Origin of the sequence: Paenibacillus lignilyticus (assembly GCF_017942085.1) — a bacterium.
Classification (GTDB): Bacteria; Bacillota; Bacilli; order Paenibacillales; family Paenibacillaceae; genus Paenibacillus_Z; species Paenibacillus_Z lignilyticus.
In genome coordinates this window covers 346,030-461,372 of record NZ_JAGKSP010000001.1, presented here as the reverse complement: position 1 = coordinate 461,372, position 115,343 = coordinate 346,030, and the positions used below count along the sequence as shown (strand labels likewise).

Annotated in this window: 110 protein-coding genes and 2 tRNA genes (1 of these 112 running past the window's edge); 94 read left to right on the top strand and 18 right to left on the bottom strand. The window is 51.8% G+C overall.

Going from position 1 to position 115,343, the window contains the following annotated elements:
- A protein-coding gene (ptsP, locus tag I8J30_RS02090) for a phosphoenolpyruvate--protein phosphotransferase (protein WP_210654941.1) crosses the window boundary here: on the top strand, positions 1-1,174 show its 3' portion. Its footprint begins 590 nt before the window's first position; only the last 1,174 of its 1,764 coding nucleotides appear in the window; its start codon lies beyond the left edge, outside the window; the stop codon is at positions 1,172-1,174.
- Between the two features lie 70 nt (positions 1,175-1,244).
- Here ptsP and I8J30_RS02085 read toward each other — a convergent pair whose 3' ends face one another.
- Entirely contained in the window at positions 1,245-3,923 is a 2,679-nt protein-coding gene (locus tag I8J30_RS02085; protein ID WP_210654940.1) for a DUF5722 domain-containing protein, read from the bottom strand.
- A 283-nt stretch (positions 3,924-4,206) separates the two neighbouring features.
- The gene (locus I8J30_RS02080) at positions 4,207-5,226 is read right to left on the bottom strand and encodes a LacI family DNA-binding transcriptional regulator (protein ID WP_210654938.1); all 1,020 of its coding nucleotides are present in this window, start codon (positions 5,224-5,226) and stop codon (positions 4,207-4,209) included.
- A gap of 132 nt (positions 5,227-5,358) precedes the next feature.
- Here I8J30_RS02080 and I8J30_RS02075 point away from each other — a divergent pair, with 132 nt between their 5' ends.
- From I8J30_RS02075 to I8J30_RS02035, 9 genes are all read left to right on the top strand, one after another.
- Positions 5,359-7,149: an L-fucose isomerase gene (locus I8J30_RS02075; RefSeq protein ID WP_420831194.1), complete on the top strand. Its 1,791-nt coding sequence runs from the start codon at positions 5,359-5,361 to the stop codon at positions 7,147-7,149.
- A gap of 26 nt (positions 7,150-7,175) precedes the next feature.
- Positions 7,176-7,604, top strand: a complete 429-nt coding sequence (locus tag I8J30_RS02070) for an RbsD/FucU family protein (protein WP_210654934.1) — start codon at positions 7,176-7,178, stop codon at positions 7,602-7,604.
- Positions 7,605-7,712: 108 nt separating this feature from the next.
- Positions 7,713-8,849: a GerAB/ArcD/ProY family transporter gene (locus I8J30_RS02065; RefSeq protein WP_210654932.1), complete on the top strand. Its 1,137-nt coding sequence runs from the start codon at positions 7,713-7,715 to the stop codon at positions 8,847-8,849.
- A complete protein-coding gene (locus I8J30_RS02060; protein WP_210654930.1) occupies positions 8,800-10,224 on the top strand; it encodes a spore germination protein in 1,425 nt (474 codons plus the stop codon). The genes I8J30_RS02065 and I8J30_RS02060 overlap by 50 nt, the downstream gene beginning before the upstream one ends.
- The gene (locus I8J30_RS02055) at positions 10,221-11,363 is read left to right on the top strand and encodes a Ger(x)C family spore germination protein (protein WP_210654928.1); all 1,143 of its coding nucleotides are present in this window, start codon (positions 10,221-10,223) and stop codon (positions 11,361-11,363) included. Before I8J30_RS02060 ends, I8J30_RS02055 begins: the two co-directional genes overlap by 4 nt.
- A gap of 154 nt (positions 11,364-11,517) precedes the next feature.
- Entirely contained in the window at positions 11,518-13,707 is a 2,190-nt protein-coding gene (locus tag I8J30_RS02050; protein ID WP_210654926.1) for an alpha-galactosidase, read from the top strand.
- Positions 13,708-13,831: 124 nt separating this feature from the next.
- Positions 13,832-14,221, top strand: a complete 390-nt coding sequence (locus I8J30_RS02045) for a phage holin family protein (RefSeq protein WP_210654924.1) — start codon at positions 13,832-13,834, stop codon at positions 14,219-14,221.
- A gap of 145 nt (positions 14,222-14,366) precedes the next feature.
- Positions 14,367-14,744: a YhjD family protein gene (locus I8J30_RS02040; RefSeq protein ID WP_210654922.1), complete on the top strand. Its 378-nt coding sequence runs from the start codon at positions 14,367-14,369 to the stop codon at positions 14,742-14,744.
- Between the two features lie 124 nt (positions 14,745-14,868).
- Complete coding sequence (locus tag I8J30_RS02035; protein WP_210654920.1) at positions 14,869-15,252, top strand: cupredoxin domain-containing protein; 384 nt, start codon at positions 14,869-14,871, stop codon at positions 15,250-15,252.
- Positions 15,253-15,304: 52 nt separating this feature from the next.
- On the opposite strand, the gene I8J30_RS02030 is transcribed toward I8J30_RS02035, so the two are convergent.
- Positions 15,305-15,565 (bottom strand): hypothetical protein, encoded by a 261-nt coding sequence (locus tag I8J30_RS02030; protein ID WP_210654918.1) that lies wholly within the window; start codon positions 15,563-15,565, stop codon positions 15,305-15,307.
- 108 nt (positions 15,566-15,673) lie between these two features.
- On the opposite strand from I8J30_RS02030, the gene I8J30_RS02025 reads away from it, so the two are divergent.
- The 5 genes from I8J30_RS02025 (at position 15,674) to I8J30_RS02005 (ending at position 18,416) form a co-directional block, all read left to right on the top strand.
- Entirely contained in the window at positions 15,674-15,961 is a 288-nt protein-coding gene (locus I8J30_RS02025; RefSeq protein ID WP_210654916.1) for a Dabb family protein, read from the top strand.
- 155 nt (positions 15,962-16,116) lie between these two features.
- Positions 16,117-16,542, top strand: coding sequence for a DUF86 domain-containing protein (locus I8J30_RS02020; RefSeq protein ID WP_210654914.1), 426 nt, complete (start codon positions 16,117-16,119; stop codon positions 16,540-16,542).
- A 91-nt stretch (positions 16,543-16,633) separates the two neighbouring features.
- Positions 16,634-17,302 (top strand): helix-turn-helix transcriptional regulator, encoded by a 669-nt coding sequence (locus tag I8J30_RS02015; protein WP_240547738.1) that lies wholly within the window; start codon positions 16,634-16,636, stop codon positions 17,300-17,302.
- 138 nt (positions 17,303-17,440) lie between these two features.
- Positions 17,441-17,926 (top strand): hypothetical protein, encoded by a 486-nt coding sequence (locus I8J30_RS02010; protein WP_091214644.1) that lies wholly within the window; start codon positions 17,441-17,443, stop codon positions 17,924-17,926.
- 70 nt (positions 17,927-17,996) lie between these two features.
- Positions 17,997-18,416 carry a YtxH domain-containing protein gene (locus I8J30_RS02005; RefSeq protein WP_210654912.1) on the top strand — a complete coding sequence of 140 codons (420 nt, stop codon included), beginning with the start codon at positions 17,997-17,999 and terminating at the stop codon, positions 18,414-18,416.
- 76 nt (positions 18,417-18,492) lie between these two features.
- Here I8J30_RS02005 and I8J30_RS02000 read toward each other — a convergent pair whose 3' ends face one another.
- Entirely contained in the window at positions 18,493-19,398 is a 906-nt protein-coding gene (locus I8J30_RS02000) for an AraC family transcriptional regulator (RefSeq protein ID WP_210654910.1), read from the bottom strand.
- 176 nt (positions 19,399-19,574) lie between these two features.
- On the opposite strand from I8J30_RS02000, the gene melA reads away from it, so the two are divergent.
- The 6 genes from melA (at position 19,575) to I8J30_RS01970 (ending at position 24,170) form a co-directional block, all read left to right on the top strand.
- On the top strand, positions 19,575-20,873 hold the full coding sequence (gene melA / locus I8J30_RS01995) for an alpha-glucosidase/alpha-galactosidase (protein ID WP_210654908.1): 1,299 nt from the start codon (positions 19,575-19,577) through the stop codon (positions 20,871-20,873).
- A 213-nt stretch (positions 20,874-21,086) separates the two neighbouring features.
- Positions 21,087-21,896 carry a glutamate racemase gene (gene racE / locus I8J30_RS01990; RefSeq protein ID WP_338044769.1) on the top strand — a complete coding sequence of 270 codons (810 nt, stop codon included), beginning with the start codon at positions 21,087-21,089 and terminating at the stop codon, positions 21,894-21,896.
- A 128-nt stretch (positions 21,897-22,024) separates the two neighbouring features.
- On the top strand, positions 22,025-23,245 hold the full coding sequence (locus I8J30_RS01985; protein WP_210654905.1) for a M14 family metallopeptidase: 1,221 nt from the start codon (positions 22,025-22,027) through the stop codon (positions 23,243-23,245).
- A 25-nt stretch (positions 23,246-23,270) separates the two neighbouring features.
- Entirely contained in the window at positions 23,271-23,510 is a 240-nt protein-coding gene (locus tag I8J30_RS01980) for a hypothetical protein (protein WP_091214659.1), read from the top strand.
- Between the two features lie 107 nt (positions 23,511-23,617).
- Entirely contained in the window at positions 23,618-23,920 is a 303-nt protein-coding gene (locus I8J30_RS01975; protein ID WP_091214662.1) for a heme biosynthesis protein HemY, read from the top strand.
- Positions 23,921-23,945: 25 nt separating this feature from the next.
- Positions 23,946-24,170, top strand: coding sequence for a YuzB family protein (locus I8J30_RS01970; RefSeq protein ID WP_090982961.1), 225 nt, complete (start codon positions 23,946-23,948; stop codon positions 24,168-24,170).
- A 73-nt stretch (positions 24,171-24,243) separates the two neighbouring features.
- On the opposite strand, the gene I8J30_RS01965 is transcribed toward I8J30_RS01970, so the two are convergent.
- Both I8J30_RS01965 and I8J30_RS01960 read right to left on the bottom strand, forming a co-directional pair.
- Positions 24,244-26,244: an LTA synthase family protein gene (locus I8J30_RS01965; RefSeq protein ID WP_210654902.1), complete on the bottom strand. Its 2,001-nt coding sequence runs from the start codon at positions 26,242-26,244 to the stop codon at positions 24,244-24,246.
- A gap of 26 nt (positions 26,245-26,270) precedes the next feature.
- Positions 26,271-27,434, bottom strand: coding sequence for a THUMP domain-containing class I SAM-dependent RNA methyltransferase (locus tag I8J30_RS01960; RefSeq protein WP_210654900.1), 1,164 nt, complete (start codon positions 27,432-27,434; stop codon positions 26,271-26,273).
- Between the two features lie 127 nt (positions 27,435-27,561).
- On the opposite strand from I8J30_RS01960, the gene I8J30_RS01955 reads away from it, so the two are divergent.
- Positions 27,562-28,188 carry an O-methyltransferase gene (locus tag I8J30_RS01955; RefSeq protein WP_210654898.1) on the top strand — a complete coding sequence of 209 codons (627 nt, stop codon included), beginning with the start codon at positions 27,562-27,564 and terminating at the stop codon, positions 28,186-28,188.
- 558 nt (positions 28,189-28,746) lie between these two features.
- Here the strand turns inward: I8J30_RS01955 and I8J30_RS01950 are convergent.
- The gene (locus I8J30_RS01950; RefSeq protein WP_210654897.1) at positions 28,747-29,970 is read right to left on the bottom strand and encodes an MFS transporter; all 1,224 of its coding nucleotides are present in this window, start codon (positions 29,968-29,970) and stop codon (positions 28,747-28,749) included.
- A 184-nt stretch (positions 29,971-30,154) separates the two neighbouring features.
- On the opposite strand from I8J30_RS01950, the gene hemE reads away from it, so the two are divergent.
- From hemE to I8J30_RS01920, 6 genes are all read left to right on the top strand, one after another.
- Entirely contained in the window at positions 30,155-31,231 is a 1,077-nt protein-coding gene (gene hemE, locus I8J30_RS01945; protein ID WP_210654895.1) for a uroporphyrinogen decarboxylase, read from the top strand.
- Positions 31,224-32,153 carry a ferrochelatase gene (gene hemH / locus I8J30_RS01940; RefSeq protein WP_210654893.1) on the top strand — a complete coding sequence of 310 codons (930 nt, stop codon included), beginning with the start codon at positions 31,224-31,226 and terminating at the stop codon, positions 32,151-32,153. The genes hemE and hemH overlap by 8 nt, the downstream gene beginning before the upstream one ends.
- A gap of 32 nt (positions 32,154-32,185) precedes the next feature.
- Positions 32,186-33,661: a protoporphyrinogen oxidase gene (gene hemG, locus I8J30_RS01935; RefSeq protein ID WP_210654891.1), complete on the top strand. Its 1,476-nt coding sequence runs from the start codon at positions 32,186-32,188 to the stop codon at positions 33,659-33,661.
- Between the two features lie 175 nt (positions 33,662-33,836).
- Complete coding sequence (locus tag I8J30_RS01930) at positions 33,837-34,928, top strand: endospore germination permease (protein ID WP_210654889.1); 1,092 nt, start codon at positions 33,837-33,839, stop codon at positions 34,926-34,928.
- Entirely contained in the window at positions 34,928-36,379 is a 1,452-nt protein-coding gene (locus I8J30_RS01925; protein WP_210654887.1) for a spore germination protein, read from the top strand. The genes I8J30_RS01930 and I8J30_RS01925 overlap by 1 nt, the downstream gene beginning before the upstream one ends.
- Entirely contained in the window at positions 36,376-37,539 is a 1,164-nt protein-coding gene (locus I8J30_RS01920) for a Ger(x)C family spore germination protein (RefSeq protein ID WP_210654885.1), read from the top strand. The genes I8J30_RS01925 and I8J30_RS01920 overlap by 4 nt, the downstream gene beginning before the upstream one ends.
- Positions 37,540-37,621: 82 nt before the next feature.
- Here the strand turns inward: I8J30_RS01920 and I8J30_RS01915 are convergent, their stop codons facing one another.
- Positions 37,622-38,161 carry a phosphatidylglycerophosphatase A family protein gene (locus I8J30_RS01915; protein ID WP_210654883.1) on the bottom strand — a complete coding sequence of 180 codons (540 nt, stop codon included), beginning with the start codon at positions 38,159-38,161 and terminating at the stop codon, positions 37,622-37,624.
- Between the two features lie 132 nt (positions 38,162-38,293).
- Between I8J30_RS01915 and I8J30_RS01910 the strand changes: the two genes are divergently transcribed.
- The 7 genes from I8J30_RS01910 to rdgB all read left to right on the top strand — a co-directional run bounded on the left by I8J30_RS01910 (position 38,294) and on the right by rdgB (position 43,982).
- Complete coding sequence (locus tag I8J30_RS01910; RefSeq protein WP_091214696.1) at positions 38,294-39,346, top strand: GerMN domain-containing protein; 1,053 nt, start codon at positions 38,294-38,296, stop codon at positions 39,344-39,346.
- A 280-nt stretch (positions 39,347-39,626) separates the two neighbouring features.
- Complete coding sequence (locus I8J30_RS01905) at positions 39,627-39,956, top strand: PadR family transcriptional regulator (RefSeq protein ID WP_210654882.1); 330 nt, start codon at positions 39,627-39,629, stop codon at positions 39,954-39,956.
- Positions 39,957-39,970: 14 nt separating this feature from the next.
- Positions 39,971-40,837 carry a pentapeptide repeat-containing protein gene (locus tag I8J30_RS01900; RefSeq protein WP_210654880.1) on the top strand — a complete coding sequence of 289 codons (867 nt, stop codon included), beginning with the start codon at positions 39,971-39,973 and terminating at the stop codon, positions 40,835-40,837.
- Positions 40,838-40,850: 13 nt separating this feature from the next.
- Positions 40,851-41,612 (top strand): ABC transporter ATP-binding protein, encoded by a 762-nt coding sequence (locus I8J30_RS01895; RefSeq protein ID WP_210654878.1) that lies wholly within the window; start codon positions 40,851-40,853, stop codon positions 41,610-41,612.
- Position 41,613: 1 nt separating this feature from the next.
- On the top strand, positions 41,614-42,381 hold the full coding sequence (locus I8J30_RS01890) for an ABC transporter permease (RefSeq protein WP_210654876.1): 768 nt from the start codon (positions 41,614-41,616) through the stop codon (positions 42,379-42,381).
- 213 nt (positions 42,382-42,594) lie between these two features.
- Entirely contained in the window at positions 42,595-43,341 is a 747-nt protein-coding gene (rph, locus tag I8J30_RS01885; RefSeq protein WP_210654874.1) for a ribonuclease PH, read from the top strand.
- Complete coding sequence (rdgB, locus tag I8J30_RS01880) at positions 43,338-43,982, top strand: RdgB/HAM1 family non-canonical purine NTP pyrophosphatase (protein ID WP_210654872.1); 645 nt, start codon at positions 43,338-43,340, stop codon at positions 43,980-43,982. Before rph ends, rdgB begins: the two co-directional genes overlap by 4 nt.
- 281 nt (positions 43,983-44,263) lie before the next feature.
- Here rdgB and asnB read toward each other — a convergent pair whose 3' ends face one another.
- A complete protein-coding gene (gene asnB / locus I8J30_RS01875) occupies positions 44,264-46,108 on the bottom strand; it encodes an asparagine synthase (glutamine-hydrolyzing) (protein ID WP_210656019.1) in 1,845 nt (614 codons plus the stop codon).
- Positions 46,109-46,227: 119 nt separating this feature from the next.
- On the opposite strand from asnB, the gene I8J30_RS01870 reads away from it, so the two are divergent.
- The 3 genes from I8J30_RS01870 to I8J30_RS01860 all read left to right on the top strand — a co-directional run bounded on the left by I8J30_RS01870 (position 46,228) and on the right by I8J30_RS01860 (position 48,360).
- A complete protein-coding gene (locus I8J30_RS01870) occupies positions 46,228-46,581 on the top strand; it encodes a hypothetical protein (RefSeq protein WP_210654870.1) in 354 nt (117 codons plus the stop codon).
- On the top strand, positions 46,578-46,925 hold the full coding sequence (locus I8J30_RS01865) for a hypothetical protein (protein ID WP_210654868.1): 348 nt from the start codon (positions 46,578-46,580) through the stop codon (positions 46,923-46,925). Before I8J30_RS01870 ends, I8J30_RS01865 begins: the two co-directional genes overlap by 4 nt.
- A gap of 100 nt (positions 46,926-47,025) precedes the next feature.
- Entirely contained in the window at positions 47,026-48,360 is a 1,335-nt protein-coding gene (locus I8J30_RS01860; protein ID WP_210654866.1) for a 5'-deoxyadenosine deaminase, read from the top strand.
- Between the two features lie 78 nt (positions 48,361-48,438).
- On the opposite strand, the gene I8J30_RS01855 is transcribed toward I8J30_RS01860, so the two are convergent.
- The 5 genes from I8J30_RS01855 to I8J30_RS01835 form a co-directional block, all read right to left on the bottom strand.
- Entirely contained in the window at positions 48,439-49,317 is an 879-nt protein-coding gene (locus I8J30_RS01855) for an SDR family oxidoreductase (RefSeq protein WP_210654864.1), read from the bottom strand.
- Between the two features lie 38 nt (positions 49,318-49,355).
- Positions 49,356-49,880 carry a hypothetical protein gene (locus tag I8J30_RS01850; protein ID WP_210654862.1) on the bottom strand — a complete coding sequence of 175 codons (525 nt, stop codon included), beginning with the start codon at positions 49,878-49,880 and terminating at the stop codon, positions 49,356-49,358.
- 19 nt (positions 49,881-49,899) lie between these two features.
- Positions 49,900-51,645 carry a hypothetical protein gene (locus tag I8J30_RS01845; protein WP_210654861.1) on the bottom strand — a complete coding sequence of 582 codons (1,746 nt, stop codon included), beginning with the start codon at positions 51,643-51,645 and terminating at the stop codon, positions 49,900-49,902.
- 442 nt (positions 51,646-52,087) lie between these two features.
- Positions 52,088-52,164 (bottom strand) — tRNA-Arg (locus I8J30_RS01840).
- Between the two features lie 86 nt (positions 52,165-52,250).
- A tRNA-Gly gene (locus tag I8J30_RS01835) sits at positions 52,251-52,324 on the bottom strand.
- 181 nt (positions 52,325-52,505) lie between these two features.
- Between I8J30_RS01835 and I8J30_RS01830 the strand changes: the two genes are divergently transcribed.
- From I8J30_RS01830 to hemB, 16 genes are all read left to right on the top strand, one after another.
- Entirely contained in the window at positions 52,506-53,396 is an 891-nt protein-coding gene (locus I8J30_RS01830; RefSeq protein ID WP_240547736.1) for a hypothetical protein, read from the top strand.
- A 97-nt stretch (positions 53,397-53,493) separates the two neighbouring features.
- Positions 53,494-54,795 carry a trigger factor gene (gene tig / locus I8J30_RS01825; RefSeq protein WP_210654859.1) on the top strand — a complete coding sequence of 434 codons (1,302 nt, stop codon included), beginning with the start codon at positions 53,494-53,496 and terminating at the stop codon, positions 54,793-54,795.
- A gap of 245 nt (positions 54,796-55,040) precedes the next feature.
- On the top strand, positions 55,041-55,622 hold the full coding sequence (clpP, locus tag I8J30_RS01820) for an ATP-dependent Clp endopeptidase proteolytic subunit ClpP (RefSeq protein WP_210654857.1): 582 nt from the start codon (positions 55,041-55,043) through the stop codon (positions 55,620-55,622).
- Between the two features lie 33 nt (positions 55,623-55,655).
- Entirely contained in the window at positions 55,656-56,912 is a 1,257-nt protein-coding gene (clpX, locus tag I8J30_RS01815; RefSeq protein ID WP_210654854.1) for an ATP-dependent protease ATP-binding subunit ClpX, read from the top strand.
- A gap of 93 nt (positions 56,913-57,005) precedes the next feature.
- Positions 57,006-58,127: a flavodoxin-dependent (E)-4-hydroxy-3-methylbut-2-enyl-diphosphate synthase gene (ispG, locus tag I8J30_RS01810; protein WP_091214737.1), complete on the top strand. Its 1,122-nt coding sequence runs from the start codon at positions 57,006-57,008 to the stop codon at positions 58,125-58,127.
- Between the two features lie 192 nt (positions 58,128-58,319).
- On the top strand, positions 58,320-60,026 hold the full coding sequence (lonB, locus tag I8J30_RS01805; RefSeq protein WP_091214740.1) for an ATP-dependent protease LonB: 1,707 nt from the start codon (positions 58,320-58,322) through the stop codon (positions 60,024-60,026).
- 87 nt (positions 60,027-60,113) lie between these two features.
- On the top strand, positions 60,114-62,468 hold the full coding sequence (lon, locus tag I8J30_RS01800) for an endopeptidase La (RefSeq protein WP_091214742.1): 2,355 nt from the start codon (positions 60,114-60,116) through the stop codon (positions 62,466-62,468).
- A 19-nt stretch (positions 62,469-62,487) separates the two neighbouring features.
- Positions 62,488-63,120, top strand: coding sequence for a ribosome biogenesis GTP-binding protein YihA/YsxC (gene yihA, locus I8J30_RS01795; protein WP_210654852.1), 633 nt, complete (start codon positions 62,488-62,490; stop codon positions 63,118-63,120).
- A 165-nt stretch (positions 63,121-63,285) separates the two neighbouring features.
- Positions 63,286-63,876, top strand: a complete 591-nt coding sequence (locus I8J30_RS01790; RefSeq protein WP_210654850.1) for a non-ribosomal peptide synthetase module — start codon at positions 63,286-63,288, stop codon at positions 63,874-63,876.
- Between the two features lie 334 nt (positions 63,877-64,210).
- Positions 64,211-64,609 carry an adenosylmethionine decarboxylase gene (gene speD, locus I8J30_RS01785; protein WP_090983026.1) on the top strand — a complete coding sequence of 133 codons (399 nt, stop codon included), beginning with the start codon at positions 64,211-64,213 and terminating at the stop codon, positions 64,607-64,609.
- Positions 64,610-64,779: 170 nt separating this feature from the next.
- Positions 64,780-66,162 carry a glutamyl-tRNA reductase gene (gene hemA / locus I8J30_RS01780; protein WP_210654848.1) on the top strand — a complete coding sequence of 461 codons (1,383 nt, stop codon included), beginning with the start codon at positions 64,780-64,782 and terminating at the stop codon, positions 66,160-66,162.
- 67 nt (positions 66,163-66,229) lie between these two features.
- Positions 66,230-67,048, top strand: coding sequence for a cytochrome C assembly family protein (locus tag I8J30_RS01775; RefSeq protein WP_210654846.1), 819 nt, complete (start codon positions 66,230-66,232; stop codon positions 67,046-67,048).
- Between the two features lie 26 nt (positions 67,049-67,074).
- A complete protein-coding gene (locus I8J30_RS01770; protein WP_210654844.1) occupies positions 67,075-67,740 on the top strand; it encodes a precorrin-2 dehydrogenase/sirohydrochlorin ferrochelatase family protein in 666 nt (221 codons plus the stop codon).
- Positions 67,740-68,711, top strand: a complete 972-nt coding sequence (gene hemC / locus I8J30_RS01765) for a hydroxymethylbilane synthase (RefSeq protein ID WP_276316065.1) — start codon at positions 67,740-67,742, stop codon at positions 68,709-68,711. The genes I8J30_RS01770 and hemC overlap by 1 nt, the downstream gene beginning before the upstream one ends.
- On the top strand, positions 68,708-70,276 hold the full coding sequence (cobA, locus tag I8J30_RS01760) for a uroporphyrinogen-III C-methyltransferase (protein WP_210654842.1): 1,569 nt from the start codon (positions 68,708-68,710) through the stop codon (positions 70,274-70,276). The genes hemC and cobA overlap by 4 nt, the downstream gene beginning before the upstream one ends.
- A gap of 18 nt (positions 70,277-70,294) precedes the next feature.
- Positions 70,295-71,293, top strand: a complete 999-nt coding sequence (hemB, locus tag I8J30_RS01755; RefSeq protein WP_210654840.1) for a porphobilinogen synthase — start codon at positions 70,295-70,297, stop codon at positions 71,291-71,293.
- A 34-nt stretch (positions 71,294-71,327) separates the two neighbouring features.
- Here hemB and I8J30_RS01750 read toward each other — a convergent pair whose 3' ends face one another.
- Positions 71,328-71,990, bottom strand: a complete 663-nt coding sequence (locus tag I8J30_RS01750; protein ID WP_210654838.1) for a Crp/Fnr family transcriptional regulator — start codon at positions 71,988-71,990, stop codon at positions 71,328-71,330.
- A 102-nt stretch (positions 71,991-72,092) separates the two neighbouring features.
- On the opposite strand from I8J30_RS01750, the gene hemL reads away from it, so the two are divergent.
- The 6 genes from hemL (at position 72,093) to murC (ending at position 81,699) form a co-directional block, all read left to right on the top strand.
- Positions 72,093-73,394 carry a glutamate-1-semialdehyde 2,1-aminomutase gene (hemL, locus tag I8J30_RS01745; RefSeq protein ID WP_210654836.1) on the top strand — a complete coding sequence of 434 codons (1,302 nt, stop codon included), beginning with the start codon at positions 72,093-72,095 and terminating at the stop codon, positions 73,392-73,394.
- A 28-nt stretch (positions 73,395-73,422) separates the two neighbouring features.
- Positions 73,423-74,391, top strand: a complete 969-nt coding sequence (locus I8J30_RS01740) for an RluA family pseudouridine synthase (RefSeq protein WP_240547735.1) — start codon at positions 73,423-73,425, stop codon at positions 74,389-74,391.
- Positions 74,392-74,488: 97 nt separating this feature from the next.
- The gene (locus tag I8J30_RS33860; RefSeq protein ID WP_210654834.1) at positions 74,489-75,703 is read left to right on the top strand and encodes a LysM peptidoglycan-binding domain-containing protein; all 1,215 of its coding nucleotides are present in this window, start codon (positions 74,489-74,491) and stop codon (positions 75,701-75,703) included.
- Between the two features lie 515 nt (positions 75,704-76,218).
- Positions 76,219-78,879: a valine--tRNA ligase gene (locus tag I8J30_RS01730; RefSeq protein WP_210654832.1), complete on the top strand. Its 2,661-nt coding sequence runs from the start codon at positions 76,219-76,221 to the stop codon at positions 78,877-78,879.
- Between the two features lie 29 nt (positions 78,880-78,908).
- Entirely contained in the window at positions 78,909-80,297 is a 1,389-nt protein-coding gene (locus I8J30_RS01725; RefSeq protein WP_210654830.1) for a bifunctional folylpolyglutamate synthase/dihydrofolate synthase, read from the top strand.
- A gap of 7 nt (positions 80,298-80,304) precedes the next feature.
- Positions 80,305-81,699, top strand: a complete 1,395-nt coding sequence (gene murC, locus I8J30_RS01720; RefSeq protein ID WP_210654828.1) for a UDP-N-acetylmuramate--L-alanine ligase — start codon at positions 80,305-80,307, stop codon at positions 81,697-81,699.
- 231 nt (positions 81,700-81,930) lie between these two features.
- On the opposite strand, the gene I8J30_RS01715 is transcribed toward murC, so the two are convergent.
- Positions 81,931-82,260: an ArsR/SmtB family transcription factor gene (locus tag I8J30_RS01715; RefSeq protein ID WP_210654826.1), complete on the bottom strand. Its 330-nt coding sequence runs from the start codon at positions 82,258-82,260 to the stop codon at positions 81,931-81,933.
- Between the two features lie 139 nt (positions 82,261-82,399).
- Here I8J30_RS01715 and I8J30_RS01710 point away from each other — a divergent pair, with 139 nt between their 5' ends.
- The 34 genes from I8J30_RS01710 to I8J30_RS01545 all read left to right on the top strand — a co-directional run bounded on the left by I8J30_RS01710 (position 82,400) and on the right by I8J30_RS01545 (position 113,734).
- Positions 82,400-83,845 carry an SPOR domain-containing protein gene (locus I8J30_RS01710; protein ID WP_210654824.1) on the top strand — a complete coding sequence of 482 codons (1,446 nt, stop codon included), beginning with the start codon at positions 82,400-82,402 and terminating at the stop codon, positions 83,843-83,845.
- A gap of 62 nt (positions 83,846-83,907) precedes the next feature.
- Complete coding sequence (locus I8J30_RS01705; RefSeq protein ID WP_090983051.1) at positions 83,908-84,150, top strand: DUF4321 domain-containing protein; 243 nt, start codon at positions 83,908-83,910, stop codon at positions 84,148-84,150.
- A gap of 35 nt (positions 84,151-84,185) precedes the next feature.
- On the top strand, positions 84,186-84,812 hold the full coding sequence (locus I8J30_RS01700) for a Maf family protein (protein ID WP_210654822.1): 627 nt from the start codon (positions 84,186-84,188) through the stop codon (positions 84,810-84,812).
- Positions 84,813-84,844: 32 nt separating this feature from the next.
- Complete coding sequence (gene radC, locus I8J30_RS01695; protein WP_210654820.1) at positions 84,845-85,540, top strand: RadC family protein; 696 nt, start codon at positions 84,845-84,847, stop codon at positions 85,538-85,540.
- 43 nt (positions 85,541-85,583) lie between these two features.
- Positions 85,584-86,618, top strand: a complete 1,035-nt coding sequence (locus I8J30_RS01690) for a rod shape-determining protein (protein ID WP_210654819.1) — start codon at positions 85,584-85,586, stop codon at positions 86,616-86,618.
- An 81-nt stretch (positions 86,619-86,699) separates the two neighbouring features.
- On the top strand, positions 86,700-87,599 hold the full coding sequence (mreC, locus tag I8J30_RS01685; protein WP_338044808.1) for a rod shape-determining protein MreC: 900 nt from the start codon (positions 86,700-86,702) through the stop codon (positions 87,597-87,599).
- A complete protein-coding gene (gene mreD, locus I8J30_RS01680; RefSeq protein ID WP_091214795.1) occupies positions 87,596-88,123 on the top strand; it encodes a rod shape-determining protein MreD in 528 nt (175 codons plus the stop codon). The genes mreC and mreD overlap by 4 nt, the downstream gene beginning before the upstream one ends.
- 64 nt (positions 88,124-88,187) lie before the next feature.
- A complete protein-coding gene (locus I8J30_RS01675) occupies positions 88,188-88,847 on the top strand; it encodes a septum site-determining protein MinC (protein WP_338044807.1) in 660 nt (219 codons plus the stop codon).
- Positions 88,848-88,931: 84 nt separating this feature from the next.
- A complete protein-coding gene (gene minD, locus I8J30_RS01670; RefSeq protein WP_091214800.1) occupies positions 88,932-89,723 on the top strand; it encodes a septum site-determining protein MinD in 792 nt (263 codons plus the stop codon).
- Positions 89,724-89,730: 7 nt separating this feature from the next.
- Positions 89,731-90,879 carry an FtsW/RodA/SpoVE family cell cycle protein gene (locus I8J30_RS01665; RefSeq protein ID WP_210654815.1) on the top strand — a complete coding sequence of 383 codons (1,149 nt, stop codon included), beginning with the start codon at positions 89,731-89,733 and terminating at the stop codon, positions 90,877-90,879.
- 107 nt (positions 90,880-90,986) lie between these two features.
- A complete protein-coding gene (locus I8J30_RS01660; RefSeq protein WP_210654813.1) occupies positions 90,987-91,952 on the top strand; it encodes a M23 family metallopeptidase in 966 nt (321 codons plus the stop codon).
- Positions 91,945-92,832 (top strand): M50 family metallopeptidase, encoded by an 888-nt coding sequence (locus I8J30_RS01655; RefSeq protein WP_210654811.1) that lies wholly within the window; start codon positions 91,945-91,947, stop codon positions 92,830-92,832. Before I8J30_RS01660 ends, I8J30_RS01655 begins: the two co-directional genes overlap by 8 nt.
- Positions 92,833-92,873: 41 nt before the next feature.
- Positions 92,874-94,073 carry an Rne/Rng family ribonuclease gene (locus I8J30_RS01650; RefSeq protein WP_210654810.1) on the top strand — a complete coding sequence of 400 codons (1,200 nt, stop codon included), beginning with the start codon at positions 92,874-92,876 and terminating at the stop codon, positions 94,071-94,073.
- A 219-nt stretch (positions 94,074-94,292) separates the two neighbouring features.
- Positions 94,293-94,604: a 50S ribosomal protein L21 gene (gene rplU, locus I8J30_RS01645; protein WP_091214815.1), complete on the top strand. Its 312-nt coding sequence runs from the start codon at positions 94,293-94,295 to the stop codon at positions 94,602-94,604.
- Positions 94,605-94,615: 11 nt separating this feature from the next.
- Positions 94,616-94,957 carry a ribosomal-processing cysteine protease Prp gene (locus I8J30_RS01640; protein WP_091214817.1) on the top strand — a complete coding sequence of 114 codons (342 nt, stop codon included), beginning with the start codon at positions 94,616-94,618 and terminating at the stop codon, positions 94,955-94,957.
- 14 nt (positions 94,958-94,971) lie between these two features.
- Positions 94,972-95,277: a 50S ribosomal protein L27 gene (gene rpmA, locus I8J30_RS01635; RefSeq protein WP_090983078.1), complete on the top strand. Its 306-nt coding sequence runs from the start codon at positions 94,972-94,974 to the stop codon at positions 95,275-95,277.
- Positions 95,278-95,411: 134 nt separating this feature from the next.
- The gene (locus I8J30_RS01630; protein ID WP_210654808.1) at positions 95,412-96,149 is read left to right on the top strand and encodes a Spo0B domain-containing protein; all 738 of its coding nucleotides are present in this window, start codon (positions 95,412-95,414) and stop codon (positions 96,147-96,149) included.
- A 14-nt stretch (positions 96,150-96,163) separates the two neighbouring features.
- The gene (gene obgE, locus I8J30_RS01625; protein WP_210654806.1) at positions 96,164-97,492 is read left to right on the top strand and encodes a GTPase ObgE; all 1,329 of its coding nucleotides are present in this window, start codon (positions 96,164-96,166) and stop codon (positions 97,490-97,492) included.
- A gap of 192 nt (positions 97,493-97,684) precedes the next feature.
- The gene (locus I8J30_RS01620) at positions 97,685-98,122 is read left to right on the top strand and encodes an ACT domain-containing protein (RefSeq protein ID WP_090983085.1); all 438 of its coding nucleotides are present in this window, start codon (positions 97,685-97,687) and stop codon (positions 98,120-98,122) included.
- A 35-nt stretch (positions 98,123-98,157) separates the two neighbouring features.
- Complete coding sequence (locus I8J30_RS01615; RefSeq protein ID WP_091214827.1) at positions 98,158-99,444, top strand: homoserine dehydrogenase; 1,287 nt, start codon at positions 98,158-98,160, stop codon at positions 99,442-99,444.
- A gap of 31 nt (positions 99,445-99,475) precedes the next feature.
- Positions 99,476-100,549 carry a threonine synthase gene (gene thrC / locus I8J30_RS01610; RefSeq protein ID WP_210654804.1) on the top strand — a complete coding sequence of 358 codons (1,074 nt, stop codon included), beginning with the start codon at positions 99,476-99,478 and terminating at the stop codon, positions 100,547-100,549.
- Complete coding sequence (gene thrB, locus I8J30_RS01605; protein ID WP_210654802.1) at positions 100,546-101,523, top strand: homoserine kinase; 978 nt, start codon at positions 100,546-100,548, stop codon at positions 101,521-101,523. Before thrC ends, thrB begins: the two co-directional genes overlap by 4 nt.
- Positions 101,520-102,395: a prephenate dehydratase gene (pheA, locus tag I8J30_RS01600; protein ID WP_210654800.1), complete on the top strand. Its 876-nt coding sequence runs from the start codon at positions 101,520-101,522 to the stop codon at positions 102,393-102,395. The genes thrB and pheA overlap by 4 nt, the downstream gene beginning before the upstream one ends.
- A 206-nt stretch (positions 102,396-102,601) precedes the next feature.
- Positions 102,602-104,293: a LysM peptidoglycan-binding domain-containing protein gene (locus I8J30_RS01595; protein ID WP_338044763.1), complete on the top strand. Its 1,692-nt coding sequence runs from the start codon at positions 102,602-102,604 to the stop codon at positions 104,291-104,293.
- 180 nt (positions 104,294-104,473) lie between these two features.
- Positions 104,474-105,097 carry a BofC C-terminal domain-containing protein gene (locus I8J30_RS01590; RefSeq protein WP_210654798.1) on the top strand — a complete coding sequence of 208 codons (624 nt, stop codon included), beginning with the start codon at positions 104,474-104,476 and terminating at the stop codon, positions 105,095-105,097.
- Positions 105,098-105,296: 199 nt separating this feature from the next.
- On the top strand, positions 105,297-105,800 hold the full coding sequence (gene ruvC, locus I8J30_RS01585; protein WP_091214843.1) for a crossover junction endodeoxyribonuclease RuvC: 504 nt from the start codon (positions 105,297-105,299) through the stop codon (positions 105,798-105,800).
- Positions 105,797-106,429, top strand: coding sequence for a Holliday junction branch migration protein RuvA (gene ruvA, locus I8J30_RS01580; RefSeq protein ID WP_210654796.1), 633 nt, complete (start codon positions 105,797-105,799; stop codon positions 106,427-106,429). The genes ruvC and ruvA overlap by 4 nt, the downstream gene beginning before the upstream one ends.
- Positions 106,430-106,448: 19 nt before the next feature.
- Entirely contained in the window at positions 106,449-107,492 is a 1,044-nt protein-coding gene (ruvB, locus tag I8J30_RS01575; RefSeq protein WP_091214847.1) for a Holliday junction branch migration DNA helicase RuvB, read from the top strand.
- Positions 107,492-107,938 carry a thiol-disulfide oxidoreductase DCC family protein gene (locus tag I8J30_RS01570; protein WP_091214851.1) on the top strand — a complete coding sequence of 149 codons (447 nt, stop codon included), beginning with the start codon at positions 107,492-107,494 and terminating at the stop codon, positions 107,936-107,938. The genes ruvB and I8J30_RS01570 overlap by 1 nt, the downstream gene beginning before the upstream one ends.
- A 27-nt stretch (positions 107,939-107,965) precedes the next feature.
- The gene (locus tag I8J30_RS01565) at positions 107,966-110,146 is read left to right on the top strand and encodes a SpoIID/LytB domain-containing protein (RefSeq protein WP_240547732.1); all 2,181 of its coding nucleotides are present in this window, start codon (positions 107,966-107,968) and stop codon (positions 110,144-110,146) included.
- Positions 110,147-110,156: 10 nt separating this feature from the next.
- The gene (gene queA, locus I8J30_RS01560; RefSeq protein ID WP_210654794.1) at positions 110,157-111,203 is read left to right on the top strand and encodes a tRNA preQ1(34) S-adenosylmethionine ribosyltransferase-isomerase QueA; all 1,047 of its coding nucleotides are present in this window, start codon (positions 110,157-110,159) and stop codon (positions 111,201-111,203) included.
- 22 nt (positions 111,204-111,225) lie between these two features.
- Positions 111,226-112,359, top strand: coding sequence for a tRNA guanosine(34) transglycosylase Tgt (gene tgt, locus I8J30_RS01555; RefSeq protein ID WP_338044762.1), 1,134 nt, complete (start codon positions 111,226-111,228; stop codon positions 112,357-112,359).
- Positions 112,360-112,377: 18 nt separating this feature from the next.
- Positions 112,378-112,710, top strand: a complete 333-nt coding sequence (yajC, locus tag I8J30_RS01550) for a preprotein translocase subunit YajC (protein ID WP_090983109.1) — start codon at positions 112,378-112,380, stop codon at positions 112,708-112,710.
- 163 nt (positions 112,711-112,873) lie between these two features.
- Positions 112,874-113,734: a DUF421 domain-containing protein gene (locus tag I8J30_RS01545; protein WP_210654789.1), complete on the top strand. Its 861-nt coding sequence runs from the start codon at positions 112,874-112,876 to the stop codon at positions 113,732-113,734.
- A gap of 47 nt (positions 113,735-113,781) precedes the next feature.
- On the opposite strand, the gene I8J30_RS01540 is transcribed toward I8J30_RS01545, so the two are convergent.
- Positions 113,782-114,648, bottom strand: coding sequence for a phosphatase PAP2 family protein (locus tag I8J30_RS01540; protein ID WP_210654787.1), 867 nt, complete (start codon positions 114,646-114,648; stop codon positions 113,782-113,784).
- 112 nt (positions 114,649-114,760) lie between these two features.
- Positions 114,761-115,162 carry a TIGR04086 family membrane protein gene (locus I8J30_RS01535; protein ID WP_240547731.1) on the bottom strand — a complete coding sequence of 134 codons (402 nt, stop codon included), beginning with the start codon at positions 115,160-115,162 and terminating at the stop codon, positions 114,761-114,763.
- Positions 115,163-115,343 lie beyond the last annotated feature (181 nt).

Genomic DNA, 115,343 nt, shown 5'->3' with positions numbered 1-115,343 from the left:
GTCGCATTCGGCGATTATCGCCCGATCGGTTGGCATTCCCGCGATTGTTGGCGCGGGCACGGCGCTTGACGAAGTGAAGGATGGCCAGCTTGTAATCGTGGACGGGAAAGCAGGCGTTGTGCTGGTAGAGCCGACGGATAGCGAGTTGGCGCAATTTAGCGAGCTTCAGGTCGAACAGGCGGCAAGGCGGGAGCGGCTAAAAGCGTTCCTCGGCTTGCCGACGGTAAGTGCCGACGGTCACCGCGCGGAACTTGTGGCCAACATCGGCTCCGTTCAGGATGCGCAGCAAGCACGGCAGCAAGGCGCCGAAGGGATCGGCTTATTCCGCACCGAGTTTCTATATATGGGACGTCCGGATTTGCCGACGGAAGAAGAGCAATTCGCTGCTTACCGAGCGGTGGCGGAAGTGTTCGGCGGCGAAGCGCCGATCGTAATACGCACCATGGATATCGGCGGGGATAAACAGCTGCCGAGTCTGCAGCTCGAGCAGGAGGATAACCCGTTCCTCGGCTACAGGGCAATTCGGATTTCGCTCGATCGCCCCGACTTGTTCAAGACGCAGCTGCGGGCGATTCTGCGAGCCAGCGCCTACGGCAATCTGAAAGTGATGTTCCCGATGATCGCCACGCTGGATGAATGGCGAAGGGCCAAAGGGCAGCTGGAAACGTGCAAGCAAGAGCTGGCTGCGGAGGGAGTCGCGTATAACGAGCGGATTGAGGCGGGCATTATGATCGAAATACCCGCAGCAGCCTTGCTGGCTGACCGCTTTGCGCTCGAGGTTGATTTCTTCAGCATCGGCACGAACGATTTGGTGCAGTACACAATGGCTGCCGATCGGATGAATCCGAAGCTCGGTTACTTGTCCGATCCGCTGCATCCGGCGGTGCTGCGGCTAATCGAGATGGTTATCCGGGCCGCCCACAGGGAGAAGAAATGGGTAGGCATGTGCGGTGAAATGGCCGGCCAGCCGGTGGCGCTGCCCATCCTGCTCGGCATGGGTCTCGACGAGTTCAGCATGAGCGCATCAGCGGTATTGCCGGCTCGCGAGCTCATTTCTACGCTTAATCGGGGGCAGCTTGCGGACTTAGCCGACAAAGTGCTGGAGCTGGAAGACGCGAATGCAGTCCGAGAGTATGTAGAGCAGCATGTTCAGGTACTTAGAGAACGTGAATAGGTAGATGCGAAAGAGACCGGGAGAAAGCCGTTAGAAGCTTTTCCCGGTCTCTTTATTGTTGTTCTAACCCCTAAGAGCTAAATCCAATCTGATCCACTTGGTAGTACGCATTCCAGATCGAAGTGGAATTGGCGCTATACCAAATTTTGATTTTGTCGATGCTGCCTTTGTACGCCCAGCCGCTGAGATCCATCGAATACTTGTTCCACGTATCCGGTGTCGCTGTCGCTTTCCCTTCAATGATCTTGGTGCCGCTGTAAATCCGGACGGTTACATTATACTGCGTGGCACCCGGGCAAGCTCCGTACGAATCGAGCGCGAATTGGAACTTCGGCGTGCTCGTCACGTTGATAGGCGAAGCGAATACCTTCGTGATGCCTTTCTCTGCCCGCGCACCGCCCTCACCGTCGCCGGTCGTTGCATTATTCATGTTAATCTCGTATGCTTTGGTGCCGCTGAACGGTGTACCCGGACTATTGGCGAAGCTGGAAACGGCCGCGGCCGATTGCGAATACTCGGAGATGGACCAACCATCCGTGGAGGATTCGAAGGTAGACACGTTTGCCGTCGGCGTGATGGAGCCTGCAGACGAGAGCGTTCCAACGACCGGAGGTGTCCGATCGGCCAGCAAGGAAGCGTTATAACCCGGGATGACGGTGGCCCAGTCGCTAATGCCGATTATCGCTTTGGCGAAATCCGTCACCGCCTGGGAATCGCTCGTATCGATTTTTTGGAACACATTGTAGATGTACTTCGGATCCTTCGGCGCATACAACACCGATTTGGTCGTATCTCGCGTCCATAATCCGAGGTTCAAGCCGCCTTCTCCGCCATGGTCGACATGGCGATGCAGGATGAAGGAGTCGATGCCGCCGAGGAATTTCGCTTTGTAGTAGGAGTAAGCGTAAGCGGCTGCCTGCGTTTTCTGATCCGCCAGCGAGTTGCTGAGCGAGTGAAAGCCTTGCTCCGACAAAATAATGCGCCGTTTATTCCCGCCATACAAATAGTTCGATGCTCCGATGTAGTCCGTAAGCACTTGCAGGTTCTTAAAGTTGATTCGGACCGAGCTCGGACTGTTCGTTACGGACGTATCGTTCCAGATCGCCGGATCGAACAGATCCTCCGGATACGGATGATAGGCGATATTCCAAGGGATATTGCCTTCCGCCGTAATCCGCTTGTTGAATTCGTCCATAATGCCTTTGCCTTTGTAGGTGCGAAGCGCATCGGATCCGACGCTTCCGTTCCAGAAATGATCGAGGGAAATATACGTTCTGGCATTGGAATAGTACTTCTTCACCGCAGTCTCCGCAATACGATAAGCTCGGGCGTACTGCTCTACGAAATCCTGCAGCTGCTTGTTGCCCATATCGTACCAATAGGCTTGAGAATTCACTTCGTTCCCGACGATATAGTTTACGGCCCTTCCGTATAGCTCATCGCTTCTCGTGTATCTGCTTGCGAGGAACTCGGCGCCTGCTTTCCAATACCGGACGCCATCTGCATTGGTCGTATTGATGGCCGCTACTGTACCGCCGGCATAATCGGGATGAAGGAGCTTCGAATTAATCGTGCCTGCAGCATTGTACATAATCAGAATAAGACTCACGATCACATCGTCATCGGATAAGGTCTTGATGTCATGGTCCAGTCCGTTAATGTAAGATTGCTTGAAATAATAAGTAGTGCCGTCCATCACGAACGGTATGGCACCTGTCGCATTGTCCAGGAACAGCTCGTTAAAGGACACGTTCAGCGCTGCGTGGCTGATGCCGAGCTTCTGCGCGTCATCGACCGTTTGCACTTGCAGGCCTTTGATCGAGCTTGCTGTCGGAAAAGCGAAGGTGTTGACGGAGGCAGTCTGCTGCGTGACATAAGTAGGGCTTGCCACGAGTTTCTTGGTGGTGTGGTTGATGACTACAAACTTGGAGTAGGCTTTGTCGCGGGAGGAGACGTACCGTGCGGTGGAGAGTGAGAAGCTGGCAACCCCGCCGCTGGGCGTTACGGTTTGAGTAGCATCAGGGGTGTAGGTGGTATTGATGTTGTATTGTTCGTAGGTTTGAAGCTCGATGAGGTCCAGTTGGACGGAAGAAGCGGTGTTGTAGGTTCCGGCAGCTGTAATCTGCGCAGAGCTGGCGGACACGGAACTTATGGAGCCGGGATAAGTGGCGGGGTAAGCGGAGAAGCCGATATTATCCAGCTGGTGTTTGCCGTTCCATGCGGACGTGTAAGTGACAGAGCGGTAAGCAACTTCAATCTGCGTAATGCCGGTTCGATAAGCCCAGCCGCTGAGGTCGACGCTTAGCTCATTCCAGGAGTCGCCGGCAATGGCTTGCGTAGAGACTAAGGTTTGGGTGCCGCTGGTGAACGTAATTCTAACCTCAAACTGCGTATGCGATGGATTAATGCCGTAGGTGTTGAAAGCGCCGTGGAAGTAAGGTGTTGCGGAGACGTTAAGGGCAGGGGAGAAGTTCTTGTAGGTCGAACGCCAAGCCGTTCCCGCTGCGGATGAGGTTGACAGCTCGCCCATGCGGTTACCGCCGTATGGCGTTTGCGGACCATTCAGGCTGCTCGTTACATTTGATAGCCCGGTGACGTTGCTTCCCCATTGCCAGCCATCGGTCCCGGCTTCGAAGCTTCCGATATCCGTCTGCAGCACAGCCGCTTCGGCTGCCTTTGGACTAGGAATGAACGGAATCAGAACCGTCAAGCAAGTCATCCAAATCATCCAACGTTTAACTCTCTTCATAATTAACCTCCTTGCAAGTATACTTACACATACTAATATATACTTTATTGAAGGCGGTTTCAATGCGGGATTCGTCGTACGAGCAAAAAAAATACAGTTTACATAAGGGAAAAACAAAGCGAATATCAAAGTATACTTTTACGGAAAACGACATCATTTCGCATCATTTCACAACATACGTTGAGCCTCGTCATACGGACAAACCAAAAAGACGCGCAACTGACACAGCCGATCGCCGGAAACGTAACGATCGCTGCCCAGTCACCCGCCTCTGCCAATTTCGCTAACCCTGCGTCTTTACCGAACGCCGAACAATGAGCTCCGCCGGCAACATGATCCGCTTCCACGGAGGCGGACTGTTCCGCTCCTGAATCCGCTCAATCAGCATCTGCATGCCGAGATAACCGAATTGATAGGCTTGCTGGGCGGCCACCGTGATGAACGGATCCACTTCGGAGTTTAATCCGAAATCATCGAAGCAGACAACCGAAATATCTTCCGGTATGCGCAGTCCCCGCGCGCGCAGCAGCCGGATCAGGACGACTGCAAGGACATTGTTTCCCGCCATAATGGCCGTAGGCATCGAGTCCATGACTATAGTATCAATCCATAGTCCCATAGCCTCCACATCCAGATGGGGGCCGAAGGTGGTTTCATGAATATCCTCTTCTCGCAGCGTCAGATCGTTCAGCTTCATCGCTTCTTGGAAGCCTTGCAATCGAAGACGAGCGCTTGAGATCGAGGAAGAGCCGTTCACGAGTGCAATACGGCGATGGCCTTGCTTCACCAGATGCTCAACCAACGAGCGGGCTCCGTCCTTGCTGTCGCCGAGCACGATATCGCAAGCGATGCCGGGCACTTCGCGATCGAGGAGAACGAACGGCACATTGTGCTTTCGCAGCTGTTCCAAGTGGGGGAGCGAGGGATCTCCTGCCGGCGCAAGAAGGGCTCCGTCAACCCGTGTCGTCAGAATCGTATTAATATATTCCCCTTCCTTATCCAAGCTCTCGTCGCTGTTGCCAAACAGCAGGCGGTACCCGTGTTTGCGCGCAGCATCCTCGGCGCCGCGCGCGAGCGTCGTGTAGAAAGGGTTCATGATATCCGTTATGAGCAGGAATAAGATACGGGTTTGCTGCAGCACGAGGCTTCGCGCCATCTGATTAGGCACATACCCCAGCTCATCCATCACCTTTTTGACCTTCAAACGGGTTTTTTCGCTGATCTTGCCGGTGTTATTGATAACTCTCGAAACGGTCATTGCCGACACATTCGCTTGTGCCGCAATATCATAGATTGTAACCATGCTAGGCGTACTCCTTGTCGACAAATCATGCACTAATAATATACAACAAACGGATTGACAGCAAGCGGTTTCATTGCTATTTTAATGTTATCGGTAACATTATTTAAAACATGGACAATGGAGGGGTTAGCTGTGGCAGATATCCGTACTCGATTTGAGTCCTCATTTCCCAAGATCGGGATTAGACCCGCAATTGATGGCAGACGCAAGGGGATCCGCGAATCGCTCGAAGAGCAAACGATGGAGATGGCGAGATCTGTAGCAAAATTGTTCTCGGAGAACTTGCGCTATCCAAACGGAGAACCGGTGGAATGCGTTATTGCAGATACATGCATCGGCGGCGTGGCGGAAGCTGCGGCTTGCGGCACCAAATTTGCGCGCGAGAATGTTGGCGTTTCCATCACGGTAACGCCTTGCTGGTGTTATGGCACGGAAACGATCGATTTGGACCCGTCCATTCCGAAAGCCGTCTGGGGCTTCAACGGGACAGAGCGTCCGGGTGCGGTATATCTGGCAGCAGTGCTGTCCGGTTACGCACAGAAGGGACTTCCCGCGTTCGGCATTTACGGGAATGAAGTGCAAGATACCGGCGATATGTCGATTCCGTCGGATGTTCGTGATAAATTGCTCGGCTTTGCCCGTGCGGGTCTTGTAGTCGCCTACATGAAAGGCAAGACGTATCTGTCCATGGGTTCGGTTTCGATGGGGATTGCAGGCTCGATCGTAAACGACGCTTTCTTCCAGGAATACCTCGGCATGCGTACCGACTATGTGGATATGACAGAGTTTGTCCGCCGCATGGAACAGGGCATATATGATCCTGCCGAGTACGAGCTGGCTCTGGAATGGGTGAAGAAGAACTGCTTGGAGGGGCCGGACAACAATCCGGATTCCATCCGCACAACCCGCGAGCAGAAGGACAAGGATTGGGAGACGGTTGTCAAAATGACCCAGATTGCCCGCGACCTCATGGTTGGCAATCCACGGCTTGACGAGCTTGGTTACGGCGAAGAAGCGCTGGGTCATAACGCCATCGTTTCCGGCTTCCAGGGGCAGCGGGCGTGGACCGACCATTTCCCGAACGGCGACTTCTTGGAGGCGATGCTCAATTCCTCCTTCGATTGGAACGGCATTCGTGCGCCTTACATCGTGGCCACAGAGAATGACAGCCTAAACGGCGCGGTGATGCTGTTCGGCTCACTCTTGACGAATACGGCTCAAATTTTCGCCGATGTGCGTACGTTCTGGAGCCCGGATTCCGTTGAACGCGTGACGGGTCATCGTTTGGAAGGCCATGCCGAGAACGGCATTCTGCATCTGATCAATTCCGGTCCCGCCACGCTGGACGGCACCGGTCAGCAAGAACGCGACGGCAAACCGGCGATGAAGCCGTTCTGGGAAATCAGCGAAGAGGAAGCGCAGCGCTGCTTGGATGCAACTTCATGGCGCCCGGCTTCACTGGAATATTTCCGAGGCGGCGGTTATTCTTCGGATTATTTGACCCGAGGCGGTATGCCGATGACGATGTCCCGCATCAATCTGGTGAAGGGGATCGGGCCGGTTCTGCAAATCGCAGAGGGGTATTCGGTCGATCTGCCGGAGCATGTCCATGATACGCTCGACAAACGGACGGATCCGACTTGGCCGACAACATGGTTTGCGCCAACGCTGACCGGCAAAGGCGCGTTCCGCAGCGTGTATGATGTCATGGACAATTGGGGCGCGAACCATGGCTCCATCAGCTACGGCCATATCGGTGCGGATCTGATCACACTCGCTTCCATGCTCCGTATTCCGGTCAATATGCACAATGTGCCTGAAGAGAACATTTTCCGTCCGCGCGCTTGGTCGCTGTTTGGCACGGACAACCCGGAGAGCGCTGACTATCGCGCATGCAGCAATTTCGGAGCCCTATACAAATAAGAGAACGACTACCGGGAGGATAAATCATGTTATACGGCATACCTAACATCATCTCGCCTGAATTGCTCAAGATCTTAATGGAAATGGGCCATGGCGACGAAATCGTCATCGGAGACGGCAACTACCCGGCAGCCAGCAACGCACAGCGTTTGGTACGCTGCGATGGTCATAATGTGCCGGAGGTGCTGAACGCCATTCTGCAATTGTTCCCGCTGGATCAATACGTCGAGAAGCCGGTAACGCTCATGCAGGTTGTGCCAGGCGACAAGGCAGAGACGCCAATCTGGGGCACCTTCGAAACGATCATCCGCGAGCGGACCGGGAAGAGCGAGACATTCGAAATGATCGAGCGCTTCGAATTCTACGATCGTGCGCGCAAAGCCTATGCCATTATTGCCACAAGCGAAAGTGCCTTGTATGCCAATCTCATTCTCAAGAAAGGCGTCATCGCCTAACTCGCACGAACTAAACCGATCGCCCCGATGAATAAATCGGCGGCTGTCGGTTTTTTTGTGGCCGGCTTGGAAAAACTATGCCGAAATGGAAGGAGGGCCCGACCCCCAATGAAGGAAAAATCACTCGGCTTCTGGCCGGTATTCATGATGCTGACCTTATCGGTCGGGCTTTCGTCTCATGTCATCCTGCTGCCGACCGTGCTTGAACAATGCGGCAGGGATGCATGGATGTGCGGCATTATCGCCTTAGTTGTACTCGTACCGTGGGCAACGGTTTTCATTACCGGAACGATGAAGCGGACGAAACAAATTAATTTAAGGCAGTGGCTACGAACGCGGTTATCCCCATTCGGTGCTTGGATCCTTATTTCGCCTGTTATTCTCTTCCTTCTGCACACGAGCTTTCAATCTTTTATTCAGACCACCTCGTGGACATCCTCCACGTATTTACCGGAAACGCCTCAACTGGTCGTGATGATCTGTTTCATGACGTTGATTGGTTTTGCGGTTTGGAATGGATTGCGGGCCATCGCTTATATGTCTTGCTTGCTGCTGCCCGGAGTCGTTTTTCTGGGTGATTTCGTCATGAGCGCCAATATGCCGAACAAGAATTACGCGCTCTTGCTTCCGATGATGGAGAACGGGTGGTTTGTTCCGCTGCAAGGCGCCGTTTACGCCGCCAGCTGTTTGATGGAGCTGTTCATGCTTTTGTTTATACAGCACTATTTCAGCGGCATGATGAAGAATTGGCAGCTGCTTCTGCAGCTTTGCTTTATTATGCTGCTCATGCTGGGGCCGGCTATAGGCGCCATTACCGAGTTCGGGCCCGTTGAAGCGGATAAGCTGCTTTATCCGGCATTCTCGCAGTGGCGGCTCGTGTCCATTGGGAAGTATGTCGAGCATGTTGATTTCTTCGCCATATATCAATGGATTTCCGGAGCATTCGTAAGGATTTCGCTTGGAATAGCACTTGTGTTAGAACTAATCCCGCTGCGTAAACCGAAGGCGCGGTTGACCTTCATCGTTACGGTAAGTTTGATTTATATCGTGCTATGCAAAATCCTCTTAGCACATCTAAACGCTGCACAGTCGATCGTCCAGCTTACCTTTATCCTGGATATCGGGATCATTGTATTCGTGACCACGTGGTTATGGTTGTTATCGTTCAAAGGAGTACCGAAGGAGGGCGGCCTTGATGAAAAGTCGCAACAACGAGCTGAAACCGGAGCAGCCAATAACCTCTGAATGGCTGCATGAGGCAGTCAGCAGATGCGGAGATGTGGAAATCCACCAATTACAGCGCGATCTGGGCGGAACCGGTGAGCTCGAGCATTTTACAATGATGTATTCCGGCGGAATGATTGATACTAATCTTTTGCAGAATCTGCTTGGGTCAGATGAAAGCCGTTTGCAGATCGATCCGGAGAAGAGCCCGCTTATCACAAGATTAGAACCGGGACCCGAGGGGAAAAAGCTGTTCGAAAGTTTGTTCTCCGGACATGTCATTATATGGAAGTGGGAAAGCGAGCACTTTTATGCCATCGATTGTTCGCATCAGCCGGGACGAAGCCCGGAAGAATCAACGCTGGAATTGTCGGTAAAGGGGCCTCGCGATGGGTTCGTCGAAGAGATTGTAACCAATTTGGCGCTTATCCGAAAACGGCTGCGCACACCGAAGATGCACGCAGAGTGGTTCACGATCGGAACGGAGTCGCAGACGAAGATTTGTTTGCTTTCCATGCAGGGCATTACTTCGCAGAGCGTCATAGATGAGGCGAGAACGAGACTGAACGGGGTTCATATTGCAGCCTTGCATGGAGCCGGAGAGCTGGAAGACATCATCTCAGACCGATCCATTGCATTCGTGCCGCTTATCGAATACGTGGGAAGGCCGGACTTCGTCGTCCAGTCCTTGATGAACGGACGCATTGCTATTCTTGTGGATGGCAGCCCGGCAGCATTGATCGCTCCGGTTAATGTTTCCTTGTTGGTCAAATCCCCGGAGGATGCGTATCAGCCGTTCTACTTCGTCGCCTTTGAAAGAACACTGCGGTTTATCAGCTTTTTCATAGCCGGCACGCTTCCCGGCTTCTGGCTGGGCTTGCTTGCCTTCAATAATGATCAAATACCGTTTGCGCTGCTTGCCACGGTAACGATGTCCAGAATTGGATTGCCTCTCAGTCCGCAGATGGAGCTGATTATGATGATGCTGATGTTTGAAATGTTCCGTGAAGCCGGGGTACGACTGCCGCGGGCAGTCGGTCAGACGGTTACGGTTGTTGGAGGGCTCATCGTGGGTGATGCTGCCATACGAGCTGGTTTAACGTCACCGACCATGCTGGTCATTACAGCTGTAACGGCCGTTTCGACGTTTACACTCGTAAACCAATCGCTGAACGGCTCGGTCACCGTCATTCGTTTTTATATCATTATAGCCGCCGCGTTTTTGGGGCTGTTTGGTTTCTTTCTATCTCTGTTTTCGGTCATGCTCTATTACTGTACGCTGGAGTCGTTTGGAATGCCGTTCTTAAAGCCGATTGCTCCTTTCCAGTTTAAGAAAATGCTTACCGCGGTTTGGCAGCTGCCTTGGAAATACCGCGCCAAGCGAAATGTATCATGACTAGGCTAAGCAAGGCGCTGTTGCTGTTGCTGCCAACGCTGTTGCTGACGTGCATGCTGAGCGGTTGCGGAGATACGACCGATCTTAGCGCGCAAGCGTTTGTCACCGCAATGGGAATTGACTATCAGGATGGGCAGTTTGTGGTAAGCGTGCAGACGCTGGACTTCTCTTCCATTGCAAAATCGGAGAGCCCCAAATCCACGAACCCTTCTGTTTGGGTAGGGATTGGCCGCGGGAAGAGCGTCCATACCGCAACCAATCAAATTGCCATCGCGACGCAAAGCACGCTTAATTTCGAGCAAGTAAAGGTCGTTATTGTTCGTGAACCGGCGATGGCCAAAATGAATGAAATCTTGGATGCCGTCAATCGCGTACGCGTCACCAGATATACCTCGTGGATTTTCGGTACGCGAGGCGAGATGATGGAATTGCTGACCTCGAGTGCTTTCTTTAATCTATCTCAGATGTACAGCCTCATATACAGCCCTCTTACACAGGCGAAACAGAGCAGTTCGGTGCCGCCGGTTACGATGCAGACATTCGTTGCGGATTATAACGAGAAGGCGGTTACCGCACTGCTGCCTAGCGTTGGTGTGACGAAAGACACTTGGCATGAGAATACAAAACCAATAACCGTGCAGGAGCTGGAAGGCGTATTTGCGTTCAAGGGCAAGAGAAAGCCGGTTTATTTGCCACTGAAACAATCGTTAGGTGTTCGTTGGGCGAGTAATCGTTTTAAACGAGCGGTTTATGCGGTGCAGAACAAAGGGGATGGCACCGATGTCGTTACGATCAAGCATATGAAAGTGAAGAAAAAAGTAAGGATGAACAATGGCCGGCCGACATTCGAACTGCAGGTGAAAGCAAAAGGCGAATTGACTGAAATGGGCAACTCGCTGACACTTTCGCAGCTTGAAGTGCACATCCGAGAGATGATCCGAACCGAGATTAATCAGACTTACATAGCCGGGGTTAAACAAGGTGCGGATCTATTTAATTTAGAAGAGACGCTGTATCGTTACCATCTTCCGCAGTGGAAGAAGACGGCATCGGCCGGGGGGTGGCATCCGCATGAGAACGACCTCAAGGTGAGCGTATCCTTCAAAATCGTTCATGCAGGCGTTTTCGAGATGAAGTAAACTTAGGTCAGTATCCTACATTCATCCATATGACGGCTAAAAGCATCCATATAGAAAACGATCAGAAGGCCCTATACTGGTAGACGACTGCGGTGTAGTCGTTTCAAACGAATTTTAAATAGAATCGTTTATTCCATAAAAGGGAGAGCTGCTCATGTCGATTATTTATCAATCCGCTACCAATCTCTTTCACCTTCAGACTCGTTCCACGAGCTATGTTTTCCAAGCATTGGAAGGGTTCCCGACTCATCTCTATTGGGGTCGCAAGCTTACTAATCCGGATGCTTCGCGCCTGCTGCAACGCATGGAACGGTGTTCGTTCAGTCCGAATCCAATTCCGGAAGACCGTACGATTTCACTCGATACGCTTCCGCAGGAATATCCCGGCTATGGTTCCAGCGATCTGAGAAACCCGGCCTATGCGGTGCAGCTTGCCAACGGGACAACCGTCACGGAATTGCTCTACGTCTCGCATCGTATCGTTAACGGCAAACCGGCGCTGGAAGGACTGCCTGCCGTTTATGCGGAATCCGATGAGGAAGCGCAGACGTTAATCGTCACCTTGGCGGACAAGCTTGCCGGACTTACCGTTGAACTTTCCTATACGGTGTTTGAGGCGTTCGACGCGGTCATTCGTTCCGCCCGGATCGCGAATGACAGCCCATCCGTTATGCAGTTGACCAGAGCGCTCAGCGTCAGCGTCGATCTGCCGCATGATGGATTCGAGTTGCTGCAGCTATCGGGCACATGGGCGCGTGAGCGTTATATCCATAAGCGCGCGCTTACGCCGGGCGTACAGGCTATCGAGAGCCGCCGCGGATCAAGCAGCCACGCCAACAATCCGTTCTTCGCGCTGCTTGGCGAAGGCGCGACTGAAGATCATGGCGACGTATATGGCTTCAGTTTGGTGTACAGCGGCAGCTTCACAGCAGGCGTCGAGGTGGATCAGTACCATACGGCACGCGCCTATATGGGTATTAATCCGTTTGATTTCTCATGGCGATTGGAGCCGGGAGCCTCGTTCCAAACTCCGGAAGCCGTTATGGTCTACTCCTCGGCCGGCTTGGGGGCCATGTCTCATACGTACCACGAATTGTACCGCACTCGCCTGTGCCGCGGCGCTTTCCGCGATGCGGTAAGACCCATCCTGGTCAACAACTGGGAAGCGACGTACTTTAACTTTAACGCCGACAAAATCGAAGCGATTGCCAAAGCGGGCAGCGAGCTCGGACTGGAGCTGTTCGTGCTCGATGACGGCTGGTTCGGCAAGCGCGACGGCGATAACTGCTCGCTAGGCGATTGGATCGTCGATCCGAAGAAGCTGCCGCAGGGCTTGGAGGATTTGGCTGAGCGCGTGCGCAGCCACGGCTTGCAGTTCGGCCTATGGTTTGAGCCCGAGATGGTATCGCCGGACAGCGATCTCTATCGCGCGCATCCGGATTGGTGTCTGCATGTCCCGGGACGCCGCCGTTCTGAGGGCAGAAAGCAGCTCATTCTCGACCTCTCCCGCGAAGACGTTCAGACTTACATTATCGAGGCGGTAGGCTCGATTCTGAAGAGCGCTCCGATCACGTACGTGAAATGGGATATGAACCGCAACATGTCGGAGATCGGCTCGGCGCTGCTGCCGGCGGAACGCCAGCGTGAAACGGCGCACCGTTACATGCTTGGACTGTATAACGTGCTGGAGCAAATTACGGCTGCATTCCCGCATGTTCTGTTTGAGAGCTGCTCCGGCGGCGGCGGCCGCTTCGATCCCGGCATGCTGTACTATATGCCGCAAACCTGGACAAGCGATAACTCCGACGCGATCAGCAGGCTGAAGATTCAATACGGCACAAGCATCGTGTACCCGATCAGTTCGATGGGCGCCCATGTGTCGGCATCGCCGAACCATCAGGTTGGCCGTGTTACGCCGCTGAAGACGCGAGGGGATGTGGCGATGTCCGGCAATTTCGGTTATGAGCTTGATTTGACGGTATTTACGGAAGCGGAGAAGGAAGAAGTGAAACGCCAAGTCGAGCTCGTGAAGGAAGTGCGCGAGCTGGTTCAGTACGGCACCTTCTACAGGCTCCTGAGCCCGTTCGAGGGCAACGAGACGGCTTGGATGTTCGTGTCGCCGGATCAGCGTGAAGTGCTGGTCGTCCATGTTGTCGAGCTTAATGAGCCGAATGCGCCGCTTAGCAGGCTGAAGCTTAAAGGACTGCGCAGCGATTACAGCTATGCCTGGATTGGAACGGACGAGGTTGCCTTCGGCGACGAGCTGATGTATGCCGGTGTAGCCAAATCCAATCCGCATGGCGATTTTTACAGCACGGTATATCGATTTACGGCACAAGCGTAGTTTTCATCAGATCCACGCCAAAACGTATACAAACGATATACGTTTTCAGGGCTGTTTGACGGACAACCTTATACTCTCCCGCATATGATAGATTGTAAGCGCACTACGAAGGGAGAGTGAGGTTGTGCCGCACACCATCGTCTGCACCATCTCGGCTTTGTTTGGTTCACTTGTAACCTTCTCTTTCGGAATGTGGCCGGAATCCTTGACTCTCCTTCTCGTTGCGATGGGAACGGATTATATTACGGGGATAACGGCTGCCATTAAGGAAAAGAAACTAAACAGTTCCATAGGTTCATGGGGAATAGCCAGAAAAGGGATCATGCTCGTCGTGATTCTGCTGGCGCACCGAATTGACATATTACTGGAGCTAAGCAGCATTGCAATGGGTGGAGCCATTTACTTCTATTTGGCGAACGAGCTGATTTCCATCACGGAAAATTTAGGCAGGATCGGCGTTCCCATGCCCGACCGCCTCCGTCAACTCATAGAAGTCCTTAAGAACAAAAAGTAAAGTATAGCTCGCTTGTTTTGAGGCCATCCTGTTTGGGATGGTCTTTTTTTCTTCCCCTTGCACCGCTGACACGTCTTGCAACTTCAAATGGCACTTGTTATAATGAGAACAAATGTTCTTATGCGCAGTGCTTGGAGGGGTCAATATGGCTGTAGATACGGTGGGGTCTTCACCGCCCGTTCAGATCGGCAAGGAGCTGGAATTAGTGAAACGCTACGTGCTGCTTGGTATCGTGAATCAAATTCTCGACCATGATATTCGGATCATCGGCGCGACAGCTACGAAGCTGCCGAGGCTTTATGAATCGATGATCAGAGGGCTCCAAGACCGAGTGCTGCTGGAGCTGGCTGCCATGCGCAGACAATTCCGGGACAGCGGCATCGGCGTGGATAAGGAGAAACGAAGCACGGCAGGGCTCTGTGCGGAATACAGCTGCATGGGCTACCGTCACTCGTTCTCTATGCCATGGACCTTCGTGAAGGCTGAATCCGAGCGGCTGCTGAAGAGCTACTTGACGAGGTGACGTTCATCATTTTGTCAAAAAGCCGAAAAAAGTTTATTTGCAGAAGCGGTTTAAGGTTGAGAAGAACGGACGATCTTATGTAATATAGGGAGTAGACATTTGATGAAAAGGGGAGCAAGAAGCAATGCATAAGTGGATTATGTTCATCGTTTTCGCAGCAGCTTCGGTTTTGGGCGTATACTTGCTGACGACTCAGCTTCCGGGTAAGCCGGTTGACGAGGCAGCGTCATTGCCGCCGGGCGTTACATTATTGAAAGTTGAAGCCTCATCTGACTTCGTATTCGACAAAGAAGAATACAAAGTAAAAGCAGGCGATAAAGTAAAACTCAAATTGATCAATAAGAGTGGCGTGCATGGTCTTGCTATTCCTGATCTGGGCATTGATCTTCAAGGCGACAAGATGGAGCAAGAAGTGGTATTCGATAAACCGGGTAAATACGAGATGCACTGTGCCGTTGCTTGCGGAACAGGCCATCTGGATATGAAATCCGTTCTAATCGTTGAATAACAAGCAAAAAGGAGCCCGCTAACGGCTCCTTTTTTTAAAATTCACTTCCATTTCAATCATACGAGCGGCGACGGCCTCTGCGCCCTCTGGCTACAGCGTAATCGCAGATGAAGCCAAGCAGAGCCCAGCTGGCAATCGTTAGCACATACATGAGGTACACGTTAACCTCATGAATATCCACGATCATGTCTGTAATCCAAGCAGGGACGCTGAACATGAAGAACACCAGATTGTGCGGATCGTAGCCTGTAGAGTTATAAAGGCATAAAGCGACGCCGATAAGCGTTGCTGCAATCGTTACCGGATAGCGCATGCGTTGAATCTCCTTTACTGGAAGATTGCCGATCGTCGGCACCTTGGGTTATTATGTGACAAAAGGATGCTTTGCATCCCATTCCAATATCGAAGGAGCGAACTTATTATGATAACGCATATCGTATTGTTCAAATTGAAGGACGGCAGCCCTGAGAGTGTTGCCCGCACCGTTCAAGTGCTCAAAAATATGGAAGGCAAAATCGATGAGCTGCTGTCCATTGAAGTGGGTACGGATGTGCTGCATTCGGAACGTTCGTATGACATCGCGCTTGTAACGAAATTCGAATCGATGGACACGCTGGCTGCTTATCAGGTTCATCCGGTACATAAGGAAGTCATCGCGCATATGGCAGAGGTTCGTGAAGCATCCGCATCCGTGGACTACGAGAGCTAAGAAAAGGGTAAAGGGCGATTTAAATCATGGGTGATGTATTTGAAATGATGACCTACCTGATCGTCGTGATCATCAGCGCGATTGTCATGACGGTCTGGTTGAAACGCAAAGCGCGTAAGAACAAGAGGTAATAACGGAACAGGGGTTTTGCAGGTATGTATTATGTGAACCGCGAGCAGCTGGCTGTGCGTCTGTCCGTCATTCCGGACGTCGTAGCTGCGCTGACGCAGCTGGAGAAGAACTGGGATGGCGGCTTGATGCAAGGTCTTGCTCAGGAGCGCGCATTGCATTTGGCCATTGAGGCCGTGACAGATATCGGAAGCTATCTGATTGACGGATTTATTATGCGCGACGCAAGCAGCTATGAAGACATCGTGACGATTATTGAAGGGGAGCGCGTATTCCCGGCGGAGCTGCAAGAGACGCTGATTGAGCTTGTTCGGCTGCGCAAACCGCTTGTACAGGATTATTTTGAATGGAACCGGGCTGAGCTCCATCCCTTAACGACGCTGCTGCCGGTAACGCTGACGGCGTTCAAATCCGCTGTAGAAGCGTATCTCGTCCAAGAGCTGGGCAGTTAACTGCCGGAGGCTGTTGTCGATTTACGAATCAGCGAAAATGCGTTACAATGACGACATTAGAACGCGCTGTAGTGCCGAAGGTGGTGAGGGAATGGAACAGGATGGAACTCCGATGAGCATGCAGAAGGAGCCTCTATTTAGGCTGGAAGGCTCGACAAGGCAAACCGTCCTTACGCTGCTCAAAACAAACGGACAGATGAATGCCGGTGAGCTCGCAAAGCATCTGCAAATTACGGAAATGGCTGTACGCCGCCATCTCAGCACGCTTGAGCGGGACGGTCTTATTGCGCCGACCATTGTGCGTCAGGCAATGGGGCGACCGACCCATATGTTCCGTCTAACGGAGCAAGCCGAGCTGTTATTCCCGAAGAACTACCATGTTCTCGCACTGGACTTTCTGGAAGAGCTGGAGGACGATCCCGAGACGGCTGTCATCGTTGACCGATTGTTTGAAGGCCGTAAACGCAAGCTGATCGAACGATATGCCTATCGCATGGATGGGAAGTCGCTGGAGGAGAAAGTAACCGAGCTTGCTTCGATTCAGAACGAGGGCGGTTACATGGTATCGCTCGAGAACGACGAGAACGGACTTGTGATGCACGAATACAATTGTCCCATCGCTCAGGTCGCGAATCGTTATCAGCAGGCCTGCCAATGTGAGCTGTCGTTATTCCGGCAGCTGCTTGGAACGGACGTGGAACGAACGGAATGTTTGGCTAAAGGCGGCGGCAAGTGCAGCTACCGAATCGCAGGCTTATAAGCATAAAGAGGTGTTAGGAGATGGTCCTAACGCCTCTTTTTTTTTCGAGTGTTGTGTCAAAACAAGCCCATGCTGGGTATTATGTCAGTAAGAAATGGGCAATAGCCCGCAAGGCAGTACGTTAGGAGGTGTCCGCTCATGGATCGGATATGGCTTGAGGGAGCAGCAGTCGCTGCTTTCGTCGCATTGGTAATTGGGATTTTGCTCTGGCTGCGATCAGCGGATCGCAAGCTGGGAAAGTTGATTCAAACAGCCGAAGCGATGGAGCAGTATACACAGCATGCGGCAGCTCAGGTGACTGCGCTGATGGATCCGGTGACCGCAACTGTCAGAACCGTGCAGAAGCAGCTGGACGGCATGTCCAAAGTGGCAGAAGCGACGAAACGAATCGGCGATGCGGCGAATCAATTGTCCTTCACCGTGAACCGGGTTTCCACAGACCTGAACGAAACGGTGGAACGACATGCTGCAAAGTCAGGCGAGAAAGTGAAGCATGGTATCACGGAAGCGCTTGACTGGGCTGAGGTCAGTTATGCGGTGTGGCAGTTTTGGCAAAACAAACGGAAAGATAGCCGCTCCTCTGCATGCTCGAGCTATGGCCAAGGGCAGGATACTACTAACTAATAATACAGTCGCTATGCTGCTGCGTGATCGAAAGCAGCGCAAGCCGCTGTACCAAAGGAGTGTATTGAAGATGGCAAAAGTCAGTGGAAAGAAAAGTTTCTTGGTTGGTGCAATTGCAGGCGGCGTAATTGGTTCCGTAACAGCACTGTTGCTTGCTCCCAAATCAGGCCGTGAGCTTCGTAAAGATATCGCAGACGGAACACAGGTTGTTTCCGAACACACCGTACGTATAGCCGGTCAAGTAGGCGACTCAACGACTCGTATCGCCAAACAAGTTAGCGGCGGCGTAACGGTAGCGGCAAGCAAAGCGAAAGAAACGGCAAGCACTGTCCTGGACAATGTTCGCAGCTGGCGCCAAGCCGGCAAAGAAGAAGCAGAAGAAGTGCTGGATGAAGCCGGAGACCTGGTGCAAGAAGCGGGAGAAGCCGTTCAAGACAAGGTTGAAGAGTTAATGCAAGACCGCAAAGAAGAGCTGCAAACCATTAGCTAATCCAACAACTTACATTGTGAATGACCAAGAAGGCTTCGCCGCATCGATCATGCGGCGAAGCCTTCTTGTGTATGTGCTATTTGAAGTTTCTGGCATGCAGTCGGTATTCGGACGGCGAGTACCCGAATGTTTTGCGAAACTGCTTGGAGAAATACAGGGCGTCGGTGTAGCCGACGGAGGATGCGACCTGGTCGATCGACAAGTGATACTGGCCATTGAGCAGCTCCTTCGCTCGCTCCATCCGTACCTTGAGCAGAAACTGCATCGGAGACACGCCTGTAACTTGCTTGAACATTTTGGATAAATGCGTGCGATGGTAGCCTAAGCTTCGCGATAAATCCTCGATCGAAATTTGCTGTGCATATTGGTAAGACAACCAGCGAACCGCCTGTTTGATTTGCCTGTCGATGTCCGACACGATGGCAATGGAATTAAAGGCGAGATTGCCTGCATTCAACAGTCCAAGCTCCTTCAGGAAAATGCGCAGCAGCCCATTGGCTTCCAAATCGGCAAGCTCCGGGAACGGAGTTGACTCCAGCGCACCTCGAATCTTGCGATATAACGCTGCGAGCGGACGAACATCGTCCGTATGAACGATGGGGCGTGAGGGGGAGAATCCGAGCGTCAGCAGCAGATGCTCGGAGATATGGCCTTTGAAGGCCACCCACATGTAATGCCACGGTTCTTTCTCGTCGGCTCGATACGTGAACAGCTCATCCGGAAAAATAATAAAGGTATCGCCTTTTGCGCACGAGTATCGGACACCGTCGATCTCGAACGTTCCGCGGCCCGAGAGAACGGTGTGCACGAGGTAATAGTTATGAACGGCAGGTCCGATGAAATGGCCGGCAACCGGCTTGCCTTCCCCGCTGAAGAGCAGCGACAATTCGCCCTGAGCCGGCTGCGTATTGTTATAATCCGTAAATTTATAATGATCGGAAGTGCGGTGCTGATTTGTATTCTTACTGCTTGCAGCTGGCATGTGCAGCGCCCCCAATCCTCATCAATTCAGTAGGATAATTGTAGATCAAAAAACTACAAATGTACATATAAAACATGCTTTATTTCCTACTCAATCCGCTATTCCCTGCACTATAGTAGAGAAGAGAAGAAGACATTAATCCGCTTACATGGCGGATCATTTTCAAGGAGGATACGATGCCGAAAATTACTTTTATCGGAGCAGGAAGCACTGTGTTTGCAAAAAACGTACTTGGTGATGTATTGCACACGCCTGCGCTCCAAGGATTCGAAATCGCTTTGTTTGACATTAACCAAGAACGTCTGTCCGACTCCGAAACGATGCTGAACCATATCAAGAATACGTGCGGAAGCACTTCCACTATTAAAGCGTACACGGATCGCAAAGAAGCGCTTCGCGGTGCCAAATACGTCGTTAACGCCATTCAAGTCGGCGGCTACGACCCATGTACGATTACAGACTTTGAAATTCCGAAGAAATACGGCTTGCGCCAAACGATCGCGGACACTGTAGGTATTGGCGGTATTTTCCGTAACCTGCGTACGATTCCGGTTATGCTTGATTTTGCTAAGGATATGCAAGAAGTTTGTCCGGACGCTTTGTTCCTGAATTATACGAATCCGATGGCTGTTCTGACGAACGTGATGAACACGTACGGCGGCATCAACACGGTCGGCCTCTGCCATAGCGTTCAGGTTTGCGTGGATCACCTCTTCGACAACCTCGGCATGGATGCGACAGGCGTTAAATCCAAAATCGCCGGCATCAACCATATGGCTTGGCTGCTTGAAGTTTCCAAGGACGGCGTAGACCTGTATCCGGAAATCAAGCGCCGCGCTCGCGAGAAGCAAAACGAGAAGCACTGGGACATGGTGCGTTTCGAAATGATGCTCAACTTCGGTTACTACATTACCGAATCGTCCGAGCACAACGCCGAGTATCACCCGTACTTCATCAAGCGCAATTATCCGGAGCTGATCGAGCGCTTCAATATTCCGCTCGACGAGTATCCGCGCCGCTGCATCGAGCAAATCGGCAACTGGAAGAAGCTGAAACAAGAGCTTGTCAGCAATCCGGAGCTGCAGCATAAACGCACGCACGAGTATGCTTCGTACATCTTCGAAGCGATCGAAACGAACGTTCCGTTCAAAATCGGCGGTAACGTCATGAATACGGGCCTAATCACGAACCTTCCGAAAGAAGCTTGCGTTGAGGTTTCCTGCCTGGTTGACCGCAATGGCGTAACGCCGACATTCGTTGGCGATCTGCCGCCGCAATGCGCCGCGCTAAACCGCACAAACATCAACACTCAACTGCTCACAATCGAAGCTGCGATGACAGGCAAACGCGAGCATATCTACCATGCCGCAATGCTTGATCCGCATACAAGCGCAGAGCTTTCGATGGATGATATCAAAGCAATGTGCGATGATTTGATCGTGGCACATGGCGACTGGCTTCCAGCTTACAAATAAGCCAAAAACTATAGACAAAGCCGCTCCGGCTGCTCGAGCTCATTCAGATGCTCTGGCAGTTGGCGCGGCTTTTGCTTTATTTTCGGGGATTCACCGGCATGGCGACGATTGTTGAACCTTGTCTAGTTTTGCGCTAAGATGTAGGTACCTTTTCAGCATCGTATTCATATTCTATTGAAGTCCTGCCAAAACGTTCAAGAAAGCGGTGTGTCTGTGCAACAACCGATCGCAATATTGGATTCTGGTGTAGGCGGTTTAACAGTCGTCAAAGAGGTCATGCGCCAGCTTCCCCGGGAAAAAATCATGTATTTCGGCGATACCGCTCGGACCCCGTACGGCCCGCGGCCCGCTGAAGAGGTGACTCGGTTTACAAGGCAAATCGTTGAGTATTTAATCCAATATCGTCCGAAAATGATTGTGATCGCCTGTAATACGGCAACGGCCGTCGCGCTTGAGGATATCCGCTCCCGTGTCGCTATTCCCGTGGTCGGCGTCATTCATCCCGGCGCTCGCGCTGCAAACGGCCGCACACAAACAGGGATCGTCGGTGTCATCGGCACGGAAGGGACGATTCGCAGCAGCGCCTACGAATATGCGCTTAAGCAGCTGTCGCCGAACATTGAAGTGATCAGCCTGGCTTGTCCGCGGTTTGTTCCGCTTGTCGAACAGGGGAATTTCCGCTCGAAAGAAACGCAAGAAGTGGTGGAATCGTCATTGGCCCCACTGAAGAAACGCGACATCGATACGTTAATTTTGGGGTGTACCCACTATCCGTTCTTATCCGATACGATTGCTTCGGTAATGGGCAGCGATGTGGCACTGATCAGCTCGGCGGATGAAACCGCTCGCGAAATCAGCACGATTCTGCATGATCGCAATCGATTGACGAGAGACGGAGATCTTCCCGTGCATCAATTCTTCTGCAGCGGCGACCATCGCATGTTTAGGAAGATAGCCCAACAATGGTTAGGTGAGCAAATCGAGCTAACGCCCGTCGTGTGGCAGGTGCCCAATATCGTATAGATGTTCCGCCAACAAGCAGAGCCGCCTCGAACAGTCACATGATGACCGAGGCGGCTCTTTCCTATGAATTGGCATGCCGGGCGGAACATTGGCATAGCATGTGACTAGACCAATTCAGAGGTGATCACATGCTGCATCCTTATGTTGTTCAAACCGGTGATACGCTGCTTCGGATTGCGCGCAGTTATGGCATTAATCCGGAAGCTCTGTTAGCCGCTAATCCGCGAGTCCTTGCGAGTGAACGATTGACTCCCGGGCTGCTGCTCGCAGTACCCGCGCAGCCAACCTTTACTTATCGGGTCAACGCCGGTGATACCTTGCTGCGTATTGCGGCTCTTTTTGCTGTCTCCACTCATGCACTCATAGCGGTGAACAGCCATATTGATCTCACCTTCTTACAGCAAGGTCAGCTCATTTGTATTCCGGTCGGGGACTCGGATCGCATCGTGAACGGAAGGGCTGAATATGGCGCAAGAGAACTTGAGACGGATATCGAACAGCTTCGGAACAGCTATCCGTTTCTGCTGCGCAGACGAATCGGGCAGAGCGTCATGGGCAAACCGATTACCGCGATCAGCCTCGGCGAAGGAGCATCCAAAGTGCATATCAATGCAGGTATGCATGCAAACGAATGGATCACGACACCACTCTTAATGACATTCGCAGAGGATATGGCCCGGGCGGCAGCGTCTGGGACCAGAATATGCGGCGCCGACATCAGGTCGCTGCTGCGCCTTGTGACATTATGGCTTGTGCCGCTTGTTAATCCCGACGGAGCGGAGCTGGTCCAGGAAGGCATGAGTGAGGAGCATCCGTATTATCATGAGCTGCTGGACTGGAACCGCGGTTCAACCCGGTTCTCGAAGTGGAAGGCGAACATTCGAGGCGTCGATTTGAATGATCAATTTCCGGCCTTCTGGGAAGTCGAAGCGGAGCGGCGTGACGCGGCAGGGCCGGGTCCGCGGGATTATCCCGGGCCGCAGCCGTTATCGGAGCCGGAGGCACAGGCGCTTGCCGCCTTTACCGAGGAGGAGCAATTCGATCTCGTCGTTGCGCTGCATACGCAGGGGCAGGAGATCTATTGGAATTATCGCGGCTATGAACCGCCTGCTGCGGAGCTGATTGCAGCGAAGCTGGCCAAAGCGAGCGGCTATAAATCGGTGAAGCTGACAGGCAGCGATGCCGGCTACAAGGATTGGTTTATTCAGGACTACCGGAAGCCGGGTTTTACCGTTGAGGTCGGTTACGGGGTGAATCCGTTGCCGCTGTCATCGTTTCACGATCTGTACGACGAGCTTAAACCGCTGCTCATTACTGCCATGGAGGCGGCCGTTCCGGATATGCTATAATAGACGGAAGAAGGAGGCGGTTCCCTTGAGGAAATTGCTTTCGCTCCGCCACTGGCGGACGGTGTTTGTCCGAATCTACCGCTTGCTGATCGCAAGGGAAGTTCGGCTGACGGACAAGCTGCTCTATATTATTCCTGTGCTGCTGTACTGGGTTATGCCTGATGTGCTGCCGTTTCTGCCTATCGATGATATCGCGGTAACGATGATTGCCGCCGAATGGTATACACGCTACATGGAACGCAAGTACAGCGATCGATTGAGATAGCGGTTGAACAATGCTCCCCGTTTCTTTACAATAGGAGAGATGAAGAAAGCAGGAACGCCGGATAAGCGCAATACGGCTGCATCCATAAATAAGGAGATGACTCGAAGATGAAATGCAAAATTACGCGCAACGCCGCGAAAGTGCTTCGTGAAGAAGTGGACAACCCTGAGAACGAAGGTAAATTTCTGCGTATTTTCATTACGCATTCGCACGGCGATCATGCCCACTACGGCATGAAGATGGACGATGCTACAGACAATGACGAAATCATTGAGACGGATAAAGACATCAAGGTCGTGCTGGAGAAAGGTGTAGAGCTGCTGGACGGTGTCAGAATCGACTACTTCTACGTACCTCAGGAAGGCTTCATGATTTCCAACCCGACTAAAGGCAACCACGGCGACCATTAATTCGTAAACGGTTAGGGAGAGAAACATGGCTAACGATATTCTCATTTGCGATAAATGCAAACATATGCGTACGAAATCCATGCTGCCGAAGCTTGAGCAGATGGCACCCGGCACGGAAATCAAAGTCGCGTGCAAATCGTACTGCGGTCCATGCTCGAGATTCGCTTTCGTCTTCATTAACGGCCGCTATATTACGGCGCCTACTGAGGATGAAGTCATCGAGAAGGCACGCAAATATGTGAAGAAATAAAGTGAAGAACCCCCGTAGGCTTCCGAAGTGAAGCTTGCGGGGGTTCTTCTTGTTTTAATGCGACGGCGGAACGTTATGGCTTGTGAATCGACTTGACCAGGTTATGCTCGATGACAATATCTGACGCTTCAAGCTCAAGCCTCGCGGCAGCGGCACCTGCGGTACACACACTCGGATCCGTTACGGCCAGTCCCGTAGTGAAGGCGTAACACTTACTATGCTGTGGCAGTCCGTCCTCAGCGGGCAGATAGAGGACAGCTCCATCCGTAAATGCGCCGTTACGGAACACGATCCGCTTCTGATGCTGCTGCGTATCGGGCTGCGCAGTAATGAGCGGCGTTCCGATCATCGTTTTATCGGCACCGGAGATTCCGAGCAGATGGAGAACGGTTGGTGTAATGTCCAGCTGCCCGCCGACCTGCTCATAGCTGCCGGCCCTCTCATCATGGGGCAAATGCACGACGAACGGAATCCCTTTCAGAAGCCGGAATCGTTCGGTCTCGTTTAACGGATGACCCAGGAACGTTTCGAAGGGTTCCCATTCCCGGATGGAATTATCGTGGTCGCCGTAGAACATGAATATCGATTGATCCCACAATCCCGCTGCCTTGAGCTCATCGATCAAGCTTCCGATCGCAGCATCCACATAGTGAACAGCCTCAAGATAGTCGCCGAAGATGGTGTTCTTAAAGCTTCCTGCATCCAGTGTTTGCGCTGATTTCGGCAGTTGGTAGGGATGGTGGCTTGAAAGTGAAATGAGGAACGAATAGAATGGCTGCTTCTCGTCCTTCATCCGATCCACGGTCTGTTTAAAGAAGGATTTATCGCCTAGCGACCAGCCGATGGGCTCATCGATTCGATAGGCATTTTTGCTGAAGAAGGTATCGTATCCTAATCGGTCATACATCATGTTGCGATTCCAGAAGCCCCCGTCATAGGCATGAAAGACGTTGGCGGTATAACCGTGGTCTTTCAACGTCTGCGGCATACTGTCGTAGTCATGCTGGGCATAACGGATGAAGACTGAGCCCGTGGGCAGCGGCTGAAGCGACACATTTGCCGCCAGATCAGCATCTGATGTGCGCCCCTGAGCGGTTTGATGATAGAAATTGCTGAAATAAACCGATGACCCAAGCAGCTTATTGATGTTCGGCGTTACCTCGGCGCCGTTAATGCGCTGGTGGATGACGAAGCTTTGAAAGGCTTCCAGCTGAAGCAGAATCACATTCTTGCCTTTATATTTGCCAAACAGAGCATCCGTTTCGAGTGCCTTGCGCTGAGCGGCGCGAGTCTCAAACCACTGTTTCGCTTCCGCCGCCTGCTCGGCAGTAACGCTGCTATCCTGCAACCAATGCTCGTTCGCATAGCGATACAGATCATAGCCATGGAAGCCGAGGACGCCGGTCACATTGTACAGCGACAGGTTCCACCAGTTGCCCGTGAAGAGCTCCGCTGCCCAGGTTTGTTTGGCTTTATGAACTGGCACGTAGACGAGCATAAATCCGATTACTAATACGACCAGTCCTGCAGCCAAACGGCGAATGGCGATTCGGAGCCGATTCGGTTTAAGGTAAGAGAGCTGCACTTGGTTTCTTGTGTTTCTGCGTATCCGGAAGAAGGTGAACACGGCAATAGGGAGCAGCGGCACCCAATCCGCGAAAAACCACAGGTCTACACGGCTGAGCAAGGAATCGATGCTTTCCCCGAGTGCACCTACTTGTCCGGCTTGCATCAGTACAGGAATCGAGATGAGATCCTGAAAGTAACGGAAGTAGATGAGATCGGAGTAGATGATTGCGGTCAGGATGACGTTTAACAAAATCAGCGTAATTCTGCGGCCATTTGGCGGCAGCCATAAGGTCCAGAAGGACGCGAGCGCCAGTGTTCCGGCCGCGGTCATTACATCCTCGCGGTTCATCGCCATGTTAGGCACATGGACCAGTCGGTCGAACAAAACAAGCTTAACGAGCATGAGTCCGATGAAAAACAGCGGCTCCAGCGCGATAAGGAGGGGAATAGCATAAAACGACGTCCGTTGCCGGCGCCGTTTTATGCTTCGAGATGGTATAGTCATCGATTGCGTAGTTCCTTTCCCAACAGCTAGGATTTGGAAGGACTGTCCGTTTTGTTGCGCGGAGGCAGCGGTCCAAAATACTGGTAGTACGTACATTCAATGCGGCCGTTGAATAGTTTCCGTTTCTTGTCCGCTTTGCGGCCGATCGTATCCTCGAACGTGCGCGACTGCGTCAAAGCGAACATCGACCATGTCGGGATATAGAGCGAGCTCAGTCCTAGCTGTCTGATCGCTTTCTCTGCTTCGTCTTCGTCGCCAAGCCGTGCTCCATAGGGAGGGTTGGTGACGATGCAGCCATAGTCGCCTTCCGGTTTCAAACGGGAAACCGCCATCTGCTGCAGCTTGATTTCCTTCGCGAAGCCGGCTTTCTTCACGGCAGCTTCTGCGATCTCAAGCGCGCGCGGGTCGATATCCGAACCTGTAATGTGAAGCGGGACGTTGTCCTTCACCGAGTCGAAAGCTTCCTCGCGAGCGTGCTCCCACAGCTCTTCCGGGATGATGGACCAGCCCTCGCTGTTAAACGTGCGGCGAAGTCCGGGTGCAATGTTCCAGCCGATCATGGCGGCTTCAATCGGGATGGTGCCTGAACCGCAGAACGGATCATACAAGGGCCGTTCGGGGCGCCATCTGCTGAGCAGCACCATTGCCGCCGCCATCGTTTCTTTGAGCGGCGCTTCCGTTACAAGCTTGCGGTATCCGCGCTTATGCAGGCCGGGGCCGGTAGTGTCCAGCGTCAGCATCGCGATGTCATTCAGCAGCCAGACTTCGATGACGTAACGCTGTCCGTTGTCCTCGTGGAACCACTCGGTGCCGTAGACCGATTTCATTTTTTCCACAATAGCTTTCTTCACGATGCTTTGGCAGGCAGGCACGCTGGTCAGCTGCGACTTATGCGAGCGCCCTTCCACCGGAAATTCGGCATCCTCGGGAATCCAGTCCGGCCAATTGACCGCTTTGGTGCCTTCGAACAATTCTTCAAACGTTCTGGCGGGAAATTCCGCCATTTTGATCAATACGCGGTCAGAGGTACGGAGCCATAGATTGGCGCGGCAAATATCAGCCAGCCCGCCTGTAAAAATAACGCGTCCGTTCTCCACTTTCTGATCGGTATAACCAAGTTCCAACAATTCGCGTGCGACGACCGCCTCCAGCCCCATGGGAGCTGTTGCAATCAGCTGCAGTTTGTCCATTCGTGTATCACTCCGCCTTCACGACTCCGGTTGTTTCCGGTCCATAAAAATCATACAATCAAGTATAGGTCATCCAAGGGATTAATTACAAACATTACATTCCTTATTATGGAGAGGAGCAGGAACGATGTCGACGGAACAGTATGTGGAACGACTGCTTGGGGAAGATGCGGATTTGGCTCGGGTGCATCAGACGATTCAACAATTAGGGATGCCGGAGATCTCGATTGCGGCCGGTTACGGCCGTCTGCTAACGATGCTTGTTCGCATGTCCGGCGCAAAAAATGTGCTGGAAATCGGAGCGCTTGGCGGTTACAGCGGGATTTGCCTTGCCAGAGGCTTATCCGATGGCGGGCGCCTGACTTCGCTAGAGCTGCTTCAGAACTATGCGGATGTGGCGCGCGGGAGCTTGGAAGCAGCAGGTCTGGGGGATCGCGTCGAATACCGTGTCGGGGATGCCAAAGGGAGTTTGGCTGTACTCGCGGAAGAAGGCCGCAAATTCGACTTCTTCTTCATCGATGCGGACAAAGAGAGCTACCCGCTCTATCTGGAGTGGGCGATCAAGCTCGCCAACCCGGGCGCGGTGATCACGGGAGACAATGCGCTGCTGCACGGCAGAACGATCGACCCGGAGAAGAACGGACCTTCGGTTCTCGCTATGCGCGAGTTCAATGAATCGATGGTGAGTGACGAGCGGCTCATCGGTACGCTGCTGCCGGCTTATGACGGCCTCGCTGTTGCGGTTGTGAAGTAAGTTTCTGGAGTGAAAAAAGTGGCTGAGCATATTCGATGCTCGGCCACTTTTTTGTTTGATTTGGAAGCGAGGTGCTTCGTTCGGCTAGTGGTTAGTGCACGGGGCATGCAGTATGCAAAATGCGCTAACGAATCGTACAGGGCTTATTTGTCCATAAATGGCTTGGATAAAATGCTAACGAATCGTAGCGGTTTTATTTGGTGGTTTTTGCGGTGTTAGGAGTCAACTGGCACCAAATAAGGCTTCAAGGATTCGTTAGAATCTCGAAGCTCCGAAATCGTGAAGATTAAGGCTTCTACGATTCGTTAGCGCCTCGCGGCTGGAGAGATGACGGTGCGAGAAACGCGATTCGTAATTCAGAGTGAGAGCAGCGGAGGATGCCAGCGCAGGGAAGTGGACGTGGAGTGTGAGATGTGGGAATGTGTGATGCGAGAAGTGGAGGCGGAGTGTGAGATGTGGGATGTGATGTAGACGCGGAGTGAGATGCGGGAATGTGTGATGTGAGAAGTGTTTCGCCAACAGCAAAAAGCCGGCACAGGGCTCCCCCGTGCCAGCTATCTATTCTTGTTCTGCGCCACCGGACGCCGCCCGCTTGGATACGAGCGTCTGTCTGACCCATACGGCATTGATCACAAACAAGGCCGAGGAGATGAGAAACACGCCGCGAATCCCTGTCCAGCCTGAGATGAAGCCGCCCACGATCGGTCCGATCATGTTGCCGAGCGACAGCATGCTGCTGTTGATGCTGAACGCGCGGCTTTCCATGCCGTCCGGCGTGAATCGGCGAACGAGCGAATTGACCGACGGGATCAGGCCGCCCAAGAAGCAGCCTTGCAGCAATCGGAAGAGCAGCAGCTGCCACACGGAATCCGCAAAGGCTTGCGGGATGAACATCATCGCAGCTCCAATAAGCGAGATACCGAGGATGCGCTCTTGGCCGATTCGGTCACTCAGCCTCCCGAGCAGCGGCGCGGCGACCATATTGGAGAGCCCCGCCGCGGAGCCGACGAATCCGGCCCAGAACGCCAGATTGACGACCGTACCGTGCAAATCCTGCACATAGAGCGGCATGAGCGGCATTGGGCCGATTATCGCAAACTGCAGCAGGAACGTCACGGCGAAGAGGGACATCAGCTGCGGCACTCGTGAGAGTTGGCGAAAGCCGTCAATGACCGACAGGTTCGGACGAGCCGCCGCCTCTTGCCGATTGAAACTCTCCCGAACGATGAAATAGGCCAGTAAGGAAGCTAAGAACAGCAAGCTGCCGGTTAAATAGAAAATCGGTCGATACCCGACAGCATCCGCGAGCAATCCACCCATGAACGGCCCGAGGATGCTGCCCGCGATTCCGCCGGACTGCAGCGTCCCCATAGCGAAGCCCATCCGCTCCTTCGGCGTCGACACCGAGATGAGGGAGACAGCAGCCGGATTGAAGCCGGAAATGGTGCCATTGACCATCCGCAGCAGCAGCAAATGCCAGGGAGACGTAGCGAAACCCATTAGGATCATGACGATGGCCATACCGAAGCCGGAGCGAAGCAGCATCATTTTGCGTCCATAGCGGTCTGATAGTTTTCCCCACAACGGTTGAAAGAGGAAAGCCGTCACAAAGTTGCCTGCAAAAATGACGCCAGCCCAAGTCGCAATTTCATGCTTATTGGTTAATCCGATGCGTTCCGACTGCAAATAGAGCGACAAAAAAGGGATAATCATCGTCATTCCGCCCATGACGAGAAATTGACCGAACCAGAGGACGGCCAGATTTTTCTTCCACTGTTCCATTGCGTTTCTCCAATCATAAGTCTCAGATTTGTTGCGCTGTAAACATCATAACGACAGTATAACATAGCCGAAACCTAACATTGTCATATGTTTGTCAATGATAGCAGGGGGCGGGCGGTTGTTACACTTCGGCAAAAAGGGCATAATGGAAACGTAGGGAAAACGATAGAAATGGGGAACTTCAATGAGCTACAACGACCGATTCATCCGCGCGTGCCGAGGAGAACAAGTCGATCGCTTACCCGTCTGGTATATGCGACAAGCGGGACGTTACGATCCCGATTACCGTAAAATAAAAGAAAATTACTCGCTGCTCGAAATTTGCAAGAGACCGGAATTGGCTGCCGAGGTAACGCTCATGCCAATTAAGAAGCTCGGTGTGGATGCAGCTATTTTGTATTCCGATATTATGAACCCGGTCGCGTCAATCGGTATCGATTTTGACATTGTGGCTAATGTTGGCCCTGTCATTGCGAACCCGATCCGTTCGGCAGCGGACGTGGATAAGCTGAAGCCGATCGATGTGGAAGGCGATTTGTCGCATGTCCTGGAGACGATTCGCATCTTGGATCGCGAGCTTGACGTGCCGCTGATCACGTTTGCAGGCGCACCTTTTACGATTGCCAGCTACTTGATCGAGGGACGTCCATCGAAGTCATATATCCGAACAAAGTCTCTCATGTACTCGGAACCGGCTGTTTGGTTCAAGCTGATGGACAAGCTTGGGGATATGGTCATTGCTTATCTTCGCGCGCATATCGGCGCCGGCGGCAAGGCGTTCCAGCTGTTCGACAGCTGGGTAGGCGCGCTTGCTCCGCATGATTTCAAGACGTTCGTGCTGCCGACGATTGAACGGATTTTCAGCGAGCTGTCGGATTTGCCGCAGCCGAAAATTTACTTCCCGGGCGTTGCGTCGGGCGAACTGCTTCCAACCCTGACGAATGTCAAAGCCGATGTGATCGGATTGGACTGGCGCGTGCCGATTAATGAAGGTCGACGCAGACTTGGCGGATCCTTCGCTGTACAGGGTAATCTTGATCCGTATGTCCTCACTGCACCGATGGAAGTCATCAAGGAACATGCCAAAGCAATCATTGATGAAGGCATCAAGCAGCCGGGCTTCGTGTTTAACCTGGGACATGGTTTGTTCCCGGAAGCATCGCTCGACAAGCTGCGCGAGTTGACCGAATTTGTGCATGATTACTCCGCTGAAGCGATCAAAGCGTTAAGCGGCAAGCAGGAGGAGCTTCGCCATGGCTAACGGTAAAATCGGCGTGCTCGTGATGTCGTACGGAACGCCGGAGAGCATGGACGGAATCGAAGAATATTACACCCATATCCGCAGAGGCCATGCGCCGACACCGGAACAGCTGGCTGAGCTGAGCAGTCGTTACGAAGCGATCGTCGGCGGCGTGTTCCCGCTGCGTGAGAATACAAATCGTCAAGTTGCAGGCCTGCAGGCTGCACTTGACGCTGCAGCACCCGGTCGCTACAGCTGCTATCAAGGCTTGAAGCATGCGAGGCCTTATATCGAAGATGGCGTTACCGCTATGGCCGCAGATGGCATTAAACACGCGGTTGGTATTGTACTGGCGCCGCACTACTCCACAATGAGCGTCGGCAGCTATATGAAGCGCGCGCAAGAGAAGGCGGAAGAGCTCGGCATTCAATTCGCGACGGTAGAAAGCTATCATACCCATCCGAAGCTGATCGAAGCGCTTGTGACACGCGTCAAAACCGCTTATAAAAAGCTGCAAGACGTTCAGCCTGTGAAGGTGCTGTTCAGCGCGCACAGCCTGCCGGTCAAAATCCGTGAGATGGAGGATCCTTACGAACAGCAATTGCTGGAGACCTCCAAACTTGTCGCGGATGGTGCCGGCGTGACGGATTGGCAGTTTACATGGCAAAGCGCGGGCCGTACCCGTGAGCCATGGCTTGGACCGGATATCCTCGAAACGATGAAGGAAACTGCTGCTGCAGGCTATAAAGGCGTGCTGGCTGCCCCGATCGGTTTCGTATCCGAGCACTTGGAAGTGCTCTACGATGTTGATATCGAAGCGCAAGCCGAAGCCCGTGAACTCGGGATTAAGCTGCAGCGTATTGAGATGCTGGGCACAGATCCGCTCTATATGGACACCTTGGCCGATTCCGTTCAGGACGCGGCAAGAGCGGTTTTCGCTTAGCGGATAGCGTTATTACAGAGGAGATGACTCGCATGCGGGGGAACGGTAAGCTTGATCGCTTCGTCGTTATCGGAGGCGGTATCAGCGGACTCAGCTCCGCTTTTTATTTGCTCAAGGAAGCGAAGCAGCGCGGCCGGAAAGCGGTCATTACGCTCGTGGATCCATCGGAGAGAATCGGCGGCAAAATCAATACGCTTCGGCGCGACGGCTTCATTATCGAGCGCGGCCCGGATTCCTTCCTGGCTCGCAAGACGCCGATTATTGATTTGGCCTACGATCTTGGCATCGAGCATGAATTGACCGGCACCAACCCGGCTGCCAAGAAAACATATATCCTGCATCATGGCAAGCTGCATGCGATGCCTCCGGGTCTCGTACTTGGAATACCAACGGAAATTGCACCTTTTGCCAAGACGAGCCTGCTGACATGGAAAGGCAAGCTTCGTGCCGCGATGGATTTCGTATTGCCCGCGAGTAAAGAAACAGGCGACGAATCGATCGGGGACTTTCTGTCTCGTCGATTGGGCAGCGAAGTCATGGAGCGGGTTGCGGAGCCGCTGCTAGCGGGTATTTATGCAGGCGAGCTGCGGAATTTAAGCCTCGCCGCGACATTCCCGCAGTTTCGAGATGCGGAGCGCAAGCATGGCAGCTTGATTCGAGGGATGCGCGCCAATAAGCGGAAGGCGGCATTGGCGCCGCCAAGTGTGAGCAGAGTGCCTGCAGCCGTCAAGAACAGCATGTTCCTGACGTTTAAGGGCGGACTTGCTACGATGCTGGAAGCGCTGGATGCAGCGCTGTCCAATGTGGAGCGGCGTATGGGGCGGAAGGCAGTCGCTTTCCGCCAGAACGATCCCGACGAGCATGGTGAAGATTCTGCGCCTTACGAAGTGCTGCTGAGCGACGGCGAGATTCTGGAGGCGGATGGCATTGTCATTACAGCGCCTGCTTATGATGCAGCGGATTTACTGGAGCCGCACATGAACGTTGATGCGCTTCGCGACATTCGATACGTATCGGTAGCGAACGTCGTCATGGCCTTCGATAAAGCATCGCTTGGCGTAGATTTCGATGGTTCGGGGTTTGTTGTACCGCGCTCGGAGGGGACTACGATTACGGCTTGCACTTGGACATCGGCCAAATGGCTGCATGCCAGCCCAAGCAATAAAGTGCTGCTGCGCTGCTATGTCGGCCGCGCCGGCGACGAAGCCGTCGTCGATCTGCCGGATGATGTATTGAAAGAAGCCGTTCGGAGCGACATTCGGCTGGTGATGGGAATAACGGCTGAGCCGCTGTTCACCGAAATTACGCGTCTTCATCATTCCATGCCGCAATATCCGGTCGGTCATCTTCAGAAGACCGCACAGCTTCGTACGAAGCTGCGTGCAGAGATGCCCGGCGTATGGTTAACAGGCGCCGCATTCGATGGTGTCGGGCTGCCGGATTGCATCCGCCAAGGGAAAGAAGCCGCTTCAGGCGTCTACAAGTCGCTGTTGGGCGAATATAAATAGAAGGTCGCCATCGCGATTAAGATATTGGCGGGGATCTTACACAAAGTTATATCTAACGAAAGAGTGTCGACATCGTCGACGCTCTTTTTTTTGTGCGCTTTGATTGCTGGATTCGGATTAATTTGGGAAATCAGGCAATCATAAACACAAATATCGTTAAGGTGTGAAACGAACCATGCGCCAAAGGAAGCTCTCGGTCTTACAAGTAGTTCTACTCCTTCTTACCACTACGGTGATAACGAATCAAAATATTATCGTCCCGCTGCTCTTGGACTCTACCGGAAGAGATGCGTGGTTTAGCGTCCTGTTGGCTTTTGTCCCCGGCATGCTTTTGTTAGGTGTAATCAAGCATATTATGACAACGACCGCTCAAGAAGCCATTATCCCTTGGGTAAAACGCAAGTTTGGCGCTTTCGCGAGTGTGTTTCTCGGACTCATTCTTTTCCTCTATTTATTCTCGAGTTCTCTCATTGCATTAAAGGATACGACCAATTGGGTTGATGTGACGTTTTTGCCGGAGACGCCCGGTTTCGTGATCGCCGCGGCTTTGACCGCCATCTGTTTCTTTGCCGCTTATGCAGGACTATGGTCCATCACGGTTTGTGCGGGGATTTTGCTTCCGTTTGTTTTTGTGTTCGAAGGTTTTATGGTAACTGCGAATATCAAATTTAAAAATTTTCACTATATTACGCCGATGTTGGCAAATGGCATCGCTCCCCTGTCACATGGTCTTATTTATTCAACCAATGGGGTGCTTGAGATCCTGCTCCTTCTCTTGATCCAGCAGCACTTGAAGGAGAAGGTGCGCTATAGTTCACTAATCATTCTGCTGATTATTACCGTTGGTATGATCCTCGGGCCGCTGCTGGAATCCATCGTTGACTTCGGACCCGCCGAAGCGGCCAGACAGCGTTTTCCGACCTTCGAGCAGTGGGGACTTGTCACCCTGGGCAAAAATGTCTCTCATTTAGATTTCATATCAATTTTCGAATGGTTAAGCGGTTCTTTTATCCGAATCTCCTTGTGTATGTATTTGATGGTTGAGCTTCTTCAACTGAAGAAGGCTGCCATTCGCAAGCTGATGCTTTTTGCGATTACGATCATTATGTTTATCGTTCCGTTCCTGCCGATAAGCGATGCATGGTTCGTATGGTTTTTGCGTGAGTTTTACTATTCGTTTTTATTGCTCCTTATCGTGGCCCTGGTTTCGTTGTTGTTCCTGTTCTCCATCATCGTACGCTTGAAAGAAAGGGTGAATCCGAGGTAATGACGGTTGTTCTGGACCATCAATCTATCGAAAAAGCGTTACGTGCATTGTTCAATCGTAGCTCGGATGTCATCATCCAGCGTGTTCGTTTATTGAGCGAAGATGAGAGCTGGGAAGTGCTGTTGATTCACTGCGAGGGGTTATCGGACGGCAAACTGATCGATCAAATCGTAATGCCGCAGCTGGAGAAGCTGTCTGTGGGTCAAGTGGTAGACGGTAGGATCGGAAACTTATCCTTCCAACCGCTGGAAAACAAGGAACAAGCCATTGTTGATGCCGTATTCTCGGGAAAGCTCCTGCTATTGTTCGATAACAACAGCTCCTTATTTATGCTGGATATTGCCAATCCCCCTCAGCGCCAGCCGGAGGAATCCAACACGGAGGTATCGGTTAAAGGTCCAAGGGATGGTTTTACGGAACAGATTTCTACGAATATCGCGCTTATCCGTAAACGGCTTCGTACGGAATCGTTGTGCTGCGAGAGCTATGTGATTGGCCGAAGATCTCGGACCAAAGTGGCTCTTCTTTATGAAGACGATATTATTAATCCGGATATTATTGAGATGGCACGCCAGCGAATTCAAAAGATTGATGTTGACGCTTTGGTCAGCAGTGAGGAGCTCGCCGAATCCATTTCGGATTCGCCATTTGGGCTGTTCCCCTTAATCGATTACATCGGACGTCCGGATTTTGCGGTTGAAGCCCTGCTGCGGGGGCGATTTATCGTAATTGTGGATGGAACGCCGATGGTATTAATCGCGCCTACTACGTTGTCCTCCTTGCTGAAGACGCCTGAAGATATCCATGCCTCCTATCTATATGTAGCCTTCGAATCTCTGCTGAGGTATATAGGACTGTTTTTGGGAATATTGGTTCCCGGCTTCTACATTGCACTGACTACGTTTCATATGGATCAAATCCCCATAACAACCTTAGCAAGCGTAATAAACGTTCGAAGAGGACTGCCAATTCCGGCGCCATTGGAAGCTTTCCTTATGCAAATCACGTTTGAATTGTTTCGCGAAGCGGGAATCAGACTTCCTAAAGGGGTTGGACAAACAGTTACCGTCGTGGGCGGACTGTTTATCGGACAAGCTGCAATCGAAGCAGGTTTGACCTCTCCGGCAATGCTGGTCGTTACCGCGATGTCGATGGTCGCTACCTATACGTTAGTCAATCAATCACTTGGCGGGTTGGTTACGGCGCTGCGATTGTTTGTTTTAGGTTGTGCCGCTTTTTTGGGTATGTACGGTTTTTTTCTGGGGCTATTCGCGATTCTCTTGTACGTATCTACACTCGAATCCTTTGGCGTCCCGTATTTGGCTCCTATGTCGCCTCCGGTATTTAAAGATTTGCTTATGGCTCTCACGACCAAACCGAGAACGCTTAACCGCACGAGACCTCTCATTTACAGAACAGGAGACAGCGATAGAAAGGAGAAAGGAACATGAACAGATTAGTCGGAGTTCTATGTATGACCCTATGTGCCTGTATACTGCTTACAGGATGTTGGGATGTGAAGACGATCTCCGACTATAATTTCGTAACTGCACTTGGCATTGATTATTCGGAAGGCAAATATAAGATTTATACGGAATTAATGGATTTCGGCTCGATCAGTAATCAAGATGAAGGCGGAGACGGCGGGGGAGACCGAGCGACGGTCTGGGTAGGCAAGAGCGAAGGAGAGACGCTGTTTGCGGCTATAAATGAATTATATAAAACGGGGCAGCAAAGCTTGTATTGGGATCATTTGATGGCGATCGTTTTAAGCGATCGGGTGCTGCAGAAAGACATCAACCGATTTATTGATTCGATCCCCCGATTTCCGCAGATTCGGTATAATTCATGGATCTTCGGGACGCATGAGTCCATTGATGAGTTATTTAAACACTCCACTTTTTTTAATTTCTCCCCCATTTCCAATCTGTTACACAATCCATTAGTGCTTTATAAGCAATTGTCGGTCATCGCACCGATTCGGCTCAATAAAGTGTTGGCCAATGAAGGGGAGCCGGGAGAAACGGATTTAATTCCTACATTAAGCATGGATAAGAAAGACTGGGAGGATAACGATAAACCGCAGCCTGTTATATTCATGAACGGTGCATTTGCATTGAATAACGGCAAAGCGCAGCATAGCTTCACCGAAAAGCAATTAAATGGCGTGAAGTGGATCCAACCGCAGATGAAACGAGCCGTTATCCCCGTTGTACGGAATCATAAAACAATCGGAATGGTTACCCTATTCAATCCGAAGAAGAAAATCCATATAGCGGTTGAAGGCGGAAAGCCGGTATTTTCGCTGGATTTGAAGTTTACGGGTATCATTGAGGAAATGTTAGACGATTCGCCGGTCGACATCATTAGGGAGAAGGCCGAAATGGGAATTCGCAATGAAGTTCTAAACACCTTTAAGAGCGGGATCGCAAAACACGTGGATCTGTATGGTTTGGAGCAGACCCTATATCGGAATAAGAATAAAGAGTGGAAAAGGCTGAGAGCATCGGGCATCAGCGGTGAACGGATGTTGACGGAGGATTCCTTGAAGAAGGTGAACGTTCAGGTGAATATCCTCCATTCCGGAATGAATGACATGGCTCCACATTAGCTTGTTGGGGTTAAAAGAAGAAGCTTACCGCTTCGCCGGGTATGATCGGTGCGCGGTAAGCTTCTTTGATTTGGGGTTTCGATTAGTCGATCGGAGGCCCAACTCTCCCTTCACGCTCCGCCTGCTTTCGGTGAGCGACCCGGCTGCTTGCGGCAGCGGCGATGGCGCCGACGATATCATCGAGGAACGTGTGGCACTGCGCATCTTCTTTATCGTTCAGATGCTTCAGTATGCCTGGTTTTAATTTGTCGACATAGCCGAAATTCGTAAAGCCGATACTGCCGTAAACGTTCACGATGGACAGCGCGAGAATTTCATCGCACCCGTAGAGCCCTTCGTCATTTTCTATCATTTCTTGAAGCGGCGACAGCAGCTTGCCTTCCTCGGCAAGCAGATCCAGCTGGATGCCGGTCAAGATGGCGTTCTGCACCTCGCGCTTGGTGAGCACGGCTTCCACATACATTTCGCATTCCTGCATCGTGAGTTCCGGATAATAATCCTTCTGCAGAAATAGAACCAGCTCTGCGATCTGCGGGACCTCGACACCGCGTTTAGTGAGCCATTCCCGCGTCGCTTCTGCGATTTTCGTACTATTTAAGCGGTATTCACTGGACTTCGTCATCGCTACACCCCTTGTATCAAAATGGTGGACAAAACTGGTCTAATTGATTTGGAGGGCTCGTATATATAGTACTACAAAAGCAGAACTTGTACCAAAGCAAACGAACTATTCAAATGGGGAGGAAAATGAACAATGACTTACAATCGACTGTTGCGCCGGGCTGCGCTCGCCGGAGTGCTTGCTTTGCCCATTTTGACGACCGGCTGCGGATTATTCTCACAGCCTGCCAGTGAATCGATCGATCCACCGCAAAACAGTACGCAAAACGTAGACGCCGACCTTAATGCAGGACAAACTGTAACCGAGGGCGATCAATCGCAGATGACGCTGTATCTGAAGGACCGCAACGGCTTGCTGGCACCGGTCACGGTAATGGCAACGCTCGGTCCGGATGAGAAGCTGGGACAGAAGGCGCTTGAGATGATGGTGGAAGGCGGCGCTTACGAAAGCGAAATTCCGGATGGCTTCGAAGCGGTGCTGCCAAAAGGGACGACGGTGAAGGGGCTGAACATCGTTCCGGATCAGAAGCTTGCCGTTGTTGACTTCACGAAATCATTCGCCGACTACAATGTATCGGACGAGCGTAAAATCGTTGAAGCCATTACTTGGACGCTGACAAGCCTTGAAGGCGTGCAAAACGTCGAAATCGATCTTGAAGGACAGAAGCTGAGCGAAATGCCGCAGGATGGATTGCCAATCGACGATCAGCTGACTCGTGCGGTCGGCATTAACCTTGAGGCTGCTGATAACGTGGATTACAGCCAGTCCACGCCGGTTACGATCTACTTCTCCGCTGTTACACCGGATAACGTACAATATTATGTACCTGTAACAAGACTCGTGACGCGCTCGAACAACAAAGCGAAAACAGCGATCGAGCAGCTGATTAGCGGCCCGCTAAATGATCTGCCGCTTAAAGCCGTTATGACGCCGGATGTACTGGTCAAGAATGTCACGAAGAAGAATGACGTTGTGACCGTCGAGCTGCAAGATGACAGCTACCAGCAAGGTCAGCAGGAGCCGGCCGAAATGCTGCAGGCAGTCGTGCTCGCTCTGACCGAGAACACGGGAATGAGCAAGGTTCAAATCAAGCTCAATGGCAAAACAGACTTCGTGGATACGAACAACCAGTCCTACAGCGAGCCGGTCAGCCGACCTGAGCACGTGAACGCCTTTAAATCTTAATCCATCCTCTTGAATAGAAGACCTGCCTTGATGCGCCAATGGCGCATCAAGGCAGGTCTTTTTTTGTTATGAAGCGGGAGCGTGTCCGGGATAGCTTAATACTTTACTTTGGCGGAACGCATGTGTTGCACTGGGAGCCGCACATGCGCAGCAATCGCCGAATTCGTCGGCGCAAAATCCGCAGAAGTATACATTTTTCATAATCAGGGTATTATAATAAAAATACTACCTTGACAGTCATAGTAGTGTGCTGTATTATGTGATTATGAGAGGTGATCAAATGAGCGAGAACAAAATTACATCCGACCTCCTGCGCGGCCATACCGATACGATGATTCTACGGCTCCTCTCCGAAGCGGATCGTTATGGGTACGAAATCGTCAAGCTGATTGCCGAACGTTCAGGCGGCGAATATGAATTAAAGGAAGCAACGATGTACTCCAGCGTCCGGCGGCTTGAGACGGACGGCGATATCGAGTGGTATTGGGGCGATGAATCGCAGGGCGGAAGACGCAAGTATTTTCGAATCACCGAGAAGGGCAAGAACACCTATGTTCATAACAAAAGCAATTGGGAGTATGCGCAGCGCGTACTCGAAAACCTATTATAAGGAGAGATGATCCCATGAATTCGAAATTAACCAACTATTTGAACGGTGTATTTACACCCTATGAAGGCGTAAGAAGCGTTGCTGAGTTAAAGGCTGACCTGCATTCCGATTTACAGGAGCGGTACAACGAACTGAGAGCCGAGGGCAAAGACGAAGAAACAGCTTTGAAGAAAACCATCGAGAGCATCGGCGACATTGAGCAAACCATTCTGGAGGTTGCCAACCTCTCTCGCTCCCTGGAGCGTCAACTGCTGACGAACTTTAGCGCGAGCAACCTGGCTGAAAGCGATTTTGCGGGTGTTACGGCACGTAAAGGACAATTTAATGCGAGCGCATTGCGCGGTTCCGACTTTGCAGGCGCGGATTTGACCGGCAGCACATTTAAGAGCAGCGACGTGCGCGAAGCTAATTTTGACGGCGCCAATCTAACCGACTGCAACTTCTCAACGCTTGACCTGACGAATGCAAGCTTCAATAAATCGATTCTTGTACGCACCAATTTCAGCAAGTCCGGTCTGGACGGAGTGAAATTCATAGGCGTAAGAATGACAGATGTCACGTTAACGATGACCGATCTGAGGAAAACGGTGTTTGAAGGCTGTTTATTTGATGGAGTCGACTTCAAGTACACGGATTTGAGCGGGCAGCGTTTGGACGGACAGACGTTTATCGGCGTTAAGTTTGATAAAGGAGCTTTAACGGAAACTTCGTTCAGAGGCGCTACCTTTAAAAATGTATCGTTTCAACCCGGGTTTGTTCTCACGAATAAGTACTATAAAATGATCAAAACCATTTGCTTTGACGGCGCGACGATGGATAAGTTGACTTATGCCGCGCTCAAAGGAATGGGAGCCGATTTGTCCAAAGTTACAGTTAACTAAGGAGGGGTAAAGGATGCAAAACCATGCCATCCAGGTAAAGGGTCTGCAAAAATCCTATAAGCAGCTTCAAGTTCTGAAAGGCGTTGATTTCGCGGTGGAGAAGGGCAGTATATTCGCGCTGCTCGGCTCCAACGGCGCGGGCAAAACAACGGTAGTCAAGATCCTCACCACGCTGCTTAAACAAGACAGCGGGAGCGCCGCCATAAACGGTTTCGATGTTGGGTCCAAACCGGACCATGTCCGGCAAGCAATAAGCTTAACCGGGCAATTCGCTGCGGTAGACGAAATTTTGACCGGACGGGAAAATTTAATCATGATCGCCAAGCTGCGCTATCTCCCAAATCCGCGCCAGGTAGCGGACGATTTACTCAAAAGCTTCGGCTTGACGGAGGCAGCGGATCGGAAGGTATCCACTTATTCGGGCGGAATGCGCCGCAGACTCGATATTTCCTTGAGTTTGGTCGGGAAACCTCAAATCATTTTTCTTGATGAGCCGACTACGGGACTTGATCCTGAAGCGCGCATCGAGGTGTGGAAGATTGTGAAGGACCTTGCAAACAGCGGAACTACGGTATTCCTCACCACGCAGTATTTGGAAGAGGCGGAACAGCTTGCGGACCGAATCGCCATTTTGCATGAAGGTAGAATTATTGCCAACGGTACGCTGGCTGAGCTTAAGAAGCTGTTCCCGTCCGCGAAGGTAGAGTACGTGGAGAAACAACCTTCTTTGGAAGAGATATTCCTGTCCATTATCGGTAAGAAGGAGGGGGCATAACATGGATACGGTCAAGAAACATTTCTTCAGCGATCTAAGCGTGATGCTCGGGCGTTCCATGCGTCATATTTCTCGCAGTTTGGATACCATCATTTCAGTCACCATCACACCGATTGCACTCATGCTACTATTCGTCTACGTGTTTGGCGGCGCGATTCAATCCGGAGCCGACAGCTATGTCAATTACCTGCTGCCCGGCATTCTGCTCATCGCAATCGCCAGCGGAATTGCCTACACGTCTTACCGTCTGTTTATTGATGTGCAGCGAGGGATATTCGAGCGATTTCACTCTATGCCGATTTCGCGTTCTACTTTACTTTGGGGGCATGTCTTAACATCGCTCGTATCCAACGCCATATCGCTTGTCGTCATCATCCTTGTAGCCTTGATTATGGGCTTTCGTTCCTCAGCCGGCATCCTAGACTGGCTTGCCGTAGCCGGCATACTCGCATTATTCACACTGGCCTTGACTTGGGTCGCGGCAATTGCCGGACTGTCCGCTAAATCGGTAGACGGTGCCAGCGCCTTCTCCTACCCGATCATCTTCCTGCCATTCATCAGTTCCGCATTCGTGCCGACAGAAACGATGCCTAAAGCTGTTCGCGTATTTGCCGAAAACCAACCCGTAACGTCGATCGTTGCAGCCATTCGCGCCTTGTTATCCGGTCAGCCGGTGGGAAATGACATATGGACCGCGCTTGCATGGTGCGTTGGCATTCTGCTCGTCGCTTATTTCTTCGCGATGAGGGTCTACAGAAACCGATTCTAATCCGTTGAATCCCGATCATAAGGACGTAATCAAGCTGCCGGCTCATCGGCAGCTTGTTCCGTTTAGGGTTAGGAATTCCTTTTAAGTGCCCCCGTTTGCCCTGTTTCAGGGGACGGGTGCTTTTCGGGCGTCATTTTGGTAAAATGGGTTAGATTGCGCTTGCGCCAACATATGGCACATGAAATTGCTGCAGAAAGATGGAGGCTACACATAATGAGAATAGATGGACGTCAGGCAAACGAGCTGCGGCCGGTTACAATTACGATGAATCCTAATAAATATGCGGAAGGCTCCGTGCTGATTGAGTTCGGCGATACGAAAGTGCTCTGCACGGCTTCAATCGAAGAGCGCGTTCCGCCTTTCATGAAAGGACAAGGCAAAGGCTGGATCAACGCGGAATATTCGATGCTCCCGCGTGCCACGCAAGTCCGGAATCAACGGGAATCGGCAAGAGGGAAGCTGACGGGCCGCACGATGGAAATTCAGCGCTTGATCGGCCGCGCACTGCGATCGGTTGTGGATTTACAAGCGCTTGGCGAGCGGACGATTACGCTTGATTGCGATGTGCTGCAAGCAGATGGCGGAACACGCACGACATCGATCACAGGGGCGTTCGTCGCTCTGGCGCTGGCCGTACATAAGATAAACAGCAACAATGAGTTTGCCAAATACCCGCTGACAGATTTTCTTGCGTCGGTTAGTGTAGGGGTGATTGGTGAGCGTACGCTGCTTGACCTGAATTACGATGAGGATTCCAAAGCGAAGGTCGATATGAATGTGGTCATGACCGGAGCGGGTAAATTCGTAGAGGTGCAGGGAACAGGCGAGGAGTCGCCTTTCTCGCGTGAAGAGTTTAACGAGCTTCTGGCCAGCGCGGAAGAAGGTATTGCCAGCCTGATTGCGAAACAGCGCGATGCACTCGGTGCAATGGGCAGCCGTATCGGGAATCCGAAAGCATGAAGCGGGGCGATACGGTAGTTGTAGCGACCAAAAACGCCGGCAAGGTGCGTGAGTTTGCGCATGCCTTCGGCAAGCTTGGCATGCAGGTCGTCAGCATGTTCGATTACCCCAATCTGCCGGATGTGCTAGAGGACGGAACGACGTTTGCGGAGAATGCCCGCAAGAAAGCGAAGACAGTTGCCGAGGCGCTGGGACTGCCTGTGCTTGCCGACGATTCCGGTCTTCAAGTCACGCGCCTCGGCGGTGAACCCGGTGTATACTCCGCAAGGTACTCGGGTGAAGGTGCGACAGATGCACGCAATAATGAGAAGCTGCTGCAGGAGCTGGCTCGTCTAACCGCAGAAGACTCCGAGCCGGAGCAGCTCGCTGATGGAACGAAGCTGCTAAGCGAAGCGAGTTTCATTTGCACGTTGGCATTATATGATCCAGCCGCAGAAGCCTTTATCGAAAGTGAAGGCTTGGTTAACGGATATATGATGGACCGTCCCAGAGGCAGTGGCGGCTTTGGGTATGATCCGTTGTTTTATTTGAAATCGCAAGGCAGAAGCATGGCGGAGCTGACGACGGAGGAGAAGCAGGCGATCAGCCACCGCGGCACTGCACTCGTTGAATTGCTGAAGAAGATTGCAGTAAGCGAATAGCGGCAGCACGCCATATCCGTTAAGTTTAAAGAGTTCGCAATTTTGCTTCATGGTCTACGGCTTCGGAGGGTCGATCATCCTTATCAGGCTTGCGTATCTGGCATTTATGAAGACCTAACCGAAAGTGGACCGTTTCTTATGCCTCATTACCGGCAGGGGGACGGTCTTTTTGCGTCGTCGGAAGCGCGGCTATATGCAGTTTCAATAACGAAAAAGCCGCCTCGTAAAGTGTGGTTGCATACACACTTCGGAGACGGCCTCATATTAAGCGGTTCGGTGAATCAGCGTATAACTACCTTGTATTCCCTCAGCCACATATCAACCTGCAGCAGATATGCGAACAGCTGCGGTCCGGACATCAATTGGCCGAACCATGGCAAATTGCTGCTCGCTGCTTCGGATTCTGCGAGCTCGCGAATCTTCTTCACATTGATGAGCTGCAGCAGCGGGGAGGTGCCTTCATGAATGATCTCCAGAACCTGCTTGCGCACTGCATTGAGGTAGTTCGGGTTGTGCGTTTTCGGATAAGGGCTTTTCTTCCGATAGAGCACATCATGAGGCAGTACGCCTTCCAGTGCCATACGGAGGATGCCTTTCTCCCGGTCACCGGCTGTTTTGACCGCCCATGGAATGTTGTATACATACTCCACGAGTCTGTGATCGCAATAGGGTACGCGTACTTCAAGGCCAACCGCCATGCTCATCCGGTCTTTACGGTCGAGCAGTGTCGGCATGAATCGCGTAATGTTCAGATAGGACATTTGACGCATTTTGCGGGCAGCAGCGTCTTCGCCGGCCAGGTGCGGCACCTCGGCAATCGCATCCGAATACCGATCCCCGAGATAATCAAGCGGCCGAATCCATGCGGCAACGTCCTGCGAGAGCAGATCCGCCCTCATGCCTGCTGCAAGCGACCAAGGGAACGTACCTGCATTCAGCGCTTCCTCGCGGTGGAACCACGGGTAACCGCCGAAGATTTCATCCGCGGCTTCACCGGAAATCGCCACGGTGGCTTCCTTCTTGATTTCGCGGCAGAAGAGCAGCAGGGACGAATCCACGTCTGCCATCCCCGGCATATCGCGGGCTTGCATGGCTTCACGCAGCGAAGCGACAAGATCAGGCGTATCAAATACCATCGAATGATGTATCGTGCCCAGATGGGTGGTCATTCGTTCGATCCAAGGCGCATCCGCATTAGGCTGGAACGCATGGGCTTTAAAGTGTTTATCGTTATCTACATAATCGACGGAGAACGTATGGACGACGCCTTGCCCCGTTTCATTGTAGTAATTCACCGCAAGTGAAGTGAGCGCACTGGAGTCCAAGCCGCCTGAGAGCAGCGTACATAGCGGAACATCGGATACGAGCTGACGTTCTACCGTATCTTGCAGCAGATCGCCTACTGTTTTGGCCGTCTCCTGCACGGTTTCGGCGTGAGGCTTGCTTTCTAATTTCCAATAAGTACGGACACTTAAGCCGGAGCGGTTATAGATGGCACAGTGTCCCGGCAGCAGCTCACCGATATCCCGGTAGACGCCGACCCCCGGCGTACGAGCAGGTCCGACGATGAAGATTTCGGCTAACCCTTCAGGGCCAATTTCCGGTTTGACAGCAGGATGCGCAAGCAGCGCCTTCGGCTCTGAGCCGAATACGAAGCGCCCCAGCTGTTTCGCGTAGAAGAACGGTTTAACACCGAGTCTGTCTCTGGCGATGAACAGCTGCTGTTCCTTGGAATCCCATAGGGCAAAGGCAAAGATCCCGTTAAACTTCTCCACGCAGGAAGGACCCCATTCCATATAGGCAACGAGCAATACTTCCGTGTCGCAGGTCGTTGTAAACCGTCTGCCTCGACTTTCGAGCTCTCGCTTTAATTCGGGTGCGTTATACAGCTCCCCGTTATAAACAAGGACATACGTATCGTCATCAGACGTACGAACCATTGGTTGTGCACCGTTCGCAGGATCGATAACGGAGAGTCTCCGGTGGCCTAGCGCACAATGCGGCGAGATCCAGGTTCCCGATGCATCCGGGCCGCGGTTTGCCAGCGTTCCGGTCATTTTCTCGAGAGTGATGGATTGTTTTGTCAGGTCATCGGTCCAGTCGATCCAGCCCGTGAATCCACACATGGTGCTCATTCCTTTCTCTTAGAGCTTCAAACAGCGATACTATGATGGTTATGCGAAAAATATGGATAAAATGTCTGTCCGTGGGGGGATGCTAGAGCAATGAAGGAGGGTCTTTCGATATGGTCAATGATCACGATGAGTCATTTTACGCACGTAAACCCTATTATGTGTCCGTACAGGCAGGCTCAATATTAGTGGATCCAGAAGCGACTGCGTTTGAGTTTGCGATTACCGCAAATGAAGAAGAATTAAACCGTTTGCAAGAGTTGTTTGAGGAATACGCGTCGATGGATGAATTGCAAGCGAGCCAATATGCCACAGCGCCGTTTAGTTCGGCAAGCGATAAGCAGATGAATGCAGGCGTAGATGCGATTCTTCTCGATGTCTATCGGCTATTGTACGAGCTGGGCACAACAGAGACGAAGAATCATATTGCCACGATGGGATTATTTCCAGAGGGGAGTTTGAGATGATCGTGACGGATGCACGCGTCAGACGCGCGGTGAAGCGCGAGGGAGTTCCCAGCTGTGAAATTGAAGTTCATACCAATGATGCGGGCATGCCTGAATTGCTCGCTTACTTTGGCGCTTCACGAGACAATGATTACGATATGATTGCGGTCGTGAAGAATGATGCCAAGACGGAAATCGATTGGTACGACAACAATATGCATAATGCCTTTACTAACGTCACCGATGAATTATTCGATACGCCGACGATGAAGACCGATTGGGGGGAGCGGGAGTCGTTCAAGGAACAGGTGCTGTCGTTCCCGGGGATTCGAGCGGAGATCGGCCGATTAATGGATTGGTCCTAATGCTGTAAAATGCTGCCTTTTTCACATTTCCTCATGGTACAATGTAAGCATAACTGACAAACCATACCACGTAGTCCAAGTGAGGGAGGCGAGGCAGCCTATGGGAACAACCTTGGTACGAAATGCAACGATTGTCACCATGAATAAACAGGACGAAATTGCAGTGGGCGATGTACTGTTCAAGGATGATCGCATTGTCTCTGTTGGCGGCCAGATAACGAGCGGTTATGATGCCGCCGATACGACGGTCGTTGAAGCCAAAGGAAGGCTGCTGCTGCCCGGTTTCGTGCAAACGCATATTCATTTGTGCCAGACGTTATTTCGCGGCCGCGCAGACGATATGGCGCTTATGGATTGGCTGCGGACTCGGGTTTGGCCGCTGGAAGCGGCGCATGATGAGGAATCGGTTTATTACTCCGCGATGCTTGGCATCGGCGAATTATTGCGCAGCGGAACAACGACAATTCTGGATATGGAGACGGTGAGCCATACCGATTTTGCTTTCCAGGCCATTGCAAGCAGCGGGATCCGAGCGATCTCGGGCAAAGTGATGATGGATGCAGGCGGTGATGTGCCGGCTGGTTTGCAGGAAGATACGAAACGTTCGGTTGCAGAAAGCACGGCGCTGCTCGAGAAATGGCATGGCTATGACAATGGCCGAATCGGTTACGCCTACTGTCCGCGTTTCGTCGTCTCCTGTTCGGAAGAGCTGCTGAAAGAGGTGCGGGATTTATCGTTCCACTATCAAGTGCTCGTCCACACGCATGCGGCTGAGAATCGCGAGGAAATCGATCTGGTTATGCGCCAGCGCGGAATGCGCAATATCGTGTATTTGGATCATATCGGGCTGACCTCGCCGCGGCTTGTCCTCGCACATTGCATTTGGCTGGATGATGAAGAGAAGGATATTCTAAGGCGGACGGGGACGAAAATGACCCATTGTCCGGGATCCAATCTGAAGCTGTCATCTGGCATTGCATTAGTGCCCGAGCTGTTGGAGCAGGGGATTGGGATGGGAATTGGTGCGGATGGCGCGCCTTGCAACAATACGCTGGATATGTTTCAGGAGATGCGTTTAACGGCACTGCTGCATAAAGTGCGGTGTGGTCCGGAGTCAATGAATGCGAGAACGGTGCTGCGTATGGCAACGATCGGCGGGGCCGAGGCGCTTGGACTGGATCATCTGATCGGCAGTATTGAACCGGGCAAGAAAGCAGATCTCGTTCTGCTGGATTTGAACGATTTTCATACATTTCCATCCTATGATGCGGATCCATATTCACGCGTCGTCTATGCGGCTTCAAGAAGCAATGTGTCCGATGTATGGGTCGACGGCAAGATGGTTGTGGAACGAGGGAAAGTAAGAACCGTTGATAAACGAACGGTGCTCCGTGAGGCGGACCGTTCTATTGCACGACTGTTAAAACGAATTTGAGATAGAGAAAAGGCCGGCCGCCGCGTTAACTCGAGATGAGCTAACTTGGCGGTCGGCCTTTGTTTGTATGGACGTTGATTATCCGTTCACAATCTCCCCGCCATTCACGTGGAGGACTTGTCCGCTCATGTAGGAGGAGTCCTCGCAAGCGAGATAGACATACGCGGGTGCGAGTTCTTCGGGTTGTCCCGCGCGTTTCATAGGTGTGTCGGAGCCGAATTTGGCTACGGTCTTCTCATCGAACGTCGATGGAATAAGCGGCGTCCATATCGGCCCCGGAGCAACGGCGTTAACGCGAATGCCTTGAGGGGCAAGATTCATCGCGAGGGAGCGGGTGAACGCAACCTGAGCTCCTTTGGTGGAGGAGTAATCGAGCAAATTCGCACTGCCATGATAGGCCGTTATCGATGTCGTGTTAATGATGGTCGCGCCTTGAGACAGATGCGGCAAAGCGGCTTGAGTCAGATAGAACATGCCGAATACGTTGGTTTTGAACGTTCGTTCAAGCTGTTGCGGCGTAATGAGCTCCAGCGAATCCTTCGGATGCTGTTCTGCGGCGTTGTTCACGACTATAGAAAGACTTCCCAGTTGTGAGGTCGTATCATAGATGACCTTCTTGCAAAACTCGGGATCCCCTATATCGCCTGCGATGGTCAAGCATTTTCGGCCTAACCCTTCGATTAATCCTCGAATCTCAGTCGCATCGCCATCTTCGTCTAAGTATACGATCGCAACATCTGCGCCTTCTTTGGCATACATCAGCGCGACTGCACGGCCGATTCCGCTGTCTCCTCCGGTAATTACGGCAACTTTGCCCAAGAGCTTGCCTGCCGCTTTATAGGCCGGTGCTTCAAACTGCGGGCGAGGGGTCATCTCGCTTTCAAGGCCGGGCTGTCGATTCTGATGCTGCGGCGGAAACGACTTCGGTCTTTGTGGTGTTTGTTGGTTGGATGTCATCTTGTTAACCACTCCTTTCCAAGGAGTAGTTTGCGTCATTACAGCGGTGTTGATTCGGCTTTCCGTTTGCCTGCGGAGACATCCAGCAGGTAATCGGTAAATTGATGCAGCTGATGCAGCAGAACGCCGTTCTGTTGATCCAACAGTTTAACCGCATGACCGCTTACCAGCCCTTCGCGGGACAACATGGCGGTTTGCTTCAAATACAAGGCGCCGCCATCAGGGAAGACACCGAATGTGCCGAGCGGAAGCTGAATGTTGAGGATGCTGATCGCCTTCAGAAGCTCGTCCTCATGTTCCTTCGAAGTTTGAGGAGCCAGCACGGCGAACGATTGGAAGAGATACACGCCTTCTTGATTCAGCTCCTGCAAGCCCGGCAGGAAGCTCATCTCTAAATCGATGGTTGCTTCCCGTTCGCCGATTTCGGTAAAACGGATGATGAGAGAGGTGTATGGCGCATCATCCGTCGGTCCCATCAGTTGGGATGCGATATCAATATTTTCGTAGAAACGAAGCGTTCGCTTCAAGTAATCGATACTGATCACGTCTTCTTGCAAGGACATTCGGGTCAGTCTCCTTTGGCTAGTTGTGCAGTTTCTTCGCAATCATTTCTTTCGTTGGTTTCTGCTTGGCGCTGTCAACGCGAAGTCCGATGCTCTCGATAATCGATCTGCTGTCCGCATCGTCGCCGCGTACCCCGGATTCAAACAGCATGCCTGCCAGATCCGTGACGATCTGAGCATAACATTGATCGACGCTGTTAAAGCCCTTCTCTTCAATGAGCTGCTGCCTGACTTTATCTTTGCCGGTTTTCTCGTTCTCCGGTTTCTTCATCGCTTCATCGACCTTAAGGACGCGATCGACGAACGATTCTTTCCGTTTATATTTCTTATAAAATTTCACGATTGCCGCAACGCCGCCAAGAATCGCGGCAAGCGCGATGAGGATTGGGCCGGCAGGGGAAGCGGCTGCGATTAAGAGGGCAGCGCCGCCTGCGACCATGAGCGCTCCTTTGACGGCTGTTGCTTTGTTCTTGTCTTTGTTCATTTCCTGCGTCGAACCGCCCAGGTTAGCGGCATGTCCAAGATCTGTGGCACGTTTATCGCCGGCCTGCTTCATCTTGTCTTCCATGTCGTGCAGGTTCTTGGCGTTCTTCTTGTTCTCTCGGTAGCCGGCTACGCCGCTGACCATATAGGCCGCGCCGCCGATAATACCGGCAGCCCCGGCAGCGACCGTCGCTCCGGCGTTGAGCCCCATGTCTGCAACGGTACGAACGCTGTTCACCGTGCCCGCGCTGAAACGGGCGAGATCGGCCGCGCCGGCGCCTCCTTCTCCCACGATTTGCTGCGCTTTGCCGGTGTTGCTCAGCGATTCATCGTAGTTGTCGGTGGCATTGTAGATCTGCGAGATCGAAGCAAGTCCGCTAAGCGCGCCGGCGGCAGGTCCGATACCTTCGGCAACAGGCAGGGCATCCTTTGCCCCTAATCCTGCGCTGATGGTAGCCGAACCGCCGGCGCCGCCCGTCGAAGCGGAAGTGCCGATCGCAGCGTAACCGAGATAGTCTTTGTCCGTATCCGCATTGTAGTTTTTGGTATCGGTTTTGCTGGCATCCCGAGAGAAGACCGAGAACTTATCCCAATCGACCGATTTACTAATGAGGCCTTTAACCATCGCTTTCTTGACGTTATCCAGATCGACGAATCGTTTGGTGCCGCCGTTCATTGCGCGTATCGCCGACATTTTCTGTTCCGGCGTCAAGGCGTCGAAGTAAGCGAAGAGAGTGGCTTTCTTCTCTTTCGCGGCTTGCTCTTTCAGCCAGCTGTAGACTTCGCTGTACCCTGCCTTGCCCCTCAAATTGGCGGGAATCGGCGGTGGGGTGAACGCCGCCGGAGCAGCGGCCGCAGCCGGAGCCGCCGGCGCGGCAGGGGCGGCTGGAGCCGCCGGCGCGCTTGACGTAACGGTCGGAGCCGTTACCGGAGCAGCGGCGGCTTCTTGCGCTTGCTGCTCCGGCGCTGCCGAAGCTGGCGCTTGAGCTGCGGCCGGCGTCGCTCGGACCGTAGATGAAGCCGGACTGTTTACACGGTCAGGTCTTCCCATACGAGCCGCGCCGGTCTGCCGCATGATCGTGCCTTTACCTGACTGCATCATCTGCAGCACAGCTTGATTGCCGGATGCGCGCTGCATCTGCAGCAGCTTTCCGGGTTCCGAATCACTTTCCCGACTGTTAGCCGACGAGGCCGCTGCACGGGTGCTCTGCTCGGCACTTTCACGCTGAATGGGCGAAGCGGGTTTACGCGTATGGCGATTTGAATCGGCAAATGAGCTCATTTCGACAGCCTCCGACATTGAAAGTCATTATTCGCTAGAATGATAGACTAATAGTACCACATTTTGAGAGAAATCATGGGAATAATTGCAGTGTGTAAGGAACTGAAATTTGTGGCCGGACTCTGCTTACAGGCCACTGAATATGAGCTTTTGGATGCGATATTTAGGATGGAATGTTGCCTAACAAGCAACACTTGGGCCGTCTGCCCAGAGAAACCCAATAATGTTGCGTGAATGGAAATATTATTATTAGGTAGGTGGCAGGGGACGTATTTTTGGGAAACTGCGGCCACTCCTTCTCGAAAACTTGTTTCTCAATAAATGAAGTTGTCGCGTTGTCTGGAGATGAACAGAAAACAAAAAAGCCTCCTGGGAAAGTGCCGAAGCACCATCCAACAGGAGGCTGTCTTTAATTTGAAGTGTCTGAAACGCTAGGTAAAAATGGCGTCCCAGGAGGGATTCGAACCCCCGACAACACGCTTAGAAGGCGTGTGCTCTATCCAACTGAGCTACTGGGACACGTAAGAAGGAGTATATCACGGAGTGTTCCGGTAGTGCAACTACTTTTTTGAAAAGGATTTAAATACTATGTATTTGTTACATCATGGAGCGGGTGAAGGGAATCGAACCCTCGCCTCAAGCTTGGGAAGCTGGCGTTCTGCCATTGAACTACACCCGCACGGAAAAAACAAAGTAGACAAATAATAGCACAGCCTAAAATGGAAATCAACAGCAGAGAGTGATATAATCGAACTCTAACTGTACATAATACGCATTTCTGCAGGCAGTTTGACTGATAAGGCGGTGATTCTATTACAACCTCAGGCCCCTCGCAGGGTGATAACAGAGAGAATGTATATTTGTTTCCGAATATGCTGGATCAATATCAGAACCAACTGACGCGCATGCTTGAATCCGAACAATATGGAGAAGCGAAAGGACTGCTTCGTTTCTTGCTGAATTGCCAAGGCGAAGAGAAGCGTCATTACGAAGAATGGACCAATTTATTATCATGGCTGGATGTTGCTTTTCCGGGCTATGGAGACTCGAACGACAGCCTACATATGGACTCCGCCGATCCGCAGGGCGATGAGGAATCGCTTCGCCGTGAAGCGCTGAGTTCCGGGGAGCACGATGAAGCTTACGTGCAGCAGGTTCTTTATATTATGCAGCATCACCCTGTTGCCGATCAGCAAATTTTGGCATTGGAGCGCGCGGCTTATCTCAATCATCCGAGTGTCGACGAAGCCATCATCACTTGGCTGACGCGAATGGATTTGCATCCGGCACTTCAATTCAAAGCGCTGCAATCGTTGAAGAAGCGCGGCGTAACCGGGGCAATCCGGCTGGATCGTCTTGGGGAGCTGGTGGATCTCGAGATCGAAGCGACGCCGCTTTCGATGGATGAATTTCCGCCGGTGGTTACAAGGGTCGTCGAACGGGTAGAATCGGTAACAGAGGTGCAGGAAGCATCGATGCCCCATTTTGCAAGAGAGCTGTGGAAAGAATGCTTGCAATGCTTGTACGGCACGACGGCTTACAGTCGGCTTCTGTCGGACGACGATGAAACCGTGGACTGCTATTCGGCCGCACTCCATCAAGTGCTTGAACTGTCACTTTATGGAAGAGTAGATGACGACGATGTGCGGGAAACTTACGGAATTACGGATGCTCTTCGGTTCCGTTATGAGCAGGCCTGCAGGTCGCTTCGGCAGATCGCGCAATTAAAATTGGACGGTGATGGCGGCTAGTCTTGAAATTAATGAAAATGTTGATTATAATAGAATGGTTTATTACGGGTAAGATCTGACGCAGAAGCGTTATTTAATTTGGAGGGGAAAGCATAACATGACAGCAACTTGGGAAAAAATAGACAAGAATCTTGTCTCCATCAACGTAGAGGTTGAGGCAGGACAAGTTAATGAAGCGATTGACAAGGCATTTAAGAAGGTTGTTCAGAAAGTAAACGTACCTGGTTTCCGTAAAGGTAAAGTACCACGGGGTATCTTCGAGAAGCGTTTCGGAATCGAAAGCTTGTACCAAGATGCAATCGACATTTTGCTTCCTGACACGTATGCAGCAGCACTGAAAGAAACCGGCGTAATCCCGGTTGATCGTCCTGACATCGATGTTGAGCAATTCGCGAAAGACCAAACGTTCAAGTATGTTGCAAAAGTAACTGTTAAGCCAGAAGTTGAGCTTGGCGAGTACAAAGGCATCGAAATTCCTTCCGCTGAAGCAGTAGTAACAGAAGAAGAAATTACTGCTGAACTTACTCGTCTGCAACAACGTCACGCTGAGCTGAACGTGGTTGAAGAAGGCGCAGCTGAGAACGGCGACACTGCCGTAATCGACTTTGACGGTTATGTTGACGGTGTAGCATTCGATGGCGGCAAGAGCGAGCGTCACTCCCTTGAGCTTGGTTCCGGCGCGTTCATCCCTGGTTTTGAAGATCAAGTTGTTGGCATGGCTACAGGCGATTTCAAGGATATCGAAATCACTTTCCCTGAGGAATACCATGCAGCTCACCTTGCAGGCAAACCTGCGGTATTCAAAGTGAAGCTTCACGAAATCAAACGTAAGAGCCTGCCGGCGCTTGACGATGAATTCGCGAAAGACGTAAGCGAGTTCGATACGCTTGAAGAGTACAAGCAAGATCTGGCAACAAAACTTGCTGAGAGAAAAGCAAAAGAAAACGAAGCAGCTCGTGAAACAGCAGTCGTTGAGAAAGCAGCTGAAGCGGCGGTAGTTGAAATTCCGGACGCAATGGTTGATTCCGAAACTTCGTTCATGCTTCGCGATTTCGAGAATCGTCTTCGCCAACAAGGCATGAACTTGGATCTGTACTACCAGTTCTCCGGCCAAGACGAAGCAGCTCTTCGCTCTCAAATGCACGCTGACGCGATCAAACGCGTTCGCAACAACCTTGTTCTTGAGCAAATCGCGAAGAACGAAGGCATCACTTCAAGCGAAGAAGATCTGAACGAAGAGCTTGAGAAACTTGCGAAACAATACAGCCGTTCGGTTGAAGAGATTCGTTCGATTTTCACAGCTAACGGCAACTTGGAAAACATCCAAGAGGATCTTGTTCTGCGCAAAACAATCAAGTTCTTGCTTGACAACAGCAAAACAGCTTCAGTAGTTGCATAAGAAATGAAACGATAAGGCACGTATTTACGTGCCTTATTTTATCCTCATCGCGGCTTCGCGGCAGGCGGGGGGAAACCGAAACATACATATGTATTTACCCGTATCGTATAATGTAATAGTCAGAAAAATGACATTACAACTGGAACATGTTAAAATAAGAACGGATTAGAAGAAAAAGCTTTTGCGGTTAATCGCCGGCAAGGTGGATTTCTTCAAAAAGTCGATTACGAAAGAAGGTTGATCGCATGAATCTGGTGCCTATGGTCGTTGAGCAAACGAATCGGGGAGAACGTTCTTACGACATCTACTCCCGCTTATTGAAGGATCGGATTATTTTTCTAGGAAGTGCGATCGACGACGATGTTGCCAATGCCGTCATTGCGCAGTTGCTTTTCCTTGCAGCCGATGACCCGGATAAGGACATTCATCTGTACATTAACTCGCCAGGCGGTTCAGTTACCGCAGGAATGGGTATTTATGATACGATGCAGTTTATCAAGCCGGACGTATCTACGATCTGCGTAGGCTTGGCTGCCAGCATGGGTTCACTTCTGCTTACGGCAGGAGCCAAAGGCAAGCGTTTCGCGCTGCCAAACAGCGAAGTTATGATTCACCAGCCTCTTGGAGGCGTGCGTGGTCAAGCTTCGGATATTAAGATTCACGCGGATTGGATTCTGAAGACCAAACAGAAGCTCAATCAGATTTTAGTGGATCGTACAGGTCAGCCTTATGACAGAATCGACCGCGATACGGATCGTGACTATTTCATGAGTGCTGAAGAGGCGTTGAACTACGGTCTGATCGATAAGGTCGTAACATCTCTGTAGGTCGCGCGAATCAACAAGAAGGGGTGAAAACTCATGTTCAAATTTAACGACGAGAAGGGCCAGTTGAAATGTTCGTTCTGCGGCAAATCGCAAGATCAAGTTCGCAAGCTCGTAGCCGGACCTGGCGTCTATATATGTGATGAATGTATCGAACTATGCACGGAGATCGTTGAAGAAGAGCTCGGTCATGAAGAAGAGCTGGATCTGAAAGATATTCCGAAACCGCGCGATATTCGCAACATCTTGGATCAATACGTTATTGGTCAAGAACAAGCGAAGAAGTCGTTATCTGTAGCGGTATACAACCACTACAAACGCGTCAACTCGCAGAATAAACTGGAAGATGTTGAATTGCAGAAGAGCAATATCTTGCTTGTAGGTCCTACAGGCTCAGGTAAAACGCTTCTGGCTCAAACGATGGCTAAAATTTTGAACGTTCCGTTTGCTATCGCGGATGCGACTTCCCTTACGGAAGCCGGTTATGTCGGTGAAGACGTTGAGAATATTTTGCTCAAACTGATTCAAGCTGCAGATTACGATGTGGAGAAAGCTGAACGCGGCATCATCTACATCGATGAAATTGATAAAGTAGCCCGCAAATCCGAGAATCCGTCCATTACACGTGACGTTTCCGGTGAAGGCGTCCAGCAAGCGCTCCTCAAAATTCTTGAAGGCACAGTTGCTTCCGTACCACCGCAAGGCGGCCGTAAGCACCCGCACCAAGAATTTATTCAAATCGATACAACAAATATCTTGTTCATTTGCGGCGGTGCATTTGACGGTCTTGAGCAGTTGATCAAACGCCGGATTGGCAAGAAGGTTATCGGATTCAACGCTGCCGGAGACGGTCAGAAGGATCTGAAACCGGGCGAATATTTGTCTATGGTACTTCCGGAAGACTTGCTCAAATTCGGTCTGATTCCGGAGTTTGTCGGCCGTTTGCCTGTCATCTCGACTCTAGAGCCGCTTGACGAAGGCGCGCTTGTCCGTATCCTCTCCGAGCCGAAGAATGCGCTCGTGAAGCAGTATCAGAAGCTGCTTGAGATGGACAATGTGAAGCTTGAGTTCGAAGCCGCAGCACTGGATGCAATCGCGAAAGAAGCGATCAAGCGTAATACAGGTGCACGTGGATTGAGAGCGATTATTGAAGGGCTGATGCTCGACGTGATGTACGAAGTACCTTCACGTGACGATGTTAGCAGCTGTCTGATTACAGAGAAGGTCGTTCAAGACCGGATCATGCCGGAGCTTGTTTCCAAGAAGGGCAAGAAGAAGGAAGAAAGCGCCTGATCCAATAAATAACACCTCAAATGCTTCCACCCCTGCGGCGCGGCAACGCTAACCGCAGGGGTGGACTTTGACGTTCATGGGAGAGGTTACCTGATGTATTTGCGCAAAGATACAGTGCCGGTCAAAGTCGGTCCGCTGACGATTGGCGGCAGTGATGAAGTTATTATTCAAAGTATGTGCACGACCAAAACAGCGGATGTTGAGGCAACCGTTGCCGAGATCCTGCGCCTTGAAGAAGCGGGCTGCCAAGTGGTTCGGGTTACCGTCAACAACAAGGAAGCTGCTGAGGCAATCAAAGAGATCAAGAAACGCATTCATATTCCGCTTGTAGCGGATATTCATTTCGATTACCGCCTTGCCCTTGCTGCGATTGAGAACGGTGTAGATAAGGTTCGGATCAATCCGGGCAATATCGGACGCCGCGAGAAAGTCGAAGCTGTCGTGAAGGCGTGCAAAGAGAAGAACATTCCGATTCGTATCGGAGTTAATGCCGGCTCGCTGGAAAACCACTTACTTGAGAAGTATGGTTACCCTACTCCCGAAGCAATGGTGGAGAGCGCACTTTTTCATATCGGAATTTTGGAAGAGCTTGATTTCCACGATATTATCGTATCGCTTAAAGCTTCTGACGTGCCGATGGCGATTGAAGCCTACCGTATGGCTGCCGAAGTTATTCGTTATCCGCTTCACCTTGGCATTACGGAAGCCGGAACCCTTCATACGGGCACGATTAAGAGCTCGGCCGGTATTGGTGCACTGCTCGCCATGGGCATCGGAAACACCGTTCGGATCAGCCTTAGCGCGGACCCGGTAGAAGAAGTGAAAGTAGCGCGTGAATTGCTGAAGACCTTCGGTCTGATTACGAACGCTGCAACGCTGGTTTCTTGCCCGACATGCGGAAGACTGGATATCGACTTGTTCTCAATCGCCAATGAGGTGGAGGAGTACATCAGCAAAATCAAGGTGCCGATTAAGGTTTCCGTTCTTGGCTGCGCAGTTAACGGCCCAGGTGAAGCGCGTGAAGCGGATATCGGGATTGCAGGCGCAAGAGGCGAAGGCATGCTCTTCCGTTACGGAGAGATGATTCGTAAAGTGCCTGAAGCCGAGCTACTCTCCGAGCTGAAGAAGGAAATTGACGAGATCGTCCGCGTATTTGAAGAGACCGGCGAAATTCCGGGGCGCAAGCATCAGCCCGGACCTCATGTAACGACATAGGAAAGCCATTCAAACTTTACGTATTCATAGCGATTATTCCATCCGGCCGGGGGCAATACTGAACAGTATGAGCCCCGTAAAGCCGGATTTTTTGTATGAAGAAAAACGGCGTAAGCCGTTTCTTTTCTTTTCAGCCTGAGAAGGATCGAAACCGCACGCGCCGCTAGTCTTCTTAAGAGAGGAGTAATTGCTATGAGTTTAAGTTTGATTTTGATGTTGATCCAGGTGTTTTTCGCTATCGTGATTGGTTTGTACTTCTGGAATTTGCTGCGCAATCAGAAAACAAATCGAACGGCTGTCGACCGGGAGTCCCGTAAAGAAATGGATAAATTACGTAAGCTGCGCTCGGTTTCGCTGACGAAACCTTTGTCTGAGAAAACACGGCCGCAAACGATTAATGATATTGTGGGGCAACGGGACGGTCTGCGTGCGCTCAAAGCGGCGATGTGCAGTGCGAATCCGCAGCATGTCATTATCTATGGTCCTCCGGGCGTTGGGAAAACCGCTGCGGCACGGGTGGTGCTGGAGGAAGCGAAGAAGAATCCGAGCTCGCCGTTCTTGCAGGATGCGAAATTTACGGAGATCGACGCGACAACAGCTCGCTTCGACGAACGCGGGATCGCGGATCCGCTTATCGGCTCTGTGCATGATCCGATTTATCAAGGGGCAGGCGCAATGGGCGTCGCCGGTATTCCGCAGCCGAAGCCCGGTGCAGTCACGAAAGCGCATGGCGGGATGCTGTTTATTGATGAAATAGGTGAATTGCATCCGATTCAGATGAATAAGTTGTTAAAAGTACTGGAAGATCGCAAGGTGTATCTGGAAAGCGCGTATTACAATTCCGAGGATAACAATATCCCGATGTACATCCATGACATTTTCCAAAATGGCTTGCCTGCTGATTTCCGTCTTGTTGGCGCTACGACGCGTTCGCCGCAGGAGCTGCCGCCGGCGCTTCGTTCGCGCTGCATGGAAATCTATTTCCGGCCGCTGCTGCCCGATGAGATCTCCCAAATTGCCGTCAATGCACTGAAGAAGATCGGCTTGCCGCCGTCTCAAGAAGCCATTGACGTCGTTACGCGTTATGCAACGAATGGCCGTGAAGCCGTTAATGTCATCCAGCTTGCAGCAGGGCTCGCGCTGTCGGAGAAACGCGATACGATATCGGCCGCCGACATTGAGTGGGTCGTCAACAGCAGTCAAATCCCGCCGCGTCCCGACCGTAAGGTGCCGACAGCGCCGCAAGTAGGTTTTGTGAACGGACTGGCCGTATACGGACCGAATATGGGAACGCTGCTGGAGATCGAGGTTAGCGCAATCGGGGCAAGAGCCGGAAAAGGTGTATATACAATCACTGGCGTTGTAGACGAGGAAGAACTGGGCGGCGGAAGCAGCAGAACGCTCAGACGCAAAAGCATGGCCAAAGGCTCCATCGAGAACGTCCTTACGGTTCTAAGAAGAATGGGCATGAAACCGGAAAATTACGATTTGCACATTAACTTTCCGGGCGGAACACCGATCGACGGCCCGTCTGCCGGTATCGCGATGGCTACGGCAATTGCATCTGCCATTAAAGGAGAGCCGATCAGCAATAAGCTTGCAATGACCGGTGAGGTAGGCATCCATGGCAATGTGAAGCCTGTCGGCGGCGTGCTGGCCAAAGTCGAGGCGGCTTTCCAAGCCGGAGCAGATACGGTATTGATCCCAAGAGAAAATTGGCAGGCTATCTTCGCTGATTTGCAAGGTGTACAGGTAATTCCTGTCGAGCATGTGGATGAGGTATTCCGCCATGTGTTTGGTGCTGAAGATACGCAAATGCAGTCTGCTTCCCAAGCGCCTGCAGCCGACGTATTTATCGCAACAGGACTGCCCTATTTGCAGGCGGATTCCGTTGAGTGATAAAATGGATGAAAGCCCTAAGACTTAAGGCCGAAGGAATCGGTTACGAAAGATCTGTGAGGAAGCTTCAAAGACGGAGGTGCTGGAATGGGACCTGCTAAATGGAAAGGTCGTCGTATGCCCCTGCTGCCGCTACGGGGGCTGCTTGTATACCCCAGCATGGTGCTGCATCTGGATGTAGGCAGGGAGAAATCGGTGCGCGCGCTTGATCGCGCCATGCTGGACGATCATATGATTTTGCTATGTTCGCAATCGGAAGTGAATATTGAAGAGCCGTCGCAGGAAGATATCTACCGCGTCGGCACGGCAGCAAGGGTCAGACAAATGCTTAAGCTGCCGAACGGTACCATCCGCGTGCTGGTGGAAGGCGTTGTCCGTGCCGAGATTGTGGATTATTTGCCGAATGATGATTACTACGAGGTCACGATTAAAGAACTGCCGGAGGCGGAATCGACGGATCCGGAAATTGATGCTCTCATGCGGACGGTGCTTAACCAGTTCGAGCACTACATCAATTTGTCGAAGAAAGTGACGCCGGAGACATTGGCAGCAGTTTCGGATATTGATGAGCCGGGCAGACTTGCCGATGTGATCTCCAGCCATCTTTCGCTGAAGATCAAGGATAAGCAGGATATTCTAGAAACGATTGATGTGCGGGAGCGGCTTGAGCGCTTGCTTGATATTCTGAACAACGAGCGCGAAGTGCTGGAGTTGGAACGCAAGATCAGTCAGCGCGTGAAGAAGCAGATGGAGAAGACACAGAAGGAATACTATTTGCGCGAGCAAATGAAAGCCATCCAGAAGGAGCTCGGCGAGAAAGAAGGCCGTGCCGGCGAAGTGGAAGAGCTTCGTGCACAGATGGCGGACTCCGGTATTCCGGATAAAGTGAAAGAGAAGGTCGAGAAGGAAATCGACCGTCTGGAGAAGATGCCATCGACTTCGGCCGAGGGCGGTGTCATCCGCAATTATATTGATTGGCTCCTTTCCTTACCTTGGAACAAGCTGACGGAAGATGATTTGAATGTGGCAAAAGCGGAAGCTATTCTTAACGAGGATCATTACGGACTCGAGAAGCCGAAGGAACGCGTGCTGGAATACTTAGCGGTACAGCAGCTCGTGAAGAAGCTGAAAGGCCCGATTCTCTGCTTGGTTGGCCCTCCGGGGGTTGGTAAAACCTCGATGGCTCGTTCGATCGCGAAATCGCTTGGCAGACAGTTTGTACGAATCTCGCTTGGCGGCGTGCGCGACGAAGCTGAAATTCGCGGTCATCGCCGTACATACGTCGGCGCGATGCCGGGCCGGATCATTCAAGGCATGAAGACGGCAGGTTCGCTCAATCCGGTGTTCTTGCTTGATGAGATCGATAAAATGGCGATGGATTTCCGCGGCGATCCTGCATCTGCACTGCTTGAGGTGCTCGATCCAGAACAGAACAATACGTTCAGCGATCATTTTATCGAAGTGCCGTTCGATCTCTCGAATGTCATGTTCGTGACGACGGCCAATGCCATTCACAACATCCCAAGGCCGCTGCTCGATCGGATGGAAGTGCTGTACATTCCCGGTTATACAGAGCTTGAGAAGCTCCAAATCGCGAATCGCTACTTGCTTCCGAAACAGAAACGTGAGCATGGCTTACTTGAAGAGCAAGTGGATCTCGGAGAAGACGGGTTATTGCAGATCATTCGCGAGTACACAAGAGAATCCGGTGTGCGTAATCTGGAGCAGCAAATTGCGGCGATGTGCCGGAAAGCTGCGAAAGCCATCGTGACGGATGAGAACGTAACGCCGATTAAGGTCGACTCCGCGAAAATAAAAGAATGGCTCGGGCCGTCCAAGTTCCGGTACGGCATGGCGGAGGTCGAAGATCAAATCGGCGCCGTTACAGGCCTTGCTTGGACCGAGGTTGGCGGCGATACGCTCGTTATTGAGGTAACGGTGCTGCCCGGCAGCGGGAAGCTCACGCTGACAGGCAAGCTCGGCGATGTGATGAAGGAATCTGCGCAGGCAGCCTTCAGCTACACGCGCTCCCGTGCCAATGAGCTTGGCATCGATCCGCTATTCCATGAGAAGAATGATATCCATATCCATATTCCTGAGGGTGCGATTCCGAAAGATGGACCGTCAGCGGGCATTACGATGGCGACGGCACTTATTTCTGCTCTAACGAATCGTCTGGTGGATAAAGAAGTGGCGATGACCGGAGAGATTACGCTGCGCGGCCGCGTGCTGCCGATTGGCGGTCTCAAAGAGAAATCGCTCGCAGCGCACCGGGCGGGCATCAAGAAGGTGCTGATTCCCAAAGACAACGAGCGTGACTTGCGCGACGTACCAGACAGCGTCAGAGCCGATTTGGAGTTCGTTCCCGTCAGCTCGATGGATGAGGTTATCAAGCACGCCCTTGTCAAGGTGGAGGCAGCAGCGCCGGTACAGACGCATTAAGAAAGCAGGTTGCTTAAACGTGAAGATTATGAATGTAGAATTTGTTATTTCCGCCGTAAGGCCGGATCAATATCCTGTGGATGCCTTGCCAGAGTTCGCTCTGGCAGGGCGTTCTAATGTCGGCAAATCATCGCTCATCAATAAGATGATTATGCGCAAAGGGTTAGCCAGAACGAGCTCGCAGCCGGGCAAGACGCAGCAGCTCAACTATTACCGTGTGAACGACGAAGTGTACTTGGTCGATTTCCCCGGCTACGGCTATGCCAAAGTATCGAAAGTACAGCGTGCACAGTTCGGCACGATGATCGAGACCTTCCTAAGCGACCGTGAACCGCTGAAGATGGTTTTCCTTATCATCGACATTCGCCATGAACCATCCGTGGACGACTGCCTCATGTACGACTGGCTGAAGCATTATGAAATTCCGGTTTGCGTCGTGACGACGAAGGCGGACAAGATTCCGAAGAGCAAATGGGATAAGCATGTGAAGATGGTGAAAAAGAAGCTGGGCTTCCAGACGGGGGATTACCATGTTCTCTTCTCTTCTGAGACAGGCCTCGGCCGCGATGAGCTTTGGGCAATCATAAATCAAACGATAGCGGAAACAAGCGAAGAAGCGGAAGAAACGGAAGAAGTTTCAATCGAAAAGTGAGGATAACGCATAAAAGCAACGACTCTTCGTAAAATCTCCTTGATTATTCAGAAATATGCGTGAATATCGCGAATGGGCGGCAGGAATAAACCGCTTCGATCGGGTATAATATAGGTAAGCAACTGATTTACAAACGCGTTACTTTATAGAATTGAGGAGATTTTTATGGCTCAGCGGATAGCCACGGAGTATGTCAATGCTTCTCTGCAATTAACGGCTGAAGAGATGGCGGGATTTGTCCGGTTTTTTGAAGACCAGCATATTAAGCAGCAGGTGCGGGTACTAGAGAACGGCAATCACGAGATGGTTCTCGAGGACGACGCAGGACGAGAAGAAGTCCGCCTTACTTTCGAACGTAAGCAAGATTTGTACGTATGCGCGCTTTCGTGCCGTATTGTACATCCGAGACTTACGAACGCAATGCGCAAAGCGGTATCGTTGTTCCGCGGAGATGCAGTCGTCAATCGCATTTATCCACATTATACGATGATCTATCATTATGCTGAAGGAACTGTTCGCAAAATTGTCGAAATCAAGAACAATGAGTCGAGAGTGATCTTTGAATTCAAAGATACAGTCGGCCAGCTTGAAGCGACTTTCCGCGTGAACGACATCGAGAAGGAAATTGAAATCGTGCAAGGTGCGATTAATCAATTGCTCGATTTACGCAACCAATGCAGTGATCGCGGGCAAATATCGCTTATCGATCAACGGCTGGCACAGCATGCAAGAGCGCTGTTCTTAATGGAAGCTTAAGCAAAGCCGTAGAGCATCATACTTCGAAAGCCGCTCATTTGCGGCTTTTTTTATTTATATTAAATTTTGCAGAGGACCATCACCAGCTCAACTAAACGTACATACGTTGTTTACTGGAGTTTACTGCATGTTGTCAACTTAAATCTGCCCAAAAAAAACTGTTGCATTTCTGAGCGATAGATGTTATTTTTATTTTCGTTGCAATGAATAGGAACCAGGATTCACTCAGGACATGGTAATGTTGCGAGAGGAAAGTCCCTCGGGCAGTGAATGACGTAGGTCCTAGCGGATGAAATTACAAAACATTTTATTCCTAGGAAGGGGGAACCGAGAGATGGAATATTCAACTTTCGGAAGACACGTTGCTGTTGACACTTGGGGTGTAGATTTTGACCTGCTCAACAACGCGGAATTTTTACAAGCCCAAATGGTAGAAGCTGCAGAGGCATGCGGCGCTACAGTACTCTCAGTTCAAGCGAAACAATTTGAGCCACAAGGCGCAACAGTGCTCGTACTGCTGTCAGAAAGTCATCTTTCCATTCACACGTATCCTGAGAGAGGCTTTGCGGCTCTTGATTGCTATACATGTGGAGAAACAGTCGATCCGCAATTGGCGATTGACTACATGATGTCTGTTTTGAAACCAAAAGTAACACATGCTAAGAAACTTGTTCGCGGTATGGGTGAACTGCAAGTCGTGGAAGCGGATATGAAGCAAGTTGAGCTTGTGTAGCATTTTCATATGACTAAAAGAGGGGCCATGGAGAAATCCGTGGCCTTTTTTGACGCCATAAACCAAACTGCGCGTTTTCAAACAATTTTCATATTTGCAGGGGTACATCAAGACTAACTGTGCTATACTAAATGATGAAAAAATGATTTGTGAAGGGCAGGTGAACGCGCATGCACATTATAGTCGTCGGTCTTAATTACCGCACAGCACCGGTCGAAGTCAGGGAAGGTTTTACATTCTCCGAACGAGATCTGCCTGAGGCGCTTGAGCAGTTGAAGCAAACGAAGAGCATTATGGAAGGTGTCATTGTTGCGACCTGTAACCGCACTGAATTGTATGCTGTTGTTGACCGTCCGACGTTGTGCGGACATTATATACGCAGTTTCATGGAGAAATGGTTTAAAACGCCGAGACAGCAGTTTACCTCGGATTTATATATGTATGAGGATGAGAAGGCGATCGACCATCTGTTCCGTGTCACCTGTGGACTTGATTCCATGGTCATTGGCGAGACTCAGATTCTGGGTCAAGTCAAGAATGCGTTCCTTCTTGCACAGCAGCAGAAGACTACAGGCACATTGTTTAATACGATCTTTAAACAAGCTGTAACGCTTGCGAAGAAGGCACATTCCGATACTGCAATCGGTGAAGCTGCGGTTTCGGTCAGCTATGCTGCAGTTGAGCTCGGCAAACGGATCTTCGGACAATTTAACGGCAAGACGGTTATGATCGTCGGTGCCGGCAAGATGAGTGAATTAACAGCTAAGCATCTGTACGCGAACGGTGTGGAACGAGTATTCGTCGTCAACCGTACCTATGACCGTGCCGTGCAGCTGGCGGATAAGTTCAACGGAACCCCTCTGTCGATGGCGGATGCGATTTCTCGTTTGCATGAAGCGGATATCGTGATCAGCTCTACGGGCTCAGATGGTTATGTACTGGGCCGCGAGCAGGTTGCGGCTGCGATGCAGAAACGTAAATCCCGTCCCCTCTTTATGATCGATATTGCGGTACCGCGTGATCTTGATCCTGCTATTGCATCGGTTAAGAACGTGTTCCTCTACGATATTGATGATCTGGAAGGCATCGTGGAGAGCAACATGGAGCAGCGTCGTACAGAGGCTGCTAAGATTGAAACGATGATTGCAGCTGAGCTGGATGTGTACCGCGGTTGGTACAAAACATTAGGCGTTGCCCCGCTGATTCGCGCGCTGCAGGATAAAGCGACGGACATTCACGCGGAAACCATGGACAGCTTGGCGAACAAGCTCCCGGACTTAAGCGAACGTGAGCTTAAAGTCATTCATAAGCTGACGAAGAGCATCGTGAACCAAATGATGCATGATCCGATTCTGCGAATTAAAGAAATGGCAGGAGAGAAGCATGCTGACGAGGCTATGGATATGTTCGTGAAACTATTCGCCTTGGAAGACACGCTTGAACAAACAAAGAACAACGCAGAGCAGCGTAATCCGGCTGGGACTAAAGAAGTCGCTCCAAGCGGAGATACGATGCCGGTACTCAAAAGTACAATTGCGGCAATTACAACCTAACATCCCGGAGATAAGCAGCGGCATGTAGGTTATCAGATAACTTGTTCAAAGTTTGCGGAGGCCATCTATGGTTACACAAAATTGGTTTTATGATGGAATGCTGTATATCTATGCCCTGAGCCTTCTGTTTTACTTCTCCGATTTCGTGGATCGAAATCGGCAAGCGAAACAAGTGGGAACAGGGCTGCTTATTTTCGTCTGGGTACTGCAAACGGGCTTCATCGTACATCGCATCATCTCGCATCTGGACATGACTAACATCTCATTGTTTGAATATTTGCTCGTTTTTTCTTGGCTGCTTATCACGGTTTCACTTGTGATGAGCCGTTTTTTTAGGATGGAGTTTATCGTGTTCTTCGTGAATGTTATCGGATTCGCAGTACTAACCGTCAATTTGTTCGGCATCGGTTCAGGCGCTTCCCTCGAAAGATGGGAATTGGCGCAGAACATGCTGGTCGTTCATATCATTCTGATGATCTTGGCCTATGCCGCGCTGACGATCAGCGGGATATTCTCAGGGATGTATATGTTTCTGTTCGCTCGTCTCAAAGGCAAGCAATGGACGAAGAGCATGCAGAGGATGCCGAGTTTGGATGTGGCGGATCGCTTCATGTTCAGAGCCGCGCTGATCGGCACGCCGCTGCTGACGTTATCGCTGGCAGTGGCGGTTACTTCTATTCTTATAGAAGGGCGCTATGGACTCTTGCTTGATTTAAAGGTGATTTCATCTTTTATAGCATTGGCCATTTACATCTGGAATTTGCTAGGGCACCGCTGGTTTGACGGTTCAGGCTGGAAGTTCGCCAGGCTTAATTTGATCAGCTACGGCGTCATGCTGCTCAATGTATTGCTGAATCAAGCCTCTAATTTTCACAGCTGGTCTTAAGGGGCGCCAAGGAGTTGGTTGCATTCGTGAAAGCCTATTATCCCATGATGGTGAAGCTTCAAGGGAAACGCTGTGTTGTATTTGGAGGCGGCTCTGTTGCGGAGCGTAAAGTGCAAGGACTGCTCGATGGGGGAGCCGATCAGGTAGAGGTTATTGCGCCCGCTGCTTCTTCTGCTCTTCAAGAGCTTGCCCTTGCAGGGTCTATCGAGCTTGTGCAAAGGGAATACAGGGAAGGGGATCTTCAAGGAGCGATGCTTGTTATTGCTGCGACGAATAATCGTCACGTAAATAAAGAGCTTGCAGCCTTGGGAGAGCGACTTGGTATTTTCGTGAATGTTGCTGATCTGGGCGAAGAAGGCAGTTTCGTTACGCCTTCGATCGTGCGGCGCGGCGAGCTGCTCCTAGCGGTTACGACAGGGGGAGCAAGCCCGGCTTTGGCTGCAATCGTGAAGCGGCGGCTGGCCAAGCAATTTGACGAAAGCTTCGGAGATTCCGTCGAAGGGCTTCGATTACTGCGAGCACGAGTGCTGTCGAGCAGCTTGAATCCGGAGCTCAGAACCTCCCTATTGCGAATGGCTGCAGAAGAGGTTGCGGCGCAAGCTGAACGGAATGATGGACGGTTTACCTATACGGAAAGTCAGATCGATGAATGGATGAGCAGGCTGCTGCAAGCGGCTGAGAGGAGCGAATAATGATGTCCCACAGAAACGAACAACCCCGAGTCATTGTAGTCGGAACCCGTCAGAGCGCACTTGCTTTGACGCAAACCGGTCAAGTTATAGATCAGCTTAAAGCACTAAGCGAGCAGCATGGGCTGCCGTATACGTTCGAGATTCGCAAAATCGTGACCAAAGGCGACCGTATACTGGATGTAACGTTATCCAAGGTCGGCGGGAAAGGTCTGTTTGTGAAAGAGATCGAACAGGCGCTGTTCGATAAAGAGATCGATTTAGCAGTACATAGTATGAAGGATATGCCGTACGAGCTTCCTGACGGTTTGATGAATGGCGCGACTCCTAAGCGGGTAGACCCAAGGGACTGCATCATTACGGCGAACGGTTTTACGTTCTCCGACCTGCCTGAAGGGGCAAAGGTTGGAACAAGCAGTCTGCGTCGTTCCAGCCAGCTGAAGAACGCGCGACCGGACTTGCAGATCGAATCCATTCGGGGCAATATCGATTCCAGAATCAAGAAGCTGGAGAGTGAAGGGTTCGATGCAATCGTGCTGGCAGCAGCCGGGCTGCACCGCATGAGCTGGGAATCGAAAATTTCTTCCTATCTGCCTGAAGATCTATGCGTGCCCGCGGTTGGTCAAGGTGCGCTTGGCATCGAATGCCGGACTGAGGATGCACAAGTACGTCACTTGCTGTCGCTCCTGAATGATCCTCTTACCGCACTAACGGTATCCGCTGAACGCAGTTTCCTCGGAGCACTCAATGGCGGCTGTCAGATTCCGATAGGGGCACATGCTACGATCGTGGAGACAGCTGAGAATGGTGAAACTTGTCTGCTCGAGCTGACGGGTATTGTCGGTTCGCCGGATGGCGGTATTTTACTCAAAGAAACGTTGCGCGGACAAGATCCGATAGCATTGGGATTGCAAACGGCAGAAGCACTGAAGGCAAGAGGAGCAGATCGTATTTTAGCAGAAGTAAGGGGATGAACGTTTTGCTGAAGGGGAAGAGCAAAGGGAAAGTCTACTTGGTTGGAGCCGGACCCGGCGATCCAAAGCTGATTACGCTGCGAGGAAAAGAATGCATCAGTAAATGTGATGTCGTGGTTTATGATCGACTGGCCAGTCCAAGACTGCTCCGGTATTTAAAGCCGGGAGCGAAGAAAGTATACGTGGGAAAGCTGCCGGACCGGCACACCATGAAGCAAGAGGACATTAATCAGCTGCTTGTGGATTTGGCGCTGGAGGGCAAGATCGTGACCCGTCTGAAGGGCGGCGATCCGACCATCTTCGGCCGTGTCGGCGAAGAGGCTGAATTGCTGTACCATAATGACATCGAGTTCGAAATCGTACCGGGCATCACCTCTGCCATTGCGGTACCTGCTTATGCGGGAATCCCTGTCACTCATCGAGATTTGGCTTCATCGTTATCGATTATTACCGGGCATGAAAGTCCGGACAAGCTTGATCAATCCATTCATTGGGATAAGGTTACCCTTGCCACGGGTACGCTTGTTTTCTTAATGGGTGTTGCTAAGATCGGCTATATAGCAGAGCAGCTTATCAAGCACGGTAAGCCCGCGCACACGCCCGTAGCTCTCATTCGCTGGGGGACAAGGGTGGAACAACGAACGATTACAGGCACGCTGGAAACGATCGAGGAGATCGTCAAAGCGGCCAACTTCCAGCCGCCGGCAGTCATTGTCGTCGGCGACGTAGTCAAGCAGCGTGAGAAACTGAAGTGGTATGAACTTAAGCCGCTGTTCGGAACTCGGGTGCTGATTACTAGGGCCAGAGCGCAAAGCAGCGATTTGGCTGAGCGTATTGAAGAGCTGGGCGGAGAGCCATGTGAGTTCCCTGTCATTGAGACTCGTGAGCCTACGGATGCAACATCCGTTGATGCGGTTAACAGCGCGTTACATGAAGCAGAGAACTACGACTGGATTATGTTTACGAGCGTGAATGGCGTAGACTATTTCTTCAGCTGGCTGCACAAGCTGCGTATTGATATCAGACGGTTCCATAAGGCGCGCATCGCCGCAGTCGGACCTAAAACAGCCGAAGCGCTGGAGAAGCGCGGATTGTTCGTCGATGTGCTGCCGGTAAAGTTCCAAGCCGATGATTTGCTTGATAGCTTGTCAGAGTACTTAGTCGAAGGTCAGCGAGTGCTCCTGCCAAGAGGTGATCTCGCTCGCGAAGTTCTTCCGCGAGAGCTGAAGGCCAAGGGGCTGACTCCTGTTGAAATCGATGTGTACGAAACGATTCTGGCAGACAACCAGGATGAGGAGACGCTTGAGCTGCTTCAGAAACGAAGCGTTCATGTCATTACGTTTGCCAGCTCCTCTACCGTTACCAATTTATTCGAAGTATTGCGTCGCATGGGGGTAGATGATCCACTTGAGCTGCTGCAAGGGATCGAGATCGCATGTATCGGCCCGATTACGGCGAAGACGGCTGAAGAAGCCGGTCTGAAGGTTACGATACAACCGGAGGATGCAACCATTGACGGACTTATTGATGCTATAGCCGAATCACGGCTCGTGCATCGCAACTAAGAAGGAGGCTTTCTGAATATGGCTTTTCCAATTACAAGAAACCGCAGACTTCGTTCATCAGGCGCGCTGCGCTCGCTGGTGCGCGAAACGCATTTGTCCGTAGACGACTTTATATATCCGTTATTTGTTACACACGGTACCGGGGTGAAGGAAGAAATATCTTCGATGCCGGGCGTTTATCATCTTTCTCTTGACCTGCTGCAGCAAGAAGTAGCTGCAGTAGTTGATTCAGGCGTGAAAGCCGTGCTGCTCTTCGGCGTACCGGATTCGAAAGACGCTGTCGGTTCTTCGGCGTACGATCCGAACGGGATTGTTCAGCAGGCAACAAGAGCGATCAAAGAATGGGCGCCGCAGCTTCTGGTTGTTGCAGATACATGCTTATGCCAATTTACGGACCATGGCCATTGCGGCATGATCCATCATGATGCTCGCACGGGAAATGCTTTTATTGATAATGATTCATCGCTCGAGCTGCTGGTTAAAACAGCCGTTTCGCAAGCACAAGCCGGCGCAGATATTATCGCACCATCCAATATGATGGACGGATTTGTCGGAGCGATCCGCGAAGGTTTGGATGCGGCAGGCTACGAAATGGTGCCGATCATGTCCTACTCGGTCAAATATGCTTCGGCTTTCTACGGCCCGTTCCGTGAAGCCGCACATTCCACGCCGCAATTCGGCGACCGCAAGACGTATCAAATGGACCCCGCAAATGCGCGCGAAGCGCTGCGCGAGGCGGAGGCGGACATCATGGAAGGGGCAGACTTCCTAATGGTGAAGCCGGCGCTTGCGTATATGGATGTCATCCGGATGCTGAAAGAGCATTTTGACCTGCCGGTTGCTGCGTACAACGTGAGTGCCGAATATTCCATGGTTAAAGCGGCCGCGGCAAACGGGTGGATCGATGAGCGTGCAGTTGTCCTGGAGGCGTTAACGGGGATGAAACGCGCAGGGGCTGACTTGATCATTACGTATCATGCTTTGGATGCAGCCCGCTGGCTGAGAGGCGAAGCCTAACAAACGGCCGGCCATTAAAAAAAGCCCGGACGGGTTAACCGTTCAGGCGGGCCAAGTCGAGCTTATATGCATTTGGACTAAACGTTAAGATATGGCGATCTTCGAGGTCCCTTAACACTTGGGAGAGTTCCTGCTTGGCTACACCAGCCATCTGAGCGAGTTCATCGTAGTTGAGGGGCATCTTAATCGTAATGATGTTACCGGCTCGTGAGCCATGTCGATTAGCCAGCAGAATGACATTCTTAAGCACTCGCGTACGTGAATCGACGAAAGTGAGATCGTAGACATGCTGATTGGTATCACGCAGTCTGCGGCATAGCTGAGCCATAATGTGGCGCGTGATCTCGAATTGCTCGCGAAGCAGCTCGTGGAAGTCGTTGCCGGAGATCACCAGCAGGGTCGAGTCTTCCAGCGTTTGAGCGGATGCCGAGCGTGGACGGCCGTCGAGCAGAGACAGCTCGCCGAAGCTTTCGCCGGACTGGAGAAGCGATAATACTTTCTCGTCTCCGGAAGTGCTGCGGGTATAAATCTTAATGGAGCCTTTAAGCAAAATATAAAAGGCTGCGCCGAAGTCTTTCTCTTGAAAGAGCACTGTGCCGGCTGTGAACCATTGCTTGCGGGCAATCGACATTATACGCTGAAGCTGTTCGACGTTTAAATTTTCAAAGAGCTGTACTTTCTTAAGCAATTCAAGCACGTATGATCAGCCTCTCCCTCTCCATTGCACGACAGTTTCAACCTGATAATCTCCTAGCAGTTTACCATACCGAAGTCACAATTTAACAGGCAGGTGCGAGAAATGAGCGAAAAGAATCCTAAAAGAACGGATGAACGTTCCAAAGAAGCTTTTGCACGCGCGAAAAAAGTAATTCCGGGCGGCGTGAACTCTCCGGTACGTGCATTTAAATCCGTCGGTTTAAATCCGATCTATATGGACCGCGGCGAAGGCTACAAAGTCTATGATATCGACGGTAACAGCTATATCGATTACGTGGCATCCTGGGGTCCGCTAATTATGGGCCATGCCCATCCGGAAGTGATCGAAGCGATTAAGAAAACAGCGGAGAAAGGCACCAGCTTTGGCGCCCCAACTGAGATTGAGACGCTTATGGCCGAGCTGGTCTGCGAACGTGTCCCATCCGTAGAGATTGTACGTATGGTGAATTCCGGCACAGAAGCGACGATGAGTGCGCTCCGCCTGGCTCGCGGTTATACGAAACGCAGCAAAATTCTAAAATTCGAAGGCTCTTATCACGGCCATGCCGACAGCTTGCTTATTAAAGCAGGTTCAGGCGTAGCGACACTTGGGCTGCCAGACAGCCCGGGCGTACCGGAAAGCGTAGCATCCCATACGATTACGGTGCCTTACAATGACCTTGCTTCGGTCAAGCTGGCATTCGAAAGCTTCGGCGAACAAATCGCATGTATCATCGTTGAGCCGGTCGCCGGCAATATGGGCGTTGTTCCGCCGCTGCCCGGCTTCCTGCAAGGGCTGCGCGAGGTGACGGAGCAGTACGGCAGTCTGTTGATCTTCGACGAGGTGATGACCGGCTTCCGCGTTCACATGAACTGTGCGCAAGGTCTGTACGGCGTAACACCGGATCTCACTTGCCTCGGCAAAGTAATCGGCGGCGGATTGCCGGTAGGCGCATACGGCGGTAAGCGCGAAATTATGGAGATGATGGCGCCAAGCGGCCCGATCTATCAAGCAGGCACGCTTTCGGGCAATCCGCTTGCGATGGCAGCCGGCTATACAACGCTTAGCCTGCTGACACCGGAGACTTATGAGCACATGGAGCGGATGGCGGTTCGATTGCAGCGCGGTTTCGAAGCGAATGCGGCGAAGCACGGTATTCCGAGCACGATTAACCGAGTCGGATCGATGGTTTGCCCGTTCTTTACAGAGCAGCATGTCATCAACTACGATACGGCGAAAACTTCCGATCTCGAGCGCTTCAAGGTTTATTTTGCTGCCATGTTAGATCTCGGTATCAGCATTGCCCCTTCCCAGTTCGAAGGCATGTTTGTCTCCGGCATTCATGATGAAGCAGCCATTGATGCGACCATTGCGGCGCATGACGAGGCGTTTCGTCGCTTGTAAGAAAGCGTATTGTAGGAGCTGAACCCTAATGGGATATTCGATGAACTATGAACGCAGCGGAGAGTGGCTGAAGCTGTCGGCGGAAACGCTGGCCAGCTTCGCCGGTTCCGCCGTTCGAGTAATAGAGGCCGGCAGCCATCCGCATCATGTGCGGCAGTGGCTGCTGGCCCTTGGTTTATTTCCTGAGAAATGGCTGAACCGGCTGTTCTCGGTAGGCGGCATTCGGATGGAAGGGAGCAGCATTCTGCTGCGCACCTTTATTGCTGCGGATGCAAGCAGTGATGCTATCTTTCGTACGCTCTCGCAAGGAGATGCCGTTGCTGGTGCGTCGCTGAAAGCCGGCCTTCTTTATTACGATGATTGGTGCCTTGTGATGGACAAACCTGCTGGCATGCCGGTACATCCTTCTGCTCCCGGTCAGCGAGGAACTCTTGACGAGGAAGCGGCGCGTGCAGGGCTGCTTCGCGGGGATGGTTTGCCTGCCAAGCATATACACCGGCTTGACGACGATACGGCCGGACCGGTTCTTTACGCGCGAAATGAACTGGCGCAGCTGCGGCTGGACGAGGCGATGCGAGAGAAAGCCATCGGCAGGCAGTATGTTGCACTGGTGCAAGGGACATTGAAACGGAGCCGAGGCACGATAAACGAGCCGATTGGCAAAGACCGTCACTCTAATGGACGTCGAAGAGTTTCGCCGCAAGGCGATCACGCGATTACGCATTATGAAACGATTGCGGTCTACAAACGCGCATCCCTTGTCCGAGTCTGGCTCGAGACCGGGCGAACGCATCAAATTCGCGTACATATGAGCCATCTGGGTCATCCGCTTGTCGGGGATACCCTCTATGGCGGCTCAGACAGCAAGCTTCGCCATCAGGCTCTCCGAGGCGAGCAGCTGACATTTCGACACCCTTGGACGAATGAGGAGACGATATTGTCCGCATTCGAGCCGGATTGGTTTACGGAGGTCCGCGAACGGTACGCTTCTCTGTGAAAATCGTAGTCATGCCTACCCACCCCTTGCCATATAGATAAATAGGGAAGAAAGCTGTAACCAAGCTTCTTGACAAGGGGAAAGGAGGACGACAAGCGTGCCCAGTCCGTCTAGTGGTTTGCGATTTGACATCTATGAACGTGTACATTTACCCGAAGAGGTAGCGGCGATCGACGAGCTCGATGAGATCGAGCTAGTGCCGCGAATCGGGATTGTTCAGCAAGACGAGCAGGTTTTGTTAAAAGGCCATTTGCTCCTTACAGGCGTTTATCGCGCACAGGATGAGCCTTTAGCCGAACAATCTCTGGAGCATTGGATTCCTGTCGAAATTACGCTGCCTTTGAATCGTATTCATCGATTGGATGACATTTCCGTCGAGATCGATAACTTTGACGTGGATTTGCTATCCACCCGAACGCTCAACATTACGGGGGTTCTATCCTTATTAGGTATCGAGATCGAACAATCAGAGCCCGCAGAATCTTGGCAGCGTGAAGAACCCATAACGGTCGTTCATTCCAGGGAAGCCGAGGAAGCGCCGCAACTCACTCAATATGATTACGAGCAGCGGCGGTTAGCGGCGGAATATGAACGGCAAGCGGTAGAAGAAGCCGCTTTGCGCGAGGCAGCCGAGAATGAGGCGATCGCGGCACGAGCGTCGGCTTGGGCGAGGGAGCAGGAGAGACAGGAAGCACTGAATCGTGAATCGCAGGCTGCCTTGTTTCAAGTTCCAATCGCAGAGCCAACTGTTTATGAACCGAGCCAGATCGCGGTCAATGCGAGTGCATCTGAACAGGAGGAGGCGGTCATCGTTCCGGCTGCTGCTGAGCGGGAACAACCGCAGGTTCGCCCTCAAGCACAGGCCGCCGCGGTGCCTGCGGAAGTGCCGCAGTACGGCGATGTTTCCGCTTCGGAGGCAGAAGCCGCCCGCAAGCAGATGCGCGTCGCGCTCGCGAGCAAGCAAGCCGAGGATGAAGCCGATCAGCAATCTGCCGGCGGCGTCGGGTTCAGAGCGCTGCTGCAATCGAGCCGCAGGGAGCAGGAAGCCAGAGCCGCCGCCGAGCAGGTCGCGGAAGCGAAGGCCGCGGAAGCCCGCAAATCGAGCGGCGACGAAATTGAGTGGAAGAACTTGTTCTACGGCAGAGCAGGCGACGAACAATCGTTCCGGAAGCTGCGCATTTGCATTGTGCAGCGCGAAGAGACGCTTGACGTCATAGCCGGGCGCTACCAGCTGCAGGCCCGCGAGATCGCGCTATACAACCGACTCTCGGATCAAAGCGTCAGTGAGGGACAGGTGCTTTATATTCCATAGTCCGGCATAATTGCGATGACTCGCTATACTTAATTGCCAGCCCTTTTGGGAATGACCTCAACCGGTCCCCGAAGGGGCTTTTTGCCAGTTGTGGAAAGCTTGAATTAGGCCGCTATCCTGCTGGGATTGACGTATGCAAATAATAACGTGTATGATAGAAAAAATAGGGTAATACTTTATTATAATGAACGTTGATGGGGAAGATTGGCAGGAATGCCTTCAGAGAGCAGAACCGCTGCGCTGAGAGGTTCTGTAGGATATGAACTGCGATTTGTCGCCCCGGAGTTGCTGGATGAACGAAGCGTCTTTCTTCGTAAGTACCGGCCGGCTGCAGCCGTTATCTGTTTAAAGTTGTCGAGCCAATTGCGTCACGCATGGTTCGGAACAAAGGTGGTACCGCGGAAGCTAAACCTTTCGTCCTTTGAATTAAGGGCGAGAGGTTTATTTTTTTTCGTTAATTATGCGTATTCGAAATCTTAAATGGTTTAGAAATACAGTGGAGGTAGGATAAGCAGATGACACAAAAACAAGCAACGACTGAAATGCCGACAACGTACGATCCGAAGACGGCAGAAGCGAAATGGTATCCATATTGGATGGAAGGCAAGTTTTTTGAAGCGGGCAAACGCCCTTCGGCAGAGCCGTATACAATCGTGATTCCGCCCCCAAACGTAACCGGCATGCTGCATATCGGGCATGCGCTCGATTTTACGCTGCAGGATATTCTGATTCGTACGAAGCGGATGCAGGGCTATGATGCACTGTGGCTGCCGGGCAGCGACCATGCAGGTATTGCTACACAAACAAAAGTAGAACAGAAGCTGCGCGAGGAAGGTCAGTCCCGTTACGACCTTGGCCGCGAGAAGTTTCTGGAGAAGGTATGGGATTGGAAGGCGCTGTACAACGAAACCATTCGCGAGCAATGGGCCAAAATGGGCTTCTCCCTCGATTATTCGCGCGAGCGTTTCACGCTGGACGAAGGCTTGTCGCAGGCGGTGCGTGAAGTGTTCGTTCGCCTCTATGAGAAGGGCCTTATTTACCGCGGCAAGAAAATCATTAACTGGGATCCGGCCGCCCGCACGGCGTTATCGGATATCGAGGTTGAACATAAAGAGGTTAACGGTCACCTGTACCACCTGCAATACCCGCTGAAGAACGGTTCCGGCTTCATTACGGTTGCTACAACGCGTCCTGAAACGATGCTTGGCGATACGGCGGTTGCGGTACATCCGGAAGATGAGCGCTACAAGCACCTAATCGGCGAAATGATTGTATTGCCGTTTATCGGCAGAGAAATTCCGATCATCGCTGATGAGTATGTAGAGAAAGAGTTCGGTTCCGGCGCGGTTAAGATTACGCCGGCTCACGACCCGAATGACTTTGAAGTAGGTCTGCGTCACGACCTGCCGCAAATCGTTGTGATGGATGAGAGCGGTACGATGAATGCCGAAGCAGGTCCTTACAATGGCATGGATCGAGCGGATTGCCGCAAGAAAATCGTAGCTGATATGCAAGAGAGCGGCGTTTGCATCAAAATCGAAGATCACGTTCATCAAGTCGGCCACAGCGAGCGCAGCGGCGCCGTAGTTGAGCCGTACTTGTCGACACAATGGTTCGTTGATATGAAGCCGCTCGCGGAAGCTGCCATTAACGCACAGCAGTCCGGTAAAGGCATAAACTTCGTTCCGGATCGCTTTGAGAAAATTTACCTGCAATGGATCGAGAACGTACGCGACTGGTGTATTTCCCGTCAGCTGTGGTGGGGACACCGCATCCCGGCTTGGTACTGCGATTCTTGCGGCGCTATGCATGTTGCCCGTGAAGATCAAAGCGCATGCTCCGCTTGCGGAAACGAATCGCTTCGCCAAGATGAAGACGTGCTCGATACGTGGTTCAGCTCGGCGCTATGGCCGTTCTCAACGTTGGGCTGGCCGGAGCAAACAAATGATCTGAAACGGTTCTACCCGACCGACGTGCTTGTAACCGGCTATGACATTATCTATTTCTGGGTTGCTCGCATGATCTTCACCGCGCTTGAATTTACGGACGAAATTCCGTTCAAAGACGTATTGATGCACGGTCTCGTTCGCGATGAGAACGGCAAGAAGATGTCGAAGTCGCTCGGCAATGGCGTTGATCCGCTTGACGTGATTGAGAAATACGGTGCGGATGCGATGCGTTATATGATTTCGACCAGCAGCACGCCTGGACAGGATTTGCGTTTCCGCTGGGAACGTGTGGAGCAAGCGCGCAACTTCGCGAACAAGATCTGGAATGCATCCCGTTTTGCGCTGATGAACCTAGAAGGCGTAACCGCTGCGGATATCGATATTAACGTGAAGCTCGGCACGGCCGACCGCTGGATTCTGCACCGTTTGAATGCTGCAGTTGCTGACGTTACGCGTCTGATTGACAGCTATGATTTCGGCGAAACCGGCCGCGTACTGTACAACTTCATTTGGGATGATCTATGCGACTGGTACATCGAGTTCGCGAAGCTGAACCTCAATGGTCAAGATGCGCATGCCAAACGCGCGACGCAATCGGTGCTTGCCTACGTGCTTGATCGCACGCAGCGCCTGATCCACCCGTTCATGCCGTTTATCAGCGAAGAAATATGGCAACACTTGCCGCATGAAGGCGAGACCATTACGCTCGCCGAGTGGCCGGTCTATGACAAAGCGCTAGAAGCACCTGAGGCAGTTGCCGAGATGGAGCTGCTAATGGATATGATTCGCGCGGTTCGGAATATCCGTGCCGAGGTTAATGTCCCTATGAGCAAGAAGGTCGAGCTTCAAATCAAACCGTCCAGCGAGAGCGAAGCTGCCATTCTGGCCCGCAACGAAGAGTTCATTATCCGTTTCTGCGGTACGTCGAAGCTTACCATCAGCTTGGATCTGGCTGCGCCGGACAAAGCGATGACGGCGATCGTAACCGGAGCCCAAATGTATTTGCCGCTGGCAGGCTTGATTGATATCGAGCAAGAGATTGCTCGTCTCGAGAAAGAAATTGCTCACCTGACGAGCGAAGTGGAGCGGGTGGAGAAGAAGCTTGGCAATGAAGGCTTCGTTGCGAAAGCTCCTGCTAAGGTAATTGAGGAAGAGCGCGCCAAGATGGCTGATTATGCGGAAAAACGTGATATGGTGAAAGCGCGGATTGCCGAGCTAAGAGGTTAATCCTGACCGCGGGAAGAAGGAAGAGAATCATGACAGAACAACAGCTAACTACGGAGCCGGATGCGTCGGCGTCGCTTACCAGTTATGAAGAAGCAAGAGATTGGATCGAAGGACTCGTAGCCTTCGGCATCCGTCCGGGCATGGAACGAATTGAGAAGCTGATGGAGCTTACGGGTCATCCGGAGCGCCGGCTTAAATTTATACATGTCGCCGGTACGAACGGCAAAGGGTCAGTATGTGCCTATCTAACAAGTGTCCTGCTTCGCTGCGGGTATGATGTGGGGACGTTTACGTCCCCTTATATCACGAAATTCACAAACCGCTTCCAATACAACGGAGCGGATATTCCGGAAGAAACGCTGCTGCTGCTCGCCAACAGGTTGAAACCATTGGTGGAAGAGATCGCGGCAACGGAGCTCGGTTCCCCTTCGATGTTCGAGGTATCTACTGCGCTTGCCATTTTGTATTACGGCACGGTAGCTTACCCGGACTTTGTCGTGTGGGAGACCGGACTTGGCGGCCGTTTGGACGTGACGAACATCGTGACTCCGCTCGTTTCGGTCATTACGAATGTCGGTCATGACCATATGGATATTCTCGGCGATACGATCGAGGCGGTGACAAGAGAGAAAGCCGGCATTATTAAAGCCGGTGTTCCGGTCGTCAGTGCCGTCAGTCAGCCGGAAGCGGCCGCGATCATTACAGAGACGGCACAAGCAAAGAATAGCTCGCTTTATATGCTCGGAGGGAATTTCCATATTCAGCCGCTGCATGTGGAGGAGAATGAACAAACCTTCCGTTTCGAAGGCCTGTTCCGTTCGATTGAGCCGCTCGCGATTACCCTTAACGGTGTACATCAGCAGTCGAATGCCGCTGTTGCGGTCATGACGCTTGAAGTTATGAGACAATACTATGCGCTTATTCTCGAAGATGAGGATTTAAGAGAAGGGCTTCGCGCTGCAGCCTGGCCCGGACGTCTTGAAATGATCGCTACCTCGCCGCGTCTTCTAATCGACGGCGCGCATAATCCGGAAGGCGCGCAAATGCTGGCGGCGTCGCTCAAAAGCACGTACAAGTACGACAAACTTCATCTCATGATGGGGATGCTCGCGAACAAGAATCATCGTGACACATTGCGGCATATACTACCTCTAGTGGATACGCTTGTCGTGACCGAGCCGGATTTTCGCAAAGCATTGCCGGCGCAAGAGCTGGCAGCGCTTGTTCAGGAAATTCGGGAGGAGACAATCGGCCGTTCCTTCGAGCTCATCATCGAACCGAATTGGAAGCTTGCACTGGAGCGGCTGCAGTCGCTCTCGAATGCGGATGATTTGGCAGTCGTAACCGGTACGCTCTATTTGATTGCCGATGTCCGCTCCCAATTGCTCTATAATAAGGATTCTGAAAAAGGTTGGTGAACCGTCTTTGAATACGGCAGAACACGTACATTTCATCGGAATTGGCGGTTACGGCATGAGCGCAATCGCGCGCGTTATGCTGGAGATGGGCTATAAAGTGACCGGCTCTGATGTTGCTCGGCAAGAACTTACGGAGAAGCTTGCGGCTAAAGGCGCCCGCATTTACATCGGTCATGAGCCGGAGCATGTCAAAGGAGCGGATCTGGTCGTTTATTCGACGGCGCTGTCTCGGGACAATGTAGAACGAAGAGCGGCAGAAGAGCTGAATATTCCTATTTTGCACCGCGCTCAAATGCTTGCAAGATTGATGAATAACGGCAAAGGCGTCGCAGTTGCGGGAGCACACGGTAAAACGACGACTTCCTCTATGATCGCGCTGGTCATGGAAAACTGCAAACTCGACCCCACGTATATCATCGGCGGCGAAATCGTCAATGTCGGCACGAATGCAAAGGCAGGCAAAGGCGAATATGTCGTGGCGGAAGCAGATGAGAGCGACGGGTCATTCTTGCAGTACCATCCCACAATCGCAATCGTAACGAACATTGAACCGGATCATCTCGAAAACTATGACGGTGATTTCAATAAATTGAAAGCGGCTTACGTGCAGTTTCTAAGCCAGGTGAAGGATGGCGGCAGCGCGATTGTGTGCTCGGACGACACGAACATGCAGGCGATGCTCCCTGAGCTGATTGCAGGCCCGCTCGGGACTGAAGGCGTACTGACGTACGGTATCGACCAAGAGGCCATCTACCGTGCCCAGAACATCTCGCTCGGTGATCGCAAGGCCTCCTTCGATATGACGCGCCATGGGCAGCTGCTCGGTCGAATCGAGCTGTCTGTTCCGGGGCGTCATAACGTGTACAATGCGATGGCCACCGTTATTACATGTCTGGAAGCGGGCGTTTCGTTCGAGGCAATCGCGGCAGCGATCGTTGATTTCCGCGGTGCCAAACGCAGATTCCAGGTGCTCGGAGAAGTTAATGATATTCTGGTCATTGACGACTACGCGCATCATCCGACGGAGATCGAGGCTACCATCAGTGCAGCCAAGTCAACGGGCAAACGGATTATCGCGGTTTTTCAACCGCAGCGTTACACCAGAACCTTCTTCCTGCTTGATCAGTTCAGCCGCGCTTTCACGGAAGCGGATGAAGTGCTCATCACGGATATTTATTCTCCGGCAGGCGAGCAGCAGATTGAAGGGGTAAACTCGAAGAAACTCGTAGAGCTTATCATTAAGAACAGTAATGCCAACACAACCTACTATCCTACGAAGGATGAGGTGCTAGCCGTTCTGACCGATCAAGTGCAGCCGGGCGATCTCGTAATTACGATGGGGGCGGGCGATATTTGGAAGGTAGCGGATTCGCTTGCGAAGACGCTGCGGGCAAGAGCGTAGTAGCATGATGTAAGTATCGGCGTGAATGCCAGTATTGTAGAACCCCCACTCCCTATTTGAGAGCGGGGGTTCTCTTTGGTTTTTAGAGAGAAAATAATACAAGTGAAAGAGGGTTACTGCCGTGAGATGATTCGTAAGGAACAAAATAAAGCCGCCCCAAAAGCCATAAGTGCACTTTAGAGACAGCCTCTGCAGATATCCTATCTATGGTTAATCGACGACCCGCCCCTCCTACTCTTCAGCATTCTCATCTTTCGCTTGCAGTTTCTTTAAATAATCGTCTAATTGATCGAATCTCTCTTCCCATGTCCGGCGGAAGGAGCTTAACCAATCGTCGAGCTCCCGGAGAGGTTGCGTCCCGAGCTTATAGATACGCTTGTTGGCGACGGGGTGAACCTCGACGAGACCGGCATCCAGAAGGACGCGCAAATGTTTAGACACTTGCGGCTGATGAAGGCTAAGCCGTTCGGCGATTTCACCAACCGTAAGCGGGCCGTCCCGCAAGAGCTCGACGATACGTAACCGATTAGGCTCGGCAAGAGCGCTCATTGTGGCATTCATAAACTGAATATACCTTAGAAGGAATATACCGGTCAAGGAATGCAGACGGTCCGACATCGCAGCGCGGAGAGAGGGGGTCATATTCCTCTTAACTTTTTCATAGACTGTTACTAGAGTATGTGGACAAGGAGAGAATGCGATGAGTGCTAAAGGACGCATTACGTACCGTTTCGATCGGCAGAGCGGTGCCCGGGTAGAGCAGAAACCGGAACAGAAGCAAGAACAGAGGAATTCCGCGAATGTCATCCCTTTCTTTCAAGAGGAAATGAAATTCACGTCCGAAATAGGATCATGGAACAGCCCATTTCAAAATGATGCCCATGCCTTGGAGCAGCTCATCCGTGAAGCAGACGGACAGAAAGCAGACGTTCCGAAAACGCGCAAACCGAGCTCGAACGAGTCGGCACGGACGATGAAGCATGACAATCCATTATACGATGCAGTGCAAGAGCAGCTGCCACCGCATATGGAACAGGCGGAAACGATTCTGCTGGGCGATGAATATGAGGAGCCGCGCAAACGGATCCAAGCGAATCCCAATGTGATTGATATGTATCCGATTCTCGATGAGGAAATGGAAGAGCGCGAACGAAGACGGAGTGAGCTGCAAATGCAAGCCCGCACCTCGTTCGGCTCCTATATGGGCGGATCGAATCAACGGCCATCCAAGGGCCCTTCATGGTTTAAGGTGTTTGCTTCGGTAACCGGAGCGATTGCGACGGGTGCGTTATTCGGATATTTTGTGCTGGCGTTGTTCACGGGGAACGGCTCGTTTGGATCGGATAGCTCCGTGAATCAGCCGGGGGCTTCCGTTAGCGGGTCGATTACAGACGGGGCAGAATCAACTGGCGGTCCAAGCGGAAGCGCCGCTGCTAACGATAAGGTCAACGAACCATCGTCTGCAGGAGCAACTAACAGCAACGGTGCGGTCGATAACGGAAGCGGAAGCGGTTCTTCGGCAGCTCAATCGATGATTAAAGTAAACATTCCGGAGAGCTCCTACTATATGCTTCAGTACGGCGTATTCAGCAATCAAGAAGGTTTGAATGCCGCGGTCGACGAGCTTGCCGCCAAAGGGCTGGCAGCTGCGCCGCTTACAACACAAGAGGATTATCGGGTCTATGTAGGAATGTCGTCGGATCGTGATGAAGCGCAGATGCTTGGACATTTGCTGACGAACATGGAGGTATATGTCAAGCAAATCGATCTTCCCGCGGTGACCAGCATCGCTTTCAAGGGTGACGCTGCTGCGGTGGAGGATTTCTTCGAGCAAACGAACGGACTGATCGCAAGTTTGGATCGCCTCACGGTAGAGCGGCTGAGCGGCACGACGAACGATGCGGGAGACTGGAAAGAGCTGCACCGGCAGTGGATTACTTCGGCTAATGCGCTTGCAGCGGGTTTAACCGATAAAGTGAACAAGTCGTCGCTGCAGAAATTAACCCAATTGATTAACACGGCGGCTGTGGCTGCTGAGGAATATACGAAGAAACCATCCGACGCTTACCTATGGTCGATGCAGGCTTCTCTGATGAAAGCCGTATTCGCGGAGAAAGCCTGGTTTGAATCGATGGATGCATTGTAAAGCGTTCCCGTGGCGCGTATAATAAAGTATACGTGTCAAAATATGGCGAGGGACGTTGGAAGATGAAGAAAAACTTCTGGGTTTTGCTGCTTTTCATACTGATCGGGCTGCTCACGGGCGCACTTGTATCCCGCTGGTTGTCTCAGGTGCCGGGACTGGCTTTCCTAACCAAAACGTCACCTGTCGTATGGTCACCGGCCGCGGATTTACTCGTTCTGAGCTACTCGTTTACGCTGCGGATTGAGATTAGTCTCTTAAGCATTATCGGACTGATCGCAGCAATATGGATCTACCGCAAGCTATAGGGAACCGACACAACGCGTTAAGGAGCGCTGCATCCATGATTGTACCCCCTACAAGTTCATCGAACGTTCGCCGGCTTGTGCTGGCTTCATCATCTCCTCGCCGGCGGGAATTGGTCGCAGCTCTTGACCTTTCCTTGCCGGTTCTCATTTTGTCAAGCGATACCGATGAAAGTACCCCAACAGATTGGCTGCCGGCTCAAATCGTCGAGCAGCTTGGCCTGCGTAAAGCACGAGCATCTGCGGAGATGCTGCAAGATGACGATGCTTCCCATTCGCTTGTAATCGGTGCGGATACAATCGTCGTTCTCGATGGACAAGTGCTGGGCAAACCGGCGGACGAGCAGGATGCGATCCGTATGCTGACCGAGCTGCAGGGCCGGGAGCATGAAGTATATACAGGAATTGCTCTGGTTGATACGTCTTCAGGAAGAGAGCTGGTTCATCATCGCATGACGCGGGTAATGATGAAATCTATGCATAATGATCAAATCAAACGTTATGTCGCTTCCGGCGAGCCAATGGACAAGGCCGGCAGTTATGGCATACAGGGACTGGGCGCAACACTTGTTGACCGCATCGATGGCTGCTATTTTAACGTGGTAGGACTTTCTCTATCTTTGCTGTCGGACATGCTGGCTGAATTTCATATCGAGGTTATTTGACCGATCAGTTCGCGGGAAGGCAGGGGACAGAGATGGAATCGCAACGAGAACCCTACGTACTGAAGGATATTCCGAGCACCGAGAGGCCAAGAGAGCGGATGATGGCCGTTGGGGCGGAAGCATTAAGCCATGCCGAGCTGCTCGCGATCTTAATTCGTACCGGCACCAAGCGGGAATCCGCACTGCTGCTCGCATCCCGTATACTCGGTCAATGCGGCAGCCTGCACGGACTTGTCGATATGAGCGTGGCCGAGATGACCAAGATTCGCGGCATCGGTCCGGCGAAAGCCGTTCAGCTGCGAGCCGGCATCGAGCTTGGCCGCCGCATTGCCAGAAGCCAGCAGGGAGAGCTGCCGACAATTCGAAAGCCCGCAGATGCGGCGAACCTCCTAATGGAGGAGCTTCGCTATTTGAAACAGGAACATTTCATCTGTTTGTTTTTAAATACGAAGAATCAGGTTATTTTAAAAGAAACGTTGTCGATCGGAACACTGAATGCGACACTGGTGCATCCGCGGGAAGTATTTCGGGCCGCGATTAAATGCAGCAGTGCCTCTCTCATTTGCGTACATAACCATCCAAGCGGCGATCCCACGCCGAGCTCGGAAGACATAGCGCTGACACAGCGTCTCATAGAAGCCGGAGAGCTTGTCGGAATTGATGTACTCGATCATTTGGTAATAGGTGACAATCGCTTTATAAGTTTGAAGGAGCAAGGCCATATGTAATATAATAAGAAGTATTGTCTTAAGGAAGAAAGGAAGATTAAACATGTTTGGTGGATTCACAAAAGATTTAGGTATTGACCTTGGTACAGCGAATACGCTGGTATATGTGAAAGGCAAAGGCATTGTGGTAAGAGAGCCTTCCGTAGTCGCGATACGTACAGATTCGAAAACAATTGAGGCTGTAGGTGAGCATGCCAAGAAGATGATTGGCCGTACACCCGGCAACATTCGCGCGATTCGTCCGATGAAGGACGGCGTTATTGCAGACTTCGAAACAACGTCAACGATGATTAAATATTTTATCCGTCAAGCACAGAAGCAGCGTTCTCTGTTTCCTCGCCATCCGAACGTAATGGTATGCGTGCCGTCCGGTATTACAGCGGTAGAACAGCGCGCGGTTAAAGATGCGACTGTCCAAGCAGGTGCGCGGGAAGCGTTCACCATTGAAGAGCCGTTTGCGGCAGCGATCGGCGCTGATCTTCCGGTATGGGAGCCGACCGGCAGCATGGTTGTCGATATCGGCGGCGGTACGACGGAAGTAGCCGTTATTTCGCTTGGCGGTATCGTAACGAGCCGTTCGATCCGTATCGCAGGTGACGAGATGGACGAGGCGATTATGCAGTACATCAAACGGATGTACAACCTTATGATCGGTGAGCGTACAGCTGAGCAGCTGAAGATGGAGATCGGCTCCGCACTGTCCCTGGACCGCCAGGAAACGATCGAAATTCGCGGCCGTGACCTCGTGTCCGGACTACCGAAAACATTGCCAATCTCTTCGGAGGAAATTTGCGAAGCGCTGTCCGATACGGTTAATGCAATCGTAGATGCAGTTAAGATTACGCTTGAGAAATGTCCGCCGGAATTGTCCGCGGATATTATGGACCGCGGTATTGTCCTAACAGGCGGCGGCGCGCTGCTGAAGAACTTGGACAAGCTGCTTTCCCGCGAAACGGGCATGCCTGTTATTGTGGCTGAGAATCCGCTGGACTGTGTTGCGATCGGTACCGGCCGCGCACTGGACAATATTGAACTGTTCAAGACACGTGGAGGCCCGGTTTCTCGTTCGAAGCGATAATATCCGGATAGCTTTCCAAGGGGAAACGGATGAGCGACGCTGTTTGGTTTGTAGGAACCGCAGGGTCGTTGAGCATTGAGCGTGGAATGGGCGGGTGAAGAGAAGTTGTTTAATTGGATGCGTAATAAGCGGATGTTTGTATTGATGATCGTGTTTATCCTATTCGTGGCTGTCATGGGCTTCTCCATCGGTGACCGGAAGAAGCTGACATGGCCGGAAAACTTCTCGCTCGATTCCACGGCATTCTTGCAGGAGTGGATGTATCGTCCAGCCGGCTATGTGGCCGAACTGTTCAAGGATTTATCCAACCTGCACGCCATCTACAAGGAGAACGAGGAGCTGCGCATTGCGGCCGCTGCTTATGCAAGAGACAGCATTAAGTATAATTTTGTCGAAGCCAAGAACAAAGAGCTGCAGGAAATGCTGAACTTTACGGAACGCCAGAAGCAGCTGTATAACTATAAGTATTTGATCGCGCAGGTTGTTGCCGTTGGCAACGATCCCTACTCGGAAACGATCCGCATTAATTTGGGCTCCAAGGACGGCATCAAGATAAACATGGTTGTTGTTACAGACAAAGGCCTTGTCGGCCTTGTCAATCGTGTAGATCCTTTCTTCTCATCGGTGATGCCGATTACGAAGCTAAGTGAAACTTCACCGGATACGAAGGCGATCGCCGCAACCGTGCTTGGCAAAGAGAAAGATTCCTTCGGGATCGTGGATAACTATCATTCCGATACAGGCAAGCTGTCCATGTCCAAAATTTCCGAGCATGATCCGCTCACTAAAGGCGATACCATCATTACTTCGGGACAGGGCAATGTATTCCCGCGGGGGATGGTTATCGGCACGGTCGATTCCAGCCAGGTCGGAGACTTCGGTTTAACGTACACGGCAACGATTACGCCGGCTGCGGATTTTGACCATTTAACGGAAGTGTTTGTCGTACAATTGCCCGAGACTGGAGAGAACGCAGAATGAGCATGCAGCGTATCGTTGCCGTCATTCTGCTGTTCTTCCTTGTCGAAGGTACATGGTTCTACTGGCTGCTGCCTGATAGTATGGTAGGACGGATCATTCCTCATTTCACATTAGCGTTTGTACTCTTTGCCGGATTATATCGTGGCAGGCATACGGCGCTTATCCTTGGATTGGCGTTTGGACTTCTGCAGGATTTGGCCTTTTATGGCCGGATTCTCGGGGTTCACTCATTCTCTATGGGACTGGTCGGTTATATGACCGGTTTTCTTCTGGAGCGCAAAAGAAGCACCTTGCTGATGGCGCTGCTCATGATCTGCATGTCCACTCTTGCCTACGATACCATTGTATATTTCATCTACCGCGTGTTCCGGTTGACCGATCAGACGTTTGAATGGGCTGTATCTCATCACATCATTCCGAGCGTTTTTCTGCAAATTCTGTTTGCATTAGTGATTTATGTCCCAGCAAGGCGATGGTTTGAACGAACGGGCAGCAATGCCAAGTCGGAAGAGGAAGAAGAATAGCGAATGCCAGGCAGGAAAATACGCATCCGTGAAAGAATCGTATAGAGAAGGGGTGAAGACGAGCGTGGCCGAGAAGCAGCATATTACGATCAAAGGCGTCAAAGACGGTTTGATATTCCTTCTTGACGACACATGTGATTTTTCCGCATTGCTGGATGAGCTGCAATTCAAATTGGAAAAGTCGCACCAACAGCTGCTGACAGGTCCCATTGTTCACGTCCAAGTGAAGCTCGGCACCCGGCAAGTGAATGAGGAAGACAGGGAACGAATTCGAACGGCCATTCGGAATCAGGGCAATTTGCTTGTGCAGTCGATTGAAAGCGAAGCCCGCCCTGAGCCGAAGGTGGAAGACGGAAACAATTTAAAGGTATTGACGGGGATTATCCGTTCCGGCCAGACACTTGAGCATGACGGCAACTTGCTGCTTATGGGGGATTTGAACCCGGGCGGCTCGCTGCTTTGCACAGGCGATATTTATGTGCTCGGCGCTCTTCGGGGCTTGGCGCATGCCGGCTACAAAGGGAAAGAAGATTCGATTATCGCGGCATCGCTGCTTCGGCCGACACAGCTTCGTATCAGCGAAGTCATCAGTCGACCGCCGGATGAGTGGATGACCGGTGATGCCACGATGGAGTTTGCGTATTTAAGCGAAGGCGTCATGAAAATCGACAAAATGACACAGCTGCAGCGGCTGCGAAAGCTGCCGGTCGTGTTTCGAGCCTAGCTAGCGCAGCAATAGCGGGAAATCATTTTTGCAGCAGGTCTGTATAGCAGCAGTACCAATGGCTGGAGCGGGGAGAGTTGAGTCATGGGAGAAGCGATCGTAATCACATCGGGTAAAGGCGGCGTTGGCAAGACGACGACCTCAGCGAATATTGGAACGGCGCTTGCGTTATTGGGGAAAAAAGTTTGCATGGTCGACACCGACATCGGCCTGCGCAATTTAGATGTCGTCATGGGGCTGGAGAACCGGATTATTTATGACTTGATCGATGTAGCGGAAGGACGCTGCCGTCTGAATCAAGCGCTTGTGAAAGATAAACGGTTCGAGGAGCTCTATATGCTCCCGGCTGCCCAGACGAAAGATAAATCAGACGTGACACCGGAACAAGTTCGGGATATGATCCTGGAGCTGAAGAAAGACTTCGACTATGTCATTATCGATTGCCCTGCGGGGATCGAGCAAGGCTTCCGTAATGCAGTGGCAGGTGCTGACCGTGCTATCGTTGTGACAACTCCGGAGAACGCGGCTGTCCGCGATGCGGACCGTGTTATTGGCTTGCTGGAGCAGATTCATGTGCCTGCAAGACTAGTCATCAATCGCATTCGCGCCAATATGGTACGCAGCGGCGAGATGCTCGATATCGATGAAATCTGCCAAGTGCTGGCTATTGATTTGCTGGGGATCGTACCGGATGACGAGAAGGTGATTCGTTCGGCGAATGCAGGCGAACCAACGGTGATGGATCCTTCCTCGCGCGCTGCGATTGCTTACCGGAATATTTCGCGCCGCATGCTAGGCGATATGGTGCCGCTGATGCCGCTCGAGGAGAAATCAGGCGTCATTAAGCGGTTCCGCAAGTTTCTTGGAATAGGATGATTGCTAGGTGCTAAACAAACTGAAAAAGGTTGACCTTGGCATGCTGATCATTCTGCTGGCACTCATGGTAGTCAGTACGATGCTGGTACACAGCGCAACTTACGGGAATCCCGATTACGCCAATTACGACGTGAAAACGGTCATATTTTACGGATTGGGATTTTTCGTAGCGTTAGTAGCCACCTTGTTCGATTACCGGGTGTTTCTGAAAGCATGGATGTTTCTTTACGGCCTGGGGATTGTATTGCTGGTTGTCGTTTACTTCACGGCCGTTGAGATTAACGGTGCCAAGAGCTGGTTCGAGCTGCCCGGCGGGCTCCAGTTCCAGCCTGCCGAGATGGTGAAGATCATTCTGATCATCACGGTCGCTTACCTCATGGGCAGAAGGAATGGAGATGCACTGCGGGTCCGTCAGGATTTGCTGGTCATCGCGTTCTTCTCTTTTATCCCCTTCGCTCTGGTCATGATTCAACCGGATCTGGGTAATGCCATCATCTATCTGGTTATCGTCCTTGGCATGCTATGGATCGGGAATGTCAAATATACGCATGTTTTGCTTGGTTTGGGGATAACGGTAGGCTCGCTAATCCTATTCATGTTTCTGTTCAATGCGTATAACAAGCAAATCCACGACTATTTGCAAGATCACCAGAAGACCCACTGGTACGAGCGTATAAACGGATTCATCAATCCCGAAACAGCCTCCGAGAAAGAAGTCTATCAAGCCCAGAAGGCGAAGATTGCGATCGGTTCCGGAGGATTAACGGGCGATGGTTATATGAAAGGCGAGTCGAAGAACCGAAAGTTTATTCCTTATCCGTATTCAGATGCGATCTTTGTCGTTATCGGTGAGGAATTCGGGTTTCAAGGAGCCGCCGTCGTGCTCATGCTCTACTTCTTACTGATTTACCGCATGATTATCATTGCATTCCAGTGTTATGACTTGAAGGGCTCTTTCATCGTAATCGGGATCGTCTCGATGTACGTCTTTCAAGTCTTCCAGAACATTGGCATGATGATCGGGCTTATGCCGATAACAGGCATTACGCTGCCATTCATCAGCTATGGCGGTACTTCATTGCTGCTCAATATGCTTTGTATCGGTCTTGTATTCAGCGTGAAGGCGCATCAAGAGAAATACGAAATGGCCACTTAGCCGCTCAAGCAACCAGCTTGGCGGCTTTTTGCTGTTTACGGACGTGTCACAACATAACTAGTCCCACATGCTCATATATATTAGCGATTAGAGATGGAGGGATTAGTATGGATACGAAAAAAAGTATCCGCGAACGCAGACAAGAGCGTATCCGCCGGATCATGGAACATAACAACAGCACGCTTCCGCTAAAACAGGCTATGCAGCAGTCCCAAGCTCAAGCACATCTGGCACCGTTGCACAGCCCTGCCGAACTTCAAGCCATTTCCCCAACGAAGACGGCGTCCATTTCCCCATCTGCACAGCGAGATCCGGAAGATGATCCGGAGCGTTTGTGGAAAGCGAACCCGAATCCGTGGGAAAGCGCGGGTTGGCGGATTGCGCCATTGCCAAGCAAAGATGTGAAAGCGAGTAAGCAAGGGGGGCCGCAAGCGCCGCCTCCTCGAGATTTTCGGTTCATCGTCCGAGGGCTGTTCATCCAAACGGCTATTGCAGGGGCTATATTCATTATCGTGTTTGCACTTTTCAAGCTGGATGTACCTGCTGCCAAGCAAGGACAGCAAGTGGTTACGTCTGCGCTGACGGAGGAAATGAATTTCGATGCTGCTGCCGCATTGTACAAGGATTGGTTTGCGGGTGCGCCGTCCTTCATCCCATTGTTCGGCGACCACAGCGGCGAGGAGTCCGAATTGGCCGAAGGCGCTGTCGATCTACCCATCGTGTCTCCGCTCCATTCCGGTACCGTGGTCAGAACGTTTGCGGAAACGCTAAGCGGGATCGAACTGGCCGGTGAGCCGGGCCAAGAGGTCCTTGCCGTAGAGACAGGCCGGGTGCTTGTCGTATCCAAAGATGATGAAATGGGCGAAACGGTAGTTGTGCAGCATGCCAATGATCGAGTATCGGTCTACGGACATCTGGGCTTGGTCCGTGTAGCCGTGAATGATTGGATCGAAGCGGGAAAAACGATAGGTAAGCTGCCGGTAGCGGAGGAAGGCCAGCAAAGCCTGTTGTATTTCGCTGTGAAGGAAAAAGGCCAGTACGTCGATCCAGCGGACGTCGTCCCGATTGATTAAACTTGGCGGCATCCGCTGGTCCGTTCATCCGCTCTTCGTGCTGGTCATGCTCGCCTCCGTAGTGACCGGGTATTTTGTTGAGCTGCTGACCTTATTTGCGATCGTGCTGGTTCACGAGCTTGGCCACGTTATGATGGCAAAAGGTTTCGGCTGGAGAATTCGAGAAGTCAAGCTGCTGCCGTTTGGCGGCGTAGCGGAGGTCGAAGAGGGCAGCGGCGTGCCGGCTAAAGAAGAAGCCATCGTCGCCATTGCAGGGCCGCTCCAGAATGTATGGATGGCCGCCGTTGCCTGGCTCTTAGGCCAGCTTGGGATATGGAGTCATGAATGGGCGGACTATGTATGGCAAGCTAACGTCATGATTGGCCTGTTTAATTTGCTGCCGATCCTGCCGCTGGATGGCGGGAAGCTGATGCAAGCGGCACTTAGCCGCGCGCTTACTTTCTATGGGACGCTTATCTGGGGCGGGCGCGTCAGCTTGCTCTTTAGCTGCATGATGCTTCTTTATGCCTTTGTCCCCGCTTTGGTGGAGAGAAACGCCGTCCATATTCACATGAATTTGTTCGCGGTCGGGTTGTTTTTGCTGCTCACAAATTGGACAGCCTATCGGAATATCCCCTATTTGTTTCTGCGGTTTTTAACGACAAGGGCAATGGCATCATCGCGAATCGTTGCGAGAGGGGTATGGGCGATGCCCATCATTATTCCGAGGGGATATACGGTTCAAAGCACATTACAGCTGTTTAAGCGGGACAGCTATCACTTAATCGTCATTATGGAAGATAAAGGGGATATTCTCGGTGTCGTGCCGGAGCAGCGACTCGTAAACGGATTTCTTGAAGATGGGAAGGCTGACCGTGCAGTCTTGGAGCTTTTCATGTAATATAAGTATCAGTAAAGACCGACTGGACGGGAGGTCGAAAGATGAGAAGAATGCTGGTACACAAGCAGAAGGACTGGCTGCAAATTGCCGTTGTGGACAATAACCGACTACACGAATTTTATATGGAAAAGAACGAAGATGCCGGTCAACTAGTGGGCAGTGTCTACAAAGGCAAGGTCATTAACGTGCTTCCGGGGATGCAGGCCGCTTTCGTTGATATTGGGCTGACGAAGAATGCTTTTCTATATATCGACGATGTGCTGCATCCTCACCTAGAGCGGCAGAGTAAGGAAAAACCGCAAATTAATCAATTGCTTACTGCCGGACAAGAGCTGATTGTCCAAGTAATGAAGGAGCCGCTCGGCGGCAAAGGAGCCCGCGTTACGACGCATTATTCGCTGCCCGGCAGATTTCTCGTTTATATGCCAGCTGCCGATTACATAGGCGTCTCTAAGAAGGTGATCGGAGAAGCGGAGCGCCTCCGAATGCGAGGCATTGGCGAACAGATTCGATTTCCCGGAGAAGGCGTCATTATGCGCACCGCGGCAATCGGCGAGAGCAGTGATTCGCTCCAGCATGATGTGCAGTTCTTGCGGGAACTGTGGCAAGGTATCGAGGCGCGAGGGAAGTCCGCTTCCGCGCCGGCACTGCTCCATCGCGAAGCCGATCTCGTTCACCGTTTGGTGCGGGATTTGCTGACAGTGGAGATGGACGAGCTATGGATCGATGATCGAACGGCCTATCTCCAAACGGAGGCGCTTATGAAGCAAATGGCACCGGCGATGCTGCCAAGGCTGCGGCTGTTCGAGAAACAGGGGCAAGCGGGACTGTTTCAGCATTATCGCATCAATGAGCAGCTGCATGAAGCGTTTGAGCGGCGTGTTCGCTTAGGCTGCGGCGGTGATTTGGTTTGGGATCAGACGGAAGCTCTAACGGTAATCGACGTTAACACCGGTAAATTCGTCGGAACGAGCAATTTAGAAGATACGGTATTTCGCACGAATCTGGAAGCGGCGGAGCAGATCGCCCGGCTGCTGCGGATTCGAGATGTCGGCGGCATCATTATCGTGGATTTTATCGACATGGAGAAAGAAGAACATCGGGACGAAGTGATGCAGCTGCTTGAGCGGCTCGTTCGCGCTGATCGAACCAAATGCCAGGTAGTCGGCTGGACAAGGCTTGGTTTGCTCGAAATTACCCGCAAGAAAGTTCGGGAGCAGACAACTTCACCCGTCATTTAGATCAACGAATCTTCCGATTCCCGGCAGCCATCATTCGTACATGTGAATGATTTTATAAAAAGGAATTGCCATTGGGCGTTTGAATGTGCTATTATGTTATGGTGTCTGCAGAGGATATATGATCTGCAGTCAAATACCGCGCAGAACAGGTTTCTAAGCTCGGCCTTCCGAGGTCGGCACCTGCATCAGGCGAGTCTTCGATATAAGGAGGTGCAACATATGTTTGCGATTATTGAAACTGGTGGAAAACAGTACAAAGTTCAAGAGGGCGACGTTCTATTTCTTGAGAAGCTGAATGCTTTTGAAGGTGAAGAGGTAACGTTTGACCGCGTCTTGGCTGTTTCTAAAGGCGACGAGCTGGTAACTGGCGCTCCGGTTGTTTCCGGCGCTACTGTAACAGCTAAAGTCGAAAAACACGGCAGAGGTCAAAAAATCATCGTTTATAAATACAAAGCGAAGAAAAACTACCGCCGTAAGCAAGGTCACCGTCAGCCGTACTCCAAAGTAACGATTGGCAAAATCCAAGCTTAAGAGGTTAAATTATGATTACGGTCACCATTGAACGGCAATCCGCCGTTAATACGCGGATCGTAGCGTTTGCAATAGAAGGACATGCCAAGTTTGCAAAGCCGGGCAAAGATATCGTCTGTGCTGGTGTATCGGCCGTTTCGGTCGGTACGGTGAACGCGATTGAGGAGTTGGCGGGACTTGCTCTCCCTGCTTCCATGAAGAGCGGCTGGCTCCGATCAGATATTCCGGTAACGAGTGATGCGAGCTCTAACGAGAAAGCGCAGCTGCTGCTGGAGGGTATGATCGTCATGCTGAATTCCATTGCAGCCTCGTACGGGAAGTATGTTGATATTCGTCAACAATTTCGGGAATAAAGGAGGGAACATCCATGTTGAAACTGAATCTTCAGCTTTTCGCTTCGAAGAAAGGTGTAGGTTCCACGAAGAACGGACGTGACAGCCAATCCAAACGTCTTGGCGCTAAACGCGCTGACGGTCAAACGGTAACTGCTGGCAGCATCCTAGTTCGTCAACGCGGAACGAAAGTTCACCCGGGCAACAATGTTGGCATCGGTAAAGACGACACGCTATTCGCGAAAGTGGAAGGCGTTGTGAAATATGAGCGTTGGGGACGCGATCGTAAGAAAGTCAGCGTTTACCCAGTTACACTTGCTCCGGTAGCGGCAGCAGAATAGTGAAAGATCCCTGGTCTGCATGCAGACCGGGGTTTTCTTTTTTTATGAACAAAGCGATATGCAAAGATGATCTTTCTACTTTCTCGTGATATACTGTTTAAGGCTAGGAAAGAACAGGAAAGTAGGCTCGGCTTATGAATCGCATCGGAATGACCAAACAATTTGCGGCTGCATCCCTTTTGGTTCCTGCTGCTGCTGTTTTCATTTGGCCGGCGGAACTCTGGCTGCTGGCTGTGTTTACAGTCTGGCTGGTCCTTGTAGCTGCGTTCTGGGTTCTTGCGGAACGAAGGGAACAAGAATCGCGCATGGCAAGGGCTGCTTCTGCGATGCAGCAAGCATCCATTCGAACGCTGAATCATCATCGCCATGATTGGATGAATGATCTGCAGGTCATATACGGATATATTCGAATGGGCAAAGCGGATAAGACCGTTCAGTACGTGGAACAGATAAGAGAACGGATGTTAACGGAGAGCAAGATCGCGAAGCTCGGAATTCCGTCGCTTGTCTTGTTTATACAGTCGTTTCGCACGATATCGCACTCATTGGTAATTGATGTGGAGATTGACGGTGATGTGAATTTGGCGGAGCTGCCGCTTGACGGCGAGCTTGCGGCGGAATCGATCGTCGGCATTATCAACGCCTATCGATTCGCCATCAGACCGGGCACGGGTGATGCTGAGCGGCTCGTTATACGGATTTCGCAGGACGAGCAGCAGCTAAGCGTATCTTTCCACTGTGAAGGGATCATTAAAGAGATGGATGATTGGAAGATGAAATGCAAGCGGGCGCTTGATAATTCACCGCTTAAGCTGGCGGAGAATGGCCTGCAATCAGCAAGTGTCATGCTGCAAGCGCAGCTTGGGAAATAAACGGAGGCTAGGACATGTTTGTCGACAAAGCAAAGATATTCGTAAAAGGCGGCGACGGAGGAAACGGAATCGTTTCCTATCGCCGGGAGAAATACGTACCGAACGGCGGACCGGCCGGCGGTGACGGCGGAAGAGGCGGCGACGTTATTTTCCGCGTAGACGAAGGGCTTCGTACCCTGATGGATTTCCGCTACCAGCGGCATTTCAAAGGCGAGCGAGGCGAGCGCGGCAAAGTGAAAACGATGCACGGCGCTAACGCGGAGCATATGATCGTTCGTATCCCGCCGGGAACGGTCATCATCGATGACGAAACCGAATCCATTATCGCGGATATGACGCAGCACGGCTCGGAAATCGTGGTGGCAAAGGGCGGGCGCGGCGGACGCGGCAACTGCCGTTTCGCGACGGCGGCCAATCCGGCCCCGGATTTCTGCGAGAACGGCGAGGAAGGCCAAGAGCGCACCATTACGCTTGAGCTTAAAGTAATGGCGGACATTGGGCTTGTCGGCTTCCCGAGTGTAGGGAAATCGACGCTGCTATCGGTTGTTTCGGCAGCAACGCCGAAGATTGGTGCTTATCACTTTACGACACTGTCGCCTAACCTAGGCGTAGTCGATGTCGGTGATGGGCGCAGCTTCGTGATGGCGGACCTTCCGGGTTTGATTGAAGGCGCAAGTGAAGGCGTCGGTCTCGGTCATGATTTTCTGCGGCACGTCGAACGTACGAGAATTATTTTGCACATTCTTGATATGTCGGGGTCGGAGGGACGCGATCCTTACGATGACTGGGTGAAGATCAACCAAGAGCTCAAGATGTACAATCCGATTCTGGCGGAACGCCCGCAAATTATTGTGGCGAACAAGATGGATATGCCGGATGCGGAGGAACAGCTTGCCTTGTTCCGCGAACAGCTTGAAGCAAGCGGCGACGCCGAGAAGCATCAACTGGTTGCGATGTCCTCTCTTACGAAGCAAGGGGTTCAAGAGCTGCTCTATAAGGCTGCCGATTTGCTGGCAACCGTTCCGGACACCCGCTTGATCGAGGAAGTGAAGGATGTAGCCGAGCGCAAAGTGTACACGCTCGAGCAAGAAGAAGATCGTTCGTTCAAAGTAGGCAAGGAAAACGAAGGCTTCTACGTGGAAAGTGCCACGATCGAGAAGTTCATGAAGCGGGTTAACCTCAACAATTCCTACGATGCGATTATGCGGTTTGCACGTACGATGCGTAAGATGGGCGTTGACGCGGAGCTTCGTAAGATCGGAGCTAAGGACGGCGATATCGTTCGTATCGGCGATTATACGTTCGAGTTCTTCGAGGGCAGCGATTTCTCCTATCACGAATAAATAAAGTGAAACTGCTGCGGCAGTGTCTGTGCATGAACATGCAGACACGCTGCGGCAGTTTTTTGTTCATTCCAAGGATAAAATAGGTATAATGAGAATGTTGTGTTTCTCGATTGCCTATTGCCGCATTCGCCATTATTCGATATAATGTCCTCTATGGAAGAACAAATGTCTCTTGAGGGAGGACGGCAAGTGGAAGAACGATATTTTGTCGTCCGCGAGGACATGTTGCCGGAAGCGATCGTGAAGACGATCCAAGTGAAAGAGATGCTCCGGCGCGGCGAAGCCGCCACCGTTCATGAAGCGACGGAACGGGTAGGCTTAAGTCGAAGCGCCTTCTACAAATATAAAGACGGCGTCTACACGCAGAATCAATTGAAACGGGAAGCGATCGTAACCATTTCCATGGATCTGGACCACCGGTCGGGCGTCCTCTCGAAAGTGCTTGGCCTTGTAGCCGGCACGGAAGGAAATGTACTTACGATTCACCAAACCATCCCGCTGCAAGGACTTGCCAATGTCATTATTTCCGTAGATACCTCGATGATGAACGGAGCGCTGTCAGAGCTAATCGACGGCATCCGTAAGCACGATGGTGTACGCAAAGCGACGATTATTGGGCAAGGATAGAGAATTTGAGAGTTGAACTGGAGGATAACAGAACAATGAAGCCGATCAGAGTAGGTTTGCTAGGGCTGGGAACAGTCGGTACAGGTGTGGTACGCATCGTGGAAGGACATCAATCCGATTTGGAAAGCCAAGTGGGTTCCCCGATCGTCATCGAGAAAGTACTCGTGCAGAATAAAAACAAAGCCCGTTCCATCAGCGTTTCAACGGAGAAGCTGACAGAGGACGTTTGGGAAATCATCTATAATCCGGATATCGATGTCATCGTTGAGGTTATGGGCGGTATTGAACTTACGAAGAACTACATTCTTGAAGCGTTGTCGCGCGGCAAGCATATCGTTACGGCGAACAAAGATTTGATGGCCTTGCACGGACCGGAAATTCTGGCCAAAGCACAAGAGAACGGCTGCGACGTCCTCTACGAGGCGAGTGTTGCCGGCGGGATTCCCATCATTCGTACACTGGTGGAAGGCTTCTCGTCCGATCGCATTACGAAGATTATGGGTATCGTAAACGGTACTACAAACTATATTCTTACTAAAATGAGCAAAGAAGGCGCAGCTTACGGCGATGTGCTGAAGGAAGCACAGGATCTTGGATATGCCGAGTCCGATCCGACATCGGATGTTGAAGGATTGGATGCTGCTCGTAAAATGACCATTCTTGCGACACTCGGCTTCCGCGCTAACGTTGCACTCGAAGATGTGGATGTAAAAGGGATTTCCTCGATTACAAAGGAAGACATCCTGTACGCGAAACGTCTTGGCTACGAAGTGAAGCTGCTTGGCATTGCTGAGCGCCAGGACGACTATATCAGTGTCAGCGTGCAGCCAACGATGGTCAAGCTTTCTCACCCGATCGCATCGGTTAACGGCGTATTCAACGCCGTCTATGTATATGGCGAAGCAGTAGGCGAAACGATGTTCTACGGAGCAGGCGCTGGTGAACTGCCGACTGCCACTTCCGTAGTAGCGGATCTTGTCGCTGTCGTGAAGAACTTGAAGCTCGGTGTGAACGGTAAACAAGAGAAGCTTGCTTATAAAGAGAAGAAGCTCAAAACCGACGAGCAAATCGCTTCGAAATATTTTATGCTGCTCCATGTGGATGACCGTGCAGGCGTCCTTGCGCGCATTACGCAAGCTTTTGCCGAGTACGAAGTGAGCCTCGAGTCCGTGCTTCAACAGCCGAACCCGAACATCCCGGAAGCGGAAATCATCATCATTACGCATGATGCGAACAAAGCAGCTGCGAAGAAAGTGCTTCAAGCGCTGGAAGGCATGGAAGTCGTGAAAGCCATTAAGAGTGTGTACCGCGTAGAAGGCTAAATATTATTTGACATAAAGGAGTCCTATTTCCATGAGATATCTAGGCTTGCTCGAAACGTATAAAGAATTTCTGCCCGTCAATGAAAACACGCCGATGCTGACACTCCAAGAAGGCAATACGCCTCTTGTACGCGCAGAGAACCTGTCCAAGGAGCTTGGCTTGAACCTGTTCTTCAAATATGAAGGCTTGAACCCGACAGGTTCGTTCAAAGACCGCGGCATGGTTATGGCGGTTGCGAAAGCGATGGAAGAAGGCAGCACTACAATTATGTGCGCGTCTACGGGCAACACTTCGGCAGCGGCTGCCGCTTATGCGGCGCGCGGCGGTTTGAACTGTATCGTACTGATTCCGAATAACAATATCGCGCTTGGGAAGCTGGCTCAGGCGATTATCTACGGTGCGAAAGTTATCGCGATCAACGGCAACTTCGACCGCGCGCTCGAAATCGTTCGTGAAATTACGGCGAAGCACCCGATTACACTCGTGAACTCCGTCAACCCTTATCGGATTGAAGGCCAGAAGACGGCCGCATTTGAAGTCGTGGACCAGCTTGGCGGCGAAGCGCCCGACTACTTGGCGATTCCGGTTGGAAACGCGGGCAATATCTCGGCGTACTGGAAAGGCTTCAAGGAGCTTCACGCACATGGCAAAATTTCTTCGCTGCCGAAGATGGTCGGCTTTGAAGCGGAAGGCGCTATGGCAATCGTGAAGGGCGAGCCGATCGCGGAGCCTGAAACCATTGCAACGGCTATCCGGATCGGTAACCCGGCAAGCTGGAAAACAGCTGTGGCTGCAGCGGAAGAATCCCAAGGCCAAATCAACTATGTGACGGATGAGGATATTCTGGATGCGTACAAGTTGATCGCACGCCGCGAAGGTATCTTTGCAGAGCCGGCATCGGCGGCATCCATTGCCGGCGTATTGAAGCTGAAGCGCGAAGGGCAGTTTAAAGGCGGCGAAACGGTAGTTTGCGTATTAACGGGCCATGGCTTGAAGGATCCTAATATCGCCATAAAGAGTGTACAAGCCGAGCCTATCGTGGTAGAAGACAACGAAGAAGCGGTTATGAACGCGATCCGTCAGCTTGAGGGTGCGGCAAAATGATGAACCGCCGGGTGATGGTGAAGGTCCCGGCCAGCACGGCGAATCTCGGTCCGGGTTTTGACACGCTGGGAATGGCGTTGTCGCTGTACACTTGGATCGAAATGACGATCCCAAGTGATGGAAGCACGGTGATTGAATTGCATGGAGACGGGCTGGAGGGCATTCCAACCGATAAATCCAATTTGATCTATAAAGTTGCGCAGCAGGTGTTTGAGGCAGCCGGAGCGGAAGTGCCGGAGCTGCAAATCGCGATGTACAGCGATATTCCGCTTACTCGCGGTCTTGGCAGCAGTGCATCCGCCATCATCGGGGCGTTAACTTGCGCGAATGCGTTAATCGGCAACCCGCTTAGCGACGATGCCTTGTTTCAGATAGCCAGCGAGCTTGAAGGCCATCCGGATAATGTCGGTGCATCCCTGTTCGGCGGTATCGTCGTCTCGGCATGGGACGGATCGCGTGCGGAGAAGGTTCGGATAGAACCGCACGCCGATTTGGACGTGCTGGTAGCCATTCCTTCGTTCCAGTTATCGACGGAGAAGGCACGCCATGCGCTTCCAACTCAAATTTCAATGAAGGATGCCGTCTTTAATGTAGGCAGCAGCTCGCTGCTCGTGGCGGCATTCGCAAGCGGCAATCTGGATTTGATCGCTTTCGCGATGCGGGATCGCCTTCACCAACCTTACCGGGCCGCATTGGTTCCGGGCATGGAGGAAATTCTGGATCAAGCTACGGAGCACGGTGCTTTAGGCGTGGCGCTTAGCGGAGCGGGTCCAACGCTGCTTACGCTCGTTCACAAGAACAGCCCGCGCAAGGCGGAGCTGGACGCTTTTCTCAGTGAAACCCTTGGTAAACATGGCATTCAAGCACAGACCATGTGGCTGAAGCCTTGTGCGGAAGGTCCTGAGATCACGGTGAGCAGCAAACAGCAGGAGCAATTATTCATGGAACGGATCAAAGGAGAAGTCAGGGCATGATTAGCGTAGCATGTTTGACGAAAGGCTCAACATCTGACGAAGCAGCACGGTACTTATTAAACGGCCATGGTGCCGATATTCACTATTCCTATCATCGCATGATTGCCGATGTGTTTCTCTCCACCGCGGAAGGCAAGACAACCTACTCGATCATTCCGATTGAGAATACGATCGATGGTTCCGTTGGTCTGCATACCGATTGGATCGTGGATGAAGTAAACCTGCCGATTCAAGCGGAGTGGGTCTACCCTTCCATTCAAAACTTGATTGGTGAAGCGAAGGAGCTAACGACTGACGGCGAGCTTGCTTACGACAGGATCGTTAAGGTTCTCAGCCATCCGGTGGCAATGGCGCAATGTACACAGTATCTGAAGAAGCATATCCCTCATGCGGAGCTTGAGCATGTCGGCAGTACTTCGGAAGCGGTGCGCATTGTGCGCGATAATCCCGGACGCGGCTGGGCGGCTATCGGACAAGTGTCTGCTGCTGCCGACAATGAACTCGCCGTTCTGGAGACAGCGGTAACTGACCATGACAACAACTTTACTCGTTTCTTGTTGGTGGGATCTGAGCCGTTTACGCTTCGTGATTCACAGTCCCATAAGACGAGCATCCTCATTACGATGCCGGAGGACTACCCGGGCGCGCTCCATCAGGTGCTCTCAGCGTTCTCTTGGCGCCGCATCAACCTTTCGCGGATTGAATCCCGTCCAACGAAGAAGCAGCTTGGCAATTATTATTTCCTGATCGACATCGAAATGTCGCTGGACACGGTTCTTCTGCCGTCCGCAATTGCCGAAATCGAAGCGATTGGCTGTCAGGTCCGCGTGCTGGGAAGTTATCCAAGCTTCAAATATACCGCGTCTGAGTAGTCGCAATGGTGTCATGGACATGTTCAAACGCGGTTGTTCCGTTCGGAAAGTTAAAGCTCTGCCTCGTGTAATGGAGGCGGGGCTTTAACTTTTTTTTGTAAGGAAGGGTGACACTCGCCCATCTCATGCATAGGATGTAGGGATTGATTACGGGCGTTTACCACGTCTGCCCAAGGCGTACAAACGTGACAGGAGGTTTTTGACGGGTGAAAATTCATATTGTCAAAAAAGGCGATACACTATACCTCATTGCCCAGAAGTATAATGTTTCGCAGGAAGAAATCATGAAACTGAATCCTACTATCACCAATCCGGACATGATTGACATCGGAATGAAGATCAAAGTACCTACTTCTCATACGGGAAATATGGACTTTATGCACCAGCATGTTGTTCAGCAGGGTGATACATTGTGGAAGCTCTCCAAAGCATGGGGAATCCCGCTCAGTGATATGATTAAAGCCAATCCGCAGCTGAAAAATCCAAACGTGCTGCTGACCGGCGAAGTTGTAAATATACCTAAGCCAGGCGCAGCACATCCTATGCACGAAACGCACATGCAAAGTGGAAACGAGAATTCGGGATCCGGTCATCATCCGCTTCACCCTTCCTCGGTGATGCAAGGTGTTCAGGGCTTGATGGGCAAAATGTCGACTGCGCCTTCCTTGCTCGGCGGCAAGAAACCTACTGGGCAAAAGCCGAGCACGATGCCGGTACCGACGCCTACGCCAATACCGGAGCAAGTTGCTCCGACGCCGATGCCAGAGCCGGCTCCAATGCCGATGCCGCTGCCGGAAATCATGCCGGTCGCAGAAAAGAAATATCCGGTTTACAACTCTTATGAGCAGCATGTTGATTTATTCAAACAATACGGCGTTCCGGCTACTGAGGTCATGTCGCTCTATGATATGCCGAAAATGCCAGAAGCGGTATCTCCGGCATCGATGGGAGGCGGCTATGGGCAGCCGACTGCCGTATCTCCGGTGTCGATGGGAGGCGGCTATGGGCAGCCGACTGCCGTATCTCCGGTATCGATGGGGGGCGGCTATGGGCAGCCGACAGCCGTATCTCCGGCGTCGATGGGAGGCGGCTACGGCTATCCTTCAGCGGTATCTCCGGCATCGATGGGAGGCGGCTATGGATATCCGTCAGCGGTATCCCCTGCATCGATGGGAGGCGGCTACGGTTATCCGTCAGCGGTATCCCCTGCCGAGATGGGTCCGCAAGGCGGATATGGCTATCCATCTGCAGTTAGTCCTGCGGAAGACATGGAATGGTGTCCGCCCGTAACATTGCCATGGGGAGCACCGAGCTACGGTTGGGGTCCACAGGCGGTATCCCCTGCCGAGATGGGTCCGCAAGGCGGTTATGGCTTCGATCCGTCGATGGTATCCCCGGCTAACATGGGTCCGCAAGGCGGCTATGGTTACCATGATCCGTCGATGGTATCCCCGGCTAACATGGGTCCGCAAGGCGGCTATGGCTACTATGACCCGTCGATGGTATCCCCTGCCGAAATGGGTCCGCAAGGCGGCTACGGTTACTTCGATCCGTCGATGGTATCCCCGGCTAATATGGGTCCACAAGGCGGCTACGGCTACTACGATCCGTCGATGGTCTCTCCGGCCAATATGGGACCGCAAGGAGGTTACGGCTACATGGGCGGCGGTCAAATGGCGCCTGTCGTAGCAGGAGCTTCAACAGGCAAGAAAAATTGCAACTGCGGCTGCCATGAGAAACGCGAGGACGAAGTCGATCAGTTCGAAGAAGAGGATGCGCTGAGTACATCCCCGAGCAAATCGGCCCCTCCGCGTAAACCGGCCAAAAAGATTGTCGTTCGTCAAACACGCACCGTGAAACCGAAACGCCGCGGAAGTTTACCGTGGATTAATCGCTAAACGAAGTCGAGAAATAAGCCCGGCCGTCCTCGCATGGAGAAATGCGCGGATGATGCCGGGCTTGTTTTTGTAAAGTGATGTGGCGGTATCAGCCTTTTCTACATATTCGTGCAAGATGTGCATAATTCTCCAGCTGAGGTGAGAGACTAACAAAAAAGGTAAAAAGGGGAGTTCCCGACGATGGAATTCAGCCTCTGGAAGAAAATAAAAAAAAAGCTGCTCCGGAATCGGCGGCCAATGTGGCAATTAGGCTGCCTGCTTGCTGTGACCTTACTCTCACTTACAAGCGTTCGTTCCGTTCAAGCGATGAAGCAGGGGAATCCTCCTTCAAGAAGCGTTATCGACGTGCTGGCTTCACCTTCAGAGCAGGTGACCGTCAAGCTTCATCGTATTTTCTTATGCGGTGAGGAGAAGAGCACGCTTGGACAGATGACATCGAAAGAAGCGCTTCGGTTGCTCAAAGGGCATCCGGAGTGGACGGCTGTGCTTGATACGGAATCAGCGGTCGTAATGGAGCAGCGTATCGATGATTTGTCGGAATCCTGCAAGCATAACGGCTATATCAGCATGGACAAGGCAGGCAATTTAACGTTATTCGACGGTTCGCCGAAGAAAGAGAAGGTGCTGCGAACCTTTTTTCAACTGGATGTCAACTACATGGAGAGCAGCTTGCCGAAGGAACGGATCGAGGAGCTCGTGAACGGGATTCGGATAACGGACAAAGACGAGTACAACAGTGTATTGTCCACATTCAGCGATTATGCAGTCGATCGGACCGAGAAAGTAATGAAACGAGACTTCTAGCCCCCAGGTCATACCAATTCAAGCTAAGCCCGATATTCAAACAGTGGAGAGACGGACGCACGCAGCGTTCGTCTTTTATGTTGGTAGGGGAGCTTGCCCGAAAGACAAAACGCGTGTTCTCATCATGCCTATCATTTGCTATAATAGATGGAAGCCAATTTTTGAACATACTATTTTTTGGCATGGGGAGAGAAGAGGCTTGCGTGTTTTAGGGATTGATCCAGGGATTGCAATCGTTGGATTTGGCTTCATTGACAAAATCGGGAGTAAGCTGGTTCCCGTCCAATACGGCTGTATTCAAACCGAAGCGCATACGCCTCAAGAGGAGCGTCTTAAGCAGGTCTATGAATCTACTTGTGCGCTGATGGATCGCTATAAACCGGATACCGTCGCTGTAGAGAAGCTGTTTTTCAATAAGAACGTGACGACGGCTTTTTCAGTTGGTCAAGCACGCGGTGTGATGATTTTGGCAGCGGCCCAGCGCGGATTGCCAGTGACGGAATATACCCCTTTGCAGGTGAAGCAGGCGGTTGTCGGATATGGCAAAGCGGAGAAACGACAGGTACAGGAGATGGTACGCATGTTCCTGAAGCTGAGCGCGATACCCAAGCCGGATGACGTAGCGGATGCGCTTGCCGTGGCCATTTGCCACGCCCATTCTTCCGTTCTGACGGATAAAATTAACGGGGTGAACCGGAAATGATCGATTATGTACGAGGACGCGTCGTCCATTTGGATACAGAGTTCGTTGTGGTAGATGTGCGAGATATCGGCTACCGGGTGTTTACGCCAAACCCGTATGCTTTTGCCAAGAGTGATGATGCGGTGACCATCTACACCCATCATCATGTTCGGGAAGACGCGACGCTGCTCTTCGGTTTCGCAACCCGCGAGGAACAGGCGATGTTCCGCAAGCTGCTTGAAGTGTCAGGCATTGGACCGCGCGTCGCGCTCGGCATTCTGGCAGGCGGTAAACCGGAGACGATTGCGGCTGCCATCCAGCAGGAGAACCTGACGTTTCTGACCAAGCTGCCCGGCATTGGCAAGAAGACGGCGCAGCGGATGGTTCTTGACTTGAAGGATAAGCTTGATGCAATTCCGGGAGGCTTCAGCTTCGCGGCGGCAAGCGTTGTACTCGGCGATGATGCGGACAGCGGAACGTTGTTCGGCGGCAATCAGAACTGGAAAGAAGCGCGCGAAGCGCTTACGACGCTCGGCTATACGGCAGCTGAGCTGGATCGCGCATGGCAGGGCATGAAGGATCATGCGGCAGCCGATGAATCTGTGGATGCCCTGATGAAACGGGCATTGCAGCAACTGTTTAAAGGCTAGCAGAGAGGGGTACGCGTGAATGGACGATCGGATTATTTCCGCCAACCTCATGATGGAAGATCAAGCGGTGGAGCTGAGTTTGCGCCCTCGCTATTTGGCCGAGTATATCGGTCAAACTCAAGTGAAAGAGAATCTGAAAGTATTCATAGAGGCGGCAAAGCTGCGCAAAGAAGCGCTGGACCATGTATTGCTCTACGGTCCTCCGGGACTTGGCAAAACAACGTTATCGAATATCATCGCCAACGAGCTGGGAGTTAATCTGCGAACCACGAGCGGCCCTGCGATTGAGAGGCCCGGCGATCTCGCCGCGCTTCTGACGAATTTGCAGGAAGGCGATGTTTTGTTTATTGATGAAATTCACCGATTGCACCGCACGGTAGAGGAAGTGCTTTATCCGGCGATGGAGGACTTTGCGCTCGACATCATGATCGGCAAAGGCCCCAGTGCGCGTTCGGTTCGTCTTGAGCTGCCCCCGTTCACGCTGATCGGCGCTACGACGCGGGCCGGACTATTGTCCGCGCCGCTGCGCGACCGTTTCGGTGTAGTGAGCCGACTGGAGTTCTATTCGGTGGATGAACTCGCTTTTATCGTGTCACGGGCAGCCGAAATTCTCGGCGTCAGCGTTATCGGTGAAGCGGCGCAAGAAATTGCGATGCGCTCCCGTGGGACGCCGCGGATTGCGAACCGACTGCTGAAGCGGGTACGTGATTTCGCTCAAGTGCGCAATGATGGAATTGTTACACATGAACTCGCCCAGTCTGCGCTTGGACTTATCCAAGTGGATCCGCTTGGTCTGGACAGCATCGATCACAAAATGCTCCGTGCCATGATATCCATCTATCGCGGTGGTCCCGTCGGGCTCGATACGATAGCGGCCACGATCGGTGAAGAAAGTCAAACGATTGAAGATGTCTACGAGCCTTATCTGATGCAGATCGGTTTCCTCCAGCGCACTCCGCGCGGCCGCATGGTAACACCGCTTGCCTATCGGCATCTGGGTCTTCCTGTGCCGCAGCAGCCCGGCGCTGACGCCGACAATGGTGAGGGAGGGAGCTCCGTATAATGGCCAAGAAAGAACGCAGCACGGATGAGAGCAAACGTGAGAAGCTTATTGTCTTGTATGATGGTACCTGCAACTTATGTCTGGGCAGCGTTCGTAAGTTAAAGGAGCTGCAGTCGACTGCCGTGCTGCGATTCATTCCGGTTCAGTCGTTAGACGAAACCTACGAAACAATTCCCGGTCTCGCTTCGTTAAATACAGAGACCTTGCTGACGAAGATGCATGTCGTTGAAGCGGATGGGACGCTGCATGCGGGAGCTGCAGGCGTCATTCGGATTTTGCGGACGGTCAGAGGCCTTAGATGGCTGGCTTGGCTGTACCGTGTGCCGGGTCTGCGAATCGCCGCAGATGGAATCTACCGCGTGATTGCGGCGAAACGTTATGACTGGTTCGGCCGAACGGATGACAGCTGTCATGAAGGAGTCTGTGCGTTACCCAAAAAAGATTAATGGCGAGGGGGAATGGATGTTTTGCCGATGAAGGGCATAAACGTCGTTCAATCGAACGAGTCCATAGTGCCGGCAGTGAAACGATCAAGGCTGCCGAAGACGATGCGAACATTTACGCTGCTGTTGACCGGGGTTGTAGGCCTCTCCGTTTGGACATCCGTACCGTCAAACGGTGCGGCGGTGCCTAAACTCGACAATATTCGTGTAGGCATCTTCCTGAATACAAGTAAGTATAAGCTCGATACGGCTGCAGTCACCTTCAGTTCGGCTGCCGCACTGCAAGTCGGCGTTCGCCAGCCTTCCGGCGTAGTCCCGATGTTTCAAAGCGGAAACGGAGAAACGACCCGGTTTACTCTGGACGACTATAAACCACTTCTGCTTGAGACGACCGATTATATGACGGCACTGGCCGCATATAAACGGCTCAAGGCGATGGGGGCAGCGGGTTTTATGACAGCGGCGAACGACTCTCGCGGTAAGGTTTATCAAATCGAAGAAGGTTCATATGCCACAGCCGCAGAAGCGAAAGCTGCCGGAGACCGCTGGCTGAAGGATGCTACGCTTGCCGGTTATGCCGGCAAATCAGCTAAAGCAGAGCTGGTAGGTCCGCTTCATTTGGATACCGGTTTGGTTTATGCCTCCAAAGACGAAGCTGTGAAAGCAGCGCAGTCTCTCGGAGCAAGCGGCGTAGAGGCGTATGCTGCCATCAAACAATCCGGCATGGATGCAGGCGTGTTTACCGTCGTGGTCGGCTCGGAGAGCGATCAGACTGCGCTCGGTCAAGTCAAAGCTCAAGCGCTGAAGGTGAACGGTGCATTGGCGCTGCGGCAGACGGATGCGTCTTCCGCTTATTTCGTGATCCGGGACGACTATACGACGGTTGATTCTGCTTCTAAACCGCCGGTTTCGCTTTATTCGGTACCTACCACAGGAGCGAAGCTATGGATTTCAACCTCGGCTTCTACAGGCATTAAGCTCATGGAACGATATAATCGAAGCTATCGCGGGCAGTTCGAGGTAAGCGGATTAAACAACAAGCTTGCTGTCATTAACGAATTACCGTTCGAACAGTATCTGTACGCCGTTGTCGGTGCAGAGATGCCGGCATCTTGGCCGGCGGAAGCGTTGAAGTCGCAGGCGGTTGCGGCGCGTACATATGCAATCTATCAGGGATTTGGCTTTCAAATCGCGCATGTGGTAGATACTACACTCAGTCAAGCCTATGGGGGTATCGGTTCAGAGAAACCGACAACGATTGCAGCGGTTGATGCGACTAACGGCGAAGTGGCCATGTATAACGGCAAAGTGATCGAGGCGGTATTCTCTTCAAGCGCAGGAGGCGCTACAGCCGATTCGAGTGAGATCTGGGGCAATAGCATTAATTACTTGAAGAGTGCGCAGAGTCCGGATTCCTCCTCCGAGAAAGGGCTGTATCAATGGTATCGAATAGCCCTCCCGAATGGATCCGTCGGCTACATGCGCGAGGATTTGCTGGATGCTACCGATCAGAAATCAAAGGCGGGACAACCCCTTCTGCGGGTAAATGCCGATGGAGCGAAGCTGCGTCCAATCCCGCTTATTCAAGAGAATGTACCTGTCGTGGATCAGGCTAATCGTGGCACGCTGGTTGTCTGGTTGGAGAAAGTTCCGCAATCCAATGAGATGTCTTGGGTAAGAGGAACGTATACGGCAGCAGAGCTCCTGGCATTCACGAACGGTAAGCTTCAGAAGCCTATAACAGGCAAGATCTCGACACTGGAAGTCAGCCAGAGCGGACCGTCCGGGCGTCCCATTGAGCTGTTGGTAAACGGACAGAAGCTGCAGGTCAAATATCCGGATGTTTATCGCGCCGCTTTCGGAGGATTGCCAAGCACATTGTTCAAAATTGATGAAACAGCCAGAATGACCATAGAAGGCGGAGACCATGCAGTACGCGAACGCCCGACGGTAACCGATAACGGTACGATGTATCTCATCGGCGGAGATGGTCAAACAAAGGAATTGAAAGACCGCAATATCTTCATCCTGAATGGCGATGGGGAACTGCGAGCCGCAACGAAAGATCCCGGCTTCCGATTCGTCGGTTCAGGCAACGGGCATGGCGTAGGCTTGTCCCAATATGGAGCGCGCGGGTTGGCAGAGCTTGGGTATGACTATAAATATATAATGCAATACTATTACAAAGACGTGACGATCGTTAAGGAATGAGAACCAGTCGATGAATGTAAATGAATTTGATTTTGAGTTACCGGAGCATCTGATCGCACAAACTCCGCTTGCAGACCGCACGTCCTCCCGGCTGCTGACGCTTAATCGCGAGTCGGGCGCAGTGGAGCATCATACGTTTACTAAGCTGGCTGAACTGCTTCAGCCGGGGGATACCCTAATCCTAAACGACACTCGCGTTATGCCGGCACGATTGATGGGGATTAAATCCGATACAGGCGCTAAAGTCGAACTGCTCCTGCTTAAGCAGCTTGAAGGGGATCGATGGGATACGCTGGCGAAGCCGGGCAAGCGGTTAAAGGTTGGCGCACAGCTTTCCTTCGGGGATGACGGAAACGGTCATCCGCTGCTGCGAGCAACGGTGGTAGCGGAAGGTGAAATGGGCGGTCGCGAGATCGAGTTTCATTATGAAGGCATCTTCCCTGAACTGCTGGACCGACTGGGCGAAATGCCGTTGCCGCCTTATATTAAAGAGCGTCTTGACGATCGCGAGCGTTATCAGACGGTCTATGCCAAGCATGAAGGATCCGCTGCGGCACCGACGGCCGGCCTGCATTTTACCAGACCGTTTCTCGATCAGTTGAAGGCCAAGGGAGTACATATCGGTTATATTACGCTGCATGTTGGCCTCGGAACGTTCCGGCCGATGTCAGTGGATACCATCGAAGAACATACCATGCACTCCGAATATTACGAGTTAAGCGAAGAAACAGCAGCAATGCTCCGCTCCGCAAAGGAACGAGAAAGCAGAATTGTAGCCGTTGGCACAACTTCCGCAAGAACTCTTGAAACCGTTGCATCTCGGTTTACGTATGAGGATGTACAAGCTTGCAGCGGCTGGACGGACATTTTTATTTTCCCGGGCTACAAGTTCAAGCTGGTTAATGCTTTATTAACGAATTTCCACCTGCCGAAGTCGACGCTGGTGATGCTCGTCAGTGCATTAGCCGGACGGACGGCAATTATGAATGCGTATAAGGAAGCGATTGAACAGGAATATCGGTTCTTCAGCTTCGGCGACGCCATGTTTATTTACTAGGACAGAAAGAGGAAGTGCACGAGTGGCAATCACATACGAGTTAATTAAAACTTGCAAGCAATCAGGAGCGCGCCTTGGACGCGTACATACGCCTCACGGAGTTATTGAAACACCTGCTTTCATGCCGGTAGGCACGCAAGCTACAGTCAAGACGATCAGCCCGGAAGAGCTGAAGACGATGGATGCTCATATTATTCTGAGCAATACCTACCATCTGTTTATCCGGCCCGGACATGAAATTGTTCGCAAAGCGGGCGGCCTGCATAAATTCATGAATTGGGATCGCCCGATTCTGACGGACAGCGGCGGATTTCAAGTATTCAGCTTAAGCAACATGCGTAAGATCAAAGAAGAAGGCGTAGAGTTCCGCAGTCATCTCAGCGGCGACAAGCTGTTCTTGTCACCGGAAGTGGCGATGGAGATCCAAAATGCGCTCGGCTCCGACATTATGATGGCATTCGATGAATGTGCACCCTACCCGGCCGACTATGATTATGTTAAGAAATCGCTGGAGCGTACGACCCGCTGGGCCGAGCGCTGCTTAGCCGCTCATGCACGTCCGCATGATCAAGGATTGTTCGCGATTGTGCAAGGCGGCATGTACGAAGACTTGCGCCGCCAGAGCGCGGCAGAGTTGACTTCCATGGATTTCCCGGGGTATGCTATTGGAGGATTGAGCGTCGGAGAACCGAAGAATCTCATGTACAATGTGCTTGATTGTACGGTTCCGCTGCTGCCATCTAACAAACCGCGCTATTTAATGGGCGTAGGTTCACCGGATGCATTGCTTGAAGGCTCTATTCGCGGAATCGATATGTTTGATTGCGTACTGCCTACTCGAATTGCCCGTAACGGTACAACGATGACGAGCTCGGGTCGATTAGTTATCCGCAATGCGAAATTCACGGAAGATTTCGGTCCGCTGGACCCGGAATGCAGCTGCTATACCTGTACGAATTACTCCCGTTCGTACTTGCGCCACCTCATTAAGGCTGACGAGACGTTCGGAATTCGATTGACTACGATTCACAATCTGCACTTCCTTCTGGAAATGATGCGAGGCGTGAGACAAGCAATCATGGATGACAGATTACTTGACTTCCGTGATGACTTCTTTAATAAGTACGGCTTGCACGAGAATGATAAAGGATTTTAAGGAAAGGGGTGAACTAATATGGGATCAGCAGCATCTTTACTCCCGTTTGTACTTATGTTTGCGGTATTTTATTTCCTTCTGATTCGTCCGCAGCAGCGTAAATCAAAGCAGCGCAACTCGATGCTTAGCTCGCTGAAGAAAGGCGATAAAATCGTAACGATCGGCGGTATGCACGGAACGATTATGGAAATCTCGGATGATGTCGTTGTCCTTCGCGTCAACGATGCAACGAAGATTACATTCGACCGCAGCGCGATTAACACGATTACAACAAGCGCGGCAGTATCTGCAGCACCATCTGCGCCTGTAGTAGAGAAGAAAGAAGATCAAGCAGAGAATATTAAAGCTTAATCCAGCTGTAACAGAAGCCGGAACGAGGGGGGACGTAGAGCCCTAATCGTTCCGGCTTCTGTTATTTATAAGCGATTGGACATAGATGGAGATTCATTCATAATTTCCAGCATTTACGCACATAATGAACGTACATGCCAGGCGCCGATGGAGGTGGAGAACAGTGGGTAATTGGTTGGAGATCACGTGGCGGACGTTAATGGCAGTCGTCTTTTTGCTCCTTATGACGAAGCTGCTTGGGAAACGCCAGGTTACCGAGCTGTCCGTATTTGAATATATCACAGGCATCACTATGGGTAACTTGGCAGGGTATATTTCGCTGGATACGGATGAGAAATGGTATTTGGGCTTTTTGTCCTTAGGCGTATGGGTAGCGGTGTCGCTCGGCATTGAGCTGCTTCAATTAAAGAGCAAGAGAGTCCGTAATTGGATTGACGGGACCCCGACCGTATTGATTCAGAAGGGCAAAATACTAGAGAAGAACTTAAAGAAAGAGCGCTTGACCACGGATGAGCTGATGCAGCAGCTGCGAATGAAGGATGTGTTCAAAGCAGCCGACGTCGAGTTTGCCATCATGGAGGCGAGCGGAGCGATCAATGTGCTCCTCAAGACCGAGAATTTACCCCTAACCCCGAAGCAGCTTGGGATTAAAGTGACACCTGAGCGAGAGCCAATCGCGGTAGTCATGGATGGTGTCGTGCTGGCGGATCCGCTTCAAGTGAGAGGGTTTAACGAAGCCTGGCTGGCCAAAGAGCTCAAGAAATCGGATCTTCGCGTCGAGGATGTGTTTCTGGCCCAAATTGATGATTTCGGCACGCTGACGATCGATCTGTACGATGACAAGGTCAAGCAGCCGAAGAGCCAGAATCAAGCTACGCTGCTTGCGGCATTGAAGAAATGCGAAGCGGATATGGAGATGTACGGACTGCTGACGGCGGACGAAGACGAGAAGCGGAAATATGCTGCCTGCTCCAAGCAACTTCAGCAATTAATTGATGAGGTTAGACCGCTTATTTATCAATAAAAAAGAGACCGCCGGTTATCACAATCAACCGACGGTCTCTCTTTTGTTTATTTCGCATCCTCGCGAAGATAAGTAATGTTCCCTGGGGTAACGGAACCGCTGCGGCGACCACGGCGCAGGGACAGGTTCATCGCGCTTAGGCGCATGCCCATCGTGGAAGCAAATGTAGCAAGCACCACTCCGCCGCACATATCGATAAACCAGTGGATCCCCAGATAGAAGATCGCAAAGATAATGATGACGGCAGTGATGCAGCAGAACCATGCCCATCGTTTGATACCGGAACGCACGGCCAATATCGCAAGCGTAACCGATATCGACGTATGCAAGCTTGGGAAGCAGTTATCAAGGCCCGATAAAGCCCGATACTGGTTCTCGAAATCCGGGAACACGTTCAGCATAAGGAATGAAACGTTCGTCGGATCATGATACCAAACTTCATTGACCGGCAGGAACAAATAGAACGGAATCGCGACTAAATAGTTAATCATAATCGCGTAACATAAAGCGTAAAACATCCGCTTGTCTTTGCTGCGTTTGGAATAAATCCCGATGGATGCAATAAGCATCGCTTGAAAGACAACCACATACATGAAAGCCAGAAATACAGTCAAATAACGATTCTCGAACATATGTTGAAGATTGGCGACGAAGTTTCCTTCGATCGATTGGAAGAACGTTGCGAAATCATAAGTATAGGTCATATGATGTTCGATGCGCATCTCCAGCTTGTTGAGGAACAGAATCAACATCAAAGCGCCGAAATGCAGCAAATATTTGCGGTTTAGTGCCATCTCTCTGAGAAACAATCCACCAACCTTGAACGGGTTCGTTGCAGCTCCATACCAGATCAGAAGCGTCACCGTAATGGCCGAATAGATCGCGACCGTCGTCATGTTGTCAAACAAAGTCATGATACGTTCTTTCCTCCTAAAAGCACCTTCGTAATTTCAGCTCGATCTAGTATATCATAAACTATACCCAAGTGAGACCATTTCCAAAAGTGTTCACAAACGGGACAAGCTGTCAGGACCGCTTGGTGTTCACGCCGATCATGCCGCCGAACGCGCCGCAAAGCAAGGTTTCGACCAGCATTGTAAACGTTCTGCCACTAATACCGGTGTTCGTGGAAAGAAAGCTGACAAGCAGAATCAACAGACCGTAGGCAATGCCGAGCATGCCGCCATAATACCAACCGCGCATTCCGGATCTTCTGCCGGATACGAAACCGCCCGCAAGTGAAGCGCAGCCGTGTACGATCAAACTGTAAAGCGGAAGCTGGGTTTCCTGCATGCTGCCCCATCTCAGCATAGAAGAAAGCAGAATCGCCCCTAATGCAAGCCAAATGGATGCATACAAAATGCCTGCGAGCATCGGTGAAGCCATGTGTACCTTAGGAACATTTTTCATGGCATTGATCGGTTTCATATCGTTATCCCTCCAATTATTTACGGTCGCGTTCACGATTATTACAAGATATGGTCAAGCTGAGCAGATTAGTACAAGTTGGCCCGCAGCAGCAGGCACTCCGCTTGATTACCAAATATTCGAACATCATCCTTCGTATGATGTACTTTGCATCCGGTGACAATAGTTGTACTTTGTGCTG

Bases quoted from the DNA above. Each gene is read 5' to 3' on its own strand.
- I8J30_RS01905 (WP_210654882.1), top strand. From the start codon at position 39,627: ATGAGCGAGAACAAAATTACATCCGACCTCCTGCGCGGCCATACCGAT.
- I8J30_RS01850 (WP_210654862.1), bottom strand. From the start codon at position 49,880: ATGTCCTTGCAAGAAGACGTGATCAGTATCGATTACTTGAAGCGAACG.
- ruvA (WP_210654796.1), top strand. From the start codon at position 105,797: ATGATCGATTATGTACGAGGACGCGTCGTCCATTTGGATACAGAGTTC.
- hemG (WP_210654891.1), top strand. From the start codon at position 32,186: ATGCGGGGGAACGGTAAGCTTGATCGCTTCGTCGTTATCGGAGGCGGT.
- I8J30_RS01640 (WP_091214817.1), top strand. From the start codon at position 94,616: ATGATTACGGTCACCATTGAACGGCAATCCGCCGTTAATACGCGGATC.
- hemB (WP_210654840.1), top strand. From the start codon at position 70,295: ATGGCTTTTCCAATTACAAGAAACCGCAGACTTCGTTCATCAGGCGCG.
- I8J30_RS01950 (WP_210654897.1), bottom strand. From the start codon at position 29,970: ATGGAACAGTGGAAGAAAAATCTGGCCGTCCTCTGGTTCGGTCAATTT.
- I8J30_RS01965 (WP_210654902.1), bottom strand. From the start codon at position 26,244: ATGACTATACCATCTCGAAGCATAAAACGGCGCCGGCAACGGACGTCG.
- I8J30_RS01985 (WP_210654905.1), top strand. From the start codon at position 22,025: ATGCTGCATCCTTATGTTGTTCAAACCGGTGATACGCTGCTTCGGATT.
- I8J30_RS01895 (WP_210654878.1), top strand. From the start codon at position 40,851: ATGCAAAACCATGCCATCCAGGTAAAGGGTCTGCAAAAATCCTATAAG.
- I8J30_RS01915 (WP_210654883.1), bottom strand. From the start codon at position 38,161: ATGACGAAGTCCAGTGAATACCGCTTAAATAGTACGAAAATCGCAGAA.
- I8J30_RS02065 (WP_210654932.1), top strand. From the start codon at position 7,713: ATGAAGGAAAAATCACTCGGCTTCTGGCCGGTATTCATGATGCTGACC.
- I8J30_RS02060 (WP_210654930.1), top strand. From the start codon at position 8,800: ATGAAAAGTCGCAACAACGAGCTGAAACCGGAGCAGCCAATAACCTCT.
- I8J30_RS01855 (WP_210654864.1), bottom strand. From the start codon at position 49,317: ATGACATCCAACCAACAAACACCACAAAGACCGAAGTCGTTTCCGCCG.
- I8J30_RS01660 (WP_210654813.1), top strand. From the start codon at position 90,987: ATGGATACGAAAAAAAGTATCCGCGAACGCAGACAAGAGCGTATCCGC.
- obgE (WP_210654806.1), top strand. From the start codon at position 96,164: ATGTTTGTCGACAAAGCAAAGATATTCGTAAAAGGCGGCGACGGAGGA.
- lonB (WP_091214740.1), top strand. From the start codon at position 58,320: ATGAGTTTAAGTTTGATTTTGATGTTGATCCAGGTGTTTTTCGCTATC.
- rpmA (WP_090983078.1), top strand. From the start codon at position 94,972: ATGTTGAAACTGAATCTTCAGCTTTTCGCTTCGAAGAAAGGTGTAGGT.
- thrC (WP_210654804.1), top strand. From the start codon at position 99,476: ATGAGATATCTAGGCTTGCTCGAAACGTATAAAGAATTTCTGCCCGTC.
- I8J30_RS01690 (WP_210654819.1), top strand. From the start codon at position 85,584: ATGTTTGGTGGATTCACAAAAGATTTAGGTATTGACCTTGGTACAGCG.
- I8J30_RS02010 (WP_091214644.1), top strand. From the start codon at position 17,441: ATGGATCGGATATGGCTTGAGGGAGCAGCAGTCGCTGCTTTCGTCGCA.
- hemA (WP_210654848.1), top strand. From the start codon at position 64,780: ATGCACATTATAGTCGTCGGTCTTAATTACCGCACAGCACCGGTCGAA.
- cobA (WP_210654842.1), top strand. From the start codon at position 68,708: ATGAACGTTTTGCTGAAGGGGAAGAGCAAAGGGAAAGTCTACTTGGTT.
- I8J30_RS01775 (WP_210654846.1), top strand. From the start codon at position 66,230: ATGGTTACACAAAATTGGTTTTATGATGGAATGCTGTATATCTATGCC.
- I8J30_RS01570 (WP_091214851.1), top strand. From the start codon at position 107,492: ATGGCCAAGAAAGAACGCAGCACGGATGAGAGCAAACGTGAGAAGCTT.
- I8J30_RS01730 (WP_210654832.1), top strand. From the start codon at position 76,219: ATGACACAAAAACAAGCAACGACTGAAATGCCGACAACGTACGATCCG.
- I8J30_RS01865 (WP_210654868.1), top strand. From the start codon at position 46,578: ATGATCGTGACGGATGCACGCGTCAGACGCGCGGTGAAGCGCGAGGGA.
- I8J30_RS01910 (WP_091214696.1), top strand. From the start codon at position 38,294: ATGACTTACAATCGACTGTTGCGCCGGGCTGCGCTCGCCGGAGTGCTT.
- radC (WP_210654820.1), top strand. From the start codon at position 84,845: ATGGAATCGCAACGAGAACCCTACGTACTGAAGGATATTCCGAGCACC.
- I8J30_RS01870 (WP_210654870.1), top strand. From the start codon at position 46,228: ATGGTCAATGATCACGATGAGTCATTTTACGCACGTAAACCCTATTAT.
- I8J30_RS01845 (WP_210654861.1), bottom strand. From the start codon at position 51,645: ATGAGCTCATTTGCCGATTCAAATCGCCATACGCGTAAACCCGCTTCG.
- I8J30_RS02000 (WP_210654910.1), bottom strand. From the start codon at position 19,398: ATGCCAGCTGCAAGCAGTAAGAATACAAATCAGCACCGCACTTCCGAT.
- I8J30_RS01590 (WP_210654798.1), top strand. From the start codon at position 104,474: ATGGAATTCAGCCTCTGGAAGAAAATAAAAAAAAAGCTGCTCCGGAAT.
- rph (WP_210654874.1), top strand. From the start codon at position 42,595: ATGAGAATAGATGGACGTCAGGCAAACGAGCTGCGGCCGGTTACAATT.
- I8J30_RS02080 (WP_210654938.1), bottom strand. From the start codon at position 5,226: ATGGTTACAATCTATGATATTGCGGCACAAGCGAATGTGTCGGCAATG.
- I8J30_RS01790 (WP_210654850.1), top strand. From the start codon at position 63,286: ATGGCTCAGCGGATAGCCACGGAGTATGTCAATGCTTCTCTGCAATTA.
- rdgB (WP_210654872.1), top strand. From the start codon at position 43,338: ATGAAGCGGGGCGATACGGTAGTTGTAGCGACCAAAAACGCCGGCAAG.
- pheA (WP_210654800.1), top strand. From the start codon at position 101,520: ATGATTAGCGTAGCATGTTTGACGAAAGGCTCAACATCTGACGAAGCA.
- minD (WP_091214800.1), top strand. From the start codon at position 88,932: ATGGGAGAAGCGATCGTAATCACATCGGGTAAAGGCGGCGTTGGCAAG.
- I8J30_RS02070 (WP_210654934.1), top strand. From the start codon at position 7,176: ATGTTATACGGCATACCTAACATCATCTCGCCTGAATTGCTCAAGATC.
- clpP (WP_210654857.1), top strand. From the start codon at position 55,041: ATGAATCTGGTGCCTATGGTCGTTGAGCAAACGAATCGGGGAGAACGT.
- I8J30_RS01970 (WP_090982961.1), top strand. From the start codon at position 23,946: ATGGCTAACGATATTCTCATTTGCGATAAATGCAAACATATGCGTACG.
- asnB (WP_210656019.1), bottom strand. From the start codon at position 46,108: ATGTGTGGATTCACGGGCTGGATCGACTGGACCGATGACCTGACAAAA.
- hemL (WP_210654836.1), top strand. From the start codon at position 72,093: ATGAGCGAAAAGAATCCTAAAAGAACGGATGAACGTTCCAAAGAAGCT.
- I8J30_RS01540 (WP_210654787.1), bottom strand. From the start codon at position 114,648: ATGACTTTGTTTGACAACATGACGACGGTCGCGATCTATTCGGCCATT.
- I8J30_RS01900 (WP_210654880.1), top strand. From the start codon at position 39,971: ATGAATTCGAAATTAACCAACTATTTGAACGGTGTATTTACACCCTAT.
- I8J30_RS01615 (WP_091214827.1), top strand. From the start codon at position 98,158: ATGAAGCCGATCAGAGTAGGTTTGCTAGGGCTGGGAACAGTCGGTACA.
- I8J30_RS01535 (WP_240547731.1), bottom strand. From the start codon at position 115,162: ATGAAACCGATCAATGCCATGAAAAATGTTCCTAAGGTACACATGGCT.
- I8J30_RS02055 (WP_210654928.1), top strand. From the start codon at position 10,221: ATGACTAGGCTAAGCAAGGCGCTGTTGCTGTTGCTGCCAACGCTGTTG.
- tig (WP_210654859.1), top strand. From the start codon at position 53,494: ATGACAGCAACTTGGGAAAAAATAGACAAGAATCTTGTCTCCATCAAC.
- melA (WP_210654908.1), top strand. From the start codon at position 19,575: ATGCCGAAAATTACTTTTATCGGAGCAGGAAGCACTGTGTTTGCAAAA.
- hemC (WP_276316065.1), top strand. From the start codon at position 67,740: ATGATGTCCCACAGAAACGAACAACCCCGAGTCATTGTAGTCGGAACC.
- I8J30_RS01740 (WP_240547735.1), top strand. From the start codon at position 73,423: ATGGGATATTCGATGAACTATGAACGCAGCGGAGAGTGGCTGAAGCTG.
- queA (WP_210654794.1), top strand. From the start codon at position 110,157: ATGAATGTAAATGAATTTGATTTTGAGTTACCGGAGCATCTGATCGCA.
- I8J30_RS02040 (WP_210654922.1), top strand. From the start codon at position 14,367: ATGGCTGTAGATACGGTGGGGTCTTCACCGCCCGTTCAGATCGGCAAG.
- I8J30_RS02050 (WP_210654926.1), top strand. From the start codon at position 11,518: ATGTCGATTATTTATCAATCCGCTACCAATCTCTTTCACCTTCAGACT.
- lon (WP_091214742.1), top strand. From the start codon at position 60,114: ATGGGACCTGCTAAATGGAAAGGTCGTCGTATGCCCCTGCTGCCGCTA.
- I8J30_RS01920 (WP_210654885.1), top strand. From the start codon at position 36,376: ATGAACAGATTAGTCGGAGTTCTATGTATGACCCTATGTGCCTGTATA.
- I8J30_RS01630 (WP_210654808.1), top strand. From the start codon at position 95,412: ATGAATCGCATCGGAATGACCAAACAATTTGCGGCTGCATCCCTTTTG.
- hemE (WP_210654895.1), top strand. From the start codon at position 30,155: ATGAGCTACAACGACCGATTCATCCGCGCGTGCCGAGGAGAACAAGTC.
- speD (WP_090983026.1), top strand. From the start codon at position 64,211: ATGGAATATTCAACTTTCGGAAGACACGTTGCTGTTGACACTTGGGGT.
- clpX (WP_210654854.1), top strand. From the start codon at position 55,656: ATGTTCAAATTTAACGACGAGAAGGGCCAGTTGAAATGTTCGTTCTGC.
- I8J30_RS01725 (WP_210654830.1), top strand. From the start codon at position 78,909: ATGACAGAACAACAGCTAACTACGGAGCCGGATGCGTCGGCGTCGCTT.
- rplU (WP_091214815.1), top strand. From the start codon at position 94,293: ATGTTTGCGATTATTGAAACTGGTGGAAAACAGTACAAAGTTCAAGAG.
- I8J30_RS02025 (WP_210654916.1), top strand. From the start codon at position 15,674: ATGATAACGCATATCGTATTGTTCAAATTGAAGGACGGCAGCCCTGAG.
- I8J30_RS02085 (WP_210654940.1), bottom strand. From the start codon at position 3,923: ATGAAGAGAGTTAAACGTTGGATGATTTGGATGACTTGCTTGACGGTT.
- I8J30_RS01925 (WP_210654887.1), top strand. From the start codon at position 34,928: ATGACGGTTGTTCTGGACCATCAATCTATCGAAAAAGCGTTACGTGCA.
- thrB (WP_210654802.1), top strand. From the start codon at position 100,546: ATGATGAACCGCCGGGTGATGGTGAAGGTCCCGGCCAGCACGGCGAAT.
- ruvB (WP_091214847.1), top strand. From the start codon at position 106,449: ATGGACGATCGGATTATTTCCGCCAACCTCATGATGGAAGATCAAGCG.
- I8J30_RS01705 (WP_090983051.1), top strand. From the start codon at position 83,908: ATGAAGAAAAACTTCTGGGTTTTGCTGCTTTTCATACTGATCGGGCTG.
- I8J30_RS02030 (WP_210654918.1), bottom strand. From the start codon at position 15,565: ATGCGCTATCCGGTAACGATTGCAGCAACGCTTATCGGCGTCGCTTTA.
- I8J30_RS01975 (WP_091214662.1), top strand. From the start codon at position 23,618: ATGAAATGCAAAATTACGCGCAACGCCGCGAAAGTGCTTCGTGAAGAA.
- mreD (WP_091214795.1), top strand. From the start codon at position 87,596: ATGAGCATGCAGCGTATCGTTGCCGTCATTCTGCTGTTCTTCCTTGTC.
- I8J30_RS02005 (WP_210654912.1), top strand. From the start codon at position 17,997: ATGGCAAAAGTCAGTGGAAAGAAAAGTTTCTTGGTTGGTGCAATTGCA.
- I8J30_RS01955 (WP_210654898.1), top strand. From the start codon at position 27,562: ATGTCGACGGAACAGTATGTGGAACGACTGCTTGGGGAAGATGCGGAT.
- I8J30_RS01715 (WP_210654826.1), bottom strand. From the start codon at position 82,260: ATGAATGCCACAATGAGCGCTCTTGCCGAGCCTAATCGGTTACGTATC.
- I8J30_RS01565 (WP_240547732.1), top strand. From the start codon at position 107,966: ATGAAGGGCATAAACGTCGTTCAATCGAACGAGTCCATAGTGCCGGCA.
- I8J30_RS01710 (WP_210654824.1), top strand. From the start codon at position 82,400: ATGAGTGCTAAAGGACGCATTACGTACCGTTTCGATCGGCAGAGCGGT.
- I8J30_RS01860 (WP_210654866.1), top strand. From the start codon at position 47,026: ATGGGAACAACCTTGGTACGAAATGCAACGATTGTCACCATGAATAAA.
- ispG (WP_091214737.1), top strand. From the start codon at position 57,006: ATGTATTTGCGCAAAGATACAGTGCCGGTCAAAGTCGGTCCGCTGACG.
- I8J30_RS02015 (WP_240547738.1), top strand. From the start codon at position 16,634: ATGGAACAGGATGGAACTCCGATGAGCATGCAGAAGGAGCCTCTATTT.
- yajC (WP_090983109.1), top strand. From the start codon at position 112,378: ATGGGATCAGCAGCATCTTTACTCCCGTTTGTACTTATGTTTGCGGTA.
- hemH (WP_210654893.1), top strand. From the start codon at position 31,224: ATGGCTAACGGTAAAATCGGCGTGCTCGTGATGTCGTACGGAACGCCG.
- I8J30_RS01650 (WP_210654810.1), top strand. From the start codon at position 92,874: ATGAGAAGAATGCTGGTACACAAGCAGAAGGACTGGCTGCAAATTGCC.
- I8J30_RS02035 (WP_210654920.1), top strand. From the start codon at position 14,869: ATGCATAAGTGGATTATGTTCATCGTTTTCGCAGCAGCTTCGGTTTTG.
- I8J30_RS01960 (WP_210654900.1), bottom strand. From the start codon at position 27,434: ATGGACAAACTGCAGCTGATTGCAACAGCTCCCATGGGGCTGGAGGCG.
- I8J30_RS01930 (WP_210654889.1), top strand. From the start codon at position 33,837: ATGCGCCAAAGGAAGCTCTCGGTCTTACAAGTAGTTCTACTCCTTCTT.
- I8J30_RS01890 (WP_210654876.1), top strand. From the start codon at position 41,614: ATGGATACGGTCAAGAAACATTTCTTCAGCGATCTAAGCGTGATGCTC.
- I8J30_RS02020 (WP_210654914.1), top strand. From the start codon at position 16,117: ATGTATTATGTGAACCGCGAGCAGCTGGCTGTGCGTCTGTCCGTCATT.
- I8J30_RS01700 (WP_210654822.1), top strand. From the start codon at position 84,186: ATGATTGTACCCCCTACAAGTTCATCGAACGTTCGCCGGCTTGTGCTG.